At 63.6% G+C, this 114979-nt stretch carries 98 protein-coding genes, 1 tRNA gene and 1 pseudogene (1 of these 100 only partly in view); 55 read left to right on the top strand and 45 right to left on the bottom strand.

Annotated elements, in window-relative coordinates:
- Window positions 1-268: 268 nt before the first annotated feature.
- Window positions 269-604, bottom strand: a complete 336-nt coding sequence (locus BMI87_RS09480) for a TM2 domain-containing protein (protein ID WP_078521050.1) — start codon at window positions 602-604, stop codon at window positions 269-271.
- A 231-nt stretch (window positions 605-835) separates the two neighbouring features.
- On the bottom strand, window positions 836-3586 hold the full coding sequence (acnA, locus tag BMI87_RS09475) for an aconitate hydratase AcnA (RefSeq protein WP_078520925.1): 2751 nt from the start codon (window positions 3584-3586) through the stop codon (window positions 836-838).
- Window positions 3587-3893: 307 nt separating this feature from the next.
- On the opposite strand from acnA, the gene BMI87_RS09470 reads away from it, so the two are divergent.
- From BMI87_RS09470 to BMI87_RS09445, 6 genes are all read left to right on the top strand, one after another.
- On the top strand, window positions 3894-4736 hold the full coding sequence (locus tag BMI87_RS09470; protein WP_244176651.1) for a thioredoxin family protein: 843 nt from the start codon (window positions 3894-3896) through the stop codon (window positions 4734-4736).
- Window positions 4737-4940: 204 nt separating this feature from the next.
- The gene (gene rpsF / locus BMI87_RS09465; protein WP_078520924.1) at window positions 4941-5294 is read left to right on the top strand and encodes a 30S ribosomal protein S6; all 354 of its coding nucleotides are present in this window, start codon (window positions 4941-4943) and stop codon (window positions 5292-5294) included.
- Between the two features lie 22 nt (window positions 5295-5316).
- Complete coding sequence (gene rpsR, locus BMI87_RS09460; RefSeq protein WP_038073027.1) at window positions 5317-5541, top strand: 30S ribosomal protein S18; 225 nt, start codon at window positions 5317-5319, stop codon at window positions 5539-5541.
- A 12-nt stretch (window positions 5542-5553) separates the two neighbouring features.
- Window positions 5554-6177, top strand: a complete 624-nt coding sequence (gene rplI, locus BMI87_RS09455; RefSeq protein ID WP_078520923.1) for a 50S ribosomal protein L9 — start codon at window positions 5554-5556, stop codon at window positions 6175-6177.
- 209 nt (window positions 6178-6386) lie between these two features.
- Window positions 6387-7550 (top strand): YihY/virulence factor BrkB family protein, encoded by a 1164-nt coding sequence (locus BMI87_RS09450; protein ID WP_078520922.1) that lies wholly within the window; start codon window positions 6387-6389, stop codon window positions 7548-7550.
- A gap of 87 nt (window positions 7551-7637) precedes the next feature.
- On the top strand, window positions 7638-7928 hold the full coding sequence (locus BMI87_RS09445; protein WP_078520921.1) for a hypothetical protein: 291 nt from the start codon (window positions 7638-7640) through the stop codon (window positions 7926-7928).
- A gap of 109 nt (window positions 7929-8037) precedes the next feature.
- Here the strand turns inward: BMI87_RS09445 and tig are convergent, their stop codons facing one another.
- The 3 genes from tig to BMI87_RS22050 all read right to left on the bottom strand — a co-directional run bounded on the left by tig (window position 8038) and on the right by BMI87_RS22050 (window position 12285).
- A complete protein-coding gene (tig, locus tag BMI87_RS09440; RefSeq protein WP_078520920.1) occupies window positions 8038-9366 on the bottom strand; it encodes a trigger factor in 1329 nt (442 codons plus the stop codon).
- 500 nt (window positions 9367-9866) lie between these two features.
- Window positions 9867-10799, bottom strand: a complete 933-nt coding sequence (locus tag BMI87_RS09435; RefSeq protein ID WP_078520919.1) for a hypothetical protein — start codon at window positions 10797-10799, stop codon at window positions 9867-9869.
- A 1009-nt stretch (window positions 10800-11808) separates the two neighbouring features.
- Entirely contained in the window at window positions 11809-12285 is a 477-nt protein-coding gene (locus BMI87_RS22050; protein WP_146681547.1) for a hypothetical protein, read from the bottom strand.
- Between the two features lie 361 nt (window positions 12286-12646).
- On the opposite strand from BMI87_RS22050, the gene BMI87_RS09430 reads away from it, so the two are divergent.
- A complete protein-coding gene (locus BMI87_RS09430; RefSeq protein ID WP_078520918.1) occupies window positions 12647-13132 on the top strand; it encodes a hypothetical protein in 486 nt (161 codons plus the stop codon).
- Between the two features lie 148 nt (window positions 13133-13280).
- A pseudogene (locus BMI87_RS22045) lies at window positions 13281-13439 on the top strand (IS3 family transposase); the annotation flags it as partial.
- A gap of 65 nt (window positions 13440-13504) precedes the next feature.
- On the opposite strand, the gene gmtX reads toward BMI87_RS22045, so the two are convergent.
- The 6 genes from gmtX to BMI87_RS09400 all read right to left on the bottom strand — a co-directional run bounded on the left by gmtX (window position 13505) and on the right by BMI87_RS09400 (window position 21504).
- Window positions 13505-14137 carry a gamma-mobile-trio protein GmtX gene (gene gmtX / locus BMI87_RS09425; protein WP_078520917.1) on the bottom strand — a complete coding sequence of 211 codons (633 nt, stop codon included), beginning with the start codon at window positions 14135-14137 and terminating at the stop codon, window positions 13505-13507.
- Window positions 14130-16022 carry an AAA family ATPase gene (locus BMI87_RS09420; protein ID WP_168175186.1) on the bottom strand — a complete coding sequence of 631 codons (1893 nt, stop codon included), beginning with the start codon at window positions 16020-16022 and terminating at the stop codon, window positions 14130-14132. The genes gmtX and BMI87_RS09420 overlap by 8 nt, the downstream gene beginning before the upstream one ends.
- Before the next feature lie 179 nt (window positions 16023-16201).
- On the bottom strand, window positions 16202-16645 hold the full coding sequence (locus BMI87_RS09415) for a hypothetical protein (protein ID WP_078520915.1): 444 nt from the start codon (window positions 16643-16645) through the stop codon (window positions 16202-16204).
- Window positions 16635-19748, bottom strand: coding sequence for a VPA1269 family protein (locus BMI87_RS09410; RefSeq protein ID WP_168175185.1), 3114 nt, complete (start codon window positions 19746-19748; stop codon window positions 16635-16637). The genes BMI87_RS09415 and BMI87_RS09410 overlap by 11 nt, the downstream gene beginning before the upstream one ends.
- Window positions 19735-21210, bottom strand: coding sequence for a tyrosine-type recombinase/integrase (locus tag BMI87_RS09405; protein WP_078520913.1), 1476 nt, complete (start codon window positions 21208-21210; stop codon window positions 19735-19737). Before BMI87_RS09405 ends, BMI87_RS09410 begins: the two co-directional genes overlap by 14 nt.
- 209 nt (window positions 21211-21419) lie before the next feature.
- Window positions 21420-21504: transfer RNA gene (locus BMI87_RS09400), tRNA-Leu, on the bottom strand.
- A 279-nt stretch (window positions 21505-21783) separates the two neighbouring features.
- Here BMI87_RS09400 and BMI87_RS09395 point away from each other — a divergent pair.
- Both BMI87_RS09395 and BMI87_RS09390 read left to right on the top strand, forming a co-directional pair.
- Window positions 21784-22323, top strand: a complete 540-nt coding sequence (locus BMI87_RS09395) for a Hint domain-containing protein (RefSeq protein ID WP_168175184.1) — start codon at window positions 21784-21786, stop codon at window positions 22321-22323.
- A 211-nt stretch (window positions 22324-22534) separates the two neighbouring features.
- Window positions 22535-23266 (top strand): Crp/Fnr family transcriptional regulator, encoded by a 732-nt coding sequence (locus BMI87_RS09390; RefSeq protein WP_078520911.1) that lies wholly within the window; start codon window positions 22535-22537, stop codon window positions 23264-23266.
- 6 nt (window positions 23267-23272) lie between these two features.
- Here the strand turns inward: BMI87_RS09390 and BMI87_RS09385 are convergent, their stop codons facing one another.
- Complete coding sequence (locus tag BMI87_RS09385; RefSeq protein WP_078520910.1) at window positions 23273-24028, bottom strand: Crp/Fnr family transcriptional regulator; 756 nt, start codon at window positions 24026-24028, stop codon at window positions 23273-23275.
- A gap of 215 nt (window positions 24029-24243) precedes the next feature.
- On the opposite strand from BMI87_RS09385, the gene BMI87_RS09380 reads away from it, so the two are divergent.
- The 4 genes from BMI87_RS09380 (at window position 24244) to BMI87_RS09365 (ending at window position 29252) form a co-directional block, all read left to right on the top strand.
- Complete coding sequence (locus BMI87_RS09380; protein WP_078520909.1) at window positions 24244-24441, top strand: hypothetical protein; 198 nt, start codon at window positions 24244-24246, stop codon at window positions 24439-24441.
- A gap of 76 nt (window positions 24442-24517) precedes the next feature.
- The gene (locus BMI87_RS09375) at window positions 24518-25918 is read left to right on the top strand and encodes a surface lipoprotein assembly modifier (RefSeq protein ID WP_146681546.1); all 1401 of its coding nucleotides are present in this window, start codon (window positions 24518-24520) and stop codon (window positions 25916-25918) included.
- A 284-nt stretch (window positions 25919-26202) separates the two neighbouring features.
- On the top strand, window positions 26203-28620 hold the full coding sequence (locus tag BMI87_RS09370; RefSeq protein ID WP_078520907.1) for a calcium-binding protein: 2418 nt from the start codon (window positions 26203-26205) through the stop codon (window positions 28618-28620).
- Window positions 28621-28646: 26 nt separating this feature from the next.
- Entirely contained in the window at window positions 28647-29252 is a 606-nt protein-coding gene (locus tag BMI87_RS09365; protein ID WP_078520906.1) for a hypothetical protein, read from the top strand.
- 181 nt (window positions 29253-29433) lie between these two features.
- On the opposite strand, the gene BMI87_RS09360 is transcribed toward BMI87_RS09365, so the two are convergent.
- The 3 genes from BMI87_RS09360 to BMI87_RS09350 all read right to left on the bottom strand — a co-directional run bounded on the left by BMI87_RS09360 (window position 29434) and on the right by BMI87_RS09350 (window position 34160).
- The gene (locus tag BMI87_RS09360; protein WP_078520905.1) at window positions 29434-30738 is read right to left on the bottom strand and encodes an HlyD family type I secretion periplasmic adaptor subunit; all 1305 of its coding nucleotides are present in this window, start codon (window positions 30736-30738) and stop codon (window positions 29434-29436) included.
- On the bottom strand, window positions 30735-32432 hold the full coding sequence (locus BMI87_RS09355) for a type I secretion system permease/ATPase (RefSeq protein ID WP_078520904.1): 1698 nt from the start codon (window positions 32430-32432) through the stop codon (window positions 30735-30737). Before BMI87_RS09355 ends, BMI87_RS09360 begins: the two co-directional genes overlap by 4 nt.
- A gap of 162 nt (window positions 32433-32594) precedes the next feature.
- A complete protein-coding gene (locus BMI87_RS09350) occupies window positions 32595-34160 on the bottom strand; it encodes an NAD(P)H-hydrate dehydratase (protein ID WP_078520903.1) in 1566 nt (521 codons plus the stop codon).
- A 186-nt stretch (window positions 34161-34346) separates the two neighbouring features.
- On the opposite strand from BMI87_RS09350, the gene BMI87_RS09345 reads away from it, so the two are divergent.
- The 15 genes from BMI87_RS09345 to cysE all read left to right on the top strand — a co-directional run bounded on the left by BMI87_RS09345 (window position 34347) and on the right by cysE (window position 48602).
- Window positions 34347-34685, top strand: a complete 339-nt coding sequence (locus BMI87_RS09345; RefSeq protein WP_075775041.1) for a P-II family nitrogen regulator — start codon at window positions 34347-34349, stop codon at window positions 34683-34685.
- Between the two features lie 71 nt (window positions 34686-34756).
- On the top strand, window positions 34757-36163 hold the full coding sequence (gene glnA / locus BMI87_RS09340) for a type I glutamate--ammonia ligase (protein WP_078520902.1): 1407 nt from the start codon (window positions 34757-34759) through the stop codon (window positions 36161-36163).
- Between the two features lie 297 nt (window positions 36164-36460).
- Window positions 36461-36892 carry a glyoxalase superfamily protein gene (locus BMI87_RS09335; RefSeq protein WP_078520901.1) on the top strand — a complete coding sequence of 144 codons (432 nt, stop codon included), beginning with the start codon at window positions 36461-36463 and terminating at the stop codon, window positions 36890-36892.
- A gap of 81 nt (window positions 36893-36973) precedes the next feature.
- On the top strand, window positions 36974-37528 hold the full coding sequence (locus BMI87_RS09330) for a sugar O-acetyltransferase (protein ID WP_078520900.1): 555 nt from the start codon (window positions 36974-36976) through the stop codon (window positions 37526-37528).
- A 64-nt stretch (window positions 37529-37592) separates the two neighbouring features.
- Entirely contained in the window at window positions 37593-38522 is a 930-nt protein-coding gene (fabD, locus tag BMI87_RS09325) for an ACP S-malonyltransferase (RefSeq protein ID WP_078520899.1), read from the top strand.
- A gap of 221 nt (window positions 38523-38743) precedes the next feature.
- Window positions 38744-39481 carry a 3-oxoacyl-[acyl-carrier-protein] reductase gene (gene fabG, locus BMI87_RS09320; protein ID WP_078521048.1) on the top strand — a complete coding sequence of 246 codons (738 nt, stop codon included), beginning with the start codon at window positions 38744-38746 and terminating at the stop codon, window positions 39479-39481.
- A 215-nt stretch (window positions 39482-39696) separates the two neighbouring features.
- On the top strand, window positions 39697-39930 hold the full coding sequence (locus tag BMI87_RS09315; RefSeq protein WP_075775036.1) for an acyl carrier protein: 234 nt from the start codon (window positions 39697-39699) through the stop codon (window positions 39928-39930).
- 108 nt (window positions 39931-40038) lie between these two features.
- Window positions 40039-40611: an RNA 2',3'-cyclic phosphodiesterase gene (thpR, locus tag BMI87_RS09310; protein ID WP_078520898.1), complete on the top strand. Its 573-nt coding sequence runs from the start codon at window positions 40039-40041 to the stop codon at window positions 40609-40611.
- A gap of 120 nt (window positions 40612-40731) precedes the next feature.
- Window positions 40732-42159, top strand: coding sequence for a GGDEF domain-containing protein (locus tag BMI87_RS09305; RefSeq protein WP_078520897.1), 1428 nt, complete (start codon window positions 40732-40734; stop codon window positions 42157-42159).
- A gap of 96 nt (window positions 42160-42255) precedes the next feature.
- Window positions 42256-43518, top strand: coding sequence for a beta-ketoacyl-ACP synthase II (gene fabF / locus BMI87_RS09300; protein ID WP_078520896.1), 1263 nt, complete (start codon window positions 42256-42258; stop codon window positions 43516-43518).
- On the top strand, window positions 43518-44684 hold the full coding sequence (mltG, locus tag BMI87_RS09295) for an endolytic transglycosylase MltG (protein ID WP_078520895.1): 1167 nt from the start codon (window positions 43518-43520) through the stop codon (window positions 44682-44684). Before fabF ends, mltG begins: the two co-directional genes overlap by 1 nt.
- 199 nt (window positions 44685-44883) lie before the next feature.
- A complete protein-coding gene (locus BMI87_RS09290) occupies window positions 44884-45147 on the top strand; it encodes a hypothetical protein (RefSeq protein ID WP_168175183.1) in 264 nt (87 codons plus the stop codon).
- A complete protein-coding gene (locus BMI87_RS09285) occupies window positions 45102-47420 on the top strand; it encodes a glycoside hydrolase TIM-barrel-like domain-containing protein (protein ID WP_168175182.1) in 2319 nt (772 codons plus the stop codon). Before BMI87_RS09290 ends, BMI87_RS09285 begins: the two co-directional genes overlap by 46 nt.
- A gap of 1 nt (window position 47421) precedes the next feature.
- A complete protein-coding gene (locus tag BMI87_RS09280; protein ID WP_078520892.1) occupies window positions 47422-47766 on the top strand; it encodes a hypothetical protein in 345 nt (114 codons plus the stop codon).
- A 29-nt stretch (window positions 47767-47795) separates the two neighbouring features.
- The gene (gene cysE, locus BMI87_RS09275; RefSeq protein ID WP_078520891.1) at window positions 47796-48602 is read left to right on the top strand and encodes a serine O-acetyltransferase; all 807 of its coding nucleotides are present in this window, start codon (window positions 47796-47798) and stop codon (window positions 48600-48602) included.
- A 198-nt stretch (window positions 48603-48800) separates the two neighbouring features.
- On the opposite strand, the gene BMI87_RS09270 is transcribed toward cysE, so the two are convergent.
- The 4 genes from BMI87_RS09270 to BMI87_RS09255 all read right to left on the bottom strand — a co-directional run bounded on the left by BMI87_RS09270 (window position 48801) and on the right by BMI87_RS09255 (window position 53091).
- A complete protein-coding gene (locus tag BMI87_RS09270; RefSeq protein ID WP_078520890.1) occupies window positions 48801-50171 on the bottom strand; it encodes a pyruvate dehydrogenase complex dihydrolipoamide acetyltransferase in 1371 nt (456 codons plus the stop codon).
- Between the two features lie 12 nt (window positions 50172-50183).
- Window positions 50184-51572, bottom strand: a complete 1389-nt coding sequence (locus tag BMI87_RS09265) for a pyruvate dehydrogenase complex E1 component subunit beta (protein WP_078520889.1) — start codon at window positions 51570-51572, stop codon at window positions 50184-50186.
- A gap of 14 nt (window positions 51573-51586) precedes the next feature.
- The gene (pdhA, locus tag BMI87_RS09260) at window positions 51587-52612 is read right to left on the bottom strand and encodes a pyruvate dehydrogenase (acetyl-transferring) E1 component subunit alpha (RefSeq protein ID WP_078520888.1); all 1026 of its coding nucleotides are present in this window, start codon (window positions 52610-52612) and stop codon (window positions 51587-51589) included.
- Window positions 52613-52794: 182 nt separating this feature from the next.
- Entirely contained in the window at window positions 52795-53091 is a 297-nt protein-coding gene (locus BMI87_RS09255) for a septum formation initiator family protein (RefSeq protein WP_152844401.1), read from the bottom strand.
- Between the two features lie 266 nt (window positions 53092-53357).
- On the opposite strand from BMI87_RS09255, the gene BMI87_RS09250 reads away from it, so the two are divergent.
- A complete protein-coding gene (locus BMI87_RS09250) occupies window positions 53358-54302 on the top strand; it encodes a glycosyltransferase family 92 protein (RefSeq protein ID WP_210402468.1) in 945 nt (314 codons plus the stop codon).
- Here the strand turns inward: BMI87_RS09250 and BMI87_RS09245 are convergent.
- The 3 genes from BMI87_RS09245 to pgk form a co-directional block, all read right to left on the bottom strand.
- Entirely contained in the window at window positions 54264-55217 is a 954-nt protein-coding gene (locus tag BMI87_RS09245; RefSeq protein ID WP_146681543.1) for a hypothetical protein, read from the bottom strand. The genes BMI87_RS09250 and BMI87_RS09245 overlap by 39 nt on opposite strands.
- A 181-nt stretch (window positions 55218-55398) precedes the next feature.
- A complete protein-coding gene (locus BMI87_RS09240) occupies window positions 55399-56292 on the bottom strand; it encodes a fructose bisphosphate aldolase (RefSeq protein WP_078520885.1) in 894 nt (297 codons plus the stop codon).
- A gap of 223 nt (window positions 56293-56515) precedes the next feature.
- Window positions 56516-57712, bottom strand: a complete 1197-nt coding sequence (gene pgk / locus BMI87_RS09235; RefSeq protein WP_078520884.1) for a phosphoglycerate kinase — start codon at window positions 57710-57712, stop codon at window positions 56516-56518.
- A gap of 181 nt (window positions 57713-57893) precedes the next feature.
- Here pgk and BMI87_RS09230 point away from each other — a divergent pair, with 181 nt between their 5' ends.
- Together BMI87_RS09230 and BMI87_RS09225 are read left to right on the top strand one after the other, a co-directional pair.
- Window positions 57894-58400, top strand: a complete 507-nt coding sequence (locus BMI87_RS09230) for a peptidylprolyl isomerase (RefSeq protein ID WP_078520883.1) — start codon at window positions 57894-57896, stop codon at window positions 58398-58400.
- The gene (locus tag BMI87_RS09225; protein ID WP_078520882.1) at window positions 58393-58998 is read left to right on the top strand and encodes a peptidylprolyl isomerase; all 606 of its coding nucleotides are present in this window, start codon (window positions 58393-58395) and stop codon (window positions 58996-58998) included. The genes BMI87_RS09230 and BMI87_RS09225 overlap by 8 nt, the downstream gene beginning before the upstream one ends.
- A gap of 167 nt (window positions 58999-59165) precedes the next feature.
- On the opposite strand, the gene BMI87_RS09220 is transcribed toward BMI87_RS09225, so the two are convergent.
- Window positions 59166-60101 carry a nucleoside hydrolase gene (locus BMI87_RS09220; RefSeq protein WP_078520881.1) on the bottom strand — a complete coding sequence of 312 codons (936 nt, stop codon included), beginning with the start codon at window positions 60099-60101 and terminating at the stop codon, window positions 59166-59168.
- A gap of 195 nt (window positions 60102-60296) precedes the next feature.
- On the opposite strand from BMI87_RS09220, the gene BMI87_RS22535 reads away from it, so the two are divergent.
- On the top strand, window positions 60297-61070 hold the full coding sequence (locus BMI87_RS22535) for a hypothetical protein (RefSeq protein WP_078520880.1): 774 nt from the start codon (window positions 60297-60299) through the stop codon (window positions 61068-61070).
- 86 nt (window positions 61071-61156) lie between these two features.
- On the opposite strand, the gene BMI87_RS09210 is transcribed toward BMI87_RS22535, so the two are convergent.
- Window positions 61157-62158, bottom strand: coding sequence for a Fe(3+) ABC transporter substrate-binding protein (locus BMI87_RS09210; RefSeq protein WP_246832675.1), 1002 nt, complete (start codon window positions 62156-62158; stop codon window positions 61157-61159).
- A 231-nt stretch (window positions 62159-62389) separates the two neighbouring features.
- On the opposite strand from BMI87_RS09210, the gene BMI87_RS09205 reads away from it, so the two are divergent.
- The 8 genes from BMI87_RS09205 to BMI87_RS09170 all read left to right on the top strand — a co-directional run bounded on the left by BMI87_RS09205 (window position 62390) and on the right by BMI87_RS09170 (window position 74675).
- Window positions 62390-65764 (top strand): DUF2126 domain-containing protein, encoded by a 3375-nt coding sequence (locus BMI87_RS09205; RefSeq protein WP_078520878.1) that lies wholly within the window; start codon window positions 62390-62392, stop codon window positions 65762-65764.
- A 21-nt stretch (window positions 65765-65785) separates the two neighbouring features.
- The gene (locus BMI87_RS09200; protein WP_078520877.1) at window positions 65786-68221 is read left to right on the top strand and encodes a circularly permuted type 2 ATP-grasp protein; all 2436 of its coding nucleotides are present in this window, start codon (window positions 65786-65788) and stop codon (window positions 68219-68221) included.
- A gap of 4 nt (window positions 68222-68225) precedes the next feature.
- Window positions 68226-69104, top strand: a complete 879-nt coding sequence (locus BMI87_RS09195) for a transglutaminase family protein (RefSeq protein WP_078520876.1) — start codon at window positions 68226-68228, stop codon at window positions 69102-69104.
- A gap of 222 nt (window positions 69105-69326) precedes the next feature.
- Window positions 69327-70925 carry an ABC transporter substrate-binding protein gene (locus tag BMI87_RS09190; RefSeq protein WP_078520875.1) on the top strand — a complete coding sequence of 533 codons (1599 nt, stop codon included), beginning with the start codon at window positions 69327-69329 and terminating at the stop codon, window positions 70923-70925.
- A gap of 160 nt (window positions 70926-71085) precedes the next feature.
- Window positions 71086-72093: an ABC transporter permease subunit gene (locus BMI87_RS09185; RefSeq protein ID WP_078520874.1), complete on the top strand. Its 1008-nt coding sequence runs from the start codon at window positions 71086-71088 to the stop codon at window positions 72091-72093.
- A gap of 5 nt (window positions 72094-72098) precedes the next feature.
- The gene (locus BMI87_RS09180) at window positions 72099-72998 is read left to right on the top strand and encodes an ABC transporter permease subunit (RefSeq protein WP_078520873.1); all 900 of its coding nucleotides are present in this window, start codon (window positions 72099-72101) and stop codon (window positions 72996-72998) included.
- A 4-nt stretch (window positions 72999-73002) separates the two neighbouring features.
- Window positions 73003-73836: an ABC transporter ATP-binding protein gene (locus BMI87_RS09175; RefSeq protein ID WP_078520872.1), complete on the top strand. Its 834-nt coding sequence runs from the start codon at window positions 73003-73005 to the stop codon at window positions 73834-73836.
- Window positions 73833-74675, top strand: coding sequence for a dipeptide ABC transporter ATP-binding protein (locus tag BMI87_RS09170; protein WP_078520871.1), 843 nt, complete (start codon window positions 73833-73835; stop codon window positions 74673-74675). Before BMI87_RS09175 ends, BMI87_RS09170 begins: the two co-directional genes overlap by 4 nt.
- A 372-nt stretch (window positions 74676-75047) precedes the next feature.
- Here the strand turns inward: BMI87_RS09170 and BMI87_RS09165 are convergent, their stop codons facing one another.
- The 5 genes from BMI87_RS09165 to BMI87_RS09145 all read right to left on the bottom strand — a co-directional run bounded on the left by BMI87_RS09165 (window position 75048) and on the right by BMI87_RS09145 (window position 80700).
- Window positions 75048-75815 (bottom strand): enoyl-CoA hydratase-related protein, encoded by a 768-nt coding sequence (locus tag BMI87_RS09165; protein ID WP_078520870.1) that lies wholly within the window; start codon window positions 75813-75815, stop codon window positions 75048-75050.
- Window positions 75812-77488, bottom strand: a complete 1677-nt coding sequence (locus BMI87_RS09160; protein WP_246832674.1) for an AMP-binding protein — start codon at window positions 77486-77488, stop codon at window positions 75812-75814. Before BMI87_RS09160 ends, BMI87_RS09165 begins: the two co-directional genes overlap by 4 nt.
- An 89-nt stretch (window positions 77489-77577) precedes the next feature.
- Window positions 77578-78855, bottom strand: coding sequence for an organoarsenical effux MFS transporter ArsJ (gene arsJ / locus BMI87_RS09155; protein ID WP_078520868.1), 1278 nt, complete (start codon window positions 78853-78855; stop codon window positions 77578-77580).
- Complete coding sequence (locus BMI87_RS09150) at window positions 78852-79850, bottom strand: ArsJ-associated glyceraldehyde-3-phosphate dehydrogenase (protein WP_078520867.1); 999 nt, start codon at window positions 79848-79850, stop codon at window positions 78852-78854. The genes arsJ and BMI87_RS09150 overlap by 4 nt, the downstream gene beginning before the upstream one ends.
- A 10-nt stretch (window positions 79851-79860) precedes the next feature.
- Window positions 79861-80700, bottom strand: a complete 840-nt coding sequence (locus tag BMI87_RS09145; protein WP_078520866.1) for a helix-turn-helix domain-containing protein — start codon at window positions 80698-80700, stop codon at window positions 79861-79863.
- Window positions 80701-81174: 474 nt separating this feature from the next.
- On the opposite strand from BMI87_RS09145, the gene BMI87_RS09140 reads away from it, so the two are divergent.
- From BMI87_RS09140 to BMI87_RS09120, 5 genes are all read left to right on the top strand, one after another.
- Window positions 81175-83115: a dynamin family protein gene (locus tag BMI87_RS09140; RefSeq protein ID WP_078520865.1), complete on the top strand. Its 1941-nt coding sequence runs from the start codon at window positions 81175-81177 to the stop codon at window positions 83113-83115.
- Window positions 83112-84188, top strand: a complete 1077-nt coding sequence (locus BMI87_RS09135) for a dynamin family protein (protein WP_078520864.1) — start codon at window positions 83112-83114, stop codon at window positions 84186-84188. The genes BMI87_RS09140 and BMI87_RS09135 overlap by 4 nt, the downstream gene beginning before the upstream one ends.
- The gene (locus BMI87_RS09130) at window positions 84185-86326 is read left to right on the top strand and encodes a dynamin family protein (protein ID WP_078520863.1); all 2142 of its coding nucleotides are present in this window, start codon (window positions 84185-84187) and stop codon (window positions 86324-86326) included. Before BMI87_RS09135 ends, BMI87_RS09130 begins: the two co-directional genes overlap by 4 nt.
- 13 nt (window positions 86327-86339) lie before the next feature.
- The gene (locus BMI87_RS09125; protein ID WP_078520862.1) at window positions 86340-87764 is read left to right on the top strand and encodes a GTPase; all 1425 of its coding nucleotides are present in this window, start codon (window positions 86340-86342) and stop codon (window positions 87762-87764) included.
- A 220-nt stretch (window positions 87765-87984) separates the two neighbouring features.
- Window positions 87985-89505, top strand: coding sequence for a bifunctional UDP-sugar hydrolase/5'-nucleotidase (locus BMI87_RS09120; protein WP_078520861.1), 1521 nt, complete (start codon window positions 87985-87987; stop codon window positions 89503-89505).
- Window positions 89506-89768: 263 nt separating this feature from the next.
- On the opposite strand, the gene BMI87_RS09115 is transcribed toward BMI87_RS09120, so the two are convergent.
- The gene (locus BMI87_RS09115) at window positions 89769-90236 is read right to left on the bottom strand and encodes an Lrp/AsnC family transcriptional regulator (protein WP_075774978.1); all 468 of its coding nucleotides are present in this window, start codon (window positions 90234-90236) and stop codon (window positions 89769-89771) included.
- A gap of 114 nt (window positions 90237-90350) precedes the next feature.
- Here BMI87_RS09115 and putA point away from each other — a divergent pair, with 114 nt between their 5' ends.
- A complete protein-coding gene (gene putA / locus BMI87_RS09110; protein ID WP_078520860.1) occupies window positions 90351-93770 on the top strand; it encodes a bifunctional proline dehydrogenase/L-glutamate gamma-semialdehyde dehydrogenase PutA in 3420 nt (1139 codons plus the stop codon).
- A 6-nt stretch (window positions 93771-93776) separates the two neighbouring features.
- Here putA and modC read toward each other — a convergent pair whose 3' ends face one another.
- The 7 genes from modC to BMI87_RS09075 all read right to left on the bottom strand — a co-directional run bounded on the left by modC (window position 93777) and on the right by BMI87_RS09075 (window position 101053).
- Window positions 93777-94856, bottom strand: coding sequence for a molybdenum ABC transporter ATP-binding protein (gene modC / locus BMI87_RS09105; RefSeq protein ID WP_078521046.1), 1080 nt, complete (start codon window positions 94854-94856; stop codon window positions 93777-93779).
- Complete coding sequence (modB, locus tag BMI87_RS09100) at window positions 94853-95548, bottom strand: molybdate ABC transporter permease subunit (protein ID WP_078520859.1); 696 nt, start codon at window positions 95546-95548, stop codon at window positions 94853-94855. The genes modC and modB overlap by 4 nt, the downstream gene beginning before the upstream one ends.
- Window positions 95545-96294 (bottom strand): molybdate ABC transporter substrate-binding protein, encoded by a 750-nt coding sequence (gene modA, locus BMI87_RS09095; protein WP_078520858.1) that lies wholly within the window; start codon window positions 96292-96294, stop codon window positions 95545-95547. The genes modB and modA overlap by 4 nt, the downstream gene beginning before the upstream one ends.
- 140 nt (window positions 96295-96434) lie before the next feature.
- Window positions 96435-97535 carry a c-type cytochrome gene (locus BMI87_RS09090; protein WP_078520857.1) on the bottom strand — a complete coding sequence of 367 codons (1101 nt, stop codon included), beginning with the start codon at window positions 97533-97535 and terminating at the stop codon, window positions 96435-96437.
- The gene (locus tag BMI87_RS09085; protein ID WP_168175181.1) at window positions 97532-98812 is read right to left on the bottom strand and encodes a c-type cytochrome; all 1281 of its coding nucleotides are present in this window, start codon (window positions 98810-98812) and stop codon (window positions 97532-97534) included. The genes BMI87_RS09090 and BMI87_RS09085 overlap by 4 nt, the downstream gene beginning before the upstream one ends.
- Window positions 98813-98828: 16 nt before the next feature.
- Window positions 98829-99482: a cbb3-type cytochrome c oxidase subunit II gene (locus tag BMI87_RS09080; protein WP_078520855.1), complete on the bottom strand. Its 654-nt coding sequence runs from the start codon at window positions 99480-99482 to the stop codon at window positions 98829-98831.
- On the bottom strand, window positions 99479-101053 hold the full coding sequence (locus BMI87_RS09075) for a cbb3-type cytochrome c oxidase subunit I (RefSeq protein ID WP_246832673.1): 1575 nt from the start codon (window positions 101051-101053) through the stop codon (window positions 99479-99481). Before BMI87_RS09075 ends, BMI87_RS09080 begins: the two co-directional genes overlap by 4 nt.
- Before the next feature lie 631 nt (window positions 101054-101684).
- Here BMI87_RS09075 and BMI87_RS09070 point away from each other — a divergent pair.
- Entirely contained in the window at window positions 101685-102014 is a 330-nt protein-coding gene (locus BMI87_RS09070; RefSeq protein WP_078520854.1) for a YidH family protein, read from the top strand.
- A gap of 60 nt (window positions 102015-102074) precedes the next feature.
- On the top strand, window positions 102075-102920 hold the full coding sequence (locus BMI87_RS09065; RefSeq protein WP_078520853.1) for a fumarylacetoacetate hydrolase family protein: 846 nt from the start codon (window positions 102075-102077) through the stop codon (window positions 102918-102920).
- A gap of 61 nt (window positions 102921-102981) precedes the next feature.
- Here BMI87_RS09065 and kdsA read toward each other — a convergent pair whose 3' ends face one another.
- Genes kdsA through BMI87_RS09050 form a run of 3 tightly spaced genes read right to left on the bottom strand, consistent with a single transcriptional unit; the run spans window position 102982 to window position 106304 of the window.
- Entirely contained in the window at window positions 102982-103815 is an 834-nt protein-coding gene (kdsA, locus tag BMI87_RS09060) for a 3-deoxy-8-phosphooctulonate synthase (RefSeq protein WP_078520852.1), read from the bottom strand.
- Between the two features lie 37 nt (window positions 103816-103852).
- The gene (locus BMI87_RS09055) at window positions 103853-105667 is read right to left on the bottom strand and encodes a capsule biosynthesis protein (protein ID WP_078520851.1); all 1815 of its coding nucleotides are present in this window, start codon (window positions 105665-105667) and stop codon (window positions 103853-103855) included.
- Complete coding sequence (locus tag BMI87_RS09050; RefSeq protein ID WP_078520850.1) at window positions 105651-106304, bottom strand: ABC transporter ATP-binding protein; 654 nt, start codon at window positions 106302-106304, stop codon at window positions 105651-105653. Before BMI87_RS09050 ends, BMI87_RS09055 begins: the two co-directional genes overlap by 17 nt.
- 155 nt (window positions 106305-106459) lie before the next feature.
- On the opposite strand from BMI87_RS09050, the gene BMI87_RS09045 reads away from it, so the two are divergent.
- Both BMI87_RS09045 and BMI87_RS09040 read left to right on the top strand, forming a co-directional pair.
- Window positions 106460-107041 carry a uracil-DNA glycosylase family protein gene (locus tag BMI87_RS09045; RefSeq protein ID WP_078520849.1) on the top strand — a complete coding sequence of 194 codons (582 nt, stop codon included), beginning with the start codon at window positions 106460-106462 and terminating at the stop codon, window positions 107039-107041.
- Window positions 107038-107838, top strand: coding sequence for an SseB family protein (locus BMI87_RS09040; RefSeq protein WP_078520848.1), 801 nt, complete (start codon window positions 107038-107040; stop codon window positions 107836-107838). The genes BMI87_RS09045 and BMI87_RS09040 overlap by 4 nt, the downstream gene beginning before the upstream one ends.
- A gap of 21 nt (window positions 107839-107859) precedes the next feature.
- Here the strand turns inward: BMI87_RS09040 and BMI87_RS09035 are convergent, their stop codons facing one another.
- The gene (locus tag BMI87_RS09035; protein ID WP_078520847.1) at window positions 107860-108768 is read right to left on the bottom strand and encodes a formate/nitrite transporter family protein; all 909 of its coding nucleotides are present in this window, start codon (window positions 108766-108768) and stop codon (window positions 107860-107862) included.
- Window positions 108769-108816: 48 nt separating this feature from the next.
- Window positions 108817-109794, bottom strand: coding sequence for a Gfo/Idh/MocA family protein (locus BMI87_RS09030; protein WP_078520846.1), 978 nt, complete (start codon window positions 109792-109794; stop codon window positions 108817-108819).
- A 118-nt stretch (window positions 109795-109912) separates the two neighbouring features.
- Between BMI87_RS09030 and BMI87_RS09025 the strand changes: the two genes are divergently transcribed.
- Window positions 109913-110146: a hypothetical protein gene (locus tag BMI87_RS09025; RefSeq protein ID WP_078520845.1), complete on the top strand. Its 234-nt coding sequence runs from the start codon at window positions 109913-109915 to the stop codon at window positions 110144-110146.
- Between the two features lie 80 nt (window positions 110147-110226).
- On the opposite strand, the gene rpoH is transcribed toward BMI87_RS09025, so the two are convergent.
- The 3 genes from rpoH to BMI87_RS09010 form a co-directional block, all read right to left on the bottom strand.
- Window positions 110227-111126: an RNA polymerase sigma factor RpoH gene (rpoH, locus tag BMI87_RS09020; RefSeq protein ID WP_078520844.1), complete on the bottom strand. Its 900-nt coding sequence runs from the start codon at window positions 111124-111126 to the stop codon at window positions 110227-110229.
- A gap of 178 nt (window positions 111127-111304) precedes the next feature.
- Window positions 111305-112747 (bottom strand): cardiolipin synthase, encoded by a 1443-nt coding sequence (gene cls / locus BMI87_RS09015; protein ID WP_168175180.1) that lies wholly within the window; start codon window positions 112745-112747, stop codon window positions 111305-111307.
- Window positions 112744-113796 carry an RluA family pseudouridine synthase gene (locus BMI87_RS09010; RefSeq protein ID WP_078520842.1) on the bottom strand — a complete coding sequence of 351 codons (1053 nt, stop codon included), beginning with the start codon at window positions 113794-113796 and terminating at the stop codon, window positions 112744-112746. Before BMI87_RS09010 ends, cls begins: the two co-directional genes overlap by 4 nt.
- Here BMI87_RS09010 and BMI87_RS09005 point away from each other — a divergent pair.
- The 3 genes in view from BMI87_RS09005 to BMI87_RS08995 are tightly spaced (at most 39 nt apart) and all read left to right on the top strand, a layout consistent with a single transcriptional unit that may run on beyond the window.
- Window positions 113795-114130: a DUF6476 family protein gene (locus BMI87_RS09005; protein ID WP_078520841.1), complete on the top strand. Its 336-nt coding sequence runs from the start codon at window positions 113795-113797 to the stop codon at window positions 114128-114130. The genes BMI87_RS09010 and BMI87_RS09005 overlap by 2 nt on opposite strands.
- Window positions 114120-114617 carry an rRNA maturation RNase YbeY gene (ybeY, locus tag BMI87_RS09000; protein ID WP_078520840.1) on the top strand — a complete coding sequence of 166 codons (498 nt, stop codon included), beginning with the start codon at window positions 114120-114122 and terminating at the stop codon, window positions 114615-114617. The genes BMI87_RS09005 and ybeY overlap by 11 nt, the downstream gene beginning before the upstream one ends.
- A 39-nt stretch (window positions 114618-114656) precedes the next feature.
- Window positions 114657-114979, top strand: the start of a protein-coding gene (locus BMI87_RS08995) for a hemolysin family protein (protein WP_078520839.1). 568 nt of this gene lie beyond the right edge of the window; 323 of the gene's 891 nt are visible here — the first part of the coding sequence; it begins with the start codon at window positions 114657-114659; its stop codon lies beyond the right edge, outside the window.

Below are 114979 nucleotides of genomic sequence, written 5' to 3'. Positions count from 1 at the left end.
TGAGAGGTCAAGTATAGCACAGGCCGGGCGAATGGCGGGAATTACGCGCTGAGGGCCGCGCCCGACCTCGGGTGGGCGCTCGTGAGATATGGGCGAGGGAACTTTATTTCTCCATCGCCCCGACGGCCTAGTCTCAGTGGTGCAGTGCAGTTGCGCCCTCCCGAGGTCGGGCGCGGCCCGGGCTGGCCGCCCGGGCGGCTCGCAGTCGCCTGACCCGCAACAAAAAAGGCCCCGCGTTCGGCGGGGCCATGGATTTCTTCGAATGGATTCAGACAGTCGGAATGGCCGGAGCCATCGTGCCACCGAGCTGCATGCGCATCTTTTCGCGCGACTGCGTGATGATCGAGGGGATTAGGAACGCATCGACAAGAACCCACACGCCTAGCGCGAGCAGGAGAAATATGCCGACATAGACGACGAGCGTTAGCCAGCCGAGAATGCACAGAATGAGCTGAGCGACCCCAGTTCCGGTCTTGCCAAGGTAGAAACGATGCGCGCCGAGCATTCCTAGGAAAAACCAGAGAAGATACGCAACGACGGGGGATTTCGCGTCATTCGCAATGCGTTGTTCAATAAGAATTTGTTGTTCAGTTGTCAGAGCCATGATGTCCTCAAAAATTGCCTCTAGAGGTTGAATCTCAAGGTTTCGTGAAGACTTCAGGGTGAAAGCAAGGCGAGAAAAAGAACTTATGTATATTTTGGTCTGGGAGAAGTAGTCGCGCGGGTTCATTGCGCCTTGCAATGCTTGCCGAACGAACGGTTCGTAAAAACTTGTTCACCAAACGAAAAAGGCCCCGCGCTCGCGGGGCCTTTTCCAATCTCGTGACCGTCAGCCTCAGGCTTTGGCGAGGTTGCGCAGCACGTAGTGCAGCACGCCGCCGTTCTTGAGGTATTCGATCTCCACCGCGGTATCGATCCGGCTTTTCAGCTTGATCTCCTTGGTGGTGCCGTCCTTGTAGGTGATGGTGCAGGGCACGATCGACTGCGGCTTGATTTCGCCTTCGAGACCTTCGATCGAGACCTCTTCCTCACCGGTGAGGTTCAGATCCTTGCGGGTCTGGCCTTCGGTGAACTCGAAGGGGATCACGCCGAAGCCGACGAGGTTGGAGCGGTGGATACGCTCGAAGCTCTCCGCGATCACGGCCTTGACGCCGAGCAGGTTGGTGCCCTTCGCCGCCCAGTCGCGCGAGGAGCCAGCGCCGTATTGCTCGCCCCCGAAGATCACCAGCGGCTTGCCGGCTTTCTCATAGGCCATCGCCGCGTCGAAGATCGTGGTCTGCTCGCCATCGGGGCCCTTGGTGTAGCCGCCCTCGACGCCGTCCAGCATCTCGTTCTTGATGCGGATGTTGGCGAAGGTGCCGCGCATCATGACTTCGTGGTTACCACGGCGCGAACCGTAGCTGTTGAAGTCCTTCGGCGCGACCTGACGCTCGACCAGGTATTTCCCGGCCGGGGTGTCGGGCTTGAACGAACCCGCCGGCGAGATGTGGTCGGTGGTCACGAAATCGCCCAGCACGGCGAGGATGCCCGCGCCCGAGATGTTCGAGATCGTGCCGGCTTCCGGCGACATGCCTTTGAAGTAGGGCGGGTTCTGGATGTAGGTCGACTGCGGCGGCCAGTCATAGGTTTCGCCGCCTTCGACTTCCACGCCCTGCCACTTCTCGTCGCCTTTGAAGACATCGGCGTATTTCTCGATGAACTTCTCGCGGGTGACGACCTTCTCGACGAGATCGGCGATCTCCTTGTCGGAGGGCCAGATGTCTTTCAGGTAGACGTCCTTGCCATCCGGCGTCTGAGCGATCGGATCGCTCGACAGATCGATGTTCATGTCGCCAGCCAGCGCGTAGGCCACCACGAGGGGCGGGGAGGCGAGGTAGTTGGCGCGCACGTCGGGCGAGATCCGGCCTTCGAAGTTCCGGTTGCCCGAGAGCACCGAGGTCGCGATCAGATCGTTGTCGTTGATCGCCTTCGAGATTTCCGGCTGGAGCGGACCCGAGTTACCGATACAGGTGGTGCAGCCGTAGCCCACGAGGTTGAAGCCCACCGCGTCGAGATCTTCCTGAAGGCCCGCGGCTTCCAGATATTCCGACACGACCTGCGAGCCAGGTGCCAGCGAGGTCTTCACCCAAGGCTTGCGGTTCAGGCCCAGTTCGCGCGCTTTGCGCGCCACGAGACCCGCGCCGATCAGCACGTAGGGGTTCGAGGTGTTGGTGCAGGACGTGATCGAGGCGATCACCACCGAACCGTCGCGCAGCTCGTAATCTTCACCTTCGACCTTGGCGGTCTTGCCGATGGTGACCGATTTGGTCGCGATCGGGCCTTCGTCGGCCATGTCCTTGGCGTCTTCCGAGATGTCGATGCCGCGATAGTCGGCCACGACGTTCTCGAAGGCGTCGGCGGCTTTGGTCAGCGCGACATAGTCCTGCGGGCGTTTGGGGCCCGAGATCGCCGGAACGATGGTGTTCATGTCCAGCTCGAGCGTCGAGGAGTAGACCGGCGCGTAATCCGCGTCGCGCCACATGCCGTTTTCCTTGGCATAGGCTTCGACCAGCGCGATGCGGTCCTTGTCGCGGCCCGTCTGCTCGAGATAGCGCAGGGTCTCGTCATCGACCGGGAAGAAGCCACAGGTCGCGCCGTATTCGGGCGCCATGTTGGCGATGGTCGCGCGCTGAGCCAGCGGCAGGTTGTCGAGGCCGTCGCCGTAGAATTCGACGAACTTGCCGACAACGCCATGGGCGCGGAGCATTTCGACGACTTTCAGCACGAGGTCGGTGCCGGTGGTGCCTTCGACCATCGAGCCGGTCAGCTTGAAGCCCACGACTTCCGGGATCAGCATCGAGATCGGCTGGCCGAGCATGCCGGCTTCAGCCTCGATACCGCCCACGCCCCAGCCGAGAACGGCCGCGCCGTTGACCATGGTGGTGTGGCTGTCGGTGCCCACGAGCGTGTCGGGGTAAGCGACTTCGGTGCCGTCCTGATCCTTGTCGGTCCAGACGGTCTGGGCGAGATATTCGAGGTTCACCTGGTGGCAGATGCCGGTGCCCGGCGGAACCACGCGGAAGTTCTCGAACGCGGTCTGACCCCACTTGAGGAACTTGTAGCGCTCGATGTTGCGCTCGTATTCGCGGTCGACGTTCATCTGGAACGCGCGCGGGTTGCCGAATTCGTCGATCATCACCGAGTGGTCGATCACGAGGTCGACGGGCACGAGCGGGTTGATCTTCTGTGCGTCGCCGCCAAGACCCTTGATGCCGTCACGCATTGCCGCGAGGTCGACCACGGCCGGAACGCCGGTGAAGTCCTGCATCAGCACGCGGGCGGGGCGGTAGGCGATCTCGCGCGGGTTCTTGCCGCCTTGCTCGGCCCATTCGCCGAAAGCCTTGATGTCGTCGGTCGAGATCGTGAAGCCGTTATCCTCGAACCGCAGAAGGTTCTCCAGAACCACCTTCAGCGAAGCGGGCAGCTTCGAGAAATCACCCAGGCCAGCCTCGGTGGCGGCGGGGATCGAGTAATAAGCATAGGTCTTCGAGCCGACGCTGAGTTCGCGGCGGGTCTTCGCGGTATCCTTACCGGTAACGATGGGCATGAGAATGGCCTCCCTTCAAGGGTCCTAAGGGTGTCGCTGGCGTGTGTTTGCCCCAAGCGCGCGATCCGTTCAAGAGGGTCGGGGCATTTTTAGTATACCATTGCACACAAAAACACGCGACTGGAGCGACCCAGCGTCATCTTGAACCGCGCTTGGGCCGTATACGTTGGACATATATCGTTTCGCGCGCCCGGACAGAAAGAAATCTCTCAAAACATTGATTAGGCATGGTCTGAGCAGAAACGCTAGGTATAAAGACGGCGAAGTGAGGAGTGTTTTTCGAGTGCGCGCAGGACGTTTGACCGCGATGGGAGCTGCTTTCGCCGCAGGGCTGGTAAGCTTTGCGGAATTTGCGTCTGCCCAAGGGGCAGCCGACGCGCCGCCCGGGATGCGTCTCAACGCGTCCGAGGCGCTTCTCGACCAGATGGCCTCCGAGAAATCCGACACCCCCGCGAAGCCGAACCCCGTGGCGCCCGATCCCGACACCGAAGGCGAGCACGACCCGGTCGTGGTCGAGCTTTATACCTCGCAGGGCTGCTCGTCCTGCCCGCCGGCGGATGCGCTCTTGAAGGAGCTCACGGATCGGGACGATGTGATCGCGCTGGCGCTGCATGTCGATTACTGGGACTATCTCGGCTGGAAGGATCCCTTTGGAAAGCCTGAGTTTTCCGCCCGGCAGAAATCCTATGCGATCGCCGCGGGCGAGCGCACGGTCTACACCCCACAGATGATCATCGCGGGCCGCGAGGCCCTGATCGGGCCGCAGGAAGCGGCGCTCGATACCGCCATCGCACGCGAGAGCGACGCCCATCCCGAGGTCGATCTGAAGATCACGGGAGAGGGCGATCATTACGAGATCGCGCTGAGCCCGGTCGATAAGCTGGAGACGCCCGCGATGGTGCAGCTCGTGCGCTACAAGCCCTCCGCCACGGTCGACATCCTGCGCGGCGAGAATGCCGGGCGCACGGTGACCTACAAGAACATCGTCACCAGCCTGACCGGCATCGCCGAATGGGACGGGCGCGCGCCGGTGACGCTCTCGGTCGATCTCGACGGGGACGCGCCCGCCGTGGTGATCGTTCAGGAATCCCGCCCCAGCAAGAACGGCCCGCTGCCTGGGCCGATCCTCGCCGCGGGTCAGCTGGACTGACCGGGGCGGATCGAGCTGCGCCGAGCCCGTCAGGGCAGGGCGCAATCGCCTCTTTGGCACCCTGATTTTTCCTTGCATCCAGACGCGCATCCCGTATAAGGCCGCATCTTCCGCGTTTGCTATGAACCGGCGGAGCCTCTCGTGTTGGGTTGCGGAAGTGTCAGACGCCCAACTTTGAAGCCGCCTCGAAATACAGGAGTTCGCATGCCGCTTTACGAGCATGTCCTCATCGCGCGTCAGGATCTGTCCAACGCGCAGGCCGAAGGCCTTGTCGAACATTTCTCCACGGTCCTGTCGGACAACGGCGGCAAAGTCGTCGATTCCGAATACTGGGGCGTGAAGACCATGGCCTACAAGATCAACAAGAACCGCAAGGGCCACTACGCCTACCTGCGCACCGACGCCCCGTCGGCAGCCGTGCAGGAAATGGAGCGTCTGGCCCGTCTGCATGACGACGTGATGCGCGTCCTGACCATCAAGGTCGACGAGCACGAAGAGGGCCCCTCGGTCCAGATGCAGAAACGTGACGAACGCGACAACCGTCGCGAGCGCCGTTGATCGGTAGACAGGAGTAGACACCATGGCAAAACCGTTTTTCCGCCGTCGTAAAGTCTGCCCGTTCTCGGGTGAGAACGCGCCGAAGATCGACTACAAGGACACCCGTCTTCTGCAGCGCTACATCTCTGAGCGCGGCAAGATCGTCCCCGCCCGCATCACCGCCGTTTCGGCGAAGAAGCAGCGTGAACTGGCCCGCGCGATCAAGCGCGCCCGTTTCCTCGCCCTGCTCCCCTACGCCGTGAAATAAGGAGACCGACCGATGGAAGTGATCCTTCTCGAACGCGTGGCCAAGCTCGGCCAGATGGGTGACGTCGTCACCGTCAAGGACGGCTTCGGCCGTAACTACCTGCTGCCGCAGGGCAAGGCACTGCGCGCCAACGAATCCAACATCAAGAGCTTCGAAGAGCGCAAGGCGCAGCTCGAGGCCCGCAACCTCGAAACCAAGAAAGAGGCCGAAGCTCTGGCGTCGAAGATCGACGGCGAGACCTTCGTCGTGATCCGTTCGGCTTCGGACGGCGGCAACCTTTACGGTTCGGTCACCACCCGCGACGCGGCGAACATCGCCTCCGAGCAGGGTTTCTCGGTGGACCGCAAGCAGGTCATCATCCGCCAGCCGATCAAGGTTCTCGGCCTGCATGACGTCGAAGTGCACCTGCACCCCGAAGTCGTCGCCGAGATCCAGCTCAACGTCGCACGTTCGCCCGAAGAGGCCGAGCTGCAAGCGTCGGGCAAGTCGATCCAGGACGTGGCGGCCGAGGAAGAGGCTGCAGCCGAATTCGAGATCGCCGAACTGTTCGACGATATCGGCGGCGCGACCTCCGACGACGACGAGGGCGGCCCCGTTGCCACCCCCGAGTCGGCCGAAGACGAAAACAACGCCTGATCGGTCGCTTCGACCTTTCAGTCCGAAAGACAGAGAACCGCGCCTTCCGGGGCGCGGTTTTTTCATGCTTGCCTGTCAGGGTATTTCTACTGAAATATGTCTAATGACATAGTCGGGCCGCGACGCGCGGCGCAGACCCCGGAACCGCGTGCCGCAATCCGGCGTTGGCCCCTAAATGGCCCTCAGGGCTTTGAAAACAGGGGACATGCATGACGAAACGATCGGGACAGGGCCCACGCGACGACGCATCGAGCCGACGCGACCGGCTCGTGCAGGCGGGGCTACTGGGCTTCGGCGCCTATCTCATGTGGCGGCGCTATCAGGACGATCGGCAGGCCGCGATCCACGGCCCGACCGAAGGCCGCAGCGCCCGTCATGTCCCCGCGACCCGCACTGACCGTTATGACCGCCCCGCCGATCGCGCGCTGGGACGTCAGGCGGAAAGCCCGTTCGACATCCCCCGCGCGGGCTGGAAGGCCATCGCAAAGCGCGCCTATGGTCAGATCGACGAGGACCGGGTTCTGGCGGTCGCGGCGGGCGTGACCTTCTACGCATTGCTCGCGCTCTTCCCCGCCCTGACCGCCACCGTCTCGATCTACGGCATCTTCGCGGATCGCCAGACCATGCTGCAGGACCTCGATGCGCTCAAGAACGTCATTCCGCCCGAGGCGCTGACGCTGATCCGCAACCAGTTGGAGCAGTTGATCGGGTCCAGTTCAAACGCGCTCGGGCTGGCCTCGATCTTCGGTGTCCTTCTGGCGCTATGGTCGGCCAATGGCGGCGCGAAGGCGATGATCGGTGCGCTCAACGTGGCCTATGGCGAGAAGGAGCGGCGCAGCTTCGTGCGGCTCAACGCCTTCGGGCTGGGCATGACGATCACCGGGATCGTCATGGTCTGCGCGCTGATCCTCGTGGCGGCGGTGCTGCCGGTGTTGCTCGATTATATCCCGATGGGCGGGGCGCTGGATGCGGTGCTGCGCTGGGGGCGCTGGCCGGTGATGGCGCTGGTGCTGATGGGGATGCTGATGCTGCTCTATCGCTTCGCGCCCGCACGCAACGCGCCGCGCTGGATCTGGGTCGCGCCCGGGGCGATCGTGGCCTCGATCCTGCTGCTGATCGTCTCGGCGGTTTTCTCCTTCTACACTTCGAACTTCGCGAATTACTCGAGCACCTATGGCTCGATCGGCGCGGTGGTGGTGCTGATGATGTGGATCTGGCTCTCGACGACGGCGGTGCTTCTGGGGGCCGAGATCAATTCCGAGGCCGAACATCAGACCGCGCAGGACAGCACCATCGGCGCGCCGCGTCCCTTGGGCGGCCGCAATGCCGTGGTCGCCGATGCGGTGGCGCCAGCCCCCGCGCGCGAGCGCTGAGCGGGGCGGGGCGCGCAAGACGAGCCTCAAAATCGCCGTTTTTACAGGGAATCCTGTCCGGGCAAGCAATCCTGACGAGGCCCTGCCATGCGGCTGTTTTCGATCCTGCACTTCGCGCTGACCCACACGATCCTCGTGACGGGCGGGCTTTTGTACCTGCATGATCCCGAAGGCGCGCGCGACCGGCTCGCATCGGCGGGCGAGGTGCTGCGCACGGCGATTTATGACCGGATCGAGCCCGGCAATCCCGCGGCGGATCGCACCGCGTCCCTGCATGTGGACCGCGCGGCCCAGAAGCTGCGCGAGGTTGCGACCGCGACCGATCTTCCCTCGCTAATCCCGAACGCGAAATTCCTGAAAGTGCCGACTGCGGAGTGAGGCGCGAAGAGAGTAGCGGCAGGCGCGACCCGCGCTACCTCCCATCCGCAAACGCAAAAGGCCGCCCCGAGAGGCGGCCTTCGTTATTTTCAGGCTAAGCGCCCGAAGATCACAGCTCGTCGAGCTTCTCGATCTCTTTCTGCAGCTCTTCCTTGGTGACTTCCTTGTCGTCCACCTTGGCTTCGCCAGCGATGTAGTCGACGACCTTGTCTTCGAAGAGCGGCGCGCGCAGCTGCTGCTGCATCTGCGGGTTCTGCTGCACGAATTCGAAGAAGGCGCGCTCCTGACCCGGGTACTGACGTGCCTGGTTCATGATCGCCTGGGTCATCTCGGCGTCGGAAACCTCGATCTCCTGCTTGCGGCCGATTTCGGCGAGCAGCAGGCCAAGACGCACGCGGCGCTCGGCGAGGGTGTTGTGCTCGTCGGTGGTTTCGATCTCGCCGTGGTCATGGCCGTGATCGTCCGGGTTCTCTTCGTGATAGAGCTGGTGCGCGATCTGCTTGGCCTCGGCTTCCACGAGCGAGGGGGGCAGGTCGAACTTCACCTGATCGTCGAGCTGGTCGAGCAGGCCACGCTTCATCACCTGACGCGCTGCGCCCTGATACTCGGCTTCCAGACGCTCTGCGACCTGCGCTTTAAGCGCGGCGAGGTCTTCGGCGCCGAACTGCTTGGCCATCTCGTCGTCGATCTCGGCAGCCTTGGGCGCCTTCACTTCGTGGACCTTGCACTTGAACAGCGCTTCCTTGCCCGCGAGATGCTCCGCACCGTATTCGGTCGGGAAGGTCACGGTCACTTCGACGTCGTCACCGGCTTTCGCGCCGACGAGTTGCTCTTCGAAGCCCGGGATGAACGAACCCGAACCGACTTCCAGCGGGTAGCCTTCGCCCTTGCCGCCTTCGAACGCTTCACCGTCGACGAAGCCTTCGAAGTCGATCACGACCTGATCGCCGTTCTCGGCCTTGCCTTCTTTGGTCTCGAAGTTCTTGGCGGTCGCGGCGAGGCTTTCCAGCGCTTCGTTCACTTCGCCTTCGTTGGCCTTCACGACCAGACGCTCGAGCTTGACGCCCGACAGATCGACATCCGGGATTTCCGGCAGCGCTTCGTACTCGACGGTCACGACCACGTCGTCACCCTCTTTCCAGTCTTCGCCGTCTTTCATCTCGATCTTCGGCTGCATCGCGGGGCGGTCGCCGGTTTTCTCGAAATGCTCGCTCATCGCGCCGTCGACCGATTCCTGCATCGCTTCGCCGAAGATGCGCGGGCCGAATTGCTTGCGCAGCATCGCCATCGGAACCTTACCCTTGCGGAAGCCCTTCATCTCGATCTCGGGCTGCGCTTCGGAAAGCTTCGCGGTGACCTTCTCGTCGAGTTCCTTGGCGGTGATGGTGATCTCGTAGCCGCGCTTGAGGCCGTCGTTCTGGGTCTCGGTGACCTGCATGGTTTGTCCTTTGTCTCTGGGCGCCGCGCGGATCGCGGCCGGTTCTCGAATTTCAGGCGTCCTTCTATTGAGCCTCAGCCATGGTGGCAAGGCGAAAAGGGGCTGCGGGGCGGCCTCCGGGCGGTGAAATACGCGCGCGGGCGGGCGCGTGCGAGGAGATGCCGGGAACACAGGATCGAGAGCGGGCAGGGCGGGCGCTGACAAAGCGGCGCAAGGGGCTGGGCGCGGCTGCGGCGGATCGCGAGGGAAGTTGCAGCCGGGACGCACCACCCCACAATGGTCGCCCCGGCCGCGAATCCGGGATTGCGCCGAACGGGCGCGTTGTCGTGATCTCTCCCCGCTTCGGCGGATCCGCCCCCTTGTTTGCGGAGCCCAAGCAGGGACGTCACGATCTCCCTTACCGTCATCCTAGGTCAGAAGTGTTTGAAACTGATCGGTCATTTTCGGACAGATCGCGTCTTTGCGGCCCGTGTTGCGCCCGGAAAACCGCCCTCTCGTCCTTAGGCGACGGCGCGCCAGCCGCGCTCGACGCATTCGAACTTCACCGCCTGTCTGCGGAAGTGGTCGCGCACGAATCCGGGCGAGAGCCAGAGCCGGCCCCGCCTGCGCGGCAATTCCCATCCAAGGTGGCCCGCCTCTTCGGCCTTCTGGATCATCCGCTTGATCTTCGAGACCGAGATCAGGAATTGCTCCGCCAGAGCGGCGATGCTGACCGGTTCGAGATAGATGCGCCCGTCGGTCTCGCGCAGGTCGGTGAGCATGCGGATCAGCGCATGGAGCAGGATGCCGCCGGTGTCGGAGCCGAGGAAATGCGCCATCGAGGGGGGAGGCGCGCGCCATTCGGGATCGGCGCGGATGATCTCGACCATGTGCCGCTGCATCGCGAAGGGAAGATCGGGATCGTTGCGCGCCGCTGCCAGCCGCGCGCCACCGTCGAGCATGTCGAGGCAATGCAGATGCCCCTCGCACCAGCGCCGCATGCCTTGTTCGGCGATGGGCGTGGTGGTGACGGGCCGCAAGCGCCCGTCGCCTTTGTGCTCGGAGGGCGGGGCGAGCAGGCCATGCACCTCCATCTCGCCCAGATACTGGCTCAAAGTCTTGCGGTTGATCTCGAAATGGGGCGTCAGCGCCGCGAGAAGCCGGCTCGGCGTCAGTTCCGGAGCGTCCGGCTCCGTCTTCGCCCGCATCGCCAGCGCGAAACTGGTCTGGCTGACGAGCCAGCGCCGATGCGAGGCCATGTGCCGCGCGATCCGCGGCGTCTGCGCCTGCACGTCGAGCAGCATCGTCGCCACCGCCTTCTGTGTGGCGAAGAAATTCGGATTGGCCGCAATCGCGTCGCGGCTGAGCGCGTTGCTGGAATTGGGGGAGCGCGAGCCGAACTCCGGCGCGTCTTCGACAGGCCGCCGGGGCGGCATTTGCGGGCCTTCGACCATCACGCCTCCCACGCTTTCGGTCACCAAAGCGGGGGCGTAGCAGGCCCGCGCAGCCATCCGAAATTAGCACGCTCGCGTGATAAGGCGAGGGTATCTTGTGATATTCCGCAAGTGGGGAGTGGTGCGGGTGAAGGGACTCGAACCGTTGTAGGGGGTGCAAAATCCTACTGATTGATTGATCTCGTTGCCAGAAGGCCAATATTTTAGGTTGCTTCCACTGATCAGACTTATCAGTAGGTTAAGGTCGCTACTACTTTTAGGGCTACTGATATAGAGGTTCTCTGTCTATGAGTAGATCAGTGTGCCATCAGGTTGGTGGCAGTCAAAGCCAATCCCCTCACCGAATGTGTTGCCGCTTATGCCAAGACGGCGCCGCTCCTACGGCCGCTTCGAGCCCAAACTGCCGCGCCCGTTTCAGACTTTCATTTAGGGTGCATTCGTCTGCTCCCAGCTCTGATGTGCCAGTTATGTCAGGCGCAGTATAAACGAGTAGGCCGACACGAACGGCGGAAAGCGGGCCTTCGCTACGTGCTGGAAGATCGGACGCGGTGTGCCGACAGCGGGCATTGCAAAGTCTACGTCGCCAACCACTCCTCTGGGCGCAACGGGCTTGAAACCCCATACTTCAGCGACTGTGCAGCGTGCCTTCGATACACTCATCATCGGGTTCGAGGCATAAAAACGTTGAAATATATCTCTGTCCCCCATGCTCAATCGAACGGACCATCAATGAAGCATCGCCATAGTGGTAGGGATATTCATAGCTGAATCGGTTACACAGGAATTGATATGGCCCCAATTCGTAGGCGTCATCGTTATGAACACAGGTCGTTATTGCAGCGTATCCGGACCAGACTGTTTCATACCCCAAGGCTTTCAACTCATTGAAATTGTCGGCAGCAACTGAAACTGGGAAGGCGTATGTGAATGCGAAAAAAAATGCAAAATTAAATCGTGGCAATCTTGTCCTCTCTGCTTGGCTAATATGAAGGTCATGCTTGTGATGCTCTCACGATTCGAAGCTTGCCCAGAATGTGCCGTGCGAACCCTCTTGCATGGGGAAGTAGTCAGCTATGAAGGTCATCAGTGACTTTGTTAAGCGTTCACCTGGCCATCTTCCAAGATGGAGTATTATCGTAGGTTCGCAGATGCGGCCGGCACATACGCCTTCCACAATAACAGAACTTTCAGCGAGGACATCTGCTACTGCATTCTTCATGGCGGCCTCGTCAAAGCCCGGGGAATGCTGTTCTGGATCGAATTCCGGCCGCTGGTTAAAATTGAAATCGTCCAGATGGACCACCGGCCAACGGAGCTTTTTAGAAAGCCATATTGCTGTCGGCGATTTTCCTGAAGCGGGCCATCCATCAATAACTAAGCTTGAGCCGATAGGCGTTTTGCGACACTCAGCAATGACATTCTCCAGAACGCCAGCGGGCACAAATCTGTCCGGATCAAAGTTTTCCGAGCGGAGGAAGGTGATCATTGCTACTCCCATTTCCGTTTTGGGGCATTGTAGCAGTTTTACAAAATTAACCCACCGTAATACTTTTGTAGAGGCCGTTAAATAGTGTTGACGAATGTCCGAATTGGGCTGACACTACTCACTTTCGGTGCCCGGCAAGAACGGCAGTTCAGGGGTGAATAAAACGTTCCACGAGCCGGAGCAAAGCGGCATCACAGCAATCCGGTAGCTTCCTGATTGGAATGCCCTAAGGGGAAAACTACACTCATTATGGTAGCGCAGGTTTTCATTGATGGTGAGTGGGATTTCTGTAGGCGGCCGAGTTGATGACTGAACCAAGAATTCAGAAACATCCAAGTTCTCTATATTGCGAGGAATTCAAATGAACGAATTCGAGGAAGCCGTGATCGCGGAACGCTATCGCGATCTAATTTTTGCGAGCCTGGCGAACGGGATCGTGTCCTTTGCTTTCGGTGTCCTCTCGTTTGCCATCCTGCCCATCTATCAAGCGTTGGTCGCGACGCTGATGGTGATGGCAGTATTTTATGGAATGACGGTAAGCCGCGGACTGAAACACAACCAGGATTCGCAAGCCAGAATGACCGCATTGCGAGATTTGCGTCACCTCGAACTCATCGCCTTAAACCAACCGTGTGATGAAGAAGCTTCTCTCGAGCTGTCACAACGAGCTGACGCTGAAATGCTACAAGTAATGGGCAAGCAATTTGACCTTTTGGCTGCGGCGCGAAATATTGCGATCTACATTGCATTTCAGGTCGCCTTGCTATTCGCCAGCGCTTGGTTGGGAACCAGTTGGTCGATGCAAATCTTAAACTTCTTGGCGAAGGTCGAAGTATTCTTTCACTGATCGCGACAGACACGTTGGGCTGGCGTTGCGCTGTTCCGGACCTTTTCGGTGCTTTGCAGGACGGTCAGCGATGTATCCAGAGCGAAGAATGTCACTCTGAACATCTACGGCGGCTTGATCACGAAATCGGTGATTTCTTCAGCGTGACAATAGCCTCGATGGTCAACGCTCGGCTGACCATGCGCGAGCGCTGACCACCGCAATCGCCCGCCCCGCTACGCGAGATGATAACTCCGCGCGTCGGGCGATTGCTCAACCTGCGCCGATCGGCGTAAACACCAACCGGGCTCCGGTCGTGGCTGGATGAAAGACCCGTGGCGCGTCACTGGGACTTCATCGTTCGGGTGCAACGCATTCGGTAAGGGGCTTGCGTCATAGTAATCCCTTCCGTTGCAACAGGGCGACGAACTTACGTGAGTTAGTAGGCTTTCCGCCTTTCACGATCTCGCCGTCTTCCAGATCAAATCCGTAATCAAACAGGACTTCGAAGAAGTCGCGGACTATTGCCGTTTCCTCATCGGAATGATGTTCAATTTTGGTAGCAGCATTTCCACCACTTCCGTGGATAGCACCGCCGGATTGCTTGATCTTTGTTACAAAGGCATCCAGCAGACGCATTTGTGTAAGCGCCTTGCTACGATCTGCGACGATGTCGCGGAACATGCTTTTGAGGCGTGGGGTGGGTAAGGCATCCATTATTTCCTCCTCATCAGTGGAAAATGATGCCTTTGCGCTCCGAGCAACCTCCTTGGGGGTAGCTTCGTCGGCGAATGCATTGATGAGTGCCTTCAGATCATCCGTGTTGTAGATGGACTGGGCCTTCGGCCCCCCCTGTAATCCAAGGGCCTCGATCCTTTCTGCAACAGAAGCATAGGTTACCGTAGTGTTATCCTCGATGAGCTTCTGACACGCAGCTACAATATTCTTAACGGCTTTGACACGACGTGGCGATTTGCCATCGCTGATTTGCGAAGCAATGACGTGCGCCTTGGTAAAATCACCCATGTGCAATAATCCCCGACTGCCGTTTGTTGGCTGCGGTTTCCGAGCGGATAGCTTTCGCGTAGGCGTCGTATTCGCCAACAATGACAACCTGTTTCGCAGCGCGAGTGATGGCGGTGTAGATCAAGCTGCGCTCAACGAAGGAAGTCCTTGTCGAGCTGAAAAGCGGAACAATGACCCGGTCCCATTGACTGCCTTGGCTTTTGTGGACAGTCAGGCAATAGGCTAAGTCGATATTCTCGACGTCATCGGCGCTCAATGAGACAACATTGCCTTCAAAGTCAGCCAAGTCTGGCTTTAGGAGGCGTCCCAAGGAGCCGTTTCTGAGATCCCTATCCTGATCCGTGCTCAAGTAGACGATCGGATCTCCGACCCTAATGGCCTCGCTTCCGATTATGAATTCCCTGGCGGGTCGCAGCGACGACATGAATCGGTTGATATTATTTACCCCCCCATCGCCGCCTTTGACCGGCGCAATGATCTGCATATCGTCCCTATTGCAGCCGGCCTTGGCGAAATCCTTACCAATTTCGAAGATGGCTTGCGGTGCTCTCTCCTGACTAACCCGCAAATACTGAACACCGTCTTTCACGCCAGCGTAGCGCTCCAGTTCATCCGAGATCCCATAGCGAATGTTCTTCGCAATAGTTGGGATGCCGGTCGTTTCGTCCTGACGATGGACTTTATCAAGAACCACCCTTTGAACGCCGGGATATTCGACCAGGTTGGAAAAAGGCGCTCCGAAGCCGATCGGGGGCAGTTGAGCGGGATCTCCAATGAGGCAAACTTTCGCCTTTGTTCCAATCCTCAGAATTCGATAGAGGTCTGGCAGGTCTACCATGCTGGCTTCGTCGATTAGAATGAGGTTGGCCCTCTCGAGTTCCTTTCCCCTGTTGTCTCTCGTGAAGCGCGCGATAGTGCTCGAAGGATAGCCGGTGGCTTCGGTAATGCGCTTTGCTGCGCGACCGGAGAGAGCCATCAGGTGAATCTTCAAGCCACATGCCTCTGCAAGCCCACAGACGGCCCTCAGGACGCTGGTTTTGCCGCTACCCGCATATCCTGCGAATACATTGAAGCGGTTCTCCAGGGCGCTCCTTACGGCTGTAAGCTGCATTTCCGTGAATCCGAAGCCTTGCTGGCTCTCGATTTCTCGCACATGCCGATCGAAATCGCTTTCCGGCATCATGAGGCCGTCAAAGAGATCTTCTTGGTCAAGCTGTAGGGCGCAGGCTTGGTTTAGAGTGAATTGCTCCATGACCGCGGCACCGTAGGGCTGCAGTCCATTGTCATTGGAAATGGCGCCGTGATTGTCGACACACGCAGCGACTGCTTCAGCGCTGAGCTCTTGCCCCACAAGTGCTACCAAGCGTTTTTTGACATCTGCCACTGATGTCCATGTGTGGCCCTGGTTCAGCCGGACATACAAGACGTGCTCACAAGCTGCGCAAAGGCGCTTTGGGTTGCTTGGGCCGATGCCCACGCTCCGGCCAATGGCGTCCACCTTTTTCCAGTCCAGCCAGCTAATCAGCAGATAGGGGTTCGACTGTAGCCTCCTGACTCCCAGTTGGCCCCACGCATCGACGACTTTCCTGCCGAGCCATTTGTCCACACCCAGAGTGTCGAGATACATTGCAAGCTCGGCGCCTGCGGCTGCATCTGCAAAATTCTCAAACAGGGCAATTGCGGCATCCTCCGGTATTAGATTGAGTATGCCAGGATCGCGTTTGGCAATCGCAGAAAGAAGTCCTGCCCCAAACTTTTCCACCAGCTTGGAAGCGCGAACGTTCCCGATGCCGTGGAACATTTTTTCCCCTGCAAGAAAGCGAATGATGTTGGCCTTGGAGCTTTGCTCAAACAAACGCTCACCAAACACAAAGTCGTTTCGCATATCGGTCCGCTTGCCTTCCTCCGCTTCCAATTGGAATAGCCCGGGCCCAATATCAATGGGGCCGTGTCCTCGCTTCGCTGCGGGCCGCTCCACCTCCATTGACAATGAGCCCGTGCTATTCCCATCAATTGGCGCGAAGGCAGCGCGGCTCCGAACACAAAACTTTGCGCCAGATAGGCTCATAACTTAACCCTCCGACCTGTCGGGATGATGTCATCCAAGATTGCATTGCTCGACGCCAACTTTCGCTTAAGTTCTTCGTTCTCAGCGGTCTTGTTCGCAAGGCGCTCCCGAAGCGAGTTCAATTCTCGCTCCTTGCTCGCCAGCTTGGATTCGAGCGCGCTGGGATCAACTTGGCGTTCACCGCCGTCAGAGCGCTTTTCAATATACCCCGACTTCATGAACTCATTCTCCACCCGTGCAAGCGCTGCCTTTAGTGGATCGTTGCTACTGAAAAGGGAGCGAGAGAATCCGCACTCCAGCGCGATCTCGCTTCGATTTAGCATTCCTCGCCGGACGTAGCGGTCGAGGGTTCCTTCTCTGACTTTTTCCTCGACCCATGAATTAAAGTTCTGGACCGCCTCAATTGATATTTTGGCGGTGCTTTTGCCTTTAGTGCTCATCCTGAACTCCAATCAATTTACTCTGGTCGGAAACAGCTTCAATATCATCCCCGACGAGGTTGATCGCCCGACCCACCAAAGTCTCAAATGAACTCAGGCCACCAATCTCTTCAAGCATCAGCTTGCCCGACATAAGGTCATCGGTTTCTTTGGCGCCGTAGAATTCGGTCATCATGATCGTGAGCCGATTGCTGGCCCTAAGCAACTCATCGTCAGACAATTTCAGGAGCAGTCGCTTCAGGCCATTTTCCTCTGCCATCCGCTCGAGCAATATGCCTTTTCGGAACCTGGCGTTTGAGTCGGGAAGCTGAGGAAAGAACTCGAGCGCTTGGGACGCCCACTCGACGCTCTCGAAAATCGATGCTTCGGAAACGCGGGCCTCAATCTCTGGCTTGTCCAGCTTGGTGATTAGCGCTGTTTTCTCAGAACCTCTCTTGTCTTGATCGTCCATTAGATCAAGGCTCGCATAAATGTTCGCGATTCGAGATCCCAATGATGCTATGCGTTCTTCCAGTTCGATCGTGACCTTATCGAGATAGTCCTGCTCTTTGCGAGCAGCCCTGTTATTCCCACGAGCCCGCGCACCCTTAACGCGCTGGTAGATTTCCTCCTGCTGCTCACTTCGCTGTCGGATCGCATAGAATAGCGAGTTCGCGACGGTCACTTGGCCCGCGAGAAATGCGGGTCCGGTAACGTAAAATCGGCATAGTGCGCAGTTGAACCCGTCTGGATGGATTTTCTCATAGGTGACGATCGCAGTCTCTGGGTCCTTCCGCTCAAGACCTTGTTCACACATGGTTTTCCCGGCGGTGCAGATGCCGTCGATATCCACATGCCACAGGCCGGGATCACCGCTCGGTAGAAGCGCGAAGCCATCATCCCTTCCTACGAGGTTCTCTCTGAGCATATCATCAGACATCTCACGAAGCTTATCAAAGAATTCGTCCTCATCGGAATCTACGAAGTTCTTCGATGCCTCAGAAATTATTTCGTGGATCTTTCTTGGTCCGAGCTTGGTGTAGTAGAGCGTCATTACCAATGTCTGGTGACCAGAGAGGAACTCTGCGAGCACATGGAGAGGAACGCCGGCCTCAATGAAATGCGTGATATTGCTTACACGGAGCGAATGAAGTGTGAACTCCGTTTTGAGTCTGCCGTTGCTGTCCTCCCAGACCAGCCGCACAGGAGTTCCCTCGGCCTCAAGACGCAACTGTATTTCCTGCAACAAGCGGAGCCAGTGCTTGTTGATGTCGTTCCGACCGGGGAGATCCCACCGCCTTGAGCCCTTGGTGATGTCCCGAAACAAATATGTGTATTTTTCAAGTTGATCGGCATGAGCTCCATTGTAGCGCCAATCCTTGAAACTGAGCAGGCTCCTATCGACCATAATATCGATTGGGTTATATTGCTCTTGGAAAAGCCGCTGGGACGCAAGAACCTCCATCAGCTTTGCGTCGTGAAATGGGATCTCATATCCTTTTTGCTTATGCACCGCCTCTTTATTGGTGCTAACAAATAGACCACAGAATTGCGTTCCCGGGCTCGTTCCTGCGAAGCGGCGAGCATAGCCCAACCTTCTTCCTTTGCGTGCGAGTGGATGCTTGTTTTTGAACGTTTCCCCATCCAGTGAAACGATGACCTCATCTGCTTCTCCGCTGTCGAGCATGACAGCTTGAGCCGTTCTAATCGGCACAGAGAGAATGAGATACAGAAGATTACTGATAGTTGGGACGAACAATTCAGCCGCGGAGTCGCCACCCCGTGCCATATTGATGTGCTGATCTTCAAACCTCCGCGAAAAAGCGTAATCATCCTCGATGAGGATTTGCTTGGCTAACTCGATAATACGCCGAGGCAGAACCGGCTTGTTAGACTTCCCGCGTTCACTTGCACTCGTGTCAGCAAACCGTTTCTTGTCAGATTCGTTTAGCGGAGGATGCGTGACTTGTCCGTCTCTTTCCAGCCACCCGTCGCTACTATGAGTAAAGAAATCAACCAGATTTCGCACGATCCTCGATTTGGCGTTCCGACTTTCGACCCGAGACTTCAGGAATTCGAAGAACGAGACGGAATCGCGCGCCTCATTGACCGCCTTGATGAGCATCGGGCGGGTGATCTGGCATGACCTTTCATCCTTTAGGCCATTTTCTGACATCCATTCACACAAAAAGACAACATCAGTATATTGTGACAGGATGTTAGTGTGAGTGAGTGTCGACACCCACCTCACAATCTCAGCCAACCATTCGTCTTTGTGCATTATGTCCAGTTCGGTAAGCCGGGCTTCGACATATCTCCTCATCACGAGAATGGGGTCATGACTCGGCATGTCCTCCATTACCTCAGTAAAAACTCTCGTCTTCGCGAGAGAGCGCATTGAGCCGCTCGCGCTCAAATATGTGGTAAAAGGCTTTCTTCCGCTTTCTACTGTGCATTTGGAGGCGAGAACTTGCAGATATCGACGGCAATCCGACATTTCGTCGCCAGATATCCCGGCCTCTTTTAGGCCGTAAGAAATCTTCTCATCGACAGCTTCGACATATGCGTCGAAATCCGGCAGGCGAACACTCGAAAACATCAGCCGATGCCTGGCCCCGGCGCGTTTATACCGGCGTTTGGTTTCTGAGCATGTATCACGATACCACTTAAAGAGCGTCTCGTAGGGATTGCCGTAAATCTTGGGCTTTTCATGTGCGTGCCAACCAGGGGCATCCGTCGATCTTGGTGGCACCATGGGCAGGAGAACGCAATTAGCGTTTAGGTAATGCCCAATGACCTCGATGAGAGTCTTTCGAATGTCTTCCTTCACCTCATGATGGACGTCGAGTTTTTCCCTATTCGATATGTCTTCCAGAACTTCCTCCCAGAAGTCGAGATTGTTAACCTCGCTCGAATTATGAAAGTATTCTTTCCACAAAAATCTTCTGGATTTAACCTTGTAGAATGACTTATCGCCGTCCTTGCAGAGTTCGTGCTTTACAAGCTTGTTTGCAGTCGCCCAACCTTTAGCATTCTCGTCTACGAAAAGTCGCGTTTTGCTGAGGTTGATTTTTGCCTTGCCGACAACTTCAACAGACGCGGTTACATGCTTATACTCGGTCATTGTTCCTCCCCAGGACCTGTGGTGTAAATATTCCGGCCGGATCACTTTTGTATCTTCCGCCGAGCAGGTCAGGGGCTTCGAGAGCCGGAAGGTCTGAGTATTTACCATTTCTTTGTGCTTGCATGCGCTCCGCAGCGGCTTGTAGTTCTGCGTTCACTGCACCATCGCTTGGCCGAGTATATACTTTCTGGCTTTCAATACTGAGATGGTGCATAGCCTCTTGTATATAGAGTGGCGATAATTGCATTGACACGAGCGCCTGGCCGTAGCCATGCCTAAAGGCATGAATATTGGTATCATCAAATTTCGACTGCTCTATACCCGCCTTCTTCATTGCAGATTTGAAGGCATCTTTTAGGCCTTGGATGGTCCACGGCTGCCCGTAATATCGAGCGTCTGTGGATACAAACAAATACGGATGTGCTGGGTTCGAAGGGTAGATATGACGCCTATACTCGTGGAAAGTTTTGTAGAATAGTTCGTGGTAGTAAGGCAGAAGGAACAGCGGTGACCGATTTCTTGCGGCGTCGGTGATTAGAAATTTCTTCCACCCGGCCTTCTGAGTTCCACTGATCCTATTCCTGGGGAGAAGGCCGTATTGATCTCTGAGGATATCAGCTCGCCTCCTTGATTTCCGATCTAAACCGTGCTCGGGATGATACATCCAGATCTTATCGGGATGGACGTCCTCAAGAAATATGTGAAAGAGTTCTGACTGCCTTAGTCCGCCACCCGCCATCAAGATAATGGCCATGAGCAAATTGAGGTTGAACTCGCTGGCCAGCGTAGGCTTGCCATTTTTATCATAAAAGTCTGGGATTGACCTGCGTCGACGGCACCCGACTTCCAGAAGTTTTATCAATGCCTGTGGGTCGAAGCCTGCGCACTTTCGCCTCACTCCGATGGATCGATCGCCATAGCTGCGTTCGCCGGAGCTTTGCCTCGGTGTTCCTATATGAAATAGGATCGATCTTGCTTTGCTATACTCAAGGGCTCGCGAACTGATGGATGCCTGGCTAAACCGAGTTGGAATGATGGCTTCTTCGTCAGTCAGGTCCTGTAGAGCGTTGAGAAACAACCTGAGGTGGGACTTCCGGGTAGCATAGACCTCGGGGCTGCATGGCTTCCAGCGTAGCCCGGTGAAGTCACTGCCATCTTGCAGTATTGTCCCTCTCAGGAGTGCAAGAAGAAAATTTCGGACGAGTTGATTTTTGCTCAGCCCCTTTCCGAAATCATCGATTTCTGACGCTTTGAAAAAGTCGTAAAAGAGGCCAATGGTCTTAGCTACACCCAAACGCCAAGTATGACTGCGTTCGCTATAGCGTTCATCATGAAAAAAGTCGTGCGCTTCCCTCAGAATGAGGCCGTCTTCTTCATCGACGATGATGACCGGGACATGCTCTGATGCCATGAGCGGCGATGGCATGGAGCGTATGACGTGGTAGGTGACCGGAAGCGCCATTTTAACCCACTTTCACGTCTCGTTGGAGTAGAAAGTAGGCTGCCACCTACATGGTGTAAACCACTATTTCCGTTTTGTTCCTCCCTCCGCGTGCCTGTGCCTGAGTTGCAGACGGTGTTGGCCATGAGATCGCGATCGAGGGGGGCTTTGGATCGTCAAAGCACTTGCTTGCTCTGCGTCAAAAATATGCAATTAAAACAATAGGTTATTGGTGGGGACAGGGGGACTTGAACCCCCACTGATTGCTCAACAGGAACCTAAATCCTGCGCGTCTACCAATTTCGCCATGTCCCCTCTACGGGTTCATAAAAAGTAGCTTCCTTCAGCCCCATATATGAACCCCCACGCCAAAGGCGCTTGGACCTAAACCAAGTGCGTCTACCAATTCCGCCACACCCGCATCAGGGGCGTAATAGCAACAGCCTGCGGGCTCGGAAAGAGGAAGATGCGATTTTGCTCGTCTTAACGAGATGGTGAGGGTTAGCCTGTACCCAAAGGCGCGTCAGACGCCGAAGTTACGAGTAGGCAAGAGCAGGTATCGCCATGGGACAGGCACCAGGGCGGGGGGATGGCATGGCCATGCTCCGCCAGATCATCGAATCCAATCCACGCCACGCATTGCCGGGCCCGGCTGGCCCGAACGTGACAGAGCGCGTATCGCCGCCCGAGGCGCGCAAGCCGAAGCCGGATCTCAGCGCGGGGATCGCCGCCGGGGCGCGGGTCTACACGCTCGACGGGGCCATCCCGATCGAGTTTCTCGAACCCGGCGACCGGATCGTGACGCGCAGCGGGACATGCAAGCTCAAGGCGTTGCGGGCGGGCGATTATGTGGGCGCGCTGATCCGCATCTCGCCCGGCGCGCTTGGCCATGACCGGCCCGGGGCGCCACTTCTGATTGCGCAGGGCGCGCAGTTGATGATGCGCGACTGGCGGGTGCAGGTGATCTACGGCAAGCGCGAGGCGCTTCTGCCAGCGCAATCTGTCGTCGACGGCCACTATGTCACGCTGGGCCAAGGCCGCGCGCGGCTCTTCGTGCTGGAATTCGAGACGGCCGAAGTGATCTATGTCGATGGCGTGGAAATGGCCGCCGCAGTGGCAAGCGTCGACGCCTGATCGACGCGGAATTTCCGACAATTTTCATAAGTCTCAGAGGGTTGCGAGGCGTCGTCTCGTCACATCTGCGATAGTGATTTGACATAAACGTACCTGATCACGCGCTTATGTTGACAGGATGATATGTCATTTGCATAGTCTTATTATGCACTAGGGGACGAGTACGCAGTTTCGCTGCGAAACGCGTGGTTAAATCTGTTCGGAGATTTTGATGACGGCACCTTTGCGAAATGCAGAGGCGATCTTGCATTGCGCGGGTTGCGCTGGACGTAACCATGGCGTTTGCGGATCCCTCTCGGATCGAACCCTCGCCAGGGTCGCGCAACGGGCGCGCGCGATCTCCGTCGCGGCCAATGACCGGCTGTGCGAGGAAGATGTCACCTGCCACCACATCGCGCTGGTTCAGAGCGGCATGTTGCGGATGCAGAGCCATTCGCTCGCGGGGCGTCGCAAGATCACGGGGCTCGTCGTTCCGGGCGACAGCATCGGGCAGATCATCCGGGGCACGCGGGACACCGCGATCGAAGCCGTGATCGACACCAGACTTTGCCTGTTCGAGTCGGCGAACTTCGCTCAGCTGATTGAGCAGGAGCCCGAATTGCGCCGGGCCCTGTGTCATCAGGCGGAAAACTGGACCGAGAAAGCGCGGCGGTTGAGCTTGCTACTGGGCGCCTATGGACCTGCGAGCCGACTGCGCGCGCTGCTGCTGCTGGCGCCCAGTATCATGCCTTGGAAAGCCCTGCCTGACGGGGGTGGCGTGTTGACGATGCTCCTGCCGCGTCAGGACATCGCCGATCTCATCGCCACGACGCAGGAGACGGTCAGCCGCTCGCTGCATCAGTTCCAGAAAGACGGGCTGATCGATATCCTGAACGCTAGGCAATTCCGCCTGAACGACCTCGAGGCCCTGTCCGAAGGGCTGGAGGAGATCGTGCACCACTGAGCGCGCTCACTCGTCGCGCATCTCCAGCGAATTTCCCGAGATTTCGATAAGCCTCTCCAGATTGGCGAGCTCGACATCGTAAGGCGTGACGATCCGGATCGCGCCCGTGCGCTCGAGCTGGTGAAACGCCCGGCTCAGCGATTCCGGCGAGGTGCCCAGCAGATGCGCTATATCGACCCGCTTGATATGGATATGCAGGTTCAGCTGGATGGGCGCATGCGCGGTGCCTTCCAGGGTCCGGTATTTGTGGCGGCTCAGGATGATCAGGAGCGAGGCGAGCCGCTCGACGACTTTCGAGCTGCCCAGCACCATCACCCACTCGCGCGCGGCGTCGAGCTCGTCGAGAATGCTCAGCAGGAACAACCGCTCCGCCTCATGCGAGCGGGCGATGATCGCTTCGAATTTCTGCCGGTCGCAGGTCAGAACCGCCCCGTCGCTGAGCGCCTCGATCCGGTAGCCGGAGGGGCCGTTGAAGGCGCGCCCGAACATGTCCGACGGCGTGATCAGCCCGATGATGTGGCGGTGCCGGTCCTGCAGGGTTTTCGACATCGCGAGAAACCCGTCGGTCACGAAGCCAATCCGGTCCGCGACCTCGCCGTCTTCGATCAGCACATCGCCCGGCGAAAAGCGAATGCTTTGCCAGAGCGGCATCATCTCGCTGCGCAAATCCTCCGGGAGTACGTCGAGCAGGCGCTGCAATTTGCCCTGCGCCACCACGCCCTCGATCTCGACCGGCTGTCCGGATTTCGGATGCTCGTTCATGCGTCTCCTCTCCCTGTCGCGGGAAGGATTCTAGTCCGGGTCAGATCGGGATGCGAGAGCTACGAGGTCGAAAAGCCGGGATTGTGCCGGTCTTTTCTGCGCCTCTCATCATGAAGTTGCAGGAAAAATCGCGCGGCACGGGTAGCACGTTGATCGGCATCAAAGAATCACGCTGAACAGTCACGGTAAAATATCTTGCAACAAAGGAGAGACAGATGAAAAACCTGCTTATCATTCTTGGCGTGACTGCGGCTCTGGCTGGCTGCGAGACGATGACCGGTCCGGCAGCTTCCGACATGACCGATGAGGCGATGACCGCTCCGGCGGGCACCTCGACCGCCACCACGGACACCTCGGGCACCCACACCAATACGCAAGACCAGGATCGCTCGCGCGAGCAAGCGTCGCAATAATCTGACACGGGCGGCGAGGGGCTGATGCATCTCGCCGCCCGCATTGTCTGGGGCGCGCGACCTCAAAGGGGTGACGATGACCGAAGGCCATATCGACGGGCGCAAACTGCGGTGCGCCTGGCGTTTTCTGTGCGGCGGGGCGATGGCTCTGCTGCTTGTCTTGGGGCCCGGTCCCGCGGTCGCGGAGGCTCCCGTCGCTGGTGCTATCACCGACGCGGCGCTGTTGCAGGTGTTGCGGTCGGGCGATTGGCCCGCGGCGGAGGCAGCGGCGCGCGCGCGCTTGGCGCGCAATCCAGACGATGTGGGCGCGCTTGTCGTGCTGGCGCGGGCGCTGCGGGGGCAGGGCGACGCGGCAGGCGCGAAGGCGGCGGCCACCCGCGCCAATGCGCAGGCCCGGACGCAGCAGGAAAAATATGTCAGCGCGGTCGAGATGGCGGCGGCGAGCTACGATCTCGGGCATCCGTTCGCAGCCCAGCTCTGGCAACGCCGCGCGATCGAAATGGCGCCCAATGATGCGGTGCGCGCGTCGAGCGTGCGGGACTATCGCGTCCTGTCCGCGGCCAATCCGTGGAGCTTCTCGGTGAATTTCGACGCGGGCGCGTCGAGCAATGTCAACAATGGCAGTCTCGCGGATACGGTCGATATCGGCGGTATCGACTTCACGCTCAATCCCGATGCGAAGGCGCTGTCGGGCTACGAGATTTCGCTGTCGCTGAAGGCGCGCTACAAATTCGCAGGGTTTGGGGAGTTGCCCGCGAGTTTCGGGGCGCAGATCTACACCAAACAGGTGGTGCTGTCGGGCGATGCGAAGGACTCGGTGCCCGATGCGCGTGGCTCGGATTACGCGTTCAACGCGGTCGAGGTGACGCTGGGGCAGGCGCTCAGCCCGGCCGATGCACCGTTGCGCTATCGCCTCGATCTTCTCGCGGGCAAGAACTGGTATGGCGGCGACGATCTGAGCAACTATCTGCGGGTTTCGGGCAGCGCGCAGTGGGGCGATCCGCGGCGTTCGCTCACGCAGGTGACGCTCTCTGGCGAACGGCAGTTGCGCCTCGACAGTTTCCGCAATTCGGCGAATGTCGTCACCGCGAGCCTGAGCCATCACCGGCGGCTTGAGGGAGGGGATCGGCTGGGGCTGTCCTTTGCCCTGCGCGACGCGTCCTCGGAGGCGGTCGAGATCGATCATCGGGCGATGCTTGCGGGCGTGTCTTACGATTTCGCCAAGCCGCTGGCCGGGACCGTCACCGTCGGCGCGGCGCTGGAACTGGAGCGACGCGATTATGACGCGACGCTTTACGGGCCCGGCGCACGGCGCGACACGCGCGGGCGGCTGGCGCTGCAATTCGGGTTCCCGAAGCTCGACTTCTACGGCATCTCGCCAACCCTGCGGCTGGAGGGCGAAGAGACCCGCTCCAATGTCGATTTCTACGACAGCTCGCAGGTGAAATTGCGGCTCGGACTGCAGTCGAATTTCTGACCTCGCGCCCCGGTTTGGGGCTTTCATCTGTAAATATTGCGATTTCTGCGACTAAGTCGCCACGCTGCCCATCTCCTCTCGATTTCGTTGACACACATCAATGCGAATCACGAAGAACTCACGGGAATGTGAGTCGTGGCTGACGGTAAATTCGCAGTGAAATCAGATGGATAAGTCTCTATTTCCTGACTGGACGCCATTTGACGTGGGGACGCGGCGGATGACGGGAGGGCAGGTGCCTGAGGGGTCATCGGTTCGCTCATATGGATAGAGGGGACGCAGATATGGCGACACAAATTGACCCGAGTAACGTCGACGATTGGGACGAACCGCTGAACACCGACCCGATGTTCCGCTCGTCGCATGTTTTCAGCACAGCGGATATCACGGTGACCTTCGACGGGATGACGGTCGGGAACTCCGGAGACCCGCAGGCGGTCTTCGATACCGTCGACGATCCGAACGATCCCGAGGATTCCAAGATCACCAAGGAGGGGGTGACGCTTTATCCGATCGACAGTGAATTCGGCTATTACGTCAGTGATTTTCAGAATGCCGAGCAGAAAGAGCTCGATGGCGACTATGCCGAGGGTTGGGCGGGCGATATCTACGACTCCGAGGGCAATCAGCTTGGTCTCGTGATCTCGGATTCACCCACCGACACGTTCAAGACGCCCGCCGTCTACGGCACTTGGCTCGCGGGTCTGGGCGGCAACACGGTGAAGGCCTCGACCGAGCATTACGTCGTGATGCAGAACATCCTGTCGGACCAGCGTTTCCCGGGGGATACCGAGGCGCTCTATCCGCTCGACGACGAGCTTTTCATCGTCGGCGGTGAATATGATGGGAAGTCGGTGCGCGGCCTGCTCGAGGGAGAATATGAAGGCATCACGATCACCGACACCAATGGTGACGGCAAGGTCGACATCAAGGATATCCTCTCTGCCAACGAGACCGAGATCGACAGCAATATCGCGGTCAGCAGCGACTACTCGGTGACGCTGAAGGATGACGGAAAGCTGCTCTATCGCTGGGGTAACACGATCAAGAAGCCTAATGATGTGCGTCTTGAAGCGACGATGGACCTGCCCGACGAGTGGAGCGAGTACAACCCCTACACCTCGCTGCGTAACATCTACCACGTGACCGAGGCCGAGTTGGTCGTGCATCATACGATCACCAACAACCCCAACGACCAGATCCGTCCCGAGGATTTCGAGAACGAGGCCGCGATCGGCACGTTGCCGGAATATATCATCGTGCCGGACTACAACCTTGACGGGCAGGGTGCCCGTGAGGTCTGGATCACCGCCGATGACTACTATGCGGGGGATGGCACGCTCTACGAGGCGGGCACGATCCTGCGCGACGATCTTCTGGCGCAGCAATGGGCAGCGAGCGATCTCGCGACGATCGGGGCCGAGGATGGAGCGGCGGGCTTCACCAACGCGTGGTACACCACGATGGACCGCGAACCCTTCGAGCCGGTGCTGAACGAAGATGGCACCGAATATGCCGATAGCGGTCCGCGCTGGCGTCTGAAGACCGACAAATATGGGCAGGATCTGCCCTCGGTGGTGATCCCGATCGACCCGAGCGACGAGCCGCCTCCCACCAATGACGAGGTGAAATACGAGGTCGGCGCAGAGACCCAGACGGTGATCAACCTGCTCGATTGGGGCTATCCCGCCCAGCCGCTCTCGGTCAGCTCGGGCTGGCAGGACAAGCCCGGCGAGGTGTCTGTCAACGGGATGAACTATTCCGACGGCTTCGATATGGCGGTCTACATCAAGGGCGATATCAAACCCGCGACGATCTACAGCGCCGAGCTGCTGATGGATTACGAACTGGTCACGCCCTATGCGGTGGGGGCCAATGTCGTCGGCACGGACGGGAATGATTTCCTTGTCGGGATCGGCTCGAACGCCTTCACGGGCGGCGCGGGCACCGATCTCTTCGTCCTCACCTACGGCTCCTCGGTCGAGGGCGTGCCGCTGACCGCGAGCACGATCAGCGATTTCGAAGTTGGCACCGATGCGATCGGCCTGATCGGGCTGGGCGTCTCGGACACGAATTTTGCCGACAACATCTCGCAAGTGGTGAATGGGACCAATCTTGAAATCTACCTCGATACGGATGGGGCCGAAATCGGCGCCGAGCCGGTTCTGATCGCAACGCTGACCGACGTGGCTGGCGATCTCGGGCCGAGCGGAGGGCTCGTCATGGAGGAAGACTTCCTTCTGGCCAACCCGGGTGCGGGCGATGATCCGGGCACAACGGGCCCCAACGAGATCATCGGCACCGATGCGAGCGAGACGCTGATGGGGACCCCGGGCGACGACATCATCACGGCGCTGGGCGGAAACGATATCCTCTACGGCCTTGCGGGCACCGACCTGCTCGACGGGGGTGCCGGGCTCGACCGTCTCTATGGCGGTCTGGACGCGGATGGGTTCGTCTTCGCAGAGGGCACCACGCTCGACATCGTCTACGACTTCGAAGACGGGGTCGACATGATCGCACTCGACGGGGGGCTGACCTTCGCCGACCTCGAGATCACCAGCTACCGCACGACGGGCACTCAAATCACCGCAGGTGACGACCGGATGATCCTGCGCGATGTGGATGTGAGCCTGATCACCGAGGATGATTTCACAACCGTCGATCAATTTGTCGCCGACATGACGCTCGTGAGCGTCTGATCCGGGTTTCTAGAAGGACAATACGAATGAACAACAAAGTAACTTTCATTGCACTGGCGGCTGCGGCCGCCACTCTCTCGGCCTGCGGCGGCAGCGGAACCACGGTCAACACCGCCCCCACCTATGCGGAACTCGTGGCGCGCGCCGATACGGCGGCGGCTGGGGTCGTGGATCTGAGTACCGGGGATGTGACTGGCGGACGCGACGATGTGCCGAATTCGGGTACGGCCAGCTACACCGGTTACGTCAAGGGCGACCTTGACAGCGGCGGGACGTTAATCGGCGAGCTATCGCTCGACGCGAATTTCTCGGGCGGGACGGTCACCGGCTCGGCGACGAATTTCCAGCACTCGACGAAGGACGCCTATACCGGCTCGCTTACGCTTTCCGGCGGGACGATCACCGATAGCGGCGTTGTCGGGACGGCCGATACCTTCGGAGGCAGCCTCGATGGGACGCTCTCCAACGGCGGCACCGATTACACCACCTCGATTTTGCTCGACGGCGAATTCGTCGGCGGGAGCGGAGCAACGCTGCCCGACAATATTGCTGGCTATGCAGACGGCACGCTTGATGACGGGGTGACGAACGATGCGTTCACCGGAGCGTTCATCACCACGCAAACGCCCTGACCGACCCCACTTTCATCAGTGGTACCGGAAGGGCCCGGCGGAGCGATCCGTCGGGCCTTTCTCTTTCCTCCCTCGTGGCGCAACGCTCTGCCATCGATCACGAAAACGGCCCGGCGAGGTATCCGCCGGGCCGTTCATCTTGATCGTTAGTAACGCTGCCTAGGGGAGGCTAGATGCTCCCTCATTCCCCCCGGAAGGCGCGGTTGAAATAGATCGTCAGCGGCTGGGTCAGGTAGGACAGCGGCGTGCGCGCGTCGGTCTTGAGGAAGGCTTCCACCGGCATGCCGGGCATCAGCTTGACCTCGGGCAGGGAGGCCAGCGCTTCCGGGTCGGGCTCCACCGTCGCCTCGTAATAGGTCTCGCGGTTCGCCTCGTCGGTCTGCACGTCGGGCGAGACCCGCAGCACCTCGGCCGGGATCGCGGGCGTGGTGCGGCGATTGAAGGTCGAGAATTGCAGCGAGACCTGCTGACCGGAATAGACCTGATCGATGCTCGTCGGATCGACGCGGACCGAGACGTAGAGCGGCTGATCGCTGGGCACGAGGAACATCATCGGCTGAGCGGGCTGGATGACCGATTGCAGCGCGAAGACCTGCGAGCCGAACACCACGCCATCGACCGGCGCGCGCACGTCGAGCCGCGCGAGCTTCTCGCGCAGGGTGGTCTCGCGTTCGACCAGCGAAATCTCGTTATATTGCAGGTCGCGCAGCTGGGTGATCGCCGCCTCGCGGCGATCCTCGGACAGGCCCACGACCTCGATCTCGAGCGACGAGATCCGCACGCGGGCTTCCGCGATGACCGAGTTCAGCCGCCCGATTTCGCCGGTCAGCTTGGCGTGTTCGCGCTGGGTGGCGAGCACGCGCGAGGCTTCCATCAGCTTGCGCTCGTAAAGGCTCTGCTTGTCCTCCAGCTCCTGCGACACGAGATCGAGCTGTTCCATCAGCGAGACGCGCTGCGCCTCGACGCCTTCGATCTGCTTTTCGATCTGCTGCTGTTGCTCGCGCAGCTGGTTGATCTTCTTGGCCATCGTCGCCTGACGCGCGGCAAAGAGGTTGCTTTGGCCCTCGCGTTGCTGGGCGACCTGTTCGGGATCGAGCATCGGGAAGTCCGGCAGGACGGTGAAATCGACCTTTGCCAGATCGTCGCGTTCGGCGGCCAGCCGCGCCTTGCGCACTGCGATTTCCAGAAGCTGCGCCTGCACGATCGCAAGCTCCGAGCGCAGGAAGGTCCCGTCGAGGCGCAGCAGCACGTCGCCCGCATGCACCTGATCGCCGTTATGGGCGAGGATTTCGCCCACGACGCCGCCGTCGGGGTGCTGGATCACCTGCCGTTCGCTCTCGACCTTGACCACGCCGCGGGACACGACCGCGCCGTTGATCTTCGCGCCGACGCTCCAGGCACCCATGCCGCCGACAAGGAGGGTGATCGCGCCGAAGCCAGCGACGAGCAGAAGTCGGCTATTTGCGAAATCGGAGGATTTGCTCATTTCTCGGCCCTCATCGTCAGAATGCGTTGCACGTCCTGCGCGTTCTTGATCATCGACTGGATGACCTCGTCGCGCGGCCCCTGCGCGGTGATCTGGCCGCTCTCGAGGATCACAAGGCGCGAGCAGGCCTTGATCGCATTGGTGCGGTGGGTCATCAGCACGACCGATTTGCCTTCCTCGGTCATCGCCTTCACCACGGCGTTCAGCGCCTCGGAGCCCTCGGAGTCGAGTGCCGAGTTCGGCTCGTCGAGCACCAGAAGCACCGGATCGTTGTAAAGCGCACGGGCCAGACCCAGCCGCTGGCGCTGGCCGCCCGAGAGCTGCGCATCGCGCGCGCTGATATGGGTGTCGTAGCCCTTGGGCAGTTGCAGGATGATCTCGTGGATATGCGCTTTCTTTGCGGCGGCCACGACCCGCTCGGCATCCGGCGATTGGGCCATCTGCGCGATGTTCTCGGCGATGGTGCCGTCGAAGGTTTTCACCACCTGCGGCAGGTAGCCGATGAACTGGCCCAGCCGCTCGGGGCTGTATTGGTCGAGCTTGGCGGCGGCGAGGCGCACTTCGCCCGCGGTGGGGGAGACGAGGCCCACAAGCGCCCGCGCCAGCGTCGTCTTGCCCGAGCCGCTCTTGCCGATCACGCCGATGGCTTCACCCGGCGCGACATCGAAGCTCACGTTATACAGGATCGGACGCTCGCCGCGCCTGCGCGAGACCGAGACGCCGCGCACCGACAGATCGCCCGTCGGGGCGGGCAGTTCGGTCGGCTTACGCGCCTCGGGCACGGAGCCCAGAAACGCCCGCAGCGCGGCCCAGCCGTTGCGCGCGCGGTGCAGCAGCGTCCATTGGCCCAGCACCTGCTCGACCGGGGCGAGCGCGCGGCCCAGCAGGACCGAGCCCGCGATGATCGCGCCCGCCGTCATCTCGTGTTGCAGCACCAGATAGGCACCTGCGGCCAGCACCGCCGATTGCAGCAGCATCCGGAAGCCCTTTGAGAAGGCGCCGAACGCGCCGGTCCAGTCGGCCGCACGCAGCATCTTGCGCTGACCTTCGGTCTGGGTGTCCTGCCAGCGCGCGCGCATGGTCTCTCCCATGCCCTGCGCCCAGAGGTAGTCGGCCCCGTCCTCGACCTGCCGCGCGATCTGGTTGCCCGCGAAAGAGGTGCCCTGCGCCTCGGTCAGGCGGGTCTGGGTGAGCCAGTGGTTGAGCAGCGAGGTCACGATCAAAAGCGCACCGCCCGCCAGCGCCAGCCAGCCCAGAAGCGGGTGGAAGATGAAGATCGCGGCGGCGAAGACCGGCGTCCACGGAATGTCCAGCAGCGACAGAAGTACCGGCGAGGCGAAGACGGTTTTCACCGCATCGAGGTCCTGCAGCGCGCTCGCGCCCTTGTCGGTGCGCCCGAGTGCCGCGCGCTCCAGCGAGGCGCGGAAAACCCGGTCGGAGAGATTGGCGTGAAGCCGTGCGCCGACCCGCGCCATTACGCGGGCGCGGACGAATTCCAGAATGGTGTAGAACAGGTAGAGAAACACCACGAGGCCGAACAGCGCGACCAGCGTCTCTTCCGAGCGCGAACCGATCACCCGGTCATAGACCTGCAGCATGAAAAGCGGCCCGGTCAGAAGCAGAAGATTGGTGAAAAAGCTGAACAGAACAGCCGAGCCGATCAGCCCCCGGCTCCCGGAAAAAGCGCGCCGCATTTCCGACCGCGCGCCCGAAGATGAAAGTCCCACGCCAATACCCCAAAGTTGCGTATCCCCGGGTTCATTTTCACGACGCGGTGAGGGGCATCATTGATTGATGTCAATTTTGCGCGAGACAGGTCGAAAAAGCTGCGCGGGCAGCCGGGCGCGCGGGTGGCCTCAGCCCTGCGCCATCAGCGCGCGCAGCACCTGCGGGACCGCTTCGGGGAGGTCTTCGGCGATCAGGCCGGGGCCGAAGTGGCGCGCGGCCTCGACATGGAGCCAGGCGGCGGAGGTCGCGGCGTCGAAGGGTTTGAACCCGCGCGCAAGTAGCCCCGCGATCAACCCCGCCAGCACATCGCCCGCGCCCGCGGTCGCAAGCCAAGGCGCCGCGCGATCCTGCGTCGCCGAATGCAGCGCGACGCGCCCGTCGGTGCCCGCAATCGCGGTATCCGCCCCTTTGAGCAGCACCGTGCAGCCCGCGCGCGCAGCGGCTTCGCGGGTTGCGTCCAGTTTGGAATAGCTTGGATCGTCGCCTGACAGTTTCTCGGCCAGATCGGGGAAAAGTTTTTTGAATTCGCCCGGATGCGGGGTCAGCACGCAGGTCGCGTGAAGCTGGCCGAAGAGCACGCTCGGATCCTCGGCAAAGGTGCTGAGCGCATCGGCATCCAGCACCGTCGCCCGTTTGCCCCAAAGGGCCGCCGGCACCATCTCCTGCGCGCGGGCCATACCCAGACCGGGGCCGAGGCAGAGCGCGTTTAGCCGCTCATCGCTCAGCATCCCGCGCAAGGAATAGGCGTCGGGTAGGGCGCTCAGCATGATCGCGTCGAGATGGGCGGCATTCTCGGCCAGCGCCTTGGGCGGGCAGGCGAGTGTCACCAGCCCCGCGCCGATCCTGAGCGCCGCGCGCGCCGCCATCCGTGCAGCCCCGCCTTTGCCGGCACCACCCGAGAGCACCAGCGCATGACCGTGGCTGTATTTGTGGCCGGTCTGCTTCATCAGGAAATGCGACGGGCGGTCGATCAGGCGTGCGGCGCCCGCAATCGCATCCTGCGGCAGGCCGATATCGGTCACGACCAGATCGCCGCGCATCGACGCGCCGCCGCCGGGCCGGTCGGGCCCATCCGAGGGATCGAGGTAATGGCCGCATTTCGCGCGGTGGAAGCTGACGGTCAGATCGGCAGGGAAAGCGCCGCCGAGATTGCGCCCGCTATCCGAGGAAATCCCGCTGGGAATATCGACCGCGACAAAGCGCGGGCGCGGTCCCGAGGGATTGGAAAAGCGCCGCGGGTAAATCCCGCGCCATGTCTTGGCCGTGTCGTCGGGCATCGGACGGGTCAGGCCGGTGCCGAACAAAGCGTCGATCACCAGCCCGCCCTCCATATCGTCGATCCGGTCCTCGATCGCGGCATCGTCCCACGGCAGGACCGCGCCAATCTGCGCCCAGCGGTCGTGATTGGTCTGCGCATCGGGGGGCAGGCGGGTCGGGTCGCCATAGGCGTAACAGGCGATGGTCCAGCCGCGCTCGGCCAGAAGCCGTGCGATCACATAGCCGTCGCCGCCATTATTGCCCGGACCGCACAAAACCACCGCCTGCGAGGGCCCCGGATCGGGCCAGCGCGAGAAGATCGCCGTGACGACGCTTTCACCGGCGCGCTCCATCAATTCAAGGCCTGTCACCGCGCCGCTCTCGATCTCGGCGCGTTCGCATTGGCGCATTTGGCTCGCGGTCAGGATTTCGGGCATGGTCCTCGGGTCTTCAAAGGAATCGTTTTCAAACTGCTGCTTTTTTGTGCTACTTGCACGAATTGCGGGCGCGGCTTTCGGAATTCCGATCCCCTTTTCGCTCCCGTCCAGCCTAGCCGATTGCGGGGGCTTTGGGAAAGTGGTCTGAGGGGGTCGGAACGAAGACCTGACGGAGGAGTCGGCGGCATGAAAAAGGTGGAGGCGATCATCAAGCCCTTCAAACTCGATGAAGTGAAAGAAGCACTTCAGGAAGTTGGTATTCAGGGCCTTTCGGTGATCGAGGTGAAAGGGTTCGGGCGCCAGAAGGGCCATACCGAGCTTTATCGCGGCGCCGAATATGTCGTGGATTTCCTGCCCAAGGTGAAGATCGAGATGGTGCTGCCCGACGACCTCGTCGACGCCGCCATCGAAGCGATCACGAATGCCGCGCGCACCGAGAAGATCGGCGACGGCAAGATCTTCGTCTCTCCGATGGAGCAGGCGATCCGTATCCGCACCGGCGAGTCGGGCGACGACGCGCTGTAACTTCCGCCATTCCCGCCGGGCCTCGTTGCGGGTCCGGGGATAACCCAAGCTCAACGAAAGGGTAATGTGACATGAGCATCAAGGACGCTCTCAAACTGATGAAGGACGAAGACGTCGAATACGTCGACGTTCGCTTCACCGATCCGCGCGGCAAGCTGCAGCACGTGACGCTGATGCATACCGAGGTCGACGAAGATTTCTTCGAAGAAGGCTTCATGTTCGACGGCTCCTCGATCGCGGGCTGGAAGTCGATCGATCAGTCCGACATGAAACTGATCCCGGACGCGTCCTCGGTCTATATCGACCCCTTCTACGCCGAGAAAACCATGTGTGTGCACTGCACCGTGGTCGAGCCCGACACCGGCGAACCCTATGCCCGCGACCCGCGCGGCACCGCCGAGAAGGCCGAAGCCTATCTCGTCGCCTCGGGCATCGGTGACTCGGCCTTCTTCGGTCCGGAAGCGGAATTCTTCCTGTTCGACGACGTGAAGTTCTCGGTCTCGATGAACAAGGTCTCCTACGAGGTCGACGCGCTCGACGCGGCCTGGAACACCGACACCGATTACGAGATGGGCAACATGGGCCATCGTCCGGGCGTCAAGGGCGGCTACTTCCCGGTCAACCCGGTGGATGACGCGCAGGACCTGCGTTCGGAAATGCTCTCGACCATGAAGCGCATGGGCATGAAGGTCGACAAGCACCACCACGAAGTGGCCTCGTGCCAGCACGAGCTGGGCCTGATCTTCGGGACGCTGACCAAGCAGGCCGACGACATCCAGAAGTACAAATACGTGATCCACAACGTGGCGCACGCCTATGGCAAATCGGCGACCTTCATGCCGAAGCCGATCGCGGGCGACAACGGCACCGGCATGCACGTGAACATGTCGATCTGGAAAGACGGCAAGCCGCTCTTCGCAGGCGACAAATACGCCGACCTGTCGCAGGAAGCGCTGTATTTCATCGGCGGTATCCTGAAGCACGCGAAGTCGCTCAACGCCTTCACCAACCCGTCGACCAACTCCTACAAGCGTCTGATCCCGGGCTTCGAGGCTCCGGTTCTGCGCGCGTATTCGGCTCGCAACCGCTCGGGTTGTGTCCGTATTCCGTGGGCTGAATCCCCCAAGGCAAAGCGCGTCGAAGCCCGTTTCCCCGATCCGTCGGCGAACCCCTACCTGTGCTTCTCGGCTCTGCTGATGGCTGGCCTCGACGGCATCAAGAACAAGATCGATCCGGGCCCGTCCTCGGACAAAGACCTCTACGATCTGCCGCCGGAAGAACTGGCCTCGATCCCGACCGTTTGCGCCTCGCTGCGTGAAGCGCTCGAGACGCTGGAAGCCGATCACGAGTTCCTGCTGGCCGGTGACGTGTTCACCAAGGACCAGATCGAGGGCTACATCGCACTGAAGTGGGAAGAAGTGTACGCGTTCGAGCACACCCCCCACCCGGTGGAATACAAGTACTACTACTCCTGCTAAACGGGAGAGGGACAGTGATAGGAAGGGGCGTCCGGTCGGGCGCCCCTTTCGCTTTGGGCCAGAGATATCTTTGGGCCTGAGATATGGCGGTTTCGCATCGGCGGACGCAGGGTAAAGCCGCATCCCTTGACAGACGCACCCGCGCCGCCCATCTGTCGGGCCTTGGCTGCCGGATGCCTGCCGCCCGCGGGGGGTGACCCTTGGTGAAATCCGGTTCACGATCGCTCTCCGTTCTTTCGGGGGCTCTTCGGCAATGCGGGCCCCGAAGCGGTGGATCATCCCCGTGGAGACGAGACAATGACTGTGAAGACAGTGAAAGACGTGAAGGCGCAGGCGCGCCGGTTGAGCGAGGCGATGGCGCGCGCGGGCAATCCCGTTGCGCTGTCGAAAGCCTATGAGCTGACCGCGCAGGCGGCGGGTCATGCGGATTGGAACACGATGGTGGCGGCGCTGCGACGTGCCGAACCGGCAGCGCAAGCGAAGGGCTATGCCTTGGGTGACGCGGTGCGCGGGCGCTATCTGGGCCATCCGGTGAGCGGGCGCGTCCATGCGCTGCGCCGCAAGGGCGCGACCCATTACGACATCGAGATCGCGCTGGACGAGCCGGTCGATGTGGTTGAAAGCCCCGCCTTTTCCTCGATGCGGCGGCGCGTGCGCGCGACCATCGGTGCGGATGGGCGTTCGATCGGGCGGCGCTCCGACGGGATCGCGCATCTCGAACTGGACTGAGGAGAAGGGGCGCATCCAGCGCCCCTTTTTCTTTGCGCGCGACTGGGGCAGGATCATCCGGCGAGATGGCGGGGAGGGATCATGCGCTCTGAGAAGGACAAGATGCTGGCGGGCGAATTGTATCGCGCCGAGGGCCCGGAGATCGAAGCCGATGTGGCACGGGCCGCGGCGTGGATGGATCGGTTCAACGCCACCGTCGGGCACAGTGCCGAAGAGTGCCATGCGCTGCTGACGGAGCTGTTCGCGGACGTGGGGCAGGGCGCGCGCATTCGCCCGCCATTTCATTGCGATTACGGCAGCAATATCCGGCTCGGGGCTGGGGTCTTCCTGAATTACGACTGTGTCATTCTCGATGTGGTTGCGGTGACGATCGGCGATCGCACGCAGATCGGGCCGAAGGTGCAAATCCTGACTGCCGATCATCCCCGCGATCCGGAGGCCCGCCGGACGGGGCTAGAATTCGGGCGGCCCGTGCGGATGGGCGAAGATGTCTGGATCGGCGGCGGCGCTATCCTTCTGCCGGGGATTGCGATTGGCGATGGTGCGTTGATCGGTGCGGGGGCCGTCGTGACGCGCGATGTGCCTGCGGGCGCTACGGTCGCGGGCAACCCGGCGCGGATCATCGGCAAGGCTTAGCGAAACTTGCCCCGCCGCGCCCTTCTCGCTAAGGGAAACCAAAGATCAATCAGGAGGATCAGGCATGAGCCGCGCATTCGTATTCCCCGGTCAGGGTGCACAGGTCAACGGCATGGGCAAGGCACTGGCCGACGCCTATCCCGCGTCGAAAGCGGTGTTCGAGGAGGTCGATGAGGCGCTCGGGCAAAAGCTGAGCACGCTCATCTGGGAAGGCGAGCAGGACGAGCTGACGCTGACCGCCAACGCGCAGCCCGCGCTGATGGCGACCTCGATTGCGGCTTTGCGCGCGCTGGAGGCCGAAGGCCATGCAGTCACCGATGCGGCTTATGTCGCGGGTCACTCGCTGGGCGAATATTCGGCGCTTTGTGCGGCGGGTTCGCTGAGCCTGGCCGACACCGCGCGTCTGCTGCGCGTGCGCGGCGATGCGATGCAATCGGCGGTGCCGGTGGGCGTGGGCGCGATGGCCGCGATCCTCGGGCTCGATTTTGAGGCCGCGTCGAAAGTCGCAGCCGAGGCGGCGCAGGGCGAGGTCTGTCAGGCCGCGAACGACAACGATCCGAGCCAGGTCGTGATCTCGGGCGACAAGGCGGCGGTCGAACGCGCCACGGTGCTTGCCAAGGAAGCGGGCGCGAAGCGGGCCGTGATGCTGCCGGTCTCCGCCCCGTTCCACTGCGCGCTGATGCAGCCTGCCGCGGATGCGATGGATGCCGCGCTGGCGGGCGTCGAGATCAAGGCGCCGGTGGTGCCGCTGGTCGCCAATGTCCGCGCCGAAGCGGTGAGCGACCCGGCTCTGATCCGCGAGCTGCTGGTCGAGCAGGTCACGGGCTCGGTGCGCTGGCGCGAGAGCGTGGCGTGGATGGCCGGTCAGGGCGTCGACGAGATCTGGGAAATCGGCGCGGGCAAGGCGCTGTCGGGCATGATCCGCCGGATCGCGAAAGAGGTGACCTGCCGCGCAGTCGGCGCGCCGGAGGATATCGCTGCGCTGAAAGGCTGAGGGCCGCGCCGGGGGATCCTCCCCCGGACCCCCTGGGATATTTCCGCCAAGAGGAAGCGCAGGCCGACCGGTTCGAAATCGAATTGGTCGGCTTTTTCATACGTTTGTGATCGCGATGCGCCTGTCGCTTTGATGCGCGCAACCATGGCGTGTGGCACTTAGAGTTCCCTAACGGCGCTTTCGCTGCTAAGAGAGCGCCAACTTAGATAAGAGGTAGCATGATGTTCGATCTGAAAGGCAAACGCGCGCTTGTCACCGGGGCTTCTGGCGGGATCGGCGCCGAGATTGCGCGGGCCCTCCATGCGGGCGGTGCGTCGGTGGCACTGTCGGGCACGCGGGTCGAGCCGCTCGAGGCACTGGCTGCTGAGCTGGGCGAGGGCGCCTATGTCTGCCCGGCGAATCTGAGCGATCCGGAATCGGTCGAGGCGCTGCCGAAAGCGGCGATCGAGGCGATGGGCGGCTTGGATATCCTCGTGAACAATGCCGGCATCACGCGGGACCAGCTGACGATGCGGATGTCGGACGAGGATTGGCAATCGGTGATCGACGTGAACCTGACGGCGGCGTTCCGCCTGATGCGTGCGGTTCTCCGCCCGATGATGAAAGCGCGCTGGGGCCGGATCATCAACATCACCTCGGTGGTCGGGCAGACCGGCAATCCCGGTCAGGTGAACTATGCGGCCGCCAAGGCGGGTCTTGTCGGCGCGTCGAAATCGCTCGCGCAGGAAGTCGCGACGCGCGGCGTGACGGTGAACTGCGTGGCGCCGGGCTTCATCGAGACGCCGATGACGGAAAAGCTCACCGAGGCCCAGAAGGACGCGATCCTGTCGGGTATCCCGGCCGGGCGCATGGGCACGCCGGAAGAAATCGCGGCTGCGGTGCGCTACATCGCAAGTCCCGAGGCGGGCTACGTCACCGGTGCGGTGCTGCACGTCAATGGCGGCGGGACGATGGCCTGACGTCTTTGTGACCCTAGGGCACGAAGGCCTTTGATAGGATAGAGAAACGTCTTGCCATGGGCCACGGCAATCGCTAAGAGCGCTGCAGACGGGCCGGGCGTAAAAGCCACGGCTCTGAATTGCGGTCTTCGGGTTGACCCGGGGCGCGCGGGTTGAGACGCTCGTATTCGAGCAAGCATGAACGGGCTAGGCCCTATAAACTTTGAGGAATTGACATGAGCGACATCGCTGATCGCGTGAAGAAGATCGTCGTGGAGCATCTCGGCGTGGAAGAGGACAAGGTCACTGAGAGCGCCTCGTTCATCGACGACCTCGGTGCGGACAGCCTCGACACGGTCGAGCTGGTCATGGCCTTCGAAGAAGAGTTCGGCATCGAGATCCCCGATGACGCCGCCGAGAACATTCAGACCGTCGGCGATGCGGTGAAATTCATCTCGGAAGCGCAGTAAGCCTTTTACGGCTGACGCTGAGAGAGAGTTAAGGGCGGCGCTTCGGGGAACCGGAGCGCCGCTTTTCTTTTGCGCAAAGCGCGTGCGCCTGCGCTCGGGAGAGGGAAGATGCGGAGTTTCGTCGCGATCGAGCTGCCCGAGGCGCATGTCGAGGCCATCGAGCGGTTGCAGCAGGCGCTCGGCGCGGGCCGGATCGTGCAGCCCGAGAACCTGCATCTGACGCTGGCCTTTCTCGACGAGATCGACGCAGGCCAGCTCGAGGCGCTGGACGAGGGGCTGCTGGCCATCGACTGGGCGCCCGGGCCGGAGGTGGTGCTGGCGGGGCTGGAGATTTTCGGCAGTGCCGCGCGACCGGAGGCGCTGGTGCTGGGCGTGCAGGCCGATCCCAACCTCGATCGCTGGCACCGCGCGGTGATGAGCGCTGCGCGTCTGGCGGAGATCGACCTGCCGCGGCGGCGGTTTCGTCCGCATGTCACCCTGGCGCGGTTCGGCAAGCGCGCATCTCCGGGGGATTTGCTGCGGCTGGGGCGACTCATGGCGGCGGAAGGCGCTGTGAAGCTGCCCGCTTTCACGCCCGAGCAGGTGGCGTTGATCCAGTCCACGCTGGGACACGGGCCGCCGCGGCATGACGTTTTAATGCGCTATCCGGATGAAAAATCTGTGCAATTCGCGAAGACCTGACCGAAAGTGCAATCGTGCCCGCGCGGCTGTTAACCCTTCGTTAACGAATTAGGCGTCCCTTGGAGAGGTCGCGGGTGCTTATGTAAAACGCCCTTCTGCCCGCGCAGTTGAGGTCACGTTATGTCTGTGTTTCGCCGGGCTCGGGTTCTGATCCGTCCTCTTTTGGTTTTCGCCGCCGCGCTTGCGGGGTTGGCTCTGCTGGCGCAGATGGCCACCGCGCTGTCGGGCGAGGATATGGTCGTGCGCGCGCTCACGTCGTGGAACGCGATGGGCGCGTGGACGGCGTTGGCCATTCTGGCGATGGCGGGCGCGATTGCGTTTCGGCGCGAGGCGCCGAATGTGGCGCGCGGGCTGGCGGCGGGAACGCTGTTGCTGTGCCTGTTTTCGAACTTTGCAGAGGTCTATGACCTGAGCGGCGCGGGGGCGATCGGGGGAGGCGCGGCCGCGCTCCTGGGGATCACCGCGGCGGGGTTCTTCGCGCTGGAGGCGGGTGCTTATCTGTTTGGAACGATTGCCTATCTGACGGTGTTCGGCGGGGCTTTGATGTACCTGCTGTCGCACAGTATCGCGACCAGCCGGCTGGCGGAGGGCGTGTCGATCGGGGCGGCGCTGGCGATCATGTGTCTCGCCTATGCGGGGCTCATCTGCCGCAGCGATCGTGGGGTGATGCGGGTGCTGCTCAACGAGCATGCCTCGGGGCGGCAGGCACGGGCGCAGATGCTTCTGGGGGTCGTCGCGCCCTTCCTGCTGGGCACGTTCTACCTGCTCAGCGATCAGGGGAGTCAGGTGCGCGCGGAGCTGCTGTTGCTGGTCGCGACCATCGTGGGGGTGAATATCGGGCTGATCATCCTGATGGCCGTGTCACTGGAGCGGGTGGATCATGCGCGGCGCAAGGCCGAGCGGGAGCTGGTGAACCGGGCGATGCGCGACGGGCTGACGGGGCTGTTCAACCGGGAGATGCTCGGGCGGCGTTTCGCGCAGTATTTCACGCAGGGGATGCGCGAGCAGGTGCCTTTCACGGCGCTGATGGTCGATCTCGACCATTTCAAGCAGATCAACGATCTGGGCGGGCATTCTCTGGGCGATCGCGTTCTGCGCCGCACGGCGCGGGCGATGCGGGCGCAGCTGCGGCTGGAGGATACGATGGCGCGGGTCGGCGGCGAGGAATTCTCGGTGATCCTGCCGGGGGCAGGGCTGGTCGAGGCGCTCGAAGTGGCGGAGCGGCTGCGCGCCTGTGTGGCGGGGCTGCGTTTCGAGGATCAGTACGGCGCGGCGCTGCAGGTCACTGTCTCGATCGGGGTGGCCGAATGGGAGCGCGGCGAGGAGCTGCGGAGCCTCTATGCGCGCGCCGACGGGGCGCTCTACGCGGCGAAGAATGGCGGGCGCGACCGGGTGTTGCTGGCGCCGCCCACCGCTCAGATGCGCTGTACCGCGCAGGCGTTGCCGCCCCTGAGCGCGGGGCGGGCGCCGACGGCTGTGCCGACGCTCCCGGCACGGCACCGGCTCGCGCCCCGCAACGCTAGCCCCCTCACGCGCCGTCCGTCCTGAACGGTAACCCGCCTGTCGCAATGGGTTATGATTGCGCCTTTGCGCGCCCCCGTGTATCAGGTCTGCCAAGATATTTGGCTGAGAAAGAGGTCGGGCATGCGTCGGGTAGTAGTCACGGGTCTGGGAATGGTCACGCCGCTGGCTTGCGGCGTCGAGGAGACCTGGTCGCGGCTTATCGCGGGACAATCGGGGGCGGGCGCGATCTCGCGCTTCGATGCGTCCAATGTGACCACGAAATACGCCTGCGAGATTCCGCTGGGCGACGGGTCCGACGGCACATTCAATGCCGATGACTGGATGGAGCCGAAAGAGCAGCGCAAGGTCGACGATTTCATCCTCTACGGGATGACCGCGGCGACGCAGGCGGTGAAGGATTCCGGCTGGGAGCCGCAGGACGAAGAGAGCCGTCTGCGCACCGGTGTGATGATCGGCTCGGGGATCGGCGGCCTCAGCTCGATCGCGGATACGGCCGTACTGATCAAGGAAAAGGGCGTCCGCCGGGTCAGCCCGTTCTTCATTCCGGGCGCGCTGATCAACCTCGTCTCGGGACAGGTCTCGATCCGCTTCGGCTTCAAGGGGCCGAACCATGCGGTCGTGACCGCCTGTTCGACCGGCGCGCATGCGATTGGCGATGCCGCGCGTCTGATCATGCTCGGCGATGCCGATGTGATGGTCGCGGGCGGCGCGGAGAGCCCGATCTCGGAGATCGGCATCGCGGGCTTCAACGCCTGTAAGGCGCTGTCCACGAAGCGCGGCAACGAGCCGGAGGCTGCGAGCCGTCCGTGGGATGCCGATCGCGACGGGTTCGTGATGGGCGAGGGCGCGGGTTGCGTCGTGCTGGAGGAATACGAGCACGCCAAGGCGCGCGGCGCGAAGATCTATGCCGAAGTGCTGGGCTATGGCCTGTCGGGCGACGCCTATCACATCACCGCGCCGTCCGAGGATGGCGATGGCGGCTTCCGCGCGATGAAAGCCGCGCTGGAGCGGGCCGATCTGAACCCCGATCAAGTGGATTACATCAACGCGCATGGCACCTCGACCATGGCCGACGTGATCGAGCTGGGCGCGGTGCAGCGCCTGCTGGGCGATGCGGCAAGCAAAGCCACGATGAGCTCGACCAAGTCGTCGGTCGGCCACCTTCTGGGCGCTGCGGGCGCTGTGGAAGCGATCTTCTCGATCCTCGCGATCCGCGATCAGATCGCACCGCCGACGCTGAACCTGGAAAATCCGCCGGAAGAGGCCGTGATCGACCTCGCGCCGAAGGCCGCGGTCAAGCGCAAGATCGACGTCGCGCTGTCCAACAGCTTCGGCTTCGGCGGCACCAATGCGAGCCTCGTGATGGGCAAGGTGGATAGCTGATGTGGCGTAACATCGTCTCGAATTTCCTGACGCTGCTGATCGTCATTCTCGTCGCTCTGGGCGGGTTGGTCGCCTGGGCGAAGAACCAATATGTCGAGCCGGGCCCGCTGGCCGAGGCGATGTGTCTGCGCGTCGCGCCGGGCGAAAGCCTGCAGGGCGTGTCGTCCAGTCTGAAAGACAAGGGGGCGATCTCGTCCTCCTATCTGTTCCGCACGGGCGCGCAATATGAGGAGAAGGCCGACAAGCTGAAATTCGGCTCCTACCTGATCGAGCCGAACGCCTCGATGCAGTCCATCGTGGGGCAGATCACGTCGGGCGGGCCTTCGACCTGCGGCTCGGAACTGGTGTTCCGGATCGGCGTGAACGGCAACGAAGTGCTGCTGCGCGAGCTGGACCCGACCACGGGCGATTATCAGAAGGTCGCGGAGTACAATCCCGAGAGCGAGAAGCCGCCCGAAGGGTTCGAGGACAAGGCCGACCGTGCCGATGTCCGCACCCGCGTGACGGTGGTCGACGGTGTGACCAGCTGGCAAATCGTGCAGGGGCTGCAGGAGGCGAGCTTCCTGTCGGGCAAGATCGACGGGGTGCCGGGCGAAGGCACGCTCGCACCTGACAGCTACGAGGTGACGCGCGGGGCCGACCGGCAAGCGCTGATCGGTCTGATGGCAGATCGCCAGTCGAAAATCCTCGCGGATGCCTGGGACGGACGCGCAGACGGGCTGCCCTATGACGATCCGCAGCAGGCGCTGACCATGGCGTCTATCGTCGAGAAGGAAACCGGTGTGCCTGAAGAGCGCCCGGAAGTCGCGAGCGTCTTCATCAACCGTCTCGAGAAGGGGATGCGGCTGCAGACCGACCCGACGGTGATCTACGGCGTGACCGAAGGCAAAGGGGTGCTAGGCCGCGGTCTGCGCCAGTCCGAGCTGCGCAAGGCCACGCCCTACAACACCTATGTCATCGACGGGCTGCCGCCCGGACCGATCGCGAATCCGGGCAAGGCGGCCATCGAGGCGGCGATGCATCCCGATTCGACCGACTACCTGTTCTTCGTGGCCGATGGCTCCGGCGGACATGCGTTCTCGAGCACGATCGAGGAGCATAACAAGAACGTAGCGAAGTGGCGCGAGATCGAGAAACAGCGTCAGGAAGATTCGTCAAGCAACTGATAAAGAAGAAAGAACCCCGGTTTTCGCCGGGGTTCTTTTTTGACTGGAGCGCACAACCCAGAATTTAGAGCTTGACTTTGCGAACGCTCTCGGGTAGAGATTTGGCATGCTAGGAGAAGTGGGTAAGCGCCGCGGGGAAACCCGACGGCGTTTTTTCATGTCTCTCGAACGGACCAACTTGGAACGGGTGGGTTCGTAAGTGATACAAGACAACAAGATGAACGAGGCGGGGGCGCCGGTCGATCTTCTGGATCAGACCGAAGCGCTCTATCGGGACGCGGCCGAGGAGCTGGCGCAGGCGCTGCAGGGGGTGCGGCGTGGCGACATATCCGAGGCGAAAGCGGCGGTGCAGGCGGTCAAGGACCTCCGCACCGCTTTTCATTGCTCGCGCTGCCCTGGATTTTCGAATTCTGGGCGTTGGATCATCAGCTTCCGCCCGAAGGGGATTGGAAGTCCTGGGTGATCATGGGCGGACGCGGCGCGGGCAAGACGCGGGCCGGGGCCGAGTGGGTGCGTGCGCAGGTGGAAGGCGCACGGCCGCTCGACCCCGGAAAGGCGCGGCGCGTGGCGCTGGTCGGCGAGACCTTCGATCAGGTGCGCGATGTGATGGTGATGGGGGAGAGCGGGATCTTGGCCAGCTCTCCGCCCGACCGCAGGCCCGACTGGGAGGCGGGGCGGCGTCGGCTCGTCTGGCCGAACGGGGCCACGGCGCAGGCCTTCTCGGCTCATGAGCCCGAGGCGCTGCGGGGGCCGCAATTCGACGCGGCCTGGGTCGATGAGATGGGCTGTGCGGCAATCGACAAGGGGACGAACGAGCCCAACAAGTTCCTCGACCCGAAAAGCTCGGAAAGCGCGCTGCCGCATTACTCGGATGGGCGGCGCGATGATTACATCCAGATGCAATATCTGCGGGCGATGACCGAGTATTGGGGGGAGGAGACCAACAATCCGATCTCGGAATATTACGGCGGACCGATGGTGGATATGGCACGCGCCCATTTCTGGGCGTGGGATGTCCGGCCCTATCCGCAATTTCCCGGTCTGCCGGAGGTATGGGACGACGCGGCGAACTACGCGCGGGGGCATTGGATTTCGGGGCGGGCGACAGCACAGCCTCTGGCGCATGTCGTAGGCGAGATTTGTGCGCTCGCGGGGGTCGAGGTGTTCGATGTGAGCGCGTTGCATGGGGTGGTGCGCGGATATGCGATGCGTGGGGGGATCACACCGCGCGGTGCGCTGCAGTCGCTGAGCCTGATCTACGGCTTCGATGCGGTGGAGCGCGACGGGGTGCTGGTGTTCCGGATGCGCGATGCGTCGGTCGATTCGGAGGTGGTGCCTCCGCTGCTGGCGCTGGATGGCGACGATCAGAGTCTGGAGGCGCGGCGTGCGCCGGAGGCGGAGATCGCGGGACGTGTGCGACTGGCCTATGTCGAGGCCGATGGTAGTTTCGAGACCCGCGCCGTGGAGGCGATTTTCCCCGACGAGGAAAACGGCCCTGCCTCTGCGAGTGAGGCGCCTCTGGCGCTGACGCGGGCGGAGGGAATGCGCGTGGTGAACCGCTGGCTCTCGGAGGCGCGGGTGGCGCGCGATACGGCGCAGTTCACGCTTCCGCCCTCGATGGGGTGGCTCGGGCCGGGGGATGTCGTGGTGCTGCAGACCGAGGAGGGCGCGCGGCGCTACCGGATCGACCGCATGGAGCGCGCCGAGGCGATCCGGGTGGAGGCGGTCCGGGTCGAGCCGGGAATCTATGAGGCCTCGGAAGAGACTGATGAGGTTGCGCGGATCGAGAGCTTCACGCCGCCTGTGCCGGTGACGCCGGTATTCCTTGATTTACCGTTGCTGACAGGCGCGGAAGACCCTTATGCGCCGCATCTGGCGGTGACGGCGAGCCCTTGGCCGGGGGCGGCAGCTTTGTATTCCGCCCTCGAGGATGCGGGCTATGCGCTGAATACCAGCATCGAGACGCAAGCCGCGATCGGGGTGACCCAGACGATCTTGCCGGATGCGCAAAGTGGGCTCTGGGATCGCGGGCCGAGCCTGCGCGTGAAGATGCTGTCGGGGGGCTTGGAAAGCGCGAGCGAAGAGGGCGTGCTGGCGGGGCTTAACGCGATGGCGATCGGGGATGGCTCATCGGATCGCTGGGAGGTGTTCCAGTTCCGGGCCGCCGAGCCGGTGGAGCCGGGCGTCTGGGATATCTCTTTTCGCTTGCGTGGGCAGGCGGGGAGCGATGCGCTGATGCCCGATGCCTGGCCGGAAGGCTCGGTGGTCGTGCTGCTCGACGGGACGCCGCGCCAGATCGAGGTGCCGCCGTCCGCGCGAAATCAAGCGCGTCACTACCGGGTGGGGCCTGCTGGTCGCGGCTATGATGACCCGACCTATATTCACACGGTTCAAGCCTTTGCGGGGATCGGGCTGCGGCCCTTGTCGCCCTGTCATTTGCGCGCGCAGGCGCTTGGCGGGGATCTGCGACTGAGTTGGGTGCGGAGGACGCGGATCGGGGGCGACGACTGGGAGGCGCTGGACGTGCCTTTGGGCGAGGTGTCGGAGCGCTATCGGGTGCGGGTACTCGAAGGGCAGGCGATCCGGCGCGAGGAGCTCGTGAGCGCACCGGATTGGACCTATGGCGCGGCAGAGCGCGCGGAAGACGGGATGATCGGCGCGCCGAGCTTCGAGGTGGCGCAGATCTCGGATGTCTTCGGGCCGGGACTGCCGGCGCGGCTGACCTGGACGGGGTGAGATGCGCGCGGTGCTGGACGGCGATCTGACGACGCTGGCGCGGGTGGTGATGCTCTGGCCCGATGCGCGGCGCATGGAGCGGCTTCAGCGGCTCCTCGACCGGGTTCATGCGGCGGACCTCTATTGCAAGCGATTCCGCCGCGCGCATCCGCACTGGGGGAACGGCTCGGTTCTGAGTATGGCGCTGGGCTCGCCGCGGGCGGAGGCGGGGCCGGGCGATCCGGGCTACCTGCGCGCGCTGGGCTGTGTCTGTGCGGGGATGGCCGCGTGGCGCTTGACGCGACAGCCCCTTAAGCGAAATGACAAAACGCCCCTTCCTCTATTCGCCGGAAAGCCTATGTGTTAAGTTCTTGCGCGCGAAGAGGGAGTAATCCGATGAACAAGCAGATGGCCAAAGTTGCAACCGTCGATCCGGTCTGGACGCAGATTTGCGACGAGGCGCGGGCTGCGGTGCGTGACGAGCCGCTTCTGGGGTCCTTGATCCATGCCGGGCTCTTGCATCATCCGACGCTCGAACGGGCGCTGGCCTATCGTTTCTCGATGAAACTGGCCTCGGCGGAGATGAGCGAGCAGCTTCTGCGTGAGATCGCCGAGGAAGCCTTTGCCGCCGATCCCGCCTTGGGGCAGGCGGCGCGAGCTGATCTGGTGGCCGTGCATGAGCGCGACCCGGCCTGCCACCGGCTGATCCAGCCGCTGTTGTTCTTCAAGGGGTTTCAGGCGCTGCAAAGCTACCGGATCGCGCATTGGCTGTTCACGAACGGTCGCCGCGACATGGCCTATTTCGTGCAGATGCGTACCTCCGAACTGTTCGGCGTGGACATTCATCCCGGCGCGAAGATCGGGCGCGGAATCATGATGGACCACGCCCATTCGATCGTGATCGGGGAAACGGCTGTCGTGGGCGACAATGTCTCGATGCTGCATTCGGTGACGCTTGGCGGGACCGGCAAGGAAGACGAAGAGCGTCACCCGAAGATCGGCAATGGTGTGCTGATCGGGGCTGGCGCGAAAGTGCTCGGCAATATCCATGTCGGCGATTACAGCCGGATCGCGGCGGGCTCGGTGGTGCTGGAAGACGTGCCGTGCTGCAAGACCGTCGCCGGGGTTCCCGCGAAGATCGTGGGCGAGGCGGGCTGCGACCGTCCCGCGCGCGAGATGGATCAGCTTTTGCACAGCAAGTGAGCGCATCTCAGATGGAATAGACAGGCGGGGCTTCGGCCCCGCTTTTTTCATGTCGCGAACAGGTCTGCGATGGGCGCGCTCGCGAATTCAGACCCGCTCCCATCTTCCCCTTGGTGGAAATATCCCTGGGGGTGAATTCGCGAATGCGAAAAGGGGGGCAGCGCCCCCCTTTCCAGCGTTTCAGACTGTGCGGCCCGATCAGGCCAGCATCAGCATCGGGTTCTCAAGGTTCTCGCAGATCGCCTTCATCAGCTCCGCGCCGAGGGCACCGTCGATCACGCGGTGATCGACCGAGAGCGTCATCGACATGACCGTGGCCACTTCGATCTCGCCTTCGGCATTCACGACCGGCTGCTTGATCCCGGCGCCGACGGCGAGGATCGCGCCGTGGGGCGGGTTGATGACCGCGTCGAAATTCTCGATCCCGAACATGCCAAGATTGGAGATCGCGAAGCTGCCGCCCTGATATTCATGCGGCGCGAGCTTGCGGTCGCGGGCACGGGTGGCGAGGTCCTTCATCTCCGCGGACAGCGTCGAGAGCGACTTCATCTCCGCATCCTTCAGCACCGGGGTGAACAGCCCGCCTTCGATTGCGACCGCAACGGCCACGTCCGAGGGCTTAAGCTTGAACACCTTGTCACCAGCCCAGACCGCATTCGCATCCGGCACCGATTGCAGCGCCAGCGCGCAGGCCTTGATGATGAAGTCGTTGACCGAGAGCTTCACGCCGCGCCCCTCGAGCTGCTTGTTGAGCTGCGAGCGGAATTTCATAAGCGCGTCGAGTTTGACCGAGCGGCGCAGATAGAAATGCGGGATCGTCTGCTTGGCCTCGGTGAGACGCGCGGCGATGGTCTTGCGCATCCCGTTAAGCTCGATCTCCTCGTAGTCGCGACCCTCGTACATCTTCGCGATGGTCGAGGAGGAGACGGATGCCGCTGCCGGGGCAGGGGCCGCCGCCTCTGCCTTCGGAGCGTCCGCCTTGGCCGGGGCTGCCTTGCCACCTTCGGCGGCTTCGACATCGGCCTTCACGATACGACCTTTCGGACCCGAGCCCTTGAGCGCGGCCAGATCGACGCCCTTGTCGGCGGCGATGCGGCGTGCGAGCGGCGAGGCGAAGACGCGCTTGCCATCCGCATCCTGCGGCGCGGCGGGCGCTTTTTCGGTCTTCGGCGCGGCGCTTGCACCTTTCGAGCCACCGGCTTTCGCGCCGCTTTTCTCGGCGGGCGCGTTGTCGGCGTCCTTGGTCTCTTTCGCATCCTCGGCGGCTTCGGCTTGCGCCTCGCCGGGAACGGGGCTCTCGGCCTCGTCCGCGGCGGAGGCATCCTCGCCTTCTTCCAGCAGCACGGCGATCGGGTCGTTGACCTTCACGCCCGAGGTGCCTTCCGAGACGAGGATCTTGCCGATCACGCCTTCATCCACGGCCTCGAATTCCATCGTGGCCTTGTCGGTCTCGATCTCGGCGATGATGTCGCCAGAGGAGACTTCGTCCCCCTCTTTCACGAGCCATTTCGCGAGCGTGCCTTCCTCCATCGTGGGCGACAGGGCGGGCATCAAAATCTGGGTTGCCATTGCGCTATCCCCTTACCGGTAGGTGACTTTTTTGACCGCATCGACGACCTCGTCCGAGGTCACGAGCGCCATTTTCTCGAGGTTCGCCGCGTAGGGCATGGGCACGTCCTTGCCGGTGCAGTTGATCACCGGCGCGTCGAGCCAGTCGAAGGCGCGCTCCATGATCACGGCCGACAGGTGGTTGCCGAAGCTTGCCACGGGGAAGCCTTCCTCGACGGTCACGCAGCGGTTGGTCTTGCGCACCGAGGCGAGCACCGTGTCGTAATCCACCGGGCGCAGGGTGCGCAGGTCGATCACTTCAGCGTCGATGCCCTCTTTCTCGAGCTTGTCTGCCGCTTCCAGAGCGTGGCTCATGCCGATGCCCCAGCTGACGATGGTGACATCCGACCCTTCGCGCCAGATTTTCGCCTTGCCGAAGGGGATGGTGAAGTCCTCCAGATCCGGCACCTCGAACGAACGCCCGTAGAGGATTTCGTTTTCGAGGAAGATCACCGGGTTCGGATCGCGGATCGCCGATTTCAGCAGGCCTTTCGCATCGGCTGCCGAGTAGGGCTGCACCACTTTCAGGCCCGGAACGCTGGCATACCATGCGCCGTAATCCTGGCTGTGCTGGGCCGCCACGCGGGCTGCCGCGCCGTTCGGGCCGCGGAACACCATCGGTGCGCCCATCTGGCCGCCCGACATATACAGCGTCTTCGCCGCCGAGTTGATGATCTGATCCATCGCCTGCATGGCGAAGTTGAAGGTCATGAATTCGACGATCGGGCGCAGTCCGCCGAAGGCCGCACCGACGCCGAGACCGGCGAAGCCATGCTCGGTGATGGGCGTGTCGATCACGCGGCGGTCGCCGAACTCGTCCAAGAGCCCTTGCGTGACCTTGTAGGCGCCTTGGTATTCGGCGACTTCCTCGCCCATCACGAAGACGGTGTCGTCGAAACGCATTTCCTCGGCCATCGCATCACGCAGCGCCTCGCGGACGGTCTGCGTCTTCATCGGCGTGCCTTCGGGCCAATCCGGCGTGGTGTCGGGCTTGGGCATGTCGTCGTCCGAGGATTTCGCCTGAGCGGGTGCCTTCGCGGGTTCGTCGCTCTCGTCGCTTTCAGCCGCATCCGAGCCAGTGCTCGGCGCTTCGGCCTCTTCCGCGGCGGAGGCATCTTCGCCTTCTTCCAGCATCACCGCGATCGGGTCGTTGACCTTCACGCCGGAAGTGCCTTCCGCGACGAGGATTTTGCCCAGCGTGCCTTCGTCGACCGCTTCGAACTCCATCGTGGCCTTGTCGGTCTCGATCTCGGCGATGATGTCACCGGCCGAAATCTCGTCGCCCTCTTTCTTGAGCCATTTCGCCAGCGTGCCCTCTTCCATCGTGGGCGAGAGCGCGGGCATCAGAATCTTGGTTGCCATCTGTCTTTCCCCCCTCAGGCGTTCTGCGGCGCGACATCGGTATAGATGTCGGTGTAAAGTTCATCCGCGGAGGGCTCGGGGCTCTCCTTGGCGAAATCGGCGGCGCCGTTGACGATCGCCTTGATATCCTTGTCGACCTGCTTGAGCTCGTCCTCGGTCGCATGCTTGCCGGTCAGCAGAAGCTGGCGGATATGCTCGATCGCGTCGCGCTCTTCGCGCATCTTCTGCACCTCTTCGCGGGTCCGGTATTTCGCCGGGTCCGACATCGAGTGGCCGCGATAGCGATAGGTCTTGATCTCAAGGATGTAGGGGCCCTTGCCCGAGCGGCAGTGCGCGACGGCCTTCTCGCCGGCCTGCTTCACCGCCAGCACGTCCATCCCGTCGACCTCTTCGCCCGCGATGCCATAGGCGATGCCGCGCTCGTAGAAGTCCGGCGACTTGGTCGCGCGCTTCACGCTGGTGCCCATCGCATATTGGTTGTTCTCGATCACGAAGACGACCGGAAGGTCCCAGAGCTGCGCCATGTTGTAGGTCTCTGCGACCTGACCCTGGTTCGCCGCACCATCGCCGAAATAGGTGAAGGTGACGTTGTCGTTGCCCTTGTACTTATCCGCGAAGGCGAGGCCCGCGCCGATCGGCACTTGCGCTGCGACGATGCCGTGGCCGCCGTAGAAATGCTTCTCTTTCGAGAACATGTGCATCGAGCCGCCCTTGCCCTTCGAATAGCCGCCATCGCGGCCCGTGAGCTCGGCCATCACGCCTTTCGGGTCCATCCCGCAGGCGAGCATATGCCCGTGATCGCGATAGGAGGTGACGCGCTTGTCGCCTTCCTTCGCCGCAGCCTCGAGGCCGACGACCACCGCTTCCTGCCCGATATAGAGGTGGCAGAAGCCGCCGATCAGACCCATGCCGTAAAGCTGACCGGCCTTCTCTTCGAAGCGCCGGATCAGCAGCATGTCATGGTAATATTGCTTGAGTTCCTCGGCCGAGACATTCGCGCCCGCTTTGGCGCCGCTCGCCGAGCCTTTCCGTGCTGCCATTGGTCAGACCTCCCTTGGCCGGAATAGTTTAGCGTTAAACCATTCCTTACAGCAATGCCGGGCCGAAGGCAATGACCCTGCGGTATCGCAGGGCAGGAATGGCGCTCACGTTTCAACTAGGGCCGGTGAGGCGGTTTTCGAGCGATGTTTGTGCCGCGAAAATGGGCAGGCCTATAAGCCTCTCAGCGGATCACGATCTCGTCCGAGCGCATCGCGCCCAGCACTTCGCGCGCCCGGCTGTCGAGGAGGTCCAGATCGAGGTAATCGTCGGAGAGGCGATGGGTCAGGTTGGCCATCCGGTCGACCTTGGCGCGCAGGGCATCACGCTCGGCGCGCTTGGCGTCGATCTCCGCTTCGATCTGCACGCGGCTGAGAATCCCGTAACGCCCCTGCACGGCGGCAAAGGCGAAATAGGCGCCCAGCACCACCGCCACGGTCACGAAAATCAGAGGCCCGATCGTGGGGCGTCTCATCACCATTGTCCTGCCTCGCTTCTTCGCTGGTCGCGTGCCTGTCCCCCAGACCCGCGCCACGGCCTCTGACGGGCCCTGTGCCTCGAATCATGTCACATGTGATTCGTCATTGGAATCCCCCGGATGATCAATTCTGCAAAGATTTCGCATGCCGTTGCGCACCGGGTTGCGCATTCAGCGGTCTGCCTCGCACGCGTGGCCGCGCATGCGCGCGGACTTGCCCCGGCGCGCGCATCTGGCTAGGCAGGTTTCGCAGCAGGAAAGGCGCGTATGTGAGTATCTCCGGGTTCATCAAGGCGATCGGGTCGAAGAAGATGCGACTCTTCGGCATCACCGCGCCGCCCGCAGCCGAAGGGCGCGAGGGGCTGGCCCTCGTCGCCATCGTGAAGAACGTGGGCGACTACATTCTCGAATGGCTGGAATTTCATACGGCGGCCGGCGCGCGCCACGTCTTTCTCTATGACAATGGATGCACTGACGACACGCTGGCCAGGATCGCGGCGTCGCCCTTCGCGACGTCCGTCACCGTGACCCCCTGGCGCATGGCGGGCTACGACCCGGCCACGCAGCGCCGCATCTCGCAGCAGGTCGGGGCCTATGCCCATGCGGTGACGACCTTCGGCGCCGATTTCGAGCGGATGGCCTTCATCGATATCGACGAATTCCTCGTCCCCGTTCCCGGGCTGAGCCTGATGGAGGCGATCACGCAGCATGGCGATCACTCCAACATCTCGCTGCCCTGGCACATGTTCGGCCATGCGGGCCACGAGACGCGCCCCGACGGCTGGGTGACGCGCGCCTTCACCGACCGCGCGCCCGTTCCCTACGCCCGCGACAGCGATCTGCTGCGCTTCAAATGCATCGTCGATCCGTCCCGCGTCTCCGCTGTGGGCGTGCATAGTTTCGAGACCGTGGATATGGGCGACCGCACCGCCAACGCGGCGGGGCAGGTGGTTTCGAACCGCGCGCGCAAGCAGGCGGCGTTCTTCACCTCGAGCCCGCTGCAGCTGAACCACTACTATCTGCTGTCGAAAGCCGAGCTGGAGACCAAGCTCGCCCGCGGCCCGATCAATTTCGGTGGTGCCGAGGGCTACCGCAAACGCGTGCTTGCTAAAGTCGCCGAGATCGAACGCGCGCCGGTCGAGGATCGCAAGGCGGTGGCGTATTATGACGCGCTCTCAGCCCAGCGGGGCGGCGCGGGTAATAATCTCGGTTAACTGCCGCGCGAGGGCGGCCGGTTCGACCGTCGCGCGCATCGCCTCCATCCGGTCCAGCGCATCACGCCAGAGCGGCCCGCCATAGCTGTCCTGTGCCAGCCGGAACGTCTCGGTGATGCTCTCGGGCGTCGGGTCGGTCAGAAACGGATAATCCGCACCGAGCATTTCCACCGCATCGTCGACATCGCGATTGACGAGGATATTCGCCTTGCAGGCTGCGGCGGTGAAGCCCTTCGTAAACGGTTTGTAGCCGCGATTGACGCCATGCGCGGTCTGGCTCTCGGGGCGCACCCCATAATGCAGCGCGAATCTCCCGATCCGAGGCAGGGCGCGTTCGAAATCCTCGACCACCGAGATATCGACCGTCTCAACCTCGCCGCGGATCGCCTCGGGGATCATCGCATTGTCCGGTCGCCCGATATAGCCGCAGGAGAACTCGGGTCTCTCGGGCAGCGGCAGCGCCTGCAGGCGTGGGTCGAAATGGTGATGCAGCAGCTCGACCGGACAGGACAGTCCCTTGTCCGCGCAAAGGTCGCGCAGCGCCTGTTGGCCGCGCAGCGAGGCCGCAATCAGCAGGTCGAACAATTCGGGCCGCACGTGGCGCAGCTTCATGTCGACCACATCCTGCGCGACGGTGATCCCGCGTTTGCGCAGCGGGGCCAGATGCGCGCGCGTGAGGTGTTTCGCGGCCGATTTCACGAAGATACACAGCGCGCCGCGCGGAATGCTGCGCGCCACGGCGCGCATCGCAATCGGCGGCATCACGAGCGCATGGAACGGACGTACAGACAGAGTGATCCCCGGATCCAGATCGGGTCTCAGCAATTCGACCAGCTGCTCGGCCCGCATATAGGCCGACCCACGCTGCGCGAGCGGCCGCGCCATGCGACGAAACAGAACGACATGTCGTTGCACGGACCCTGCGCCTTTCCTGTCTGGGGTGTTCAGCTTTAGCGTGTCCCGGCGTGACGCCGCAAGGTCGCGTGCAATGCAAAAAGCGGGCCGCCTCCCGACGCCCCGCTTCGGCTTGGTTCAAATATCCCGGGGGAACTCCCGCAGGGAGTGGGGGCAGAGCCCCCTGATCGGTTAACCGATCTTACCCCGCCACCGAGGCTGCGTGGATCGAGGTGATCGCCTCTTCCAGCATCGCGTTGAACTCCGCGTCCGACTGCTGGGCCGAGAGACCCTCCGTCAGCGCACGCGAGAAGGACGCGATCATGCCGGTGTTCTTCGCCAGCTTCTCGTTCGCCTCGTCGCGCGAATAGCCGCCCGAGAGCGCCACGACCTTCAGCACCTTCGGGTGATCGACCAGCGGTTTGTAGCGGTTCGGTTCGGTCGGCAGCGAAAGCTTCAGCATCACCTGCTTGCCCTCGGGCACCGTGTCGAGATGGCTGAGGATCTCGGCCAGCAGCATCTGCTCGGCCTCGTCCTTGTCAGCAATCGAGATCGTCACTTCCGGCTCGAGGATCGGCACCAGACCGTGGCTCAGCACCTGCATGCCCAGCTCGAACTGCTGATCGACGATCGCCTTGATGCCGCCGACATTGGCCGCCGAGATCACCGAACGCTCCTTGGTGCCGAAGATGCCCGCCTTGACCGCGCGCGACAGCAGATCGTCGAGGCCCGGGATCGGCTTCATCAGCTGCACGCCGTTCTCTTCGGCTTCCAGCCCCTTGTCGATTTTCAGGAAGGGCACGACGCCGCGCTTTTCCCAAAGATAGGTGGCGGTGGGCGTACCGTCGATCTCACGATCCATCGTCTGTTCGAACAGGATCGCGCCGACCACTTTCTCGCCGGTGAAGGCGGGGGATTTGATGATCCGCGCACGCATCTGGTGGATCAGGTCGAACATTTCCTCTTCGCCGTTATAGGCATCTTCCTCGATCCCGTAGAGCCGCAGCGCCTTGGGGGTGGAGCCGCCCGATTGGTCGAGGGCTGCGATGAAGCCGTTGCCCTCGCGCATCTGTTCGGTCTGCTTGGCGTTGGACATGGGAATTCCTCCTGCGGGATATGGTGTTGCCAGAAGGGATAGTTTCCGCGCCGGGGCGATGCAACGCTGGTGACGCTAACATCGCGAAATGGCGTGAATTTTGGCGTGACCTCGCCGCTGCGCGCCGTCCTGCGCCGCGAAAAGACGCGCAAATGAAAAGGGCCGGGGCGCTCTCGCAGTCCCGGCCCGATCCGTCTCTGCGCCCTGTCACAGGGCGCGAAGCTCAGTTCTGCTGATCGAGCGCGGCCACGCCCGGCAGGACCTTGCCTTCCATCCATTCGAGGAAGGCGCCGCCCGCCGTCGAGATATAGGAGAAGTCCTTCGCCGCATCGGCCTTGTTGAGCGCCGCGACCGTATCGCCACCGCCTGCGACCGAGATCAGTTTCTCGTCGCGGGTCAGTTCGGCCGCTTTCGCCGCCGCCGCATTGGTCGCCGCATCGAAGGGCGCGATCTCGAACGCGCCGAGCGGGCCGTTCCAGATCAGCGTGCGCGAGTTCTCGAAGACCTTCGTGATCTCCTCGACCGATTTCGGACCGGCGTCGAGGATCATCGCATCCGCCGGGCAGGCGTCATTGGCGACGGTCTCGTGCTCGGCGCCTGCCTTGAACTCGCGCGCCACGACCACGTCGACGGGCAGGTGGATCTTGCAGCCCGCATCCTTGGCCTTCTCCATGATCTCTTTCGCCGTGTCGGCCATGTCGCGCTCGGCCAGCGATTTGCCGACGTCGATGCCCTGCGCCACAAGGAAAGTGTTCGCCATGCCGCCGCCGATGATCAGGTGATCGACCTTGGCCACCAGATTGCCCAGCAGGTCGAGCTTGGTCGAGACCTTCGCCCCGCCCACGACCGCCGTCACGGGGCGCTCGGGGTCGCCAAGGGCCGCCTCGAGCGCCTTCAGCTCGGCTTCCATCAGGCGACCGGCGGCTGCGGGCAGGATCTTCGCGATGCCTTCGGTCGAAGCGTGCGCGCGGTGCGCAGCCGAGAAGGCGTCGTTGACATAGACCTCGCCAAGCGCGCCCATCTCGGCGGCCAGCATCGGATCGTTCTTCTCTTCGCCTGCGTGGAACCGGGTGTTCTCCAGCAGCAGGACCTCGCCTTTCTGCAGCGCGCCCACGGCTTCCTTCGCGGGGCCGCCGACGCAGTCCTTGGCGAATTTCACCGGGAAACCGAAGGCCTTCTCCAGCGCGGGCACCAGCGGCTCGAGGCTCATTTCGGGCACGACCTGGCCCTTGGGGCGACCGAAATGCGCCAGCAGCACCGGCTTGCCGCCCTTCGACATGATGTCCTGCACGGTCGGCACGATCTTCTCGATCCGCGTCGCGTCGGTCACTTTTCCGTTCTCCACGGGCACGTTGATATCCACGCGCACCAGAACGACCTTGCCGTCCAGATCGACCTCGTCGAGGGTTTTCCAAGCCATGAAATCACTCTCCCTATCGGCGCAGGGGACCATCATGAATGTGGCCCGCTCCCGCGGCTTGCGTTCTTCATGCCTGCGGCGATGGGTCGCGTCAACACGGCTGACCGAACTGCGGCGCTTTGTCCTTGCCGCGCAAGGGCCTCGCTCCTATGGTCAGCCCAAATTTTCAACGGAGGACCCAATGGCCGATATCAAGGATCCCGAGAACACGATCATCATCGAGCTCAAGGACGGGCCGGTCGTGATCGAGCTTCTCAGCGACGTCGCCCCGAAACATGCCGAGCGTATGAAGCAACTCGCCCGCGACGGCGCCTATGACAACGTGGCCTTCCACCGCGTGATCGAGGGCTTCATGGCCCAGACCGGCGATGTCGCGAACGCGAATATGGAAAAGGACTACAATCCGGGCCGCGCGGGCACGGGCGGGTCGCAATATCCCGACCTTCCGGCGGAATTCTCGAAGCTGCCGCATGATCGCGGGACGCTGGGCGCGGCGCGCTCGCAGAACCCGAACTCGGCCAATTCGCAGTTCTTCATCAACTTCAAGGACAACCATTTCCTGAACGGTCAATACACGGTCTATGGTCGCGTGATCGAGGGCATGGACAATGTCGACAAGATCGCGCGCGGCGAGCCGCCGCAGAACCCCGACCGGATGATCTCGGTGAAGGTGGCCGCCGATGCGTAATATCCTGCGCCGCACCGTTCTCGCCGCCGCCGCAAGCCTCGTCGTCGCAGCACCCGCGGCCTTCGCAGAAGACAGCTCGGGCGTTGCCGATACCGGCGGGCCGAAGCTCGTCCTGCAGATTGGTGGTCAGACCGAGGGCAAGGTCGTGATCGACCTGCTCACCGACAAGGCCCCGAAATCCGCCGAACGATTGATGACGCTCGCCAAGGAAGGCAAATACGACGATGTCGTCTTCCACCGCGTGATCGACGGCTTCATGGCCCAGACGGGCGATGTGCAATTCGGCAAGAAGGGCGGAGATACGTCGATGGCCGGCATGGGCGGCTCCGATCTGCCCGACCTGCCGGCGGAGTTTTCGAACATCTCCTTCCAGCGCGGCATCGTGGGCATGGCCCGCTCGGCCGATCCGAACTCGGCCAATTCGCAGTTCTTCATCATGTTCGCCCCCGCGCCCCATCTCGACGGGCAATATACCGTCGTGGGCCATGTCGTGAGCGGCATGGATGTGGTCGACAAGATCAAGAAGGGCGACGCGGCGCGCAACGGCGTGGTCGACGACCCCGATTACATCGTCAAAGCGACGGTGGAAGAGAAGTAAACCGGGCAGGGGGCTCTGCCCCCCACTCCCTGTGGGAGTTCCCCCGGGATATTTGGAAAGAGCGAAGACCCGGTTCGATCCGGTCTTCGCTCTTTTCATCTTCGCTCTTGAGAAAATATCCCGGGGGGCTTCGCGTCAGCGAAGCGGGGCAGCGCCCCTCCCAGCTTTCAGAGCCGCGCGATCCGCTCGGTCAGGAGCGTGTAGAACCCTTCGGCATCCAGGTCGCCCATGAACATCGCATTCGGCGCCCGGTCGGTGACGCGCCACCAGTCGGCGACGGTCATGCCCATGGTCAGCTCCGATGTGGTCTCGATCTCGACATTGATATGCCGCCCCGTGAACAGGTCGGGCTTGAGCAGATAGGCGATCACGCAGGGATCGTGCAGCGGCGCGCCCTCGGAGCCGTATTTTGCCATGTCGAAGCGCTCGAAGAAATCGGTCCAGCTGGCGACCGCATGGCCGACGCGCGTGCCGAGATTGCGGAACGCCTCGACGCGGGCGCGGGTGGTGAGCGCCTTATGCGTCACGTCGAGCGGCATCACCACCAGCGGCACGCCGGATTTGAACACGATCTCGGCGGCCTGCGGATCGACATGGATGTTGAATTCGGCGGCGGGCGTGGTGTTGCCCACCTCGAAATAGGCGCCGCCCATCAGCACGATCTCTGCGATCTTCTCGGCGATGTCGGGGGCGCGGCGCAAAGCGGTCGCGATATTGGTGAGCGGGCCCAGCGGGCAGAGCGTCACGCTGCCGGCGGGATGGGCGCGCAGCGTCTCGATCAGAAAGTCGACTGCGTGTTGGTCCTGCAGCGCCATCTGAGGCTCGGGCAGTTCGATCCCGTCGAGCCCGGTCTTGCCATGGACATATTCCGCCGTGACCAGGTCGCGTGCGAGCGGCCGGTCGCAGCCCGCATAGACCGGCACATCCGTCCGCCCGGCCAATTCGCAGACCACACGCGCGTTTTTCGACGTCAGCGGCAGCGGCACGTTTCCGGCGACACAGGTGATGCCCAGAACTTCGAGGTCGGGGCTGGCCAGCGCCAGCAGGATCGCCACCGCGTCATCCTGTCCGGGATCGGTGTCGATGATGATCTTGCGCGCCATTTTCGCCTCCTTCGCGGGTCCGGCGCGACCTTGGCGCGGCGGCGCGGCGATGTCCAGATATGGGGAGGGGTGACCCTCGGGCACACCAAATCGACATTACCTATGCGTGTGTTCGCCGCGAAGCTTTCCTGCGGGCGGCCACATTTGGCCACATTCGGTCTCTAGACCACTATCTGCAGGGAAGGACACCCAGACATGAACCAGCATCACATCTTCATCGCAGCGCCCGCTTCGGGTGGAATGAGTGGCCAGATGGCAAGAACGCTTGGCTGTGGGCAGGACGCATTGGCCCGCGCAGGCTACGGTCCGGCGGTGATCGGGGCTGCGGCTGGCGGGCGTGTCCATCTCGATTCGCAATTGATCGGCGATGCGGCGGCGGGGCTCTATCACCTTTTCGCCCGGGCTCAGGAACGGGCCGAGCGTTTTCGCGAGGCGCTGAGCGGTTCGGTCGGGCGCGTGGTGCTCTATGCGCCGAGTTATGAAGACTATTACCCGGCGCTCTGGCGTGATCTCGCCGCGCGCCGCCCGCTCAAGCCCTTCGCAGAGTTGACGCCGCGCCTGATGGCGCGTCCGCGCCGCTGGGTGAACGTGGTGCGCGATCTGAAAGCCGGTCTCAACCCGCGCGAAATCATCGTGCTGCCGCATGGTTCGAAGATCGGCGAGGCGATGGCCGCGCTGGTGCCGGGCGCGTCGCTCGATCCCGCGCCGGATGCCGAGACCGCGCATGCCGATACGGTGATCGCGATGATGCAGCGCCTGCACCATTCGGGCGTCGTGATCGGGCCGAAACAGAAACGCCGTCTGGCGCGGTTCCATCACCAGCAGCCGCAAGGCACGCCGATCGCCGAGTTCGATCCGCTCGACCGGGCCTCGCTGCAGCGGCGCTACGAGCAGGATCTGGAGCAGATGGCCGCCATCGACGGCGTGCGCATCGGCCCCGACGAGGCGCTGCATATCGCGGCCCAGTAACCGCTGCGGTTGCGCTGCAATTCCGGACATTGAAAAAAGCGGCGCCCACTAGACGCCGCTTTCTTTGTTTTCAGGTCTGATCGCGATCAGCCGTCGAGATCGACCTGATCGATCAGCTTCAGCGCGGTCGGGCGCAGCTCTGCCAGCTTCGCGAGATCGACCGTGTCCGGCGTGAACTCGCCCCAGCTTTGCACCAGTTCGGACCGCGCGACGCCCGGCTTGATCGGGAATTCGTGGTTGGTCTGGGCGTAGATTTCCTGCGCCTCGTCCGAGACGAGGAATTCCATCAGCTTGAGCGCGTCCTCGCGGTTCGGCGCGGATTTGGTCATCGCCATGCCCGAGACGTTCATATGGGTGCCGCCCTCTTCGAAGACCGGGAAGGTGATGCGCACGGAATTGGCCCATTGCGCCTGCTCGGGATCGGCGAGCATCTGGCCCATGTAATAGGTGTTGCCCAGCGAGATGTCGCATTCGCCCGCCCAGATCGACTTCACCTGGCTGCGGTCGTTGCCTTCCGGCGTCTTGGCGAGGTTCGCCTTCAGCCCTTCGAGCCATTCCTTGGTCGCCTCTTCGCCGTGATGGGCGAGATAGGCCGAGGTCAGCGCGACATTGTAATCCGAGGTGAAGGAGCGGGTGCAGATGCGGCCCTTCCACTTGTCGGAGGCGAGGTCTTCATAGGTCGTCACTTCGCCATCGGCCACGCGCTCTTTCGAGGCATAGACGATGCGGGCCCGCGAGGTCAGGCCGAACCAGTGGTTCTGCGGGTCGCGGAATTCGGCGGGGATCGCGTCTTGCAGCGCCGGGTCCTCGACCGCCTGCGTCACGTCCGCATTCACCACTTCGCTCAGCCGCGCGATGTCGACGGTCAGCACCAGATCGGCGGGGGAGCGGTCGCCCTCGGCTTTCAGGCGCTCGACCATGCCTTTCTCGACATAGGCGATATTCACCGCGATCCCGGTCTCTTCGGTGAAAGCGTCGAGCACGGGCTGGATCAGTTCGGGCTGACGGTGGGAGTAGATGTTCACATCCGCAAGCGTCGGCGTGGCGAGGGCCGTGCCCATCAGGGCGAGGGCGAGGGTCCGGGTCATTGAAGTCTCCATTCGCGTTTTCGTGAGCGCAGAGGTAGCGGCCACTCACGAACGCGTCAATGCCTGAGTGAATTAATCGGAAATAATTTGCCACCGTATGCCTGCCCGCTTTTTGGGCGTTCGATTGACCAATGGGCAGGGGCAGGGCGCATTTTTCGAAATTGGCGCTTTTACCGAAGCCCGCGCTCCGTCATCGTGAAACTGCGAAGACCTATTGCGGGAGCGAGACTTATGGCGATCCATGCCAGCATCTATCACCTGACCCATTACAAATATGACCGCCCCGTAACGCTCGGCCCGCAGATCATTCGCCTGCGGCCTGCGCCGCATTCGCGCACCCGGGTGATCTCGCATTCGCTCAAGGTCTCGCCCGGCGGGCATTTCGTGAATCACCAGCAGGACCCCTACGGCAACTGGCTCGCGCGCTTCGTCTTCCCCGAACCGGTGACCGAGCTGAAGATCGAGGTGGACCTGACGGCGGACATGACCGTCTACAACCCGTTCGACTTCTTCACCGAGGAATTCGCCGAGGAATGGCCCTTCGACTACCCCGAGGAGCTGCGCGACGACCTGTCGATCTACCGCACCCCCGAGCCGGAAGGCCCGCTGCTGGCGCAGTTCATCGGCGAGATCGACTACACGATCAAAGGGACGGTCAATTTCCTCGTCGCGCTGAATGCGCATGTCTCCAAGGTCGTGGATTACACGATCCGCATGGACCCCGGCGTGCAGACGCCCGAGGAGACCTTGCAGAAACGCTCTGGCTCGTGCCGGGACAGCTCGTGGCTCTTGGTGCAGGTGCTGCGGCATCTTGGGTTCGCGGCGCGGTTCGTCTCGGGCTACCTGATCCAGCTGAAACCCGATCTGGAGGCGTTGGATGGGCCGTCTGGCACCGATCACGACTTTACCGATCTGCACGCTTGGTGCGAGGTCTTCATCCCTGGCGCGGGCTGGATCGGTCTGGACCCGACGTCCGGATTGCTGACCGGCGAGAGCCATATCCCGCTGGCGGCCACACCCCATTTCCGCAATGCCGCCCCGATCTCGGGGGGCTTTTCCTCGGTCGGCAGCCCGAAGGTGAGTTTCGCTTTCGACATGACAGTGGACCGGGTGGCCGAACATCCGCGCATCACCAAGCCGTTTTCCGACGAGGCATGGGACCGGCTCAATGCGTTGGGGCGCAAGGTGGATGAAAGCCTGAAAGGGGGCGATGTGCGCCTGACGATGGGGGGCGAGCCGACCTTCGTCTCGATCGACGATTTCGAGAGCGACGAGTGGAACACCGCCGCCGTGGGTCCGCAAAAGCGTGCGCTGGCCGATGAGCTGATCCGGCGGCTGCGCGATCGCTTCGCGCCGGGGGGCTTCCTGCATTACGGGCAGGGGAAGTGGTATCCGGGCGAGAGCCTGCCGCGCTGGACCTTCTCGCTCTACTGGCGGCGCGACGGCAAGCCGATCTGGCGCGACGAGGACCTGATCGCCAAGGAGGGCGACAAGACCGGCGCGGGGCCGGAGGAGGCCGGCACGCTGATGCGCGGGATCGCGGAGCATCTGGGGATCGAGCCCGATCACGCCCAGCCCGCCTATGAAGACCCGGCCGAATGGATGCTGAAAGAGGGCAATCTGCCGGAAAATGTCACGCCCGAGGACAGCAAGCTGAAGAACCCCGAGGATCGCGCGCGTTTCGCGCGGGTCTTCAATCGCGGGCTGGAGACGCCCACGGGTTACATCCTGCCGGTGCAACGCTGGCAGGCCAAGGCGAAGCCCGGCCATCGCTGGCGCTCGGAGAAGTGGAAGACCCGGCGCGGCAAGCTGTTCCTGATCCCGGGTGACAGCCCTGCGGGGTTCCGTCTGCCGCTGGGCGCGCTGCCCTATGTGCCGCCCGCGCAATATCCCTATCACTATGTCACCGATACCTCGCTGCCGAAGAGCGATCTGCCCGATTTCCATGCAGAGATGGAGGCCGCCGCCGCGAAGGGGTTGGTCGATGCGCCCTCCGAGGAGCACAGCCAACCGGTCTCCGAGGCGCAATCGGCCGAGCCGGGGCAGAGGATCGTCGAGCAGGATCTCGATACCATCGACGGCGTCGTGCGCACCGCGATCTCGGTCGAACCGCGCGACGGGCGGCTTTGCGTCTTCATGCCGCCGACCGAGGATCTGGAGGATTACCTCGAACTGATCGCCGCCGCCGAGGAAAGCGCCACGGCGATGGGCCTGCCGATCCATATCGAAGGCTATGCCCCACCGCACGATCCGCGCCTCAACGTGATCCGGGTCGCGCCCGATCCCGGGGTGATCGAGGTGAATATCCATCCCGCTCATAGCTGGGAGGACTGCGTCGCCACCACCGAGGCGATCTATGAGGAGGCCCGCCAGTCCCGGCTGGGGGCCGACAAGTTCATGATCGACGGGCGCCATACCGGCACGGGGGGCGGCAACCATGTCGTGGTCGGGGGGGAGACGCTGCTCGACAGCCCCTTCCTGCGGCGTCCCGATCTGCTGAAATCGCTGATCCTGATCTGGCAGCGGCATCCCTCGCTGTCCTACCTGTTCTCGGGCCTCTTCATCGGCCCGACCTCGCAGGCGCCCCGGATCGACGAGGCACGGCACGATACGCTCTATGAGCTGGAAATCGCACTGAGCCAGATCCACCCGCCCGAGGCTGGCAATGTGCCGCCGCCGTGGCTGGTGGACCGGCTGCTGCGCAACATGCTGACCGACGTCACGGGCAATACCCACCGGGCGGAGATCTGCATCGACAAGATGTATTCGCCTGATGGGCCGACCGGTCGCCTTGGCCTCGTCGAGTTCCGCGGCTTCGAGATGCCGCCGGACCCGCGCATGTCGCTCGCGCAACAACTGCTGCTGCGCGCCATCATCGCGCGGTGCTGGAATGCGCCGGTAGAGGGGCGTCCGGTGCGCTGGGGGACGGTGCTGCATGACCGCTTCATGCTGCCGCATTACCTGTGGGAGGATTTCACCGATCTTCTCGCCGACCTGCGCCGTCACGGTTTCGATCTCGATCCGCAATGGTTCGAGGCGCAATCGGAGTTCCGCTTCCCCTTCTGCGGTCAGATCGAGGCGGAAGGCGTGCATCTCGAGATCCGTCAGGCGCTGGAGCCATGGCATGTGCTGGGGGAGACCGGCGCCATCGGCGGCACGGTGCGCTACACCGACAGCTCGGTGGAGCGTTTGCAGGTGAAGATGACCTCGCTCCATCAGGACCGCTACAAGGTGATGTGCAACCGCCGCCCCGTGCCGCTGGCGCGGACGCAGGACAGCGGGGTCTCTGTCGCCGGGGTGCGGTTCAAGGCGTGGCAACCCGCCGAGGCGCTGCATCCGACGCTGCCGGTCAATGCGCCGCTGACCTTCGACATCTATGACGACTGGACGGGCAGGGCGATCGGGGGCTGTGTCTATCACGTGGCCCACCCGGGCGGGCGCAACTACGACACCTTCCCGGTGAACGGCAACGAGGCGGAGGCCCGCCGATTGGCGCGCTTCGAGGGACACGGTCATACACCGGGGGCTTATCGTCCGGAACCGGAGACCCCCCATCCGGAGTTTCCCCTGACGCTTGACCTGCGACGTCCTGTCGGGCTGAGTTGATCCGAGCCTAACGGAGACCCGATGCAAAGCCCCGATACGCCCGACGCTGCGAGCCCGCTCGAACAGCACCCGCTTCTGGCGGGCTATGCGCCCGTGCCGGGCGTGGCCGACGAGCTGTTCGAACGCTCCGGTGCGATGCGGCGCGTCTGGCGGCCCTTCGTGGAGAAGTTCCTGCAGCTCGAACCGGGGGAAATCCCGCAGCGCTTCGAGCGCGCCAACCAATACTTGCGCGATGCGGGCGTCTATTACCGGCAATATTCCAACGATGTGTTGGCCGAACGCGAATGGCCGCTGAGCCATATCCCCGTGATCCTGCATGAAAGCGAGTGGTCCGGCATCTGCGAGGGGCTGGCACAGCGCGCCGATCTGCTGGAGGCGGTGATGGCCGACCTCTACGGGCCGGGAAGTCTCGTCGCGAACGGGCATCTGCCGCCGGAACTGATCGCGGGCAATAAGCACTGGATGCGCCCGATGGTGGGGGTGGAGCCCAAGGGGGGGAATTACCTGCATTTCCTCGCCTTCGAGATCGGGCGCTCGCCAGACGGGTCGTGGTTCGTGCTGGGGGACCGGACGCAGGCGCCCTCGGGGGCGGGCTTCGCGCTGGAGAACCGGATGGCCACGGGGCGGATCTTCCCCGAGAGCTTCCCCCGCGACCATATCCATAAGCTCGCCACCTTCTTCGGCGATTTCCGCGCCGCGCTGGAGGTGCTCGCGGGGCGGGTCGATGGCGATATGCGCCGCGCCGCGATCCTGACACCGGGCCCGGCCAATGACAGCTACTATGAGCATACCTATATCGCGCGCTACCTCGGCCTGTCGCTTCTCGAAGGCGAGGATCTGCTGGTGCAGAATGGCGAGGCGATGGTGCGCACGATCGAGGGGCCGCAACCCTTGGGCGCGCTCTGGCGGCGGATGGATGCGGGCTTCGTCGATCCACTCGAGATGGACCCCGACACCCAGATCGGCACGCCCGGCCTGATGGAGGCGGTGCGCGAGGGCAATCTCGCGATGGTCAACGCGCTGGGCGCGGGCGTGTTGGAGACCCGCGCGTTGATGGCCTTCCTGCCGAAGATTTCGCGGGTGCTGACGGGGCAGCCGCTCGCCATGCCCAATATCGCGACATGGTGGTGCGGCGGCGCGTCCGAGCGCGCCCATGTCCGTGCCAATGCCGAGAACATGATGATCGGCCCTGCGATGGCGGTGAACCTGCCCTTCGATCTGGATGCCGCGACCGCGCTGGGCGGGCAGTTCCGCTCGGGCGCGGAGGCGTCGATCGCGGATTGGCTGGAGGCCGAGGGGCGGCATCTGGTGGGCCAGGAGGCGGTGACGCTGTCCACGACGCCCGCATGGCATGACGACGGGCAGGGCGGCGGCTCGGTCCGGCCCTGTCCGATGACGGTGAGGGTGTTTGCGGCGCGCACGCCGCAGGGCTGGCAGTTCATGAAGGGCGGCTATGCCCGGATCGGGCCGGAGGGCGATGCGACCGCGCTGTCGATGCAGCAGGGCGGGGCCGTGGCCGACGTCTGGATCGTCTCGGACAAGCCGGTGCCCTCGGCGAGCATGGCGCCGCGCCAGACCGGCACCTTCCGCCGCAAGATCCCCGGCACGCTGCCTGCGCGTGCCGCCGACAACCTTTACTGGCTCGGCCGCTATATCGAGCGCTGCGAAGACTCGATCCGGGTGATCCGCGCCTATCACCTGCGCCTCGCCGCGACAGGCAGCCCGGAAGACGAGCGGTTGGCCCGTCTGGCGGAGTTCCTCGGCGCGCATGGGTTCGATATCTCGCAACCCGTGCCCGATGCGCTGTTGCAGCGGCTCGATGCGGCGCAGGCCTGCGCATCGAAAGTGCGCGACCGGTTCTCGACCGATGGCTGGCTCGCGCTGAAGGACCTGTCGAAGACCGCCCGCGGCATGGTGAGCACCGCGCGCCCCGGCGACGATACGGCGCGCGCGATGGGGGTGCTTTTGCGCAAGATCACCGGCTTCTCCGGTCTCGTGCACGAGAACATGTACCGTTTCGAGGGCTGGCGCTTCCTGTCTATCGGTCGGGCGCTGGAACGCGCCGACGGGATTGCCGCGCTGCTCATCCGCTTCACCGCCGAGGATGCGCCGGAAGGCGCGCTCGATCTGGCGGTGGAGGTGGCCGACAGCGTCATCACCCACCAGCGCCGCTACCGGGTGCGCACCAATCTGGAGACGGTGCTGGACCTGCTGGTGCTCGACGCCGCCAACCCGCGCGCAATTCTGTTTCATCTCAATCGGTTGAAGGGGCTTCTTGATGAGCTTCCCGAGGCCGAGGTGGCCGGGCGTCCCGGCGATCTGTTGCGCGCGCTGATGCCGCTGCGCACGCAGCTCTCGGTGATGGAGCCCGAAGAGGTCACGCCCCAGATGTTGCAGCAGATCCGGTCCGACCTGTTCCGGCTCTCCGATCTCGTGTCGCAGAAATATCTGAGGTAAGCGCATGCGTTACGAGGTTAAGTTAAAGCTGAGCTACCGGTATAATGCGCCCTCCGATCACGCGCGGACCCTGCTGCGGGTGCTGCCGTCGGACATTGCGGGGATGCAGACGGTCACGTCGCGCCTGCTCAGCTTCGATCCGCCGCCCGATGAGCGCCACGACTCGCGCGATTTCTTCGGCAATACGATGACCTCGGCGGTCTGGCACGCGCCGATCGCGGAGATCGGCGTGACCCTTAACGCCAAGATTGACCGGGGGCTCGCGGAGCCGGGGCTGGACCTGTCCTCTCCGCGTGAGGAGCTGGCGCAGGAGATCGCCCAATTCCGCAGTCTCGCGCCCAATGCGCCGCATCATTTCCTCGCGGCCTCGCGCCGTGCGGCGCCGACGAAAGAGATGACGGAGTTCGCTCAGGCACAGTTGCAGCCGGGCCAGACCGCGCGCGGCGCGATCGAGGCAGTGGGCCGCGCGTTGCATCGTGAGATGCGTTTCGATGCGGGCGCGACCGATGTGAATACGCCCGCAGCCGAGGCCTTCGCGAACCGCCACGGGGTCTGTCAGGATTTCAGCCATATCATGATTTCCTGCCTGCGTGGGGTGGGGATCCCGGCGGGCTATGTCTCGGGCTTTCTGCGCACCTATCCGCCGCCCGGCCAACCGCGTCTGGAAGGCGCAGATGCGATGCATGCCTGGGTGCGGGCCTGGGCGGGCGCCGAGACCGGCTGGGTCGAGTTCGACCCGACCAATAATCAATATGCGGGCGAGGATTACATCACCGTCGGCTATGGGCGCGACTATGACGACGTGCCGCCTTTGCGCGGGGCGATGCGCGGCGCAGGCGGTCAGCAAAGCGCGCAGGCGGTGGATGTGATCCCGCTCGATTGAGGCCGCGCAACCCCGGCGCGCCATCGTGCGGCGCGCCGCAGGATTCGCACGAAAGCTTCACTGGCTCGTGACCCGCGACGTCGCGGCATTCATTGACCACGTGATCAAAGCACGATTTACTCCTCACCAGTTTGTGTTTGAACCGTCCCACGATGTCGCGCCCGCGCGACCGGAGGGGGCGGCAGCACTCACGAAAAGACCAACCAACAGGAAGGACAGACCATGACCATTCGCTCGATGCTTTTGGCGGGGGCTGCCGCGGTGATGATGACCGCAGGCGGAGCCGGCGCCAAGACGCTCGTTTATTGCTCGGAAGCGTCGCCGGAAGGCTTTGATCCCGCGCCCTACACCTCGGGCACGACGTTCGACGCCTCGTCGCATCCGGTCTACGACCAGCTCGTCGAATTCAAGCCGGGCACGACCGAGATCGAACCGGGCCTCGCAGAAAGCTGGGACGTCTCCGACGACGGCCTGACCTACACGTTCAACCTGCGCAAGGGCGTGAAATTCCACCCGGTCGAGGGCTTTACCCCGAGCCGCGATTTCAACGCCGATGACGTGATTTTCTCGTTCGACCGTCAGGGCAACAAGGACAACCCCTATTACGCTTACGCGCCGGGCGTTTCCTATGAATATTATGCCGGCATGGACATGCCGACGATCATCAAATCGATCGAGAAAGTCGACGATTACACGGTGAAGTTCACTCTGTCCGAGCCGAACGCGCCGTTCCTTGCCGACCTCGCGATGGACTTCGCGTCGATCATGTCGAAGGAATATGCCGACAAGCTCGCCGGCGAAGACCGCAAGGCTGACATCAACAACGTGCCGGTCGGCACCGGTCCGTTCTCCTTCGTGGCCTACCAGAAGGACGCCGTGATCCGCTACAAAGCGAACCCGGACTACTTCAAGGGCAAGACCCCGGTCGACGATCTGATCTTCGCGATCACCCCCGATCCGGCGGTGCGCATGCAGAAGCTGCAGGCGGGCGAATGCCAGATCATGCCGTACCCGTCGCCGGCCGACATTCAGGCGCTCAAGGACGACTCGAACATCAAGGTCGACGAGCAGCCCGGTCTGAACGTGGCTTACCTCGCCTACAACACCACGCAGGCGCCGTTCGACAAGCCGGAAGTCCGCAAGGCGCTGAACATGGCGATCAACAAGGACGCGATCATCGACGCGGTCTTCCAGGGCGCTGGCCAGGTTGCCAAGAACCCGATCCCGCCGACCATGTGGTCCTATAACAAGGACATCAAGGACGACGCCTACGATCCTGAGCAGGCTAAGAAAATGCTCGACGAGGCTGGCGTCAAAGATCTCGAGATGAACATCTGGGCGATGCCCGTGCAGCGGCCCTACATGCCGAACGCACGCCGCACCGCGGAACTGATGCAATCGGATCTCGCCAAGGTCGGCGTCACCGCGAACATCGTCTCCTACGAATGGGGCGAGTATCTGAAGAAGTCGAAAGATCCGACCCGTGACGGTGCGGTGATCCTCGGCTGGACCGGCGACAATGGCGACCCGGACAACTTCCTCGCGGTTCTGCTGGGCTGCTCGGCGGCTGAAAGCGGTGCGAACCGTGCCTTCTGGTGCGATCAGAAATTCGACGATCTGATCACCAAGGCGCGTCAATCGAGCGATCAGGCCGAGCGTACCAAGCTCTATGAGCAGGCTCAGGAAGTCTTCAAAGAGCAGGCGCCGTGGGACACCATCGCCCACTCGACCGTGTTCATGCCGATGTCGACCAAAGTCAGCGGCTACGTGATGAGCCCGCTGGGTGGTCACGACTTCTACGGGGTGGACATCTCGGAGTGATCCTGAGAATACCCGCGTGATTGGGGCGTCCGGGAGACCGGGCGCCTCGCAATACTTTTAGGGGCCAAACATCGGAGACCGATGACCGCTGGCGCAACTGGGTGCGGCGGGCAGGGGCTCCCCACAGGTTCCGAAGAGAACCGCAAACAGGACCGGTGACATGTTACGTTTCATAATCGGCAAGATCCTCTGGCTGATCCCCACGCTGATCGGCATCACGATCGTGGCCTTCGGGTTCGTTCGGGTGCTGCCCGGGGACCCGGTGCTGCTGATGGCAGGCGAGCGCGGGCTGAGCCCCGAACGCCATGCCGAGCTGGCGCATCAGCTCGGCTTCGACCGCCCGCTCTGGCAGCAATATCTCGATTTCATCTGGCAACTCGCCCATGGCAATCTCGGCGACAGCCTCGTGACCCACAAGCCGGTGCTGGGTGAGTTCTTCGCGCTCTTCCCGGCCACGTTGGAGCTGGGCGTCTGCGCGATGTTCCTCGCCGTCGTGATCGGCGTGCCGATCGGCGTGCTGGCCGCGATCAAGCGCGGCTCGTGGTTCGATCAGGCGACGATGGGCACCGCGCTCGTGGGCTATTCGATGCCGATCTTCTGGTGGGGCCTGCTGCTGATCATCCTGTTCTCGGGGATCCTGCAATGGACGCCGGTCTCGGGGCGCATCTCGCTGATGTATTACTTCCCCAACGGCACGGGCTTCATGATCTGGGACGCGCTGATGTCGGGACAATCCGGCGCGCTGACCTCGGCGCTGAGCCACCTGATCCTGCCGGCAGTCGTGCTGGCGACGATCCCGCTCGCGGTGATCGCGCGCCAGACCCGTTCGGCGATGCTCGAAGTGCTGGGCGAGGATTACGTGCGCACCGCGCGCGCCAAGGGGATGCCGCCGCGCCGCGTCGTGGGCGTCCACGCGCTGCGCAATGCGATGATCCCGGTGATCACCACGATCGGCCTGCAGGTCGGCATGCTGATGGCGGGCGCGATCCTGACCGAGACGATCTTCTCCTGGCCGGGCATCGGCAAATGGATGGTCGATTCGATCTCGCGGCGCGACTACCCCTCCGTGCAGGGCGGGCTGTTGATGATCGCGCTGATCGTGATGTTCGTGAACCTGATCGTGGACCTGCTCTACGGTCTGATTAACCCGCGTATCCGGCATAGGTGAGTGACATGTCCGAAGTGACCGAAACCGATATTCCGGCCGGCACGCGCCGCGCGCAATTCGCCGAGTTCTGGTTCTATTTCAAAGAAAACCGCGGGGCCGTGATCGGTCTGGTGGTGTTCGCCCTGATCGCGCTGGCCGCGATTGCGGCACCGCTGATCTCGCCCTTCGATCCCGACACGCAGTTCCGCGACGCGCTTCTGGCGACGCCGCTGACGCATGATGCCAACGGCACCTTCCTGATGGGCACCGATGCGGTCGGGCGCGATATCCTCTCGCGCCTGCTGTTCGGCGCGCGTTTCTCGCTGTTCATCGGCGTGATGGTCGTGCTGCTCGCGCTCTCCGTGGGCGTGATCCTTGGCCTGCTCGCCGGTTGGTTCGGCGGCTGGGTCGATACCGTGATCATGCGGGTGATGGATATCATCCTCGCCTTCCCGTCGCTGCTCTTGGCACTCGTCTTCGTGGCGGTGCTCGGCCCGGGGCTGATCAACGCGATGATCGCCATCGCCATCGTCTATCAGCCGCATTTCGCGCGCCTGACCCGCGCGGCCGTGCTGTCGGAGAAAAACCGCGATTACGTCATGGCCGCACAGGTCGCGGGCGCGGGCCATATGCGCCTCATGTTCCGCACGGTGCTGCCGAACTGCCTCGCGCCGCTGATCGTGCAGGGCACGCTGAGCTTCTCGAACGCGATCCTCGACGTGGCGGCCCTTGGCTTCCTCGGCATGGGTGCGCAGCCGCCGACCCCGGAATGGGGCACGATGCTGTCGGAAGCGCGCGAGTTCATCCTGCGCGCGTGGTGGGTCGTAACCTTCCCGGGTCTCGCGATCCTCGTGACCGTGCTGGCGATCAACCTGATGGGCGACGGCCTTCGCGACGCGCTCGATCCGAAACTGAAGCGGAGCTAAGCCAATGTCCTTGCTGAAAATCCGCAATCTCACCGTCGAATTCGACACCGCTCAGGGCGCGTTCCGCGCCGTGGACGGGATCGATGTCGAAGTCTCGGGCCGCGAAGTGCTCGCCATCGTGGGCGAATCCGGCTCGGGCAAATCGGTCTCGATGCTCGCGGTGATGGGGCTTTTGCCGCCCACCGCGACGATCACCGCCGACGAGATCACCTATGACGGGCGCGACATGCTGAAAATGTCGGGCCGCGAACGTCGCCAGATCATCGGGAAAGAAATCTCGATGATCTTTCAGGAGCCGATCTCCTCGCTCAACCCCTCCTTCACCTGCGGTTATCAGGTCGAGGAAGTGCTGACGCGTCACCTCGGACTGAAGGGCAAGCATGCCCGCAAACGCGCGCTGGAGCTGTTCGAACAGGTGGGCATCCCCGATCCCGAACGGCGGCTGAACAGCTACCCGCACCAGCTTTCGGGCGGGCAGTGTCAGCGCGTAATGATCGCGATGGCCATCGCCTGCAAGCCGCGCCTGCTGATCGCCGACGAGCCGACCACCGCGCTCGACGTGACGATCCAGAAGCAGATCCTCGATCTGCTGATGAGCCTGCAGGAAGAATACGGCATGGGGCTGATCATGATCACCCATGACATGGGCGTCGTGGCCGAGACCGCCGACCGCGTCTCGGTCCAGTTCAAGGGCCGCAAACTGGAGGAGGCCGACGTGCTCTCACTCTTCGAGAACCCGCAGCATCCCTATACGCGCGCGCTTCTGGCGGCGCTGCCGGAGAACGCGACCGGGGACCGTCTGCTGACCGTCGCCGATGGCTGGGAGGGCGTGCAATGAGTGTGATCCTCGAAGGGCGCGACATCACGCGCGACTACATCGTCTCTGGCGGGTTCCTGCGCGGGGCGAAGACGATCCGGGCGCTGCACGGCATCTCGTTCTCGCTCGAGCAGGGCAAGACGCTGGCCATCGTCGGCGAATCCGGCTGCGGCAAGTCCACGCTGGCGCGCATCCTGACGCTGATCGACCCGGCCAATTCGGGCGATCTGTATATTCAGGGCGAGAAGATCGACATCAAGGAAACCAAGGTGACGTCCGCATTGCGCGCCAAGGTTCAGATCGTCTTCCAGAACCCCTATTCGTCGCTCAACCCGCGTCAGAAGGTGGGCGAGGTTCTGACCGAGCCGCTGATCATCAATACCGACATCCCCGCCAAGGAACGCCGCAAGCGCGCCGAGGAGATGCTGGAGAAGGTCGGCCTCGAGCGGCAGCATTACAACCGCTACCCGCACATGTTCTCGGGCGGTCAGCGCCAGCGGATCGCGATTGCCCGCGCGCTGATGCTGAACCCGCAGATCCTCGTGCTGGACGAGCCGGTCTCGGCGCTCGATCTGTCGGTGCAGGCGCAGGTTCTGAACCTGCTCAAAGACCTGCAGGACGAGTTCGACCTGTCCTATATCTTCGTGAGCCATGACCTCTCGGTCGTGCGCTATTTCGCGGATGAGGTGATGGTGATGAATGCGGGCGAGGTGGTGGAATACGCCTCGCGCGATCAGATCTTCGCCAATCCGCAGCACGAATATACCAAGACGCTGCTGGCCGCGACGCCGATCGCCGATGTCGAGAAGATCCGCGAGCGGGTCGAACGCCGCAAGGCGTTCTTGGCTGCGGAGAGCTGAGGGCAGGGCGGTGCCTTAGGGCCGCTGGGAGTTAGGAAATGGGCCCGAGGCGATGCGCCTCGGGCACATTTTTTTTGGGGGGCAACGTTCGCAGCCCACATCTTGGCGCGGGGCGACTAGCCCCGGGCCGCGCCCGACCCTCCCCCCGGGAGGGCGCATTGGCGATGTCATCGCGGGCCCACGCGTCATTCGGGCTTGAGAGATAAAGCGCCCAGCCACAAGCGCATCAACGCGCCCACCCAAGGCTCGGGCGCGTCCCTTTCCGCGAAACCCAGACGCACCCTGCGCCGCGACGCGCGGCGCGTTCGCCGCTGAAGCCTTCCACTGGAAGCCTTCCGAGACACGGCTCACCCCAAGGCTCGGGCGCGTCCCTTATCTCCCCGACCACTCCGGCGCGCGTTTCTCGAGGAAAGCCCGCGCGCCTTCGGCGGCGTCCTCGCTCGCCATCACGGCTTTCAAGGTCCGCGCGTTCTCCTCCCAAAGCGGGTCGACCGCGCGGCGCTCGATCTCGCGCGACAGGCGCAGGGTCTCGCGCAGGGCCAAGGGCGCGTTCTTCGCGACCTCCTCGGCCAGCGCCAGCGCCGCGTCAAAAGCCTGCCCGGCCTCGGCGCGGCGGGCGTTCAGGCCCAGATCCCACGCCTCTGCGGTGTCGAACAGCCGCCCCGTCAGGAGCAATTCGCGCGCCCGGGCCGGGGGGATGAGGCTCGCCAGCCGCAGCGCGCCGCCCGCGCCCGCGACCAGCCCGCGCAGCACTTCGGGCAGGCCGAAGCGGCAGCCCTCTTCGGCGACGATCATGTCGCAGCCAAGGGCGAGTTCGAACCCGCCTGCGAGCGCGGCGCCGTGGCAGGCGGCGATGATCGGCTTGCTGCGGTGGGATTCCGTCAGCCCGCCGAAACCGCCTTCAGCAAATAGTAACTCCTCGACCTTACCTTCGGTGAAAGCGGCGAGGTCCATGCCCGCACAGAACACCGCGCCTTCGCCGCGCAGGATGCCGATCTGCAGCGCGTCATCCGCTTCCAGACGGGCCACCGCCTCGGCCAAGGCGTGGCCGGCCTCGGCATTGATCGCGTTGCGCCGTTCGGGGCGGTTGAGGGTGATGATCGCGATCTTGCCGCGGGTCTCGAACAGGACGGGGCTCATAGGGCGGGCTCCTTGGGTAGGCGGGCGCGTAGCGCGTTGCGGATGATCTTGCCGGTGGTGGTCACGGGCATGTCGTCGATCACATAGATCGCGCGGGGATATTCGTATTTCGCAAGCCGCGCGCGGACATGGGCGGCAAGGTCTTCGCGCAGTGCCTCGGTATCGGCATGGCCGGGGCAGAGCGTGACGAAGGCCGCGACGATCTCGCCGCGCAGCGGATCGGGCTGGCCCACGACGCCCGCCATCTGCACCGCCGGATGCGAGATCAGGCAATCCTCGATCTCGGCGGGGCCCACGCGGTAGCCGCCGGTCGAGATGATATCGTCGTCGCGCCCCTTGAAGCGCAGCCTGCCGCCTTGGCCGCTGACGCCCCGGTCGCCGGTCAGCAGCCAGCGCCCCTCGGGGCCGGTGACGAATTTCGCCTCGGTCGCGTCGGGCTGGTTGAAATAGCCCAGAAACATCACCGGGTCGGGCGCGCGCACCGCAATCGCGCCTTCCTCGCCATCGGGCAAGCGTTCGCCCGTGGCGCTGTCGACGATCGCGACCTCATGGCCCGGCACCGGCCAGCCCATCGCGCCGGGTTCGGGCGCATCGAGGCTCGCGGCGGAGGACACCACCATGTTGCACTCGGTCTGGCCGTAGAATTCGTTGATCGTGACGCCAAGCGCCTTGCGCCCCCAGTCGAGGAGCTGCGCGCCGAGCGGTTCACCCCCCGAGGCGACCGAGCGCATGTCGAGGCTCCACGACAGGCTCTCGGGATCGGCCTTCATCATCTTCAGCGCGGTGGGTGGCAGGAAGGCGTTGCGCACGCTCAGCCGCCGGATCAGGTCGGCCGCCGCCTGCGCCGAGAACTTGCGGAAACGGCAGGCCACGACAGGCACGCCGTGATGCAGCGCCGGAAGCAGCACGTCCAAGAGCCCGCCGATCCACGCCCAATCGGCGGGCGTCCAGATCCGGTCGCCCGCCTGCGGCAGGAAGTCATGGCTCATCTCGACGCCGGGCAGGTGGCCCAGAAGCACCCGGTGGGCATGGAGCGCACCCTTCGGATTGCCCGTCGTGCCCGAAGTGTAGATCAGCACGCCGGGGGTCTCGGCGCTGGTATCGACGGGGGTCAAGTCGGGCGAGGCCTCGGCGAGGGCCGCATTGAAATCGGCCACACCTTCCGCGCCGGTCCCGCCGTCGTCGGTGACGAAGACGGTCTGCAGATCGGGCAATTCGGAGCGGATCGCGGCGATCACCTCGTAGCTCGCCGGGTCCGTCACAAGCACCCGCGCGCCGCTGTCGCGCAGACGGTGCAGCAGGGCCTCGGGGCCGAACAGGGTGAACAGCGGTAGCGAGACGCAGCCCGCCTTGAAGGCCGCGATATGGGCGATGGCGGTCTCGCGGCGTTGCGGCAGCAAGATCGCCACCCGGTCGCCGGTCTCACGCCCATCGCCGCCCACGCCCATCCCCGCCAGCACATTGGCGAAGCGGTTGGACGCCTCGCGCAAGGCGCCGAAACTGGTCTCGCGCACCGCGCCGTAGCCGTCCTCTTCGACCTCGATCAGCGCGATGCGGTCAGGCTCGCGCGCGGCCCATTTGTCGCAGGTGTCGACGCCGATATTGTAGCGTTCGGGTATGTCCCATCGAAACGCAGCCCGCGTGGCCGCGTAATCCTTGCCGCGTGACAGCACCGGCTTTCCTCCCATTATGCAAGCGGCGCGGGGGCCGCTCTCCTCCGCGCGCTACCAAAGCGTGGACGGGGCGGAATGTCCATCTCTGCTCACGGGCTCGTGAGGGTCGCCTCGGGCGCAAGCCGCCCTGCCGCCAGCGCGCTCAACCCCACCATCACTGTCGCGGTGATCATCACGGCGGGCAGCCCGCCCATCTGGTAGCTCAGCCCCGACAGCAGCGTGCCGATCAGCCGCCCGCCCGCATTGGCCATGTAGTAGAAGCCCACATCCATCGTCACCCGCTCGGCCTGCGTGAAGGCGAGGATGAGATAGGAGTGGAGCGAGGAATTCACCGCGAACATCGCACCGAAGGCCAGCAGGCCCACGACCAGCACGGTGCTGAGCCACAGCGACGGCGTCGGGTCGATCAGCACGGCGGCGCTGAGAAGGGCAGGCACCGCGAGCAGCGCCAGCGCCCAGTGCCGCGCGGCGCCGATCAACTCACCCTCGGGGCGGGATCTGGCCTTCAGGATGCGCGGGGCGGCGGCCTGCACCGCGCCGTAAAGGATGATCCAGAGCGCCATGAAGGTGCCCACGAGGAAGAAGGCCGCGCGGTCGCCTGCATGGGTGCCGTCCGACAGGACCGCGTAGAAATAGATCGGGATACCGACGACGAACCAGACGTCGCGCGCGCCGAACAGGAAGACCCGCGCCGCCGACAGCCAGTTCACATTGGCCGATTTCGAGAAGACTTCGGAGAATTTCGCGCCCTTGCGCCCGCGCGGCAGGCCCGGCGGCATTGCCACGACGACCCCCGCGAGGATCAGAGCGAGCACCACCGCCATCGCGACCACCGCGTAATCGAAGCCGAGCGCGGCCAGCAGCACCGCGCCGAGCAGGAAGCCCACGCCCTTCACTGCGTTCTTCGACCCGGTCAGCACCGCGACCCATTTGAACAGCCCGCCCTTGCCGGTGGGGGCCAGCAGCTTAACCGCCGATTTCGAGGACATCTTGGCAAGGTCTTTGGCGACCCCGCTGAGGCCCTGCACCACCATCACATAGGCGACGGAGGCTCCGATCGCCCAGGACGGGTTCAGCTGTGCCAGCGCGATCAGCGCCACGACCTGCAGCGACAGCCCCGCGTAAAGCGTCGAGACCAGCCCGAACCGCGCCGCGATCCAGCCCGCCGAGAGGTTCGTGACCATCCCCGCCACTTCATACAGGATGAACAGGTAGGCCAGCTGCACCGGCGAAAACCCGAGCGTGTGGAAATGCAGCAGCACCAGCATCCGCAGCGCGCCGTCGGTGAGCATGAAGGCCCAATAGGCCGCCGTCACCGCGATATAGGCGGAGAAGCCTTCGGGGCGGCTGGCGGGGTGGTCGGTCACAGCGACGCCCCCACCATCAGCGCGACATCGGCCAGCCGGTAGGCATAGCCCATCTCGTTGTCGTACCACGCATAGACCTTCACCTGCGTGCCGTTCACGACCATCGTCGAGGGCGCGTCGATGATCGAGGAGCGGATATCGTTGGTGTAATCCGAGGATACCAGCGGGCGCGTCTCGTAGCCGAGGATGCCGTTCAGATCGCCTTCGGAAGCCGCCTTGAACAGCGCGTTGACCTCTTCGGCGCTCGTTTCGCGTTCGACCTCGAAGACGCAATCGGTGAGCGAGGCGTTCAGCAGCGGCACGCGCACGGCATGGCCGTTCAGCCGCCCCTTCAGTTCGGGATAGATCAGCGTAATCGCGGTGGCCGAGCCGGTCGTGGTCGGGATCAGCGAATTGAGCGCCGAGCGCGCGCGGCGCAGGTCCTTGGCGGGGCGGTCCACGATGGTCTGGGTGTTGGTCACGTCATGGATCGTCGTGATCGACCCGTGTTTGATCCGCAGATTCTCGTGGATGACCTTCACCACCGGGGCGAGGCAATTGGTCGTGCAGCTGGCCGCCGTCACGATGCTATGCGCAGCCGGATCGTAGGCGTCATTGTTCACGCCATAGACGATATTCGCGGTCGGGCCGTCTTTCACCGGGGCCGAGACGACCACCTTCTTCACGCCAGCGGCGAAATAGGGGGCGAGTGCTGCCTCGGATTTGAACACGCCGGTGCAGTCGATCACCACGTCGACCCCGTCGAGCGGCAGGTCTTCGATGTTGCGCGTGCCGATGAAGGGCAGGCGGGTGCCGTCGATGGTGACGCTGTCCGCGTCGCTCGCGAACTCCGCGTCCCAGCGGCCATGAACGGAGTCGAATTCCAGCAGATGCGCCTGCATCGCCGCATCGCCCACCGCGTCGTTGATCCACGCGATCTTCGCGCCGCGTGCCAGAAGCGGCTTCAAGGCGAGTTTCCCGATGCGGCCGAGGCCATTGAGGGCGTAGGTGGTCATGGTCAGTCCTTCAGTTGCGGCCGATGTCATCGACGGCGGATTGCAGCGCGATGCGGTCGAGCGTTGTCAGAGGCAGGGCGGTGAAGGCCTCGATCCGGCGGTGAAGCGCGCCATAGGCCTGCTGGAAGGCGAGCGCGCGCTCGGCCTCGGTGCCGGTGGCCTTCACCGGGTCCGGCATCCCCCAATGGCCGCTGATCGGCTGGCCGGGCCAGGGCGGGCATTCCTCGTTCGCCGCGAGATCGCAGACGGTGAAGACGAAATCGAGCGGGGGCGTGTCTTCGCCCTGAAACTCCGCGATGGTCTTCGCCCGCAGGGGGGTGACATCATGGCCCTTGTCGCGCAGCACCTGCATCGCGAAGGGGTTGAGCTCGGAATAAGGTTTCGTGCCCGCCGAATAGGCGTTGAACCGGTCGCCCGCGAGGTCTCGCAGGATCGTCTCGGCGAGGATGGAGCGTGCCGAATTGCCGGTGCAGATGAACAGCACGTTGAATTTCCGGCCCGCCGCAGATCGCGTCATCGCGCTGTCTCCGCCTGGGTCGGGCTGTGCGAGAGGAGAGCAGATATCGGGGCGGCCCTGACAGCAGTCGATCAGCAGCGCGTCGAAGAGGCTGCGCACGGTCTCCATCTCGATCCCGTAGCGCAGCGAGGTGCCCGCCCGCGTCTGCCCGATCAGCCCGACCTCGCTGAGTGCGGCCAGATAGGCCGAGAGCGTCGAGGGCTTCAGCTCCAGCGCCGCGCCGATCTCGCCGGCGGGCAGCCGGTCGGGATACCGGCGCATCAAGAGCCGGAAGATCGCAAGGCGTTGCGCGTGGCCCAGCACGGTGAGCCGTTGGGGTGTCATCTGATCCATATTTCGAGGTTTTACGAAATAAGAGAGTCGGATCAAGTGAAGCTTTGATGACAGAGGGCTTTACACGCGGGGGTTGTAAACAATCGCCCCAAATCGTCCGGGTTGTAAGCTAGACTGGAAACACTCACAAAGTCGTGAAGATTCAATAAAATAGGGCCGAAACGAGACTGCCCTGACGTCACGCGAATGAAGAATCGTCAGCAAAGCAAAGAGAATAAACGAGAATTCGCGTCGCGCGAGAAAGGGCCAACTGCACCGAGAACGGCAATTATGGTCGGTCTGCCATAATTTCTGCCGCATTTCGGACATGACTGGGCAAGAGAACTTTAAGCACGAACCGACCCAGCCGGTGCGTCGCCAAGAAGGGGGCGCGCGCCGTCCCTGCAACATTGGTGGTCTCGGTCGGCATGCGCGTGCCGGACCGTGCGTCACCCAAAAATCCGCATCGCCCCTGCGGAAAAGGAGAGCTCCCTCGTGTATGAAGCGAATTCCATCTTTGATTGGCATCGCCGTGGTTTCGAGGCGCTCAATTCTTACTGGGAGACGCTCGACCAGCTTGAACAGGCCGTAAAGGACGTCTCGGACGCCGATCTCGGTTTTGTCGAGGATCAGCTCGACACCGTTCTCGAGATGATCGACGCATTCGAGCCGACCGTCAGCGTCATCGGCCAGGTCAAAGCGGGAAAAAGCACCCTTCTCAATGCGTTGATCGGCAAGCCGGGAATGCTGCCCTCGGATGTGAACCCGTGGACCTCGGTCATCACGGCGCTGCATCTGAACGCGCGCCACCGCCCGATGGACACGCGCGCGCTATTTCGGTTCTTCGACCGCCACGAATGGGATCGGCTTGTGGCGACGGGCGGGCGTCTGGGCGAGATGGCCAACCGCGCGGGCTTCGAGACCGAAGCCGAAAGCGTGCGCAAACAGGTCACCGCGATGCGCGACGCGACCGAGGCGCGGCTTGGGGAACAGTTCGAGGACCTTCTGGGCACCAGCCGCGCGTTCCCGACGCTCGATAAGGCGGTGCTCGATCAATATATCTGCTACGGCGATCCCGACGATCTGGCCGACGGGGCCATCGAGGGCACCTATGCCGATCTGACGAAATCCGCCGATCTCTATCTCGATCTGCCGCATCTGCCGCGGGGCCTGTGCCTGCGCGACACGCCCGGCGTGAACGACACGTTCATGATGCGCGAGCAGATCACGCTGAACGCAATCGGCGACAGCCGCGCCTGCATCGTCGTGCTTTCGGCCCATCAGGCGCTAACCACGATGGATCTCGCGCTTTTGCGCATCATCTGCGCGATCGACGCGCGCGAAGTGGTGATCTTCGTCAACCGTATCGACGAGCTGGAAGATCCGCGCGGGGCGCAGACCGCGATCCGCAACTCGATCCGCAAGACGTTGGGGCGCATGGGGCTGGGCGAGGAGATCGAGATCCTCTTCGGCTCGGGCTACTGGGCCAATTGCGCGATGGGCGATGTTAGTGAGATGGCGCCTGCCAGCCGCGCCGCGCTGGAGAAGATGACCGGCACCACGCCCAGCAGCGAGACCGAGCTGCGCCAGCGCGCGATGGAAGCCTCCGGGATCGGTGCGCTGATGCAGGCCGTCGTCACCCGCATCGTCGAGGGGCCGGGGCAGGCCGTGCTGGGCGATGTGCAGGACGAACTGGAGCGCATCATCGAACGCGCCGAGACCGTCGATAGCGTCGCACGCGTGGCCGATCCGTCCACCATTCTCAGCGAGTCGAAATTGATGCTGCGCCTCGCCGAGATCGAGGAGGAGGCGGTCTCTGCCTTCAATAACGAGGCGGCGGGGCTGCGCGCGGAGCTGCGCGAGCGGCTCGACCGCGCGCAGGAGCAATTCGTGGCCTCGGCGCTCGAAGCGTTGCAATCGCATATCGACACCTATGGCGAGATCGGCGCGTGGACCCATGATCCGACCGCGCTGCGCATGGCGATGAAGACGGCTTTCGCGTCGAATTGCGCGCGGCTGCGGCGCAAGGGGGAATCTGCGCTCGATATGGTCAGCGACGGAATCGACACTTTCCTCGCCGCCGAATTCGGCGTGATCCGCGAGGCCGATGTCAGCCGCTTCCCCGAACAGCCGCAACATCGTGCGCCCACTGTGCTGGCGCGGATGATTACGCTGGATATGCAGGGCGCATGGTGGCGGCGCTATTGGCGCTTCAATCGCAAGGGGGCGGCGCAGGCGCGCTACCGCGAGGTGATCATCGCGGAAACCACGCCGCTGATCGAGGATCTGATGACCGAGTATTTCGACCCCGCCATCGCGCGCAGCCGCGAGATCGTGGAGCGCTTCGCCTTCGATCAGGGTCAGTTCTGCAAAGCGGTGCGCGAGCGCTGCCTGTCGGGCGCGTCCGGTCACGATAAGGAAAGGCTCTCGGCATGAACTCGCTGCGCAAACGTGAACGCCCCGACTTGCCGGACCTGTCGAAAGCGCAAGCCCCGCAGGCCACTCCGAAACCGCGCAAGCTGCGGGTGCTGGTCGCGGGCGAATTCTCGGCCGGGAAGACCAGCCTCATCAACGGGTTGCTGGGCGAGAAGGTTCTGCCCTCGCATGTCACCGCGACCGCGCTGCCGCCGATCTGGCTGGTGCGCGGCGGAGACCGGGCGCAGCTTTGGATCGACAAGGAAGAGGTCGCGCGCCCGCTCTCCGATCTGGCGCAGCTCAATCTCGAGAAGGCGCGCTATTGCGTGATCGCCCATAACGCGCCGATCCTCGACCGGATCGACATCATCGACACGCCCGGTTCGTCGGACCCGAACATGCCGATGGAAAGCTGGCAGCGGATGCTGCGCTATGCCGATCTGGTGATCTGGTGCACCAACGCGACGCAGGCGTGGCGGCAAAGCGAGAAGGCGGTCTGGGACGAGATGCCCGAGGCGCTGCTGGCGCAGCCGATGCTGATCGTGACCCATGGCGACCGTCTGCCCGACGAGCGCACCCGCGCGCGGCTGATGCGCCGGGTCGAGCGCGAGGCGGGGGAGGTCTTCCCGACGATCCGTCTGGCCGCGCTGACAGAGCCGGGGGATGTGGCGCAGATCGCGCGCGAGATCGAGCGGCTGGTCGGGCAGATCGATCACCCGACAGGGGCGGCCAACGAGATCGTCGCTAAATTCGTGGGCGAGCGCGACGTGATCGCCTTCCCGAAGCCGCGCACGCCGGTGAAGCCGCGCCGTCTGCGCTCGGCACGTCTGATCAAGGCGGAAAGCGCGGAGCTGCCCGAGGTAACGGATGCCGAGCCGCTGATCCTCGACTCGCCGCTGCCCGACTATCCGCCCGCCGAGACCGCTCCGATGCCGGGCCCGGCCCGCGCGCTGTGGGAGGAGCTCACGGCGGGCTACGCGTTCACAGATGCCGCGGATGTCCTCGCCCATGTCGAACATCTGCTTGATCGGCTGGATGCCGAAACCCCGACCGAATTCGAGCCAGCCTACGCGAGCAAGAGGACCAAGCCATGAAGATTGCCCCGCAACTGCGTAAGGAACTCGACTTTCTCAATGGCGCACTCGACCGGATCGAGGCCTCCGTCGAACGCAGCACCCGACCGCGCATCCGCGATCTGCGCCTGCGGCTGCATGACTGGGCGGCGCGCGTGGCGGTGATCGGGCAGGTGAAGGCGGGCAAATCGACCTTCCTCAACGCCTTCCTGCACCAGCATGACTTCCTGCCCTCGGACGTGAATCCGTGGACTTCGGTCGTGACGAATATGCGCATCAACCTGCCCGAAGACCCGGTGACGGGGGCGCGGTTCGAGTTCTTCTCGGAGGCCGATTGGGACGAGATCATCAATGGCGGCACCCGCATCCGCAAGCTGACCGAAGAGCTGCTGCCGGGGTTCGACACTGACATCCTGCGCGAGCAGTCCGAGCAGATGCGCCGCCGCGCCCAGCGACGTCTCGGCAAGCATTACCAGATGCTGCTGGGTCAGCATCACGATTACGACTTCCTCGCCCCCGATCTGCTGCAACGCTATGTCTGCGCAGGGCCCGGAGCGGATGACGGGTTGGAGCGCGAGGCGCTTGGCCGCTATGCCGCGCTGACGAAAAGCGCCAATATCTACATGCGCTTGCCCGAGTTTCAGGTGCCCACGATCATCACCGACACGCCCGGCGTGAACGACCCGTTCCTCGTGCGCGACGAGTTCACCTGCCGTTCGCTCGACCGCTCGGACGTGTTCATCATGGTGCTCTCGGCGCATCAGCCGCTGACCGATGTCGACCTTGCGCTGATCCGCATTCTCGCCAAGCAGGACGACAAGGATGTGCTGATCTTCCTCAACCGGATCGACGAGCTCGACGATTACGCGGTCGAAGTGCCGCGCGTGATCGCCGATGTGTCGCGCCGTTTGCGCGCGGCGATCCCCGATATCGACTTCAAGATCGTCGCGGGCAGCGCCTATCTCGCTGATCTGACGCAGCGCTCTGACGAGGAGGCCGCCTGGGCGCGCGCCGAGATGGATTCGATGGAGTTGGCGCAATACCTGTATTCGCGTTTCGGCCGCGTGCCCGAGGATCCGATCGACCGATTGCTGCTGGCCTCGGGCGTCGAAGAGGTCAAGCATGTGCTCTCTGCCGTGATCGACGGTGGCGTCGGGCGTCAGCAGCTCGCTCAGCTGCGCGGCGATCTGCGCGCGGAACTGTCGGGGATGCAATTCGTCGCCCGCCGCGAACGCGACACGCTGCAGATGCAGATCGAGAGCATCCGCTCGGACGTGGCGGAGGCAGCGATCGAGGAAATGAGCAGCGAGATCGCGGCGACGGAAGCGCTGCGCGGTGCGCTCGAAAACCATGTCGAGAGCGCCGAGCATCAGATCGAGGCGGTGCTCAATCGCGGCTGGTCGGCGCTCGAGACCCGGCTCAACAAGAGCATCGAGGATTTCGTCCTGAGCCAGCGCGACCGGTTCGAGGATGTTCTGCGCACTAACCGGATCCGCGACGGCCGTCCGCCGCGCAGCTTCGAGACCGACACGACCGCACTGCAGATCGCGCTCGAACGCGAGGTGACGAAAAGCTACGCCCGGTCGCGGGCCGCGATCGACGTGCTGCTCGACAATGCGATCCATGCGTGCCGCACTACGGTTGCGGACCGGTTCGACGATCCCAGCGAAGAGATCGACCTGTCGGATATGCCGCATGACACTTTCACCTCGACGCTGACGCTGACCCGGCGCGCGCTGCGCATCAACTTCGCGCTGGAGCGGGGCTGGGCCTTCTGGCGCGGTCCGACCGTGAATATCGAGAAGACCCTCGACGGGTTGCGGATCGTGGCGGCGGAGGAACTGCGTCCGGCGGTCGAGAAGATCCTGCAGGCCTATGGCGAGGCGCTGGTGGAACGCGCCAGCGCAGGCGGCTCGCGGCTGCGGGTGATGGTGCGGATGATGGAGATGATCGTGCGCGAGCGGACCTTGCAGCTCAAGCAGGAGCGGGCCGAGTTGGAACGGCTGGCTCGTGATCCGCAGATGCAAAGCCGACTGGCGTCCCGGATCCAGAGCAAACTGGAAGTGCTCGAACGGCGTCTGATCAATCTCGGGGCGATCGAGAGCGCCGTCAGCAGCACCATGATGCCGCGGCGCAAACCCGCGACTCGCGCGGCGTAAGGGCGAAAGGGCAATGATTTTCAAGCAAGAGATCAGCCGCGAGGACGCGCCGCCCGATCCCCATCGCGCGCCCCTTCGGGTGGCGATCTGCGGCGAGGTCAATTCCGGCAAGTCCACCGTGCTCAACGCGATTTTGCGCGCGCGGAGCATCGGCGACAATCTGGGCCGAACCGAGCGTCCAACGGTCGTCGCGCGGTACCGCGCGACGCCGGGCGTGGTGATGCGCGACGCGACGGGGCGCGAGATCGACGCGGCGGAGGTCGAAGAAGGCTGGGCGGTGCCCTCCGAGATCTACGTCTATTCCGCGCAGCCGCATCTGCAGGGGTTCGAATTCGTCGAAGTGCCTCTGAGCCGCCCCGAAGACGTGAACGAAGAGCAGATTGGCCTGATCGCGACCTGCGACGTGATGATCTGGGTGACGATCGCTTCGCAGGCATGGCGGCTGACCGAGAAGACGATGATCGAGCGGCTGGGGCCGGCGCGCCCGTCGGATTGCCTGCTCGCGATTTCGCGCGGCGACAAGCTGCGCAACGACACCGACCGGGCGAAGCTGAAAGCGCGCGTTCAGCGCGAGTCGGCGGCCTATTTCTCGCGGGTCGCCTTCCTGCACGGGGCGCGCGATCTTCTGCGCGAGGCCGAGACCTCGGATGAGGCCTTCCAGCGCAGCGGTGGTGCGGCGCTGATCGCGGCGCTCGGGGCGATGACGGGCCGCGCGGTGGTGGGGCTCGACTCGCTCGATCCCGAGACCGAGGCCGATCTGGCGATTGGCACCCATGACGCGCCCTCGCCGCTGCTCTCCGAACATGGGGGCGCGGTGCTGCCGTTCCGCGCGCGCAGTGTCCGCAAGCGCGCGTCGCAACCGGCAAATTCCGGCGCACCCGTCGCGCCCCCCGGGGCCGAGCCCGAGTTCCGGCCTGACCCGCATCCCGTCGACCGCACGCCCGAAGTGTCGCCGCGACGGGTCACGCGGTCGTCCAAGCCGGGCCGTGACGCGGAGCGCGAGCCCGGTCGTGAGCCGGGGCCGAATGTCACCGGGCCCGTCATGCCCGAAACCGAAGCCGAGATGGAGACTTGGCAGGAGAGCGCGCTGCTGCTGGCCACCACGCGGCTCAGGCTCGGTATCGAGCTGCCCGAAGGCCTGCAGCTTGCCGGGCGGATCGGCCCCAGCGACCGGATCTTGCGGCCCGTCAAAGGATCGTCGGACGAGATCGTGGCCTGCGCGAAGGCGCTCGAGAACCTGATGGCCGGGTTCGCCGGGAACTACACCACCGTGTTCGGCGGTCAGCTCGACACGATCACGGAAGCCGGCGACGATGTGCGCATCATGTTCGCAAGCGCGCCCGAGACCGGCCTGACCTTCGCGCAATTCACTGTCGACCTGATCGACGAGGCAGAGGCGCATGCGGTGTTTGCCCGCTTGGCGGGCACCTTGGCCTGATCGGGCTTGGCATGACGGGGGCTGCAGGTCGCCTCTGCGCGCTTCTGCCGCCTGCAAAGCGACGCGAAAACAGGCGCCGCCCTTCACGAGAACGCAAGGTCATCCGACTATCGGTTTGCGCCGTGGCGGAGTGCGGCTAATCTTTCTCCTACGCCCCTGCGCGCCGGTGACTGCGGCCGCGCGGGGTCTATGAAAAAGTTTATTCCGCAGGGAGACCGAAATGTCCGATTTCAAGCGCCGTCTGGCTGCCCTCATGCTGGGCGCCGCCTCGACCGGGCTTCTGGCCGCAGGGCCCATTCAGGCCGAGACGGTGAAGCTTACGATCCTCGGGGTCGGCGATATTTACAATTTTGACGGCGATGGCGAGCGTGGCGGGTTGGCGCGGCTCAACGCGGTCGCCAAGAAGGAGCGCGCGGACAATCCCAACACGCTCTATGTCTTCGATGGCGACATGCTCTCGCCCTCGCTTCTGTCGGGGATCGACGAAGGCCAGAACACGATCGACCTGACCAATATCGTGCCCTTCGACATCGCGGTGCCGGGCAACCATGAGTTCGATTTCGGGCCGGAGAATTTCGAGAAGAAGATGGAAGGCTCGAAATACCCTTGGGCCGCGATCAACATCACCCAGGCCGACGGCTCGCCCATTCAGGGCCTTGGCGGCGTGATGATGAAGGAGATCGCAGGGCTCAAGGTCGCGCTGGTGCCGGTGGCGCAAGACACCACGCCCGAGGTCGCCAATTCGGGCGATCTGAAATTCCAGCCCACCGTCGACACGGCAATCGCGGCCGCCAAGAAGGCCCGCGAGGACGGCGCGGATCTGGTGATCGGCGTCGTGCAGACCGACCAGTCGAACGACCGCAAGCTGATCGCGAGCCAGGATTTCGACGTGATCATGTCGGGCGACGACCACCTCAACGCGATGTTCTATGACGGGATCACGGCTTACGTGGAGACCTCGATCGACGCGCGCTATCTGCAGCCGCTCGATCTGACCGTCGACATCTCAGAGAAGGACGGCAAGCGCAAGATCAGCTGGACCCCGAATTTCCGTTGGATCGACACCGCGAATGTCACGCCGGACCCGGAATCGATGGATCTGGTAAACGGGTTCAAAAAGCAGCTCGACGACAATCTCGGCCAGCAGATCGGCACGTCGGAGACCGAGATGGACTCGCGGCGCAACGTGGTGCGCTCGCAGGAGAGCACGATGGGCGATCTGATCGCCGATGCGCTGCGCGATGCGACGAAGGCCGATGTCACGCTGATCAATGGCGGCGGCATCCGGGGTGACACGACCTATGACGCGGGCCACAAGATCACCCGCAAGGACGTGCTGACCGAGCTGCCCTTCGGCAACAAGACGGTCGTGACCGAGATCCCCGGCTCGCAGCTTCTGAGCGCGCTGGAGAACGGCTTCAGCCAGGTCGAGAACGGCGCGGGTCGTTTCCCGCAGATCTCGGGCATGAGCGTGGTCTATGATCCGAGCGCGCCTGCGGGGTCGCGCGTGGTCTCGGTCGAGGTGGGCGGTCAGCCTCTCGACACCGACAAGGTCTACAAGGTCGCGACCAACGATTACATGCTGGGCGGCGGCGATGGGTATGGCGCGCTTGGCGGTGGCGAGGTCATCGTGAACGCGGGCAACGGCAACCTTATGGCCAATGACGTGATGACCTATGTCGAGAACAAGGGCACGGTTGCGCCGAAGCTCGACGGGCGGATCAAGAAACAGGGCGAGTGAGTTCGGTCTGATCGGAATGAGAGGCGGCGGGGAAACCTGCCGCCTTTTTCTATTGCGCGGCCCGGGGCAGGTTGCCCCGTGCCAAGTGGAGGCTTTGCCCGGAATGGCCGCGAAGCGGCCCGGGCAGCGCCCGACCGCCCCCTCGGGCGGGCGCTTGGGGGCTAAGCGCGCGGATCGAGGTCATCCGGATTTGGCCGCGATAAAGCGCAGACCACATGGCGAGGGACGCCCGCCCGGCGATCGGGCGCGGCCCTGCGCTCACCTCACTCCAGCGGCGGCGCGCTCGCCTCCACAACGGTCTCCATCGCGACATAGCTCGAGGACGAATGGACATGGGGCAGGGTGGACAGCTCCTCCGACATGATCCGCCGGTAATCGGCCATGTCGCGGGCGCGGATCTTCACGAGGTAATCGAAGCCGCCGGCGATCATGTAGCACTCTTCGACCTCGGGGATCGCACGCACCGCGGCGTTGAACGCTTTCAGTGCGGTCTCTCGCGTATCGCTCAATTTCAGCTCGATATAGGTGACATGGGTCAGCCCCAGCTTGATCGGCGAGATCATCGCGCGGTAGCCCTTGATGAGCCCGGTTTCCTCCATCTGGCGGATGCGCGCGGCCACCGGCGTCTTCGACAAGCCGACCCTGCGCGCTATCTCAGCCACGGGGAGGCGTGCATCGGCGATAAGCTCGTTTAGGATTCGCCTGTCGATCGCATCGATCTCTTCACTCATGGGCTGCGGAGTCTCCAAAAATAAGTCTTAGAGACCATCGCTTAGCAAATCTTTGAGCCAATCGCCTAGGGGAAATCGCATAATATCGGACAATCAGATTTAAGGGAGGATCGCATGGGCGACACGTTCGATCAGTTCACAACGCAGGCGAAATTCGCCGATGAAGCCGCACTTCTGGAGCGCCTGAAGGGCCAAGCCGAACTGAGCGAGAGTGATCGCACGCAGATCTCTGCCCGCGCGGCAAAGCTCGTGCGCCGTATCCGGACCGAAGCCAAACCGACGCTGATGGAGCATTTCCTCGCGGAATACGGTCTGTCGACGCAGGAAGGCGTGGCGCTGATGTGTCTGGCCGAGGCGATGCTGCGCGTGCCCGATGCCGAGACGATCGATGCGCTGATCGAAGACAAGATCGCACCGTCGGACTGGGGCAAGCATATGGGCACGGCGTCGTCCTCGATGGTCAACGCCTCGACCTGGGCGCTGATGCTGACGGGCCGCGTGCTCGAAGACGAAAAGCCCGGCATGGCAGGCGTGTTGCGCGGTGCCGTGCGCCGTCTGGGCGAGCCGGTGATCCGCGCCGCCGTCAGCCGCGCGATGAAGGAGATGGGCCGCCAGTTCGTCCTCGGCGAAACGATCAAGGACGCACTGGGCCGTGCCAAGAAGCTCGAAGATCGCGGCTATACCTACAGCTACGACATGCTGGGCGAGGCTGCCCGCACCGCGCGCGACGCCAAGCGCTACGCGAAGGATTATGCCGACGCAATCGCCGCCATCGCGAAGGTCTGCAAGGACCGCCCCGTGGCCGAAAACCCCGGCATCTCGGTGAAGCTCTCGGCGCTGCATCCGCGCTACGAGGTCGCCAAGGAAGAGCGCGCCATGGCCGAGATCGTGCCGGTGCTCAAGGATCTGGCGAAGGCCGCGAAGGCCGGGAATATGGGCCTCAATATCGACGCCGAAGAGCAGGACCGTCTGGTGATCTCGCTCAAGATCATCAAGGAGGTTCTGTCGGACCCCGAGCTTGTCGGCTGGGACGGGTTCGGCGTGGTCGTGCAGGCTTACGGCAAACGCGCGAGCCTCGTGATCGACTGGCTGGGCGCGCTGGCGGAAAAGCTCGACCGCAAGATCATGGTGCGTCTGGTGAAGGGCGCCTATTGGGACACCGAGATGAAGCTGGCGCAGGTCGAAGGCCTGCCGGACTTCCCGCTGTTCACCACGAAGGCGGCGACCGATGTCAGCTACCTCGCCAATGCGCGCAAGCTGTTCAGCTACACCGACCGCATCTATCCGCAATTCGCGACCCATAACGCCCATTCGGTCGCGGCGATCCTCGAGATGGCCGAGGGCCGTCCCTACGAGTTCCAGCGCCTGCATGGCATGGGCGAGCGTCTGCACGAGATCGTCCACCGCGAGGAAGGCACCCGCTGCCGCATCTACGCCCCCGTCGGCGCGCATCGCGATCTGCTGGCCTATCTGGTGCGTCGCCTGCTGGAGAACGGTGCGAACTCCTCCTTCGTGCACCAGATCGTCGATGAGGACGTGGCCCCCGAGACCATCGCGGAAGACCCGTTCGTGCAGCTTGCGAATGCCGAGCGTTCGGCGATGCTCAAGCTCCCCTCGGAAGTGTTCGCCGAGTCCCGCGAGAATTCCACGGGCTTCGATCTGACCGATGAGGGTACGCTGGCGCGTATCGATGCCGCCCGCGATGTGGCGATCCCGGATGCAGGGCCCCTTGTGGCCGGTGAGGCGACGGGCGAGGCCGTGGCCGTCATCAACCCGTCGACGGGTGAAGAGGTGGCCCGCGTCACCGAGGCCGACGAGGCCTGTGTCGCCGCAGCTATAGACGCCGCACGTCCGTGGACTGCCCCGGTCGCTGAGCGCGCCGCCGTTCTGCGCCGCGTGGCGGAGCTTTACGAGGAGAACTTCGGACCGTTCTTCGCGGTGCTCGCGAAAGAGGCGGGCAAGAGCCAGCTCGACGCTGTCGGCGAATTGCGCGAGGCGGTCGACTTCCTGCATTACTACTCCGCGCAGGCCGAAGAGAGCGACCCGACCGCACGCGGTATCTTCGCGGCGATCAGCCCGTGGAACTTCCCGCTGGCGATCTTCACCGGGCAGATCTCGGCGGCGCTGGCTGCGGGCAATGGCGTGATCGCGAAACCGGCCGAGCAGACCCCGCTCGTCGCCGCGATCGCCGTGCGCCTGATGCATGAGGCGGGCGTGCCGCGCGACGTGCTGCAACTCCTGCCCGGTCAGGGCGAGACGGTGGGCGCAGCCCTGTCGTCCAACCCGAAGATCGCGGGCATCGCCTTCACCGGCTCGACCGAGACGGCGAAGATGATCCGCCGGTCGATGGCCGACAATCTCGATCCGACCGCGCCGCTGATTGCGGAAACCGGTGGTCTAAACGCGATGATCGTGGACTCCACCGCGCTGCCGGAACAGGCCACGCGCGACATCATCGCCTCGGCCTTCCAGTCGGCGGGTCAACGCTGCTCGGCGCTGCGCTGCCTCTATGTGCAGGAAGACGTGGCCGAGGGTCTGATCTCGATGATCAAAGGGGCGATGGACGAGCTGTCGCTGGGCGATCCGTGGTATCTGTCGACCGATGTCGGCCCGGTGATCGACGGCGAGGCGCAGGAAGACATCGCTGCCTATATCGCGACTGCCGAGAAAGAGGGCCGCGTGCTGCACAAGCTCGACGCGCCGTCCAAGGGGCATTTCATCGCGCCGACGCTGGTGAAAGTTTCGGGTATCGAGGCGCTGGAGCGTGAGGTCTTCGGCCCGGTTCTGCATATCGCGACTTATCGCGCCGAGGATATCGAGAAGGTCTTCGCCGCGATCAACGCCACCGGTTACGGACTGACCGCCGGTCTGCACAGCCGGATCGACAACCGCGTGCAGGAGGTCTCGGACGCCCTGCATGTCGGCAACCTCTACGTCAACCGCAACCAGATCGGCGCGGTCGTGGGCTCGCAGCCCTTCGGCGGCGAGGGTCTGTCGGGCACGGGTCCGAAAGCGGGCGGTCCGCTGTATCTCACGCGCTTCGCGATGGCGCCCGAGGCGTCGTCGAAGAATGGCGAATGGGGCCACAAGGCCGATCTCGATGCGCTGCGCAAGAAGCTCGCGAAAGCGGCGGCGAAGGCCGAGGCGAGCGAGCCGCTCGAGGCGCTGGAACTGCCGGGGCCGACGGGCGAGGCGAACACGCTGCGCCGCTATCCGCGCGGGCCGATCCTGTGCCTCGGACCGGGCGAGGCTGCGCAGGTCGCGCAGATCAAGGCGGTCGAGAAACTGGGCGGTGTGGCCGTCGGGGCCGATGGCAAGATCGCCCCGGAAGTGCTTGAAACGCTTGAGGATATCGCGGGCGCTATCTGGTGGGGCCACGATACGCGCGCCCTCGTGAAAGCGCTGGCGAAACGCGAAGGGCCGATCCTGACGCTGACCACGGGGGCGGTGCAGAAGGCCGATGTCCTGCATGAGCGGCATCTGTGCGTCGATACCACCGCGGCGGGCGGCAATGCGGCGCTGCTGGCGGGGTAAACCCCGCTAGCCCACATCCTCGGAGGCCACCGACATCGCCTTGATGATCGCGTGGCAGGCCATCCCCTCGGTCAGGCGAAGTGCTTCGACCGAGCGGGTGGTGAGCCGGGCCAGCAGATGCTCGTCGCCCATCTTCAGGCGGACGTAAACGCTGGGCGGGTCGGCGGGGCGCAGCTCCGCGACCGTCGCGGGCAGGATGTTGAGCGCGGACAGCCCCTCGGGCCGCCTGACCGCCAGGGTCACGTCGCCCGCATGGATGCGCAGCCGCAGCGATTGGCCGGGCTCGCCCGCCGGATAGGGCAGCAAAACCTGCCCGCCCGCGGTCTCGATCCGGGCGAGCCCATCGGCCTCCTGCGCCTGAACACGGCCCGAGATCACCGCGCCCGCTTCGCGCTGCCCGAGTGCCGGGGCGAGCGTTGGATCGGACAAAATCTCGCGCGCCGGGCCGAAGCCGCGCAGGCGACCGGTTTCGATCAGCGCGATGGAGGTTGCAAGCCGCGCGACCTCGGCGGGGGCGTGGCTGACATAGAGGATGGGAAGTTTAACTTCGTCCCGTAACCGCTCGATATAGGGAAGAATTTCCGCCTTTCGCGCGGCATCCAGCGCGGCCAGCGGCTCGTCCATCAGCAGCATGCGCGGGTTCGACAGGATCGCGCGGCCTAGCGTAACGCGGCTTTTTTCACCCCCCGAGAGCGCGGCCGGACGGCGGTCCAACAGGGCACCGAGGCCGAGCATCTCGATGATGCGGTCGAACTCCGGCGCGGTCTTGGTTGCGTTGAAGCGCTGGCCGTAGAACAGGTTCGATCTGACGCTCAGATGCGGGAACAGCCGCGCGTCTTGGAACACATAGCCGATGCGCCGCTTGTGGGGCGGCAGGCAGATCCCGGCGTCCGTGTCGAGCAGCACCTCGCCATTCACCACGATCCGCCCCCGGTCGGGACGTAGCAGCCCCGCGACCGCGTTCACCACCGTCGTCTTGCCCGCGCCGGAGGGGCCGAACAGTGCGGTGACGCCCTCGGGCGCGGTGAAATCGACGTCCAGATCGAGCGCTGGCAGGCGATGGCTGAGCGAGATTTCCAGCATCAGCTCTGCCCCGCGATCCGCGCCGCGATCCGGCGTGCCAGCCATTCCGAGACCAACAGCGCGCCAAGCGCCAGCGTGACCGAGATCACCACCAGCCGCGCGGCATCCGCCTCGCCGCCCGGCACCTGCAATTGCGAATAGATCGCGAGCGGCAGGGTCTGGGTCTGGCCGGGTATGTTCGAGACGAAGGTTATCGTCGCGCCGAATTCGCCCATCGCCTTGGCGAAGGCGGTGATGGAGCCCGCAAGGATGCCGGGCAGGATCAGGGGCAGGGTGATCGTTGCGAAACTGGCGATGCGCGAGGCCCCGAGCGTGGAGGCCGCCTGTTCCAGCTTCGGGTCCACCGCCTCGATCGCGAGCCGGATCGCGCGCACCATCAGCGGAAAGGCCATGATCCCCGCGGCCAGCGCCGCGCCGCGCCACGAGAAGGCCACTGTGATCCCGGTCTTCGCCAGCGCCGCCCCGATTATCCCGTTCGGCGCGAAGCCGATCAGCAGCAGGTAGCCGGTGACGACGGGCGGCAGGATCAGCGGCAGATGCACCAGCCCGTTGACGAGGCTGCGCCCGGGAAAGCGCCAGCGCGCCAGCGCGTAGGCCACGAACAGGCCCGGCGGCAGCGAGAGAGCCGTCGCCCAGCCCGCCACTTTCAGCGACAGGACAACCGCTTGCCAGTCGGAGGGCGACAGCCAGCTCATTCCAGCGTCTCGAAGCCTTGGTCGTGGAAGATTTTCGCCGCCGCGTCGGATTTCAGCTCGGCATAGAAGCTTTTGGCTGCGTCGCTGTCGGCAAGACGGGCCGCGGGGTAGCGGATCGGCGGGTGACTGTCCGCGGGGAAGGTCGCCACGACATGCACGCGCGGCTCGGCCACGGCATCGGTCGCGTAGGTGATGCCGTAGGGCGCTGCGCCAAGCGCCACCATCGCAAGCGTCGCGCGCACGTTATCGGCCTGCGCGACCTCAGGTTCGACCTTGGTCCAGAGGCCGTAATGCTCCAGCGCCGCCTTGCCGTATTGGCCTGCGGGCACCGCGTTCACCAGCGACATTGCGAGCTTGCCGCCATTCAAAAGTTCATCGAAATCCAGATCCGGCGAGATCTTTACCGATTGCGCCTTCGGGTCGTGCGCGATCAGCACGAGGTGGTTGGCCAGCAGGTCCGCTTGCGTCTCGATGCGGCCTGTCTTCGCGACCGTCTCCATCCAGCCGGGATTGGCGGAGATGTAGATGTCGGCCGGTGCCCCGGCGGCGATCTGACGGGCCAGCGCGCCTGAGCCCGCGTAGGAGATATGCGCCACATCGCCGGTCTTGGCTTCCCAGCCTTTCGCCACCTGATCGAGCGCGGTCTTCATCGAGGCGGCGGCAAAGATCGTGACGTCGTCTGCGCGGGCGGGCAGCGTGAGGCTCGCCGGGATCAGCGCAAGGGCGAGGATACGGGGCAGGGACATGGGGCCTCCTTCGATATGTTCCATCATACATATTGCAGCGCAGGCCGCCAAAGGCAAGCGCACGGAGGGCCGATTGGGGCGCAAAAAAATGGGCCGGCGCATCGCTGCGCCGGCCCGTTCGGGTCGTCTAAGGGAAAGGCTTAGCCGCCCGAGTTTTCGTTTTGCGTGGGCACGGAGGCCTGATCACCGGACGGGTAGCCCGGACCCATCAGCTCCCCATCGACTTCCTTGCCGTAGTAGCCCTGGTGCTTGTGGTGCCATTTGTCGAACGCGTCCTTCACCGTCACGTCGCCGATCTGGCGCGGGTCGTTCGGGCGCGGATGGCTGTCGACGAAGGCGGCCACGTCCCAAGCTTCCTGCACGCTGAGCTTGTTCGGCTCCGACAGCGGCATGTTGTGCTTGATGAAGGCAGCGGCGGCGTCGACCTTGTGCATGCCCGCGCCCCAGTTGAAGCTGTGCGGACCCCAGAGCGGCGGGAAGACGACCTTGCCGTTGATGTCCTTCTGGCCCTGACCGTCGGCGCCGTGGCAGACCGCGCAGTTCTGGGCGAAGACCTCTTCACCGCGCTGGCGCGAGGGTTCCTGATCGGGTTTGTCGATCTTGCCGAAGCCTGCGCCTTCCGGTTTCTCGCCCGTGGGCAGGCCCTTGGACATCCAGAAGAAATAGGCCTGCAGGTCGCGATAGACATCCGAGCCATAAGGCGGCGGGCCGCCCGAAGGCGAGCCTTGCGCGTTCATCGAATAGGTGAAGCAGCCCTTGATGCGGTCCTCCATGGTGTTCACCATTTTGTTCTTGCCGCGATATTTCGGATAGACCGGGTAGGCGGCCCACATCGGTGCGGAATAGGCCTGACGGCCTGCGTCGAGGTGGCAGTTCGAACAGGACAGGTCGTTGCCCACGAAGTCATGCGCGTTGGTGCCGGTATCGTTGAAGATCGCCATGCCGCGGCGCACCGATTTGCCGAAATCGTCATCGGGGATGGTGCTTTCCGCAGGCGGCTGGAACAGCGCGGCCTGCTTGCCGTCGCCGCCGCTTTGCGCCGCGGCGGTCTCGGCTTCGCTCTGATCGCGGGTGGCGCCGGTCAGCCAGCTGGGGGCGAGGCCGAAATCGACGAGGAGCGAGCCCAGCACGACCAGGACGAGGCCGCCGCCCACTGCGAGGATCGCCCGCAGCACGGTTTGCCCGCGGGAGGATTTGGTCTCTCCGCGCGGCGGGATATCGGACGGGTGCTTGTTACTCATTGATGCACTCCTTCACGGACCGGGATGTTGCTCTCCATCGCGGCCAGTTCGGTTTTGTCCATCGCCGGCATCGGGGCGAGCGAGGCGAGGTAATCGGCCACGGCGCGGCGATCGGAGTCGTTCAGGGCCTTGCCGATCCCCGCCATCAGGCCGAGCGGCGAGTTATGGCGCGCGCCGCCCGCCCACATGGCGAGCTGATGCGCGACATAGCTGGGCTGTTGCGCGGCGATCCCGGGGAAGTTCGGCGCGACGCCGACGCCCGAGGGCCCGTGACAGGTGAAGCAGGCCGGAACGCCGATCGACCAGTCGCCTTGTTTGGCGAGCTGCGCGCCGCGTTTGAGATCGCCCTGCAGCGAGGGTTTCGCGCCCGAGGGGCTGCTCATGCTCGCGTAGTAATTGGCCAGCTCGCCGATCTCGCGATCGCTGAGACCCTTCGCGACATAGGCCATCGAGTCGTTGAACCGGGTGCCTCTTTGGAAGTCATGCAACTGTTTGGCCAGATAGGGCGCCGGAAGACCCGCCAGACGCGGCACGGTCTCGATGCCTTCACCCTTGTCGCCGTGGCAGCTTGCGCAGGCCCAGACGGTGTCGGTGCCCTGACCCACAAGCTGGGCGACACGCTCGGAATCGGCGCCCTGATCGGCCGCTTCGGAGTTCGGCTGCGCGGGCAGGTCGTTGATCAACACGGCAAGCCCGGCTCCGCCATCGAACGGGTCCTTGTCGCCTGCGACCTTGCGGATATCGGCCACCTCGGGGGCGCTGATCGTCTTGGCGTCGTCGTTGAGCCCGGTCGCGACATAGGACGCGATTTCGGAAATCTCGGTGTCGCTGAGAACCGAGCCGAAGGCGGGCATCTGGCCTTCATAGCCGTCGCCATTGACGTTGAGCTTGCCGCCGATGCCGCGCATCACGATATGGGTCACGGCTTTCGCGCCGCCCAGCTTCACGACATCCGAGCCATGCAGCGGAGGGAAGGCGCCGGCCACGCCTTCGCCCGCGTCGCCGTGGCAGGTGGCGCAATTGTCGGCGAACAGCGTCTTGCCCGCGTCCAGATCGGGCGCGGCGGCCTGAGCGAGTTTGGTGCTATCCTCCTTCGCCACCTCTTCTTGCGTCTTGTCGGCAACCTGAACGGCGGTGCTGGTCTGGACCAGCATGATCACCCCCCAGATCGCGAGTGCGATCGCGATCGAATAGACGGGCCACGGGATGCGGCGGGTTTCCTCGAACGGCTCGAAGGTTTCGTCGGGACGCCGGGGATCGGGTTTCTTATCGGTCATTCTTGTCTCCCTGGTCTCAGTTCGAGGCCGTGGTGGCATCGGTCGCGTCGCGTTGCTTTTCGGCGATCAGCGCGTAGCCGTTGTCGCGCAGGCCGTCCTTCGGCGGGGCGTATTGGCGCTTCATGCCCTGCAGATAGGTCACGAGGTCGAGCGCATCCTGCTTGGCCACGATCACACCGGATTTCGGCGCGTATTGCGCGGGCAGCTTGACCACCACATCGTCGGGCCCGGCCTCGTCCTTATGCTCGAAGAGGTAGGGGTAGGCGGGCATGATCGACCAGCTGGCGATGGCGCGGGGCTGATAGAGGTGGGTCAGCTGCCAGGCCTGCGAGGGCAGACGGTCGCCGATATCCATCAGGTCCGGCCCGGTGCGCATCGTGCCCAGCTGGTGGGGGTCGTCATAGGCATAGTCGCCCGCGACCGAGGCCCGGCCCCAGCCACGTTCGGCATCGGGGGCCTGCGCCAGCGAGCGCGGCTGCTGCGAGTGGCAGTAGAGGCAGCCCATCGAGACATAGACGGCACGTCCGCGCGCCTCGGCCTCGGTGTAGGGTTTGAGCCCCTGCGACGGGCCTTGCGCGCTGATCTGCATGCCCGGCGCGATCACTAGGAACAGGGTCGCGAGCGCAAGGATCGCCAGCGCCGTGATTGCGAGAGGAAGATAGCGGTTCATTCTGCAGCCACCATGTTTTCGGTTTCGGTCTCACGGGTCTTCTTGGCGAAGCCGATCGCGATGAGGTTGATCGCCAGCAGCACGTGGCCCAGCGTCATCAGCCCGCCGCCGAGCGAACGGCCTTCGAGATAGGGCTTGAGCAGGATCACGCTGTCGGCGAAGGGCTTGGTCGCATCGAGCTGGGCGAGGCCCTGCAGGATGCCGCCGATGGTCAGCGAGAAGAAGTAGACGGCAAAGCCGATCACGTTCAGCCAGAAATGCCATGCGATCATGCGCGGGAAGGGCCAGTATTTGCCCGTTGCGCGCGGCACGATCTGGTAGATCGCGCCCATCAGCACCAGCGACACGAAGGCATAGGCGCCCAGATGCGCGTGCGCCACCGTGTAATGGGTGAAGTGGGTGATCGTGTTGACCGAGCGCAGCGCCTCGATCGAGCCCTGGAACGAGGCCAGCGTGTACATCACCGCCCCGAAGGAGATGAAGCGTAGCGGCATCGACTCCTTGAGCGCCCAGAGGTTGCTCGCCACCGTCACGTGCTGGTTGATCGCCACCGCGATGACGGGAACGAACATCATCACCGAATGCACGACCGAAAGCGTCACCAGCCAGGTGGGGACGGGGCCGCCGATCAGGTGGTGGATGCCGACCTGGCTGTAGAACAGCGCCAGCGCCCAGAAGCCCACCAGCGACAGTGCGTAGGAATAGACCGGTTTGCCGATGATTTTCGGGATGAAGTAATAGGCCGTGCCCACGCCCAGCGGCGTCAGCCACAGGCCCAGCACGTTATGCGCATACCACCAGTTCATCGTGGCCTGCTCGACGCCGTGATGGACGCCGGGGATGTTGGCGACGATGAAGAGCACCGGGAACCACAGCACGCCCGCGAGGAAATACCAGCCCGAGACATAGATGTGATGGACGTTGCGGTTCTTCGCGGTCGCGATCAGCGGGGCCACGAAACAGGCCGCGCCGGCGGCGAGGATGAGGTCGATCTGCCACGGGATCTCGAGCCATTCGAGACCGTCGGTCCAGCCGTTCGCGATGGCCAGAACGCCCGCCGCGAGACCGATATTCCACAGCACGATGCCGAGTTTCAGAAGGCCCGTCATGCGCAGGTTGGTGCGGAAGATGCGCGGGATGATCCAGCAGACCGCCGCAAGCCCGCCCTGGCTCGCCCAGCCATAGGCGACCGAGTTCAGGTGGACCGTGCGCATCCGCCCGAAGGTCATCTGCGCGGTCCCCGACATCAGATCGGGCAGGTGGAGTTCGAGCGAGGCGGCCAGCCCGTGCAGCGAGCCGTAGATCAGCCAGAACACCGCCGCCGCGATGAGCCACATCACGACGCTGGAGGAATTCGCGTCGATGCCGCTGCGGGCCGTGTCGAAATGGTGGGGCTTGTCGGGATAGTCGATATCCGCGCCCTCGCCGGGCTCGAAAATGGTCCGCGCGTCATCGGCGTCTGGTGTGTGGACCTGCTTGTTCGCGATCGCCCAGATCAGGATCGTCAACGCCAGAAGCGAGATGACGAAGCTGAGCGCGAGCAGCAGGCCGAGCGTTTCGGTGATTTGCATAGGCTGGCTCCGGTGTCAGACTTGACCCGGGCCGAGCCGGTGCGACGCGTGGATGCTCGTCACTGTTCCATTCTCCCTTTAGCCCGGTTGGTCGGTTTGTTTTCACGTCTCTTTCACGAACAATGCACGGCGGAGTGACCGGTTCCAAAACATTCAGATATGTGCAGATGTCGGGCGCTCCGACCCCCGCTCAGGGACGATCACGACCATGTGGCGCGGGGCCTTATGTTCGCGAACGCTAAGGATGGTGCAGTCACGGGGGCGCGACCACCTCACCTCACGCGATGATGAATTTGGTTGAACGGACCCTGCGGCAGGCGTTCCTGCGCGGAAAGCGCACGCGTCCGGGTACGCCTTATTTTTCACGCGCAAAGCCGTCGATGGGGCGCTCGTAATGTGCTCCCGCGGTGCTGATCGGGGCAACGAATGCGTGATCCGTGCCTCACGTTTGCCGTGAGACGGGTTGAAGCGTGGGCCGAAGTTCCAAGGGCAAGGGCCGCGCGCCGATTTTCGGGACGCGGGAACCGACCGGGGCCTCGGCGCGATTCTGGTGCAGGAACGGCGACAAGGGCGGCCTCTCGGACCCGCCCGCGACGCGCCGCGACGGGGCGATGGAAAGGCAGGGACGACAGTGGCCGCGAAGGAGAATTTCAAGGATCACGCCGCGAATGAGCGGACCTTTCTGGCCTGGCTGCGCACGGCCATCGCGATCGTCGGCGTCGGGCTGACGGCCGCGAAGCTGACCCGGGCGGATATTCCTGGCTGGTCCGATCTCGCGATGGTGCTGAGCGGCGGGGTGGTGGTGATCCTCGCCGTCGTGCGGATGCGGATGCTGCGCGCGCTGATCGACGCCGAGGAAGCGCCGGACGAAAAAGGCACCAACTGGCCCGATCTGCTGCTCTTCGCGCTGGTGATCGCGCTCATGGTTCTACTCGGGATTTTCATCCTGCATGTCCGCTGACGCCCTTGCATCTTCGCCGCTGCGCGGGCTTGATGCCGCCAAAATGAAGGAGGACATCACATGAAACTTCTGCGTCATGGGCTGATCGGGGCCGAGAAACCGGGGCTGATGGACGATCAGGGCGTGATCCGCGACCTGTCGGGGCAGGTTGCCGATATCGGGGGCGCGGTGCTCTCGGATGACGGACTGGCCGCGATCGGCTCGCTCGATGCGTCGGAGCTGCCCGTCGTGCCCGAGGGCACGCGTCTGGGCGCGCCGGTGGCCGGGATCGGCAAGATGATCTGCATCGGGCTGAACTATGCCGATCACGCCGCGGAATCCGGTGCGCAGGTGCCGCCCGAGCCGCTGATCTTCATGAAGGCCACCTCCGCGATCCAAGGGCCGAACGATCCCATCGTGCTGCCGCGCGGCTCCGAGCAGACCGACTGGGAGGTCGAGCTGGGCATCGTGATCGGCAAGCCCGCGAAATACGTCTCGGAAGAAGATGCGATGGATTACGTCGCGGGTTTCGTGCTCGCCAATGACGTCTCCGAGCGCAGCTATCAAAAGGATCGCGCGGGCCAGTGGACCAAGGGCAAGAGCTGCGACAGCTTTGGTCCGCTCGGCCCGTATCTGGTGACGCGCGACGCGGTGGCCGATCCGCAGAAGCTGGCGATGAAGCTGAGCGTGAACGGCGAGGTGATGCAGAACGGCTCCACCGCGACGATGGTCTTCGGCGTGAAGACGCTGGTGAGCTATCTGAGCCAGTTCATGACGCTGCATCCGGGCGACGTGATCTCGACCGGCACCCCTCCGGGCGTCGCGATGGGGATGGAGACGCCGCGCTTCCTGCGTCCGGGCGACGTCGTGGAGCTGGAGATCGAAGGTCTGGGCAAGCAGCGCGCCGAGGTCGTGGCCGACGCCTGATCCGATCGCAAAGAACAGGGCAGGGCGCGCGGGTCTCTCGCGCGCCCTTTTCTATGGGTGCTTACAACCGGATCGGGTCGTCCTTGGCGATCCGGTCGAACTCCATCAGCGTCTGCACGAGCTTCGGCATCTGGTTCAGCGGGATCATGTTCGGCCCGTCCGAGGGCGCGGTATCGGGCGCTTCATGCGTCTCGATGAACACGCCCGCGATACCGAGGCTGACGGCGGCCCGCGCCATCACCGGCGCGAATTCGCGCTGACCGCCCGAGGAGCCGCCCTGACCGCCGGGCTGCTGCACCGAATGGGTCGCATCCATGATCACCGGGTAGCCGGTCTTGGCCATCTCGGGCAGGCCGCGCATATCGGCGACCAGCGTGTTGTAGCCAAACGACGTGCCGCGCTCGGTCAGCAGGATCTTCTCGTTGCCCGTCGAGGCGACCTTGTCGGCCACGTTCGGCATGTCCCACGGCGCGAGGAACTGGCCCTTCTTGATGTTCACGACGCAGCCGGTCTCGCCCGCCGCGAGCAGCAGATCGGTCTGGCGGCACAGGAAGGCCGGGATCTGGATCACGTCGACCACCGCGCCCGCGATGCGGGCCTGCTCGGCGTCGTGGATGTCGGTCAGCACCGGGCAGCCGATCTCGGAGCGCACCTCTTCGAGGATCTTCAGACCCGCGTCGATGCCGAGGCCGCGCTTGCCCTTGAGGCTGGTGCGGTTGGCCTTGTCGTAGCTCGCCTTGAAGATGAACTGCGCGCCCGCCTGATCGCAGGCACGGGCCATTTCCTTCGCGATCATCATCGCATGGTCGCGGCTTTCCAGCTGGCAGGGCCCCGCGATCACCGTCAGCGGGCGGTCGTTCGAGACGGTCAGCCCGCCGATTTTCACGTCTTTCATATCTCTCTCCGCAGCCTCGTGACGGGCCGCTCAGGGGTCAGCTCGAGACCTGCTCGCGCAGGACCGAAGCTGTGAGCGACAGCATCAGATAGATGCCCGAGAAGATCAGGAAAGCCAACAGCGTGTTCTCGAAAGCGCGCGGATAGGTGGGCTCGTCCGGGGCGACGGGGCGCACGCCCATCTCCAGATAGCGCACCTGCTTGTTGGCCTCGATCCGGGCGGTTTCCATCTGCTGGGCGGCCGCCGACAGCAGCATCTGCCGGGTCTGCAACTCGCCCTGAGCGATCTGCAGCTGGCCGGTTACGGCGGCGAGCGACTCGCCGCCCGTGGATTGCCGTGCGGTCGTCAGCTGGCTGCGCGTGGTGTCGAGAAGCGCCTGAATGCGCTTGATGTCGCCCTGCACACCCGCGACCCGCGCCTGATTGGGCCGCGGATTGTCGAGCAGTTGCCCCAGTTCGAGACGCTTCTGTTGCAACTGGTTTTCGAGATTGGCGACCTGTCCCATCACCATCGAATTCTCGCTGACGGGATCGAGCACGCCGACCTTTTCCTGCAGCTGCTGCACCTTGGATTGTGCCGCGAAGACCTTGGCCTCGGCATCCTCATAGCTTTCGCGCGCGCCCTTCATCTGGTCGTCGCGCAGCCGCGAGGTCAGCTGGTCCACCTGCTGTTCGGCATAGGAGATCAGCGACTCGGAGAATTTCTGCGATTTCGCCGGATCGGGGGCGACCACTTCCATCTTCACGATGCCCTCGGAGGGGTCGTAGCCGATCTGCACCATCTTGGAATAGAGCCGGTAGGCCTGCTCGTCGGTCGCGTTTTCCGGCAGCCGCTGCAGCGGGTCGATGCTCTGGTCCTCGAAGATCTTCTTGAACCCTTGATCGCGGTCGAGCCGCTTCATCGCATCGCGCGATTGCAGATAGGACTGCACCGTGACCGAGTCCTGATTGGTGGCGAGCTGCGTGCCCGAGAACAGCGAGCCCAGCCCGGAATTGCCCATCCCTTCGGCTTTCTGGATCACGAAGGCCGATTTCGTCGCATACATCGGCGTGGCCATCGCGAAGTAGTAATAGGCGGCCATCAGCGTCGGCAGCACCACGAAGAAGCCCAGCCGTGCGCCCAGCAGCATCAGCTTGCGGCGGCGGCGTTTGGCGATGTCGCGCTGGATGCGCAGAATCTCGGCGGCGCGGCGGTCCGCGTTCATCACCTCGGTGGAGGGGACCTGACCCTGCTTGATGGTCTGCGGCAGGTTCACGCGGGTATCGGCGCCCGGCCCGTCGGTGCGCGCCAGCGCCCGCGAGGTCGCCTCTGCCTCGCCGGGTTTCACAAGCGCCACGATATTCGAGCGGTCGAACGGGTCGATCCCGCGGCGGCGCAGAAGCAGCACGGCCTCGAAATCGGAACTGGCCTGAACGCCGTGTTTCTGGGCCATGCGACGTGCGAGCCGCAACTGGCGCCCGGTCAGCCCTTCGGCGCGGATCGCGTCGATTTCTTCCTCGGGGGTCCGCTGGCCCGCGTCGATCACCTCGGAGTCGGTCTGGCCTGCGGTCGGGAATTTCTGATCGCCGAACCCGTCATCCTGCGGCTCGAACAGGTTGGAGGGATCGTCCGGCTGGCGCTGCGGGTGCGGCTTGTGCTGCCGTTGCGGCTGCGGTGCCTCCGCGGAGGGCGCGCTTTGCGCAGCGGATGCGGCGGAAGCGTTGGAAGCGCGCGGCGTGGCCGCCTCGGAGGTCGCGTAGCCCGCGCCCGATTGCAGCGGCATGGCGCCCAGTTGCAGCGAGCCATCGCTCCCCGTGATCACCGGACCATCGCGGCGGATACGGAATTTCGGGGCCTTAGGACTGGTAGTCATACAACCGCTTCGCTTCTTCCAGAGTGTCGAACTGATAAAGTTGGCCGTCGCGCAGCACCGCGGCGCGATTGCAGAATTTCTCGATCGTGGCGGGCTGGTGCGAGACCACGACCACGGTGGAATCGCGCAGCCGGTCGCGCAGGATCGAGCCTGCCTTGCGGTTGAATTCCACATCGGTGGTCGAGGGCATCCCCTCGTCGATCAGGTAAATGTCGAATTCCAACGCCAGAAGCAGGGAAAACGTGAACCGCGCGCGCATCCCCGAGCTGTAGGTGCCCACGGGCTGGTCGAAATATTCCGCGATGCCGGTCAGCCAGCGCGAGAAGGCTTCGACATAGTCCGGGTCGAGCCCGTAGAGCCGCGCGATGAACCGGGCGTTTTCGCGCGCCGAGTGTTTCGAGACGACGCCACCCATGAAGCCCAGCGGGAAGGAGACGCGGCTGGATCGGCGAATCTCGCCCTCGTCGGGCTTTTCGAGCCCCGCCATCATGTTGATGATCGTGGTCTTTCCGGTGCCGTTGGGCGCGAGAATGCCGAGGCTATGGCCCAATTCCACACGGAAGCTGGCGCGTTCGAGGATCACCTTGCGCTGCTTGCCGGTCCAGAAGGATTTGGAGACGTTCTCGAATACGATCATAAGCTCTCGGTCCGGGTCTCCAATTATACGCGTCTCGCCACTAAATCACGGGGGGCGCAGGCTGAGAACCCACCTAACCTTGGATTTGGGCAGGATTATGTTCACTTGGAGGAGGGTTATGCAACGAGGAACACATTGACACCAGAGAGGAAACTATGACCCGACCGGTGCAAGAGGACATCCGCGCCTGTCGCATCTGCGCGGCGCGGTTCCGTGCGACGGCCACGGGGCATTCTCCACGTCCTGTCGCGTGGTTCGGCGCGGGGGCGCGAGTGCTGATCGTGGGGCAGGCGCCGGGGCTGCGGGTGCATGAGACGGGCGTGCCGTTCAACGACCGCTCGGGGGACCGTCTGCGCGACTGGATGGGCGTGGACCGCGAGACCTTCTACGACACGACCCGCATCGCGATCGCGCCGATGGCGTTCTGCTTTCCGGGCTATGACGCGAAGGGCTCGGATCTGCCGCCGCCTTTGATCTGCGCCGAGACGTGGCGCGAGCGCGTCATGGCAGAGATCGGCCCGGTCGATCTGACGCTTCTGGTGGGTGGCGCTGCGCAGCGCTGGCATCTGGGCACGCGCAACGTGACCCAGACCGTGATGGGGTGGCGAGACCACGCGCCGCGCCTCTTCCCCTTGCCTCATCCGTCCTGGCGCAATACGGGATGGCTGAAGAAAAACCCGTGGTTCGAGGCCGACCTGCTGCCGGTCCTGCGCGCGCGGGTGAAGGAGCTGACATGACCCCCTATGACCGCGCCCATGCCGCGATGGAAGCCGAACCCGACAATGAGGCCAAGCGCCTCGCCGTGTTCGACCGTCTCGCCGATGCCGAGCTGTTCCTTTTGCTGGAGGAAGAGCCCGAGGACGAAAACATCAAGCCGCAGGTGTTCTCCACCGAAGAGGGCGATTTCGTCCTCGTCTTCGACACCGAGGATCGTCTGGGCGAATTCGCCGACGGCCCGCAGCCCTATGCGGCGCTGCCGGGCCGGGTGATCGCGCAGCATCTGGTGGGCGAGAATATCGGGCTGGGCGTCAATCTCGCGGTGGCGGATTCGGCGATGCTTCTGCCGCCCGAGGCGCTGGATTGGCTGACCGAGACGCTCGCACATACGCCGTCAGAGGCGCAGGGCCGTCCGGTGGAGTTCACCGCTCCGGGCCTGTCGCCTGCGGTGATCGCGCTGCTGCTGCCCGCCTTCGAGGCGAAGCTGCATCAGCTGGCCGGGATCGCGCAGGCCGCGGTGCTGGGCGGCGTGACCTATGAGGATGGCCACCGGGGCCATGTGCTGGCGGTGATCGGCGCGCATGAGCATTTCCGCGCCGGGATCGCCAAGGCGATGGGCGAGGCGCTGACTTTCTCCGGGCTGGATGCGGGCGAGCTGGACGTGACCTTCCTCGAGCCCGAGGAAAAGGCCGCGCAGCTTCTGTTGGACAAGGGCCTCGTGCTGCATGTGCCCGAGCCGGAAGAGGAAGAGGTGCAGGAGATCGTCCCCGGTTCCGCCCCCGGCATGGACCCGAGCAAGCCGCCGAATCTGCGCTAAGGTGCATCCGGCGGCGTTCGCTTATCGGTCGGACGCCGGGGTTGCCTCATCCTGTTCGCCCGTCACCTCGTTCTTCACCTGCCCCCATGTGAGCAGTGTGAAGACCGCCGTGCCGCCCGCGACATTGCCCGCCAGTACCGGCAGGAAGAACCGGCTGAACGCCTCGGCAAGGCTCATCTGGCCGGCCCAGACCAGCAGCCCCGCCTCGACCGAGCCCGCGATGACGTGGGCCGAGCCCGAGGCGGCGAGCAGCCATGTCATCGCGAGGATCACGAGGAAGGAACTGCCCTGCGCGGCGGGCATGATCCACACCACGGCCGCGATGATGATCCCCGCAGGCATCGCGCGGTAGAAGTTCTGCCCCATATCGCCATCGGTCGCGTGACGCGCCACCGCAAGCAGGCTGTCGGTCATCTCGTCGGGGATCACATGCGGGATGCTCAGGAAACCCGAGGCGATCGCGCAGCCCAGCACGTTGGAGGCCAGCACGATCGCCCAGAGCCGCAGCATCTTCAGCAGACAGGTCAGCGAGCGGTCCGCGACCACGGGCAGCACGGTCGTGATCGTGTTCTCGGTGAACAGCTGCATCCGCCCGAAGATCACCACCATGAACCCCGCCGAATAGCCAAGCGACTCGACCAGTATCCGCCAGTCCTCGTCGGGCAAACGGGCGTGCAGGCTCGCCTGCGCGATGACCGAGAGGCTGATGAGGATGCCCGCCGCGAGCCCCGACCAGACGAGCGAGATCAGCGGGCGGTTCAGCTCCTCGTCGCCGTCATGGCGGATCACGGCATAGATCAGCCGCGCCGAGAGGCGCGAAGCCTGCATCACCGAGCGCTTTTCGTGCCTTTCGCGCACGGCATTCGAGGCTTTCGCGCCCTCGTCGTCGGGCTGGTTTTGATCGTTACTTTGGGAACCATGTGATTTCATAAATCCAGAACACCGCCAGGCGTTCTTTGTTCCCGCGGCGCGACCGCATCATCCCTGTTCGCTGGCGAACACCTTGTCGATCATCGCCTGCGTGCCGCGCGCGTCCTCGAGCGTCCACATATAGGGGGCGCCCTCGGTGACATGGCGTACGAAAGCCTCCACCTGGATCACGTATTGATTGACGCCCGGATAGCGGATCACCTCGTCCGGTTTGCCCTTGCGGATCAGGGTGACTTCGGCCTGATCGAAGACATTCGCGTTGAACGGGCAGGTGACGCGGATCACACCTTCGGAGCCTTGGAACACCGCTTCCTGACGCGGATGCAGCCGGGTCGAGGTCATCGCCCCATAGGTGAAGCGGCCCTTATCGGAGATCATCTCGCCGGTGACCTGTGCGAATGTGTCGACATCGTTCTCGCGATGGATGACGGCGCGCAGATCGCCCGGCTCGGCCCGGGCTGCGAAGCGCACGCAGGAATAGGCATAGACGCCGATATCGGGGATCGAGCCGCCGCCCATCTCCGGCTTGTTGCGGATATTGGTGGGGTCGGGGTTGTTGAAGGTGAAGGCCACATCGGCATGGCGCAGCTCGCCGATCGCGCCCGCATCGAGCCATGCGCGCACCTGCTGCCATTGCGGGTGATGCACGATCATATAGGCTTCGGTCGCGAATTTGCCGGAGGCGTCGCGCGCGTCTATCAGCCCGTCGATCTCCTCGGCCTGCATCGCGATCGGCTTTTCCGTCAGCACATGCTTGCCTGCCGCCAGCGCCTTCTTCGTCCACTCCACATGGAGCGTGTTGGGCAGCGGGATATAGACCACGTCGATCTCGGGGTCGGCGAGCAGCGCGTCATAGCTGTCATGAACCTTAAGATCGGGCGCGAAGGCCTTGAACGGATCGGCTTTTTCGGGGCTCGACGTCGCGAGCGCCGCCAGCCGCGCGCCCTCAGCCGCGTGGATCGCCCGGCCCATATGTTCGCGCGCGAATTTCGCAGCTCCCAGAATGCCCCAGTTCAAAACGGTCATGTGATAGCCTCCCTTTCTCGCCGCGATGGTAGCGCAATCAGGGCCGGGTGCAACGGGGGCGCGTTGACCGGGTGTCGCGCATCGCTAGGCTGGGTCGAAACGGAAGGGGGCGCCGGAGATGCGCGTGATTACGATGCTTCTCAGCCTCGGGCTGACGCTTGCCTTCGGCTATGCCTATTACGCGCAATATTTTCGCTGGCGGAGCCGCTTCAACGAAATGGGGCGCTGCTTAGATCCGGCGGAGGGCGTGGTCTATCATGCGCAATCCGGCGCGGTCTGGCTTGCTCTCGCCTGCGTAGCCTTCGCCATTTTCCTGTACCAGTTGCGGCACATGCCGCGGGCGCGGCGATAGCGACAGGCGCTGCGCAAAGAAAATCGCCGCCCCCAAGTTGGGAACGGCGAGATACTTCGACACTCGTTACCGATCGCGCGTCAGTCGGGCACGTTCATACCTTTTTCGCGTGCCAATTCGGTCATGCGCTTTTGCAGCTTCTCAAAGGCGCGGACCTCGATCTGGCGGATACGCTCGCGCGAGACGTCATAGACGCCCGAAAGCTCCTCCAGCGTGACCGGGTCGTCGCGCAGGCGGCGCTGCATCAGGATGTCCTTCTCGCGATCGTTGAGGACATCCATCGCGTCCATCAGCATCTCGCGGCGGGCTTCCATCTCTTCGGTCTCGGCATAGGCCTCGGCCTGATCGGCATCCTCGTCTTCGAGCCAATCCTGCCACTGCGCGGCCCCGCCTTCGTCACCGGCGCCGATCTGCGCGTTCAGCGAAGCGTCCGAGCCCGACATGCGCCGGTTCATCGAGATCACTTCTTCCTCGGTCACGTTCAGATCGGTCGCGATCTGCTTGACGTTCTCGGGGCGCATATCGCCGTCTTCATAGGCGCCGATCTTGGACTTCGCCTTGCGCAGGTTGAAGAACAGCTTCTTCTGCGCCGAGGTGGTGCCCAGTTTCACGAGGCTCCACGAGCGCAGGATGTATTCCTGAATCGCGGCGCGGATCCACCACATCGCGTAGGTCGCGAGGCGGAAACCCTTCTCGGGATCGAAGCGCTTAACGGCCTGCATCAGACCGACATTGGCCTCCGAGATCACCTCGGCCTGCGGCAGGCCATAGCCGCGATAGCCCATCGCGATCTTCGCGGCGAGACGCAGGTGCGAGGTCACCATTTGGTGCGCGGCCTCGGTATCCTGATGATCGGCCCAACGCTTGGCCAGCATGTATTCTTGTTCCGGCTCCAGAAGCGGGAACTTCCGGATTTCCTGAAGATAGCGGTTCAGCCCCTGCTCAGGACTCGGGGCCGGAAGGTTTGTATAGCTCGTCATCGTCTCCCATGTCTCCCTTTTGGCGGCTGCTCAATATGGGGATATCTCCCCGTTCTTTCAAGAAACGCAGGGCAGTGGCGATTGGTTCACCGAAAGCCGCCCTGACGCAGTCGCATAGAAAGATCAACGTATCGTAACGGGATTTCCGTCGCGCATGTGTAAAAAAACATCTGACGCCTCACAAGATCGGGGCGAGGACCGACATCAGATTGTTGATGATTTTCCAGTGAAGGGGCCATTCCGCGATGCGTTCCGGGCCGATCCGGCGGGCCTGCGCGATCCAGTGACGCTGGCGTTCGCCAAGTGCGAGCCCCAGTTCGTTATCCTCGATCAGCACGCAATTCTCGTAATTCAGCTCGAAGCTGCGCCGGTCGAGATTGGCCGAGCCGAGGATCGCGACGCGGCCATCGGCGAGCAGGGTCTTGGCGTGCAACAGGCCCGGCCCATGCTCCCAGATCTCGACGCCCGCCTCGGCCAGCACCGGATAGAAGCTGCGCGCGGCATGGGCGACAAAGCGCGAGTCGTTGCGCCTTGGCACGATCACCTGCACCCGCACGCCCCGGCGCTTGGCGGCGCGCAGCGCGGAGGCGATCTCCTCGCCCGGCACGAAATAGGGGGTCGAGAGCGTCAGCGTCTCGCGCGCGGCCCCGATCACCGCAAGGAACACATCCGGCACCCCGCGCGTGTCCAGCATCGGCCCCGTCGCGAAGGCGACCGCTGTTCCGGGCCGCGCGGTCGGTGCGGCGGGGGTCGGGATCACGAGGTCCGAGATTTCCTCGTGGCTATGGGTCACCCAATCGGTCGCGAAGATATGCTGATGCTGGGCGGCGAGCGGCCCCTCGATCCGCAGCATCACATCCGTCCAGGGCGCGAAGCGCGCCTTGATGCGGAATTCGGGGTCGGCGAGGTTGCGCGAGCCGGCATAGGCCACATGCCCGTCGATCACGGCGAGCTTGCGGTGGTTGCGCAGGTCTATCCGCATCGTTGCCAGCTTGAAAAGCGGCCAGCGGAAGGAAAAGGCGATCGCGGTCTTCACGCCGGCCTTCTTCATCGCCTTCCAGTGGCGCGACTTGATGAAGGCGCGCGCGCCCAGCCCGTCGACGAGGACGCGGACTTTCACCCCACGGGTGGCCGCGCGGGTCAGCGCCTCGGCCATCGCGATGCCGGTCAGATCGCTCAGCCAGATATAGGTAATCAGGTGCACGCTCTGGGTGGCGGCGTCGATATCGGCGACCAGCGGTTCGAGCTGGTCGGACGGGTCGGGCAGGAAGGTGATCGCATCGCCGGTGCTGGGCGCATAGCCGTTGATGGCGGCGGCCCGTGCGAAGGCGGCACGATATTCCGGCGTGACGGCCTCGAGGTCTTCGGGCTCGACCGGATCGGGGGCGGGCAGGGCGTCCACCGTCGCCTGCAGCTTGCGCGCGATGCGCTGGTTGAGCCGCGTCTCCCCGATCAGGATGTAGAGGATGACGCCGAGGAAGGGCACCGACAGGATCAGCACGGTCCAGCTTGCGCGCACCGCAGGCGGTTTGTCGGGCCGGGTGAGCACCCGCAAAAGCGCGAGCACCTGAGAGCCGAAGTGAATCAGCAGCGTCAGAAGCTCGGCCCACCAGACGTTCACGGGCCCGTGCCGCCGGTTTGGGGCGCGGAGGCCGCGCGCAATGCGTCGATCAGCGCGGTCATGTCCTCGGGCAGGGGCGCCTCGAAGGACAGCTCCTCCTCGGTGACCGGATGGATGAAGCCCAAAGTCGCCGCATGGAGCGCCTGACGCGGGAAGGCGCGCACGGCCTCTGCCGCCGCAGCTCCGACCGCTTTTTCCGAGATCTTGCGCTTGCCGCCATAGGTCTGATCGCCGATCAGCCCGTGGCCCGCATAGGCCATATGGACGCGGATCTGGTGCGTGCGCCCGGTCTCCAGCCAGCAATCGATCAGCGCCGCGGTGCCGTTGAAATCCTCGATCGTGCGGGCGCGGGTGACAGCGTGGCGGCCGCCATTGGCGACCACCGCCTGCTTCTGCCGGTCGGTCTTGTGGCGCGCGAGTTGCGTTACGATCTTCAGCACGCCGCCTTGCTCGAAGCTGACGCCATTCAGCCCGCGCAGGCGCGGATCGGAGGCCTGCGGCACGCCGTGGCAGAGCGCGCGGTAATGGCGATGCACGGTATGCGCCTCGAATTGCGCCGCCAACCCGTGATGCGCCCGGTCCGATTTCGCGACGACCAGCAGGCCCGACGTATCCTTGTCGATGCGGTGGACGATGCCGGGACGCGCCTCGCCGCCGATACCCGAGAGATTGCCGCCGAAATGGTGCAGCAGCGCGTTCACGAGCGTGCCTTCGGGCGTGCCCGGCGCGGGGTGGGTGACCATGCCAGCAGGCTTGTTCACGACGATCAGGTCGTCGTCCTCCCACAGCACTTCGAGGGGGATGTCCTGCGCGACCGTCTCGACTTCTTTCGGAGGCTCCAGCGCGATCTGATAGACCTCGCCCTCGGCGACCTTGGTTTTCTGATCGGTTACGGCCACCCCTTCGCGGCTGACCGAGCCCTCCGCGATCAGTTTCGCCAGACGCGAGCGCGAGAGCGCCGCTTCCTCTGGCACAGCCGCCGCCAAGGCCTTATCAAGGCGGGGACCCATGCCGGGCCCGATCTCGATGCTGAGGATTTCCTTATTCATGTCCGACCTGCCTGACGAAGAGCCTGCCACCACGCTGCCACCCGACTTTCGCTTTCTCAAGATACTGGTGACCACGCTTGCGGCTGTGATGATCGTCGGGCTTGTAGCGATCGTGGCGCTGCTTGTCATCCGCTTGCAGCAACCCAATCCGCTGCCGCAACTGCCCGCCGCGATCACGCTGCCCGAAGGCGCTGCGGCCGAGGCGGTGACCTTTGCGCGCAGCTATACTGTCGTGGTGACCGATGGGGGTCAGGTACTGGTCTATGACAAGGCCGGGCAGAAGGTCGGCGATCTGACGCTTGGGGCAGCGGGCGGAATGACCGATGGAAATTGATCTCGAGATCGAAGACGCCCGCTGGGAGACGGTCGGACTGGAAGAGCTGATCATCCGCGCCGCAACGCTGGTGCTGGAGGATCGCGGGATCGAGGCGGAGCTTTGCCGCCTCTCGGTTCTCGCCTGCGATGATGCGCGCATCGCCGAGCTGAACGGCGAATATCGCGACAAGGCGAAGCCGACCAATGTGCTCAGCTGGCCCGCCGAGGAGCGCGGCGCGGAAGATCCCGGTGCGCATCCCGAACCGCCCGCGCCCGATGTCTTCGGCGAAATCGAGCTCGGCGACCTCGCGATTGCCTATGAAACCTGCGCCCGAGAGGCTGAAGAACAAGGCAAATCCGTCGAAGATCACACGCTGCATTTGCTCATCCACGCGGTGCTGCATCTCTTGGGCTATGACCATATTCGCGACGAAGATGCGCAAGTTATGGAACAAATCGAAATCCGCCTTCTTGAAAGCGTAGGAATTCGTAACCCATATGTGTAAGACTAGACGCAACGCCGCGTCATCTTTCGGAAAGGAACAATGGGACAGGTCGCCGACGGAGTTACCTCCGCCAATACCGGTAGTTCGGAAAACGCAGAACCCGGTCAGTCTTCGGAGCCCGCTTCGCGCGGGTTGCTCAGCCGCTTCTTCGGGCAACGCCCCATGGAAGAAAAGGCCCCACAGGTAGAAATGCCGCCCAAACCCGCGCCAGCGCCGCTGGGGCTGGGAAACCTGCGCAAGATGCGGGTGGGCGACGTCGCCATTCCCAAAGTCGAGATCGAGGCCGTTCCGGTCTCCATCAGCCGCGACGAGTTGGTGGAGAAGTTCCGCCAGCACGGCTATTCGCGCCTGCCGGTCTTCAA

This window comes from Thioclava sp. F28-4 (genome assembly GCF_002020045.1).
Classification (GTDB): Bacteria; Pseudomonadota; Alphaproteobacteria; order Rhodobacterales; family Rhodobacteraceae; genus Thioclava; species Thioclava sediminum.
Note: the sequence above shows the minus strand (reverse complement) of the source record. Positions and strands in the feature narration are given on the sequence as shown.

Excerpts from the sequence above, each read along its gene's own strand:
- BMI87_RS09480 (WP_078521050.1), bottom strand. The coding sequence starts at position 604 with ATGGCTCTGACAACTGAACAACAAATTCTTATTGAACAACGCATTGCG.
- acnA (WP_078520925.1), bottom strand. The coding sequence starts at position 3,586 with ATGCCCATCGTTACCGGTAAGGATACCGCGAAGACCCGCCGCGAACTC.
- BMI87_RS09470 (WP_244176651.1), top strand. The coding sequence starts at position 3,894 with ATGGGAGCTGCTTTCGCCGCAGGGCTGGTAAGCTTTGCGGAATTTGCG.
- rpsF (WP_078520924.1), top strand. The coding sequence starts at position 4,941 with ATGCCGCTTTACGAGCATGTCCTCATCGCGCGTCAGGATCTGTCCAAC.
- rpsR (WP_038073027.1), top strand. The coding sequence starts at position 5,317 with ATGGCAAAACCGTTTTTCCGCCGTCGTAAAGTCTGCCCGTTCTCGGGT.
- rplI (WP_078520923.1), top strand. The coding sequence starts at position 5,554 with ATGGAAGTGATCCTTCTCGAACGCGTGGCCAAGCTCGGCCAGATGGGT.
- BMI87_RS09450 (WP_078520922.1), top strand. The coding sequence starts at position 6,387 with ATGACGAAACGATCGGGACAGGGCCCACGCGACGACGCATCGAGCCGA.
- BMI87_RS09445 (WP_078520921.1), top strand. The coding sequence starts at position 7,638 with ATGCGGCTGTTTTCGATCCTGCACTTCGCGCTGACCCACACGATCCTC.
- tig (WP_078520920.1), bottom strand. The coding sequence starts at position 9,366 with ATGCAGGTCACCGAGACCCAGAACGACGGCCTCAAGCGCGGCTACGAG.
- BMI87_RS09435 (WP_078520919.1), bottom strand. The coding sequence starts at position 10,799 with ATGGTCGAAGGCCCGCAAATGCCGCCCCGGCGGCCTGTCGAAGACGCG.
- BMI87_RS22050 (WP_146681547.1), bottom strand. The coding sequence starts at position 12,285 with ATGATCACCTTCCTCCGCTCGGAAAACTTTGATCCGGACAGATTTGTG.
- BMI87_RS09430 (WP_078520918.1), top strand. The coding sequence starts at position 12,647 with ATGAACGAATTCGAGGAAGCCGTGATCGCGGAACGCTATCGCGATCTA.
- gmtX (WP_078520917.1), bottom strand. The coding sequence starts at position 14,137 with ATGGGTGATTTTACCAAGGCGCACGTCATTGCTTCGCAAATCAGCGAT.
- BMI87_RS09420 (WP_168175186.1), bottom strand. The coding sequence starts at position 16,022 with ATGCGAAACGACTTTGTGTTTGGTGAGCGTTTGTTTGAGCAAAGCTCC.
- BMI87_RS09415 (WP_078520915.1), bottom strand. The coding sequence starts at position 16,645 with ATGAGCACTAAAGGCAAAAGCACCGCCAAAATATCAATTGAGGCGGTC.
- BMI87_RS09410 (WP_168175185.1), bottom strand. The coding sequence starts at position 19,748 with ATGACCGAGTATAAGCATGTAACCGCGTCTGTTGAAGTTGTCGGCAAG.
- BMI87_RS09405 (WP_078520913.1), bottom strand. The coding sequence starts at position 21,210 with ATGGCGCTTCCGGTCACCTACCACGTCATACGCTCCATGCCATCGCCG.
- BMI87_RS09395 (WP_168175184.1), top strand. The coding sequence starts at position 21,784 with ATGGCCATGCTCCGCCAGATCATCGAATCCAATCCACGCCACGCATTG.
- BMI87_RS09390 (WP_078520911.1), top strand. The coding sequence starts at position 22,535 with ATGACGGCACCTTTGCGAAATGCAGAGGCGATCTTGCATTGCGCGGGT.
- BMI87_RS09385 (WP_078520910.1), bottom strand. The coding sequence starts at position 24,028 with ATGAACGAGCATCCGAAATCCGGACAGCCGGTCGAGATCGAGGGCGTG.
- BMI87_RS09380 (WP_078520909.1), top strand. The coding sequence starts at position 24,244 with ATGAAAAACCTGCTTATCATTCTTGGCGTGACTGCGGCTCTGGCTGGC.
- BMI87_RS09375 (WP_146681546.1), top strand. The coding sequence starts at position 24,518 with ATGACCGAAGGCCATATCGACGGGCGCAAACTGCGGTGCGCCTGGCGT.
- BMI87_RS09370 (WP_078520907.1), top strand. The coding sequence starts at position 26,203 with ATGGCGACACAAATTGACCCGAGTAACGTCGACGATTGGGACGAACCG.
- BMI87_RS09365 (WP_078520906.1), top strand. The coding sequence starts at position 28,647 with ATGAACAACAAAGTAACTTTCATTGCACTGGCGGCTGCGGCCGCCACT.
- BMI87_RS09360 (WP_078520905.1), bottom strand. The coding sequence starts at position 30,738 with ATGAGCAAATCCTCCGATTTCGCAAATAGCCGACTTCTGCTCGTCGCT.
- BMI87_RS09355 (WP_078520904.1), bottom strand. The coding sequence starts at position 32,432 with ATGCGGCGCGCTTTTTCCGGGAGCCGGGGGCTGATCGGCTCGGCTGTT.
- BMI87_RS09350 (WP_078520903.1), bottom strand. The coding sequence starts at position 34,160 with ATGCCCGAAATCCTGACCGCGAGCCAAATGCGCCAATGCGAACGCGCC.
- BMI87_RS09345 (WP_075775041.1), top strand. The coding sequence starts at position 34,347 with ATGAAAAAGGTGGAGGCGATCATCAAGCCCTTCAAACTCGATGAAGTG.
- glnA (WP_078520902.1), top strand. The coding sequence starts at position 34,757 with ATGAGCATCAAGGACGCTCTCAAACTGATGAAGGACGAAGACGTCGAA.
- BMI87_RS09335 (WP_078520901.1), top strand. The coding sequence starts at position 36,461 with ATGACTGTGAAGACAGTGAAAGACGTGAAGGCGCAGGCGCGCCGGTTG.
- BMI87_RS09330 (WP_078520900.1), top strand. The coding sequence starts at position 36,974 with ATGCGCTCTGAGAAGGACAAGATGCTGGCGGGCGAATTGTATCGCGCC.
- fabD (WP_078520899.1), top strand. The coding sequence starts at position 37,593 with ATGAGCCGCGCATTCGTATTCCCCGGTCAGGGTGCACAGGTCAACGGC.
- fabG (WP_078521048.1), top strand. The coding sequence starts at position 38,744 with ATGTTCGATCTGAAAGGCAAACGCGCGCTTGTCACCGGGGCTTCTGGC.
- BMI87_RS09315 (WP_075775036.1), top strand. The coding sequence starts at position 39,697 with ATGAGCGACATCGCTGATCGCGTGAAGAAGATCGTCGTGGAGCATCTC.
- thpR (WP_078520898.1), top strand. The coding sequence starts at position 40,039 with ATGCGGAGTTTCGTCGCGATCGAGCTGCCCGAGGCGCATGTCGAGGCC.
- BMI87_RS09305 (WP_078520897.1), top strand. The coding sequence starts at position 40,732 with ATGTCTGTGTTTCGCCGGGCTCGGGTTCTGATCCGTCCTCTTTTGGTT.
- fabF (WP_078520896.1), top strand. The coding sequence starts at position 42,256 with ATGCGTCGGGTAGTAGTCACGGGTCTGGGAATGGTCACGCCGCTGGCT.
- mltG (WP_078520895.1), top strand. The coding sequence starts at position 43,518 with ATGTGGCGTAACATCGTCTCGAATTTCCTGACGCTGCTGATCGTCATT.
- BMI87_RS09280 (WP_078520892.1), top strand. The coding sequence starts at position 47,422 with ATGCGCGCGGTGCTGGACGGCGATCTGACGACGCTGGCGCGGGTGGTG.
- cysE (WP_078520891.1), top strand. The coding sequence starts at position 47,796 with ATGAACAAGCAGATGGCCAAAGTTGCAACCGTCGATCCGGTCTGGACG.
- BMI87_RS09270 (WP_078520890.1), bottom strand. The coding sequence starts at position 50,171 with ATGGCAACCCAGATTTTGATGCCCGCCCTGTCGCCCACGATGGAGGAA.
- BMI87_RS09265 (WP_078520889.1), bottom strand. The coding sequence starts at position 51,572 with ATGGCAACCAAGATTCTGATGCCCGCGCTCTCGCCCACGATGGAAGAG.
- pdhA (WP_078520888.1), bottom strand. The coding sequence starts at position 52,612 with ATGGCAGCACGGAAAGGCTCGGCGAGCGGCGCCAAAGCGGGCGCGAAT.
- BMI87_RS09255 (WP_152844401.1), bottom strand. The coding sequence starts at position 53,091 with ATGGTGATGAGACGCCCCACGATCGGGCCTCTGATTTTCGTGACCGTG.
- BMI87_RS09240 (WP_078520885.1), bottom strand. The coding sequence starts at position 56,292 with ATGTCCAACGCCAAGCAGACCGAACAGATGCGCGAGGGCAACGGCTTC.
- pgk (WP_078520884.1), bottom strand. The coding sequence starts at position 57,712 with ATGGCTTGGAAAACCCTCGACGAGGTCGATCTGGACGGCAAGGTCGTT.
- BMI87_RS09230 (WP_078520883.1), top strand. The coding sequence starts at position 57,894 with ATGGCCGATATCAAGGATCCCGAGAACACGATCATCATCGAGCTCAAG.
- BMI87_RS09225 (WP_078520882.1), top strand. The coding sequence starts at position 58,393 with ATGCGTAATATCCTGCGCCGCACCGTTCTCGCCGCCGCCGCAAGCCTC.
- BMI87_RS09220 (WP_078520881.1), bottom strand. The coding sequence starts at position 60,101 with ATGGCGCGCAAGATCATCATCGACACCGATCCCGGACAGGATGACGCG.
- BMI87_RS22535 (WP_078520880.1), top strand. The coding sequence starts at position 60,297 with ATGAACCAGCATCACATCTTCATCGCAGCGCCCGCTTCGGGTGGAATG.
- BMI87_RS09210 (WP_246832675.1), bottom strand. The coding sequence starts at position 62,158 with ATGACCCGGACCCTCGCCCTCGCCCTGATGGGCACGGCCCTCGCCACG.
- BMI87_RS09205 (WP_078520878.1), top strand. The coding sequence starts at position 62,390 with ATGGCGATCCATGCCAGCATCTATCACCTGACCCATTACAAATATGAC.
- BMI87_RS09200 (WP_078520877.1), top strand. The coding sequence starts at position 65,786 with ATGCAAAGCCCCGATACGCCCGACGCTGCGAGCCCGCTCGAACAGCAC.
- BMI87_RS09195 (WP_078520876.1), top strand. The coding sequence starts at position 68,226 with ATGCGTTACGAGGTTAAGTTAAAGCTGAGCTACCGGTATAATGCGCCC.
- BMI87_RS09190 (WP_078520875.1), top strand. The coding sequence starts at position 69,327 with ATGACCATTCGCTCGATGCTTTTGGCGGGGGCTGCCGCGGTGATGATG.
- BMI87_RS09185 (WP_078520874.1), top strand. The coding sequence starts at position 71,086 with ATGTTACGTTTCATAATCGGCAAGATCCTCTGGCTGATCCCCACGCTG.
- BMI87_RS09180 (WP_078520873.1), top strand. The coding sequence starts at position 72,099 with ATGTCCGAAGTGACCGAAACCGATATTCCGGCCGGCACGCGCCGCGCG.
- BMI87_RS09175 (WP_078520872.1), top strand. The coding sequence starts at position 73,003 with ATGTCCTTGCTGAAAATCCGCAATCTCACCGTCGAATTCGACACCGCT.
- BMI87_RS09170 (WP_078520871.1), top strand. The coding sequence starts at position 73,833 with ATGAGTGTGATCCTCGAAGGGCGCGACATCACGCGCGACTACATCGTC.
- BMI87_RS09165 (WP_078520870.1), bottom strand. The coding sequence starts at position 75,815 with ATGAGCCCCGTCCTGTTCGAGACCCGCGGCAAGATCGCGATCATCACC.
- BMI87_RS09150 (WP_078520867.1), bottom strand. The coding sequence starts at position 79,850 with ATGACCACCTACGCCCTCAATGGCCTCGGCCGCATCGGGAAACTCGCC.
- BMI87_RS09145 (WP_078520866.1), bottom strand. The coding sequence starts at position 80,700 with ATGGATCAGATGACACCCCAACGGCTCACCGTGCTGGGCCACGCGCAA.
- BMI87_RS09135 (WP_078520864.1), top strand. The coding sequence starts at position 83,112 with ATGAACTCGCTGCGCAAACGTGAACGCCCCGACTTGCCGGACCTGTCG.
- BMI87_RS09130 (WP_078520863.1), top strand. The coding sequence starts at position 84,185 with ATGAAGATTGCCCCGCAACTGCGTAAGGAACTCGACTTTCTCAATGGC.
- BMI87_RS09125 (WP_078520862.1), top strand. The coding sequence starts at position 86,340 with ATGATTTTCAAGCAAGAGATCAGCCGCGAGGACGCGCCGCCCGATCCC.
- BMI87_RS09120 (WP_078520861.1), top strand. The coding sequence starts at position 87,985 with ATGTCCGATTTCAAGCGCCGTCTGGCTGCCCTCATGCTGGGCGCCGCC.
- BMI87_RS09115 (WP_075774978.1), bottom strand. The coding sequence starts at position 90,236 with ATGAGTGAAGAGATCGATGCGATCGACAGGCGAATCCTAAACGAGCTT.
- putA (WP_078520860.1), top strand. The coding sequence starts at position 90,351 with ATGGGCGACACGTTCGATCAGTTCACAACGCAGGCGAAATTCGCCGAT.
- modB (WP_078520859.1), bottom strand. The coding sequence starts at position 95,548 with ATGAGCTGGCTGTCGCCCTCCGACTGGCAAGCGGTTGTCCTGTCGCTG.
- modA (WP_078520858.1), bottom strand. The coding sequence starts at position 96,294 with ATGTCCCTGCCCCGTATCCTCGCCCTTGCGCTGATCCCGGCGAGCCTC.
- BMI87_RS09090 (WP_078520857.1), bottom strand. The coding sequence starts at position 97,535 with ATGAGTAACAAGCACCCGTCCGATATCCCGCCGCGCGGAGAGACCAAA.
- BMI87_RS09085 (WP_168175181.1), bottom strand. The coding sequence starts at position 98,812 with ATGACCGATAAGAAACCCGATCCCCGGCGTCCCGACGAAACCTTCGAG.
- BMI87_RS09080 (WP_078520855.1), bottom strand. The coding sequence starts at position 99,482 with ATGAACCGCTATCTTCCTCTCGCAATCACGGCGCTGGCGATCCTTGCG.
- BMI87_RS09075 (WP_246832673.1), bottom strand. The coding sequence starts at position 101,053 with ATGCAAATCACCGAAACGCTCGGCCTGCTGCTCGCGCTCAGCTTCGTC.
- BMI87_RS09065 (WP_078520853.1), top strand. The coding sequence starts at position 102,075 with ATGAAACTTCTGCGTCATGGGCTGATCGGGGCCGAGAAACCGGGGCTG.
- kdsA (WP_078520852.1), bottom strand. The coding sequence starts at position 103,815 with ATGAAAGACGTGAAAATCGGCGGGCTGACCGTCTCGAACGACCGCCCG.
- BMI87_RS09055 (WP_078520851.1), bottom strand. The coding sequence starts at position 105,667 with ATGACTACCAGTCCTAAGGCCCCGAAATTCCGTATCCGCCGCGATGGT.
- BMI87_RS09050 (WP_078520850.1), bottom strand. The coding sequence starts at position 106,304 with ATGATCGTATTCGAGAACGTCTCCAAATCCTTCTGGACCGGCAAGCAG.
- BMI87_RS09045 (WP_078520849.1), top strand. The coding sequence starts at position 106,460 with ATGACCCGACCGGTGCAAGAGGACATCCGCGCCTGTCGCATCTGCGCG.
- BMI87_RS09040 (WP_078520848.1), top strand. The coding sequence starts at position 107,038 with ATGACCCCCTATGACCGCGCCCATGCCGCGATGGAAGCCGAACCCGAC.
- BMI87_RS09035 (WP_078520847.1), bottom strand. The coding sequence starts at position 108,768 with ATGAAATCACATGGTTCCCAAAGTAACGATCAAAACCAGCCCGACGAC.
- BMI87_RS09030 (WP_078520846.1), bottom strand. The coding sequence starts at position 109,794 with ATGACCGTTTTGAACTGGGGCATTCTGGGAGCTGCGAAATTCGCGCGC.
- BMI87_RS09025 (WP_078520845.1), top strand. The coding sequence starts at position 109,913 with ATGCGCGTGATTACGATGCTTCTCAGCCTCGGGCTGACGCTTGCCTTC.
- rpoH (WP_078520844.1), bottom strand. The coding sequence starts at position 111,126 with ATGACGAGCTATACAAACCTTCCGGCCCCGAGTCCTGAGCAGGGGCTG.
- BMI87_RS09005 (WP_078520841.1), top strand. The coding sequence starts at position 113,795 with ATGTCCGACCTGCCTGACGAAGAGCCTGCCACCACGCTGCCACCCGAC.
- BMI87_RS09010 (WP_078520842.1), bottom strand. The coding sequence starts at position 113,796 with ATGAATAAGGAAATCCTCAGCATCGAGATCGGGCCCGGCATGGGTCCC.
- ybeY (WP_078520840.1), top strand. The coding sequence starts at position 114,120 with ATGGAAATTGATCTCGAGATCGAAGACGCCCGCTGGGAGACGGTCGGA.